Raw genomic sequence first — 115,343 nt, forward strand, 5'->3', positions numbered from 1 at the left:
AAATCAGCGACACCAGATATACCCAGCCTGCGCTCTTTGTGATCTGTTATGCTCTTGCCAGATTATGGATGAGCTGGGGCATACAGCCCTCCATACTCTGCGGACACAGTATTGGTGAATACGTGGCAGCACATCTGGCGGGTGTATTTTCACTGGAAGATGGCCTGAAACTGATCGCGGCACGCGGAGAGCTGGTGAGCAGGCTTCCCGGAGGAAGTATGCTGAGTGTACGTGCCCCTTATGAGGCCATAGAAAAAACCCTGCCTTCAACACTTTCTCTAGCGGCGGTAAACAGTCCCACAATATGCGTAATTGCAGGCAAAGATGAAGATGTTGCAGCTTTTCAACAGGAACTCGACCGAAAAGAAATCCTTAATAAAAAACTGCTGACCAGTCATGCCTTTCATTCATCAATGATGGATCCCGTACTTGATGCATTTGCAGAGGTGGTCGGACAAGTTACATTGAACAGGCCTCAAAAACCTATTGTATCCACAGTAACGGGAAAATTTCTAACCGATGCCGAGGCACAGGACCCTGCCTACTGGACCAACCATCTCAGAAGAACTGTACTTTTTTCTCCGGCGATCGATACCATCCTGAAATTGGAAAACCCACTGCTTATTGAGTCGGGCCCGGGGAATACCTGTACAACCCTTGCCTGGCAGCATGGAACAAAAACTGCTTTTAATGCAGTTGCAAGTATGGATAAAAAGGAACTATCGGGAGCAGCGGATTCCATTTTACATGCACTGGGGAAAGTCTGGCAGCTGGGCTTAAATCCTAACTGGTATGCTTTTTATCAAAATCAGAAAAGAAAGTTAATCGAGCTGCCAACCTACAGTTATGATAAGAAAAGATTTTGGGCAGAACCGGAACAACAATCAAAAGCGATCAACCAACCCATAACAGAAGGAAAAACTGCCATGAGGAAAGACATATTGATAGAAAAAATAAAATACATCGTTGAAGAGGCTTCGGGAATTGAGATGGATGGTGTCACACCTGAAATGAGCTTCATCGAGATGGGTCTGGATTCACTTCTGCTGACACAGGTGGCCATTATTCTAAAAAAGGAATTTGGACTTCCTTTAACTTTCAGACAACTGAATGAAGAATACGCTACCCTGGATGCATTGGCGGCGTTTGTAGACCAAAGCCTTCCTCCGGAAAAGATAGCTGTGGAGTTATCTGTGCCGTTGCAAAATCCTATACCTCAGCCAGCGGGTAGTTTTATCCCATCAGACTCCGCACTGGGCTTGATTGCCCAACAGCTTCAATTGCTATCCAGACAGGTAGAATTGATGCAGGGCAGTGGACAGGTGGGTTCTGAGATCAGCAGTATCAATCATGTCGGGGCACCGGTAAAATCTTCCCCATCGTTTTTATCTGCTAATACCGCATCACAGGACCTGTCTTCATCAGGCCTTTCGGCTGAAGAGCTTGCAGAAATTAAAAAACCCTTTGGTGCTTTAGCGCGCATAGAAAAACAGGCAAGCACGCTGCCACCTGCCCAAAAGGATTTTCTTGACAGGTTAACAGCGCGTTACAACAAAAAAACATCAGGAAGTAAGGATTTCGCACAAAAAAACAGGGCACATATGGCCGATCCAAGAGTTGCTTCCGGATTTAACCCCAATACCAAAGAAACCGTTTATTCCATTGTGACCAATAGATCCCTTGGTAGCCATTTATGGGATATCGATGGCAATGAATATATTGATGCCCTGAACGGATTTGGCTCCAATTTACTGGGCTACCAGCATCCTGTGCTAAAAGCAGCTGTACTGGACCAGATTGAAAAGGGATATGAGATAGGCCCCCAGCATGAACTCGCCGGTGAAGTCGCTGCACTCATTTGTGAGTTTACAGGTTTTGACCGGGCAGCGCTATGTAATACAGGTTCAGAAGCTGTACTGGGTGCGATGAGAATAGCAAGAACAGTGACCGGACGCTCCTTGATCGTATCTTTTTCCGGTTCTTACCACGGGATCAACGATGAGGTCATTGTAAGAGGCACAAAAAAATTAAAAAGTTTCCCCGCTGCTCCGGGTATTATGCCGGAGGCGGTGCAAAATATGCTGGTGCTGGATTACGGAACAGATGAAAGTTTACAGATCATCAGAGAAAGGGCCAGTGAAATTGCTGCCGTCCTGGTAGAACCGGTACAGAGCAGAAGGCCCGAGTTTCAACCTGTGGAGTTCCTGAAAGAATTACGGGAGATCACCCTCCAATCGGCAACTGTACTGATATTCGACGAGGTGATTACCGGCTTCAGGGCACATCAGGGAGGTGCGCAGGCCATATTCGGCATCCAGGCTGATCTGGGTACCTATGGCAAAGTGATCGGTGGCGGAATGCCTGTTGGTGCCATTGCAGGTAAAAGGCAATTTATGGATGCACTGGATGGCGGTTTCTGGCAATATGGTGATGACTCCTTCCCTGAGATCGGCGTAACTTACTTTGCAGGCACATTTGTAAGACATCCCCTTGCCCTGGCCGCAGGCAAAGCTTCCCTCCTGTTTATGAAGGAAAAGGGAACAGCGTTGCAGAACAATTTAAACCGGAACACCAGTTATCTGGCAGGTTTATTGAACGCTACAGCAGAAGAATTCCGTCTTCCGGTTTATGTTGCTTATTTTGGTTCTCTGTGGAAAATCAAATTCAATGAAGAGTACCCTTATAGTGAGCTGTTATTTACGCTCATGCGTGATAAGGGCATCCACATCTGGAGTGGTTTTCCATGTTTCCTGACCGTGTCGCATACCATGGAGGAAATCGACATTATTGCAGCAAAATTCAGGGAGAGTATTGAAGAACTGATAAGCGTGGATTTAATTCCGCTAACTGAGGGTTCTCCGGTAAAATCAACTGCAACAATCCAGGCACCTGTGGTCGGCGCAAGGCTGGGCAGGGATCAGGCAGGTGACCCTGCCTGGTTTATCACGGATCCGGAAAATCCCGGTAAATACATCCAGGTGCAGGCCAAGATTTAACAAATGATAGAGAATAGAGATAATTTAATTTATACAAAAGTGGATTTTGATCCTTTTGCATCAGGAGAAGTGCTCAATATCGCTCCCGCTACTGAACCGCAAAAGGAGATCTGGACGTCCTGCATGCTCGGAGGAGAGGATGCCAGCAGAGGGTACAACGAATCTGTATCCCTGCGATTGAAGGGCAATGTCAATTTAGGCTTTCTCGAAAAAGCACTTGAACTTCTGATAGACAGACATGAAGCCCTGCGGTCTGCTTTCAGCCGGGATGGCTCTACCATCATTATCCTTGACCATGTCAGCAATTATTTCTCCTCTACTGATCTTTCTGCCCTCGCTGCGGACGAACAGGAGAAGAGTATAGAACATGACATCCTCGAAGATGCCCTGCATGTGTTTGACCTGCTCAACGGACCACTATTTAAAGCCGGCATTCACAAGCTTTCCGATCAGGATTATCACTTTACCTTCACAGGACACCATATCGTATGCGATGGCTGGTCGCTGGGCGTTATTTTACAGGACCTCAGCAAATTTTATTCAGTGCTGGCAGGACATTATCCGCCAGCCCTGCCAGAGGCCAAGCCCCTCACGGAATTTGCCAGGGAGCAGCTTGTTTTTGCGGACAGTAAAGAACGGCAAGCCATCGAACAGTACTGGTTAAAACAGTATGCCAAAGATCTCCCTGTGATGGATATGCCTACTGATCGTCCACGTCCCGCAGCGCGAACATTTAAAAGCAAAAGACTGGATTTTCACCTGGACACCGATCTGGTACAGGGATTAAAGGAAATAGGTAAAGCAGAAGGCTCAAGTCTTGTACTTTGTCTGTTATCGTCCTTTGAGATGTTTCTTCACCTGGTTACCGGACAAAAAGATATCGTGGTAGGTTTACCAGCCTCCGGCCAATCAATCACGGGCAACTATAACCTGGTGGGACATTGTGTCAACCTGCTTCCGCTGAGGAGCCGCCCCGGCAAAAACTGCAGTTTTAAAGAATACCTCAAGATCAGGAAGCCAGGGATATTGGACGCTTTTGACCATCAGCAGATCACCTGGGGAAGCCTGTTGCGCAAATTGATAGTTGCAAGAGACCCATCCCGGATACCGCTGGTACCTGTAGTGTTCAATGTGGATATGGGACTGGATGACGGGGTGTCGTTTGAGGGACTTGACTATGAGTTAATCAGCAATCCACGGGAATACGAAAGTTTTGAACTCTTTATCAATGCCAGCGGCTCAGAAAAGTCCCTTACGCTTGAATGGTCTTTCAATACACAGTTATTTGATGAAAGCACCATCCGTCAGATGAATGAAGGCTATGAGCAGATCCTCAAATTTATTGTTATGCATCCCTCGGATAAGATCAGCGATCTGCTTGTGCCCGGCACTGCAAATTATCTGGGGCAGGCTGTATTCAATAGGACTACCGCAGCCGACAGTAAAAAACATGTCAGCATCTCCGGGGAGAAGAAAGCGCTGAACACCCTCAGCATACAACAGCTGTTCAACAATGCTGCACAGCGCTATAAGGATAAACCAGCGATTAGTTTCAAAGATGAATCCATCAGTTACAGCAACCTTAATGTCAGGGCTGAAAACCTGAGCAGGGCCATTTTACATTTTGCCCCCAATGAAGATATTATCGGGGTCAGTACGACCAGGGATTTAAATATGGTTGTTGCGGTAATTGCGATCCTCAAAGCGGGAAAAGCCTATCTTCCATTGGATCCTACCTACCCCGAAGACAGGCTCATCCAGATCATAGAAGATTCCGGACTGAATTTTTGTGTGGCAAGCGCCATAGAGAATAAGTTTTTCAGTAAACTTGATCTTGAAACCATAGATTTCGACCGTACTTACAGCCTGCCCGTACAAACTCTGCCCTTTGAAAACCCCAATGTGTACGTACTTTATACCTCCGGCTCTACCGGGAAACCAAAAGGGGTATACCTCACACAGCTTGCGGTGGTCAACCTGATCCTCTGGCAGAATAACAGCTCGATCGCTAATGCAGACAGCAAAACGCTACAATTTGCCCCTCTTACATTTGATGTATCCTTTCAGGAGATCTTTGCCACCCTTACAACAGGAGGACAGCTGATCCTGATAGATGATGTGATGCGGCTGAATCCCGATAATCTGCTCGAAAAGATCGAACGGGATAAAATCAACAGGATATATCTGCCTTTCGTGGCACTTCAATTTCTTGCAGAAACAGCGGGAAGCATTGGAACATTCCCTTCTGCCCTGCAGGAGGTCATGACGGCAGGAGAGCAGTTGAAGATCACACCACAGGTTGAGAATTTCTTCAAAGCAATTCCCGGCTGCGTCCTCTATAACCAATATGGTCCTACGGAATGCCATGTGGTCACACAATTGAAACTCAGCGGAGATCCTGCCAAATGGCCGGGTCTGCCAAATATTGGTAAACCCATTGACAATACAGAAATCTATATTACCGGTGAAAATATGGAGATCCTCGATGAGGGAGAAACCGGGGAACTGTGCATTGCCGGAGCAAGCCTTGCTTCAGGATATTTGAATAAACCTGAGCTCACCGGTCAGAGATTTTTACCACTAAATCCTGGGGACAGCAGTCAGACCCTTGTATACCGTACAGGAGATCTGGCCAGGGTTTTAAGCGACGGCAACCTGGAATTTATCGGCCGTAATGATGACCAGGTGAAAATCCGGGGATACAGGGTTGAGGTCGGTGAGATCGAAGTGATGCTCAACCGTGTGCCGGGGATCGCGCAGGCCGTCATTTTAGCAAAAGAAGATCACAACGGCCAGAAAAGACTGGTGGCGTATATTTCATCTGCTAACGGGCAGGAAGATACCGCTTACGTAAGAGCGGAAATACAGCAGAAATTACCGGTATATATGATTCCTTCAGTATTTGTATGGATCAAGGAATTTCCACGGACAGGCAGCGGCAAAATTGACAGGCTGGCGCTCCCCGTGCCAGATCAGCTTCATTTTGCCAACCAGAGCACTTGTATTGCGCCGCAGACTGATACTGAAAAACAAATCGCAAAAATCTGGGAAGAACTGCTCCAGATTAAGGATATCGGAATAGATGATAACTTTTTTGAAATGGGGGGACACTCCCTGATCGCGGTACAGTTCATGATCCAGATTGAAAAGACCAATGGTCATGGCCTGCCCCTGGCTACCCTTTTTGAATATCCAACAATAAGAACTCTGGCCAGATTATTTGACGGACAGAACAGACCAACAGCCTATACCCCGCTGGTGCCGATCAAACCTTCCGGCTCAAAAACGCCTATCTATATCGTTCACGGTGGTGGATACAACGTGTTAAACTTCAGCGGCATCGGATTACACGTGGATACAGATCAGCCTGTATTTGGTATCCAGGCACAGGGGCTTGATGGTATCGGGGAGCCAATGGACAATATGGAAGATATAGCAAGGTACTATATCGAAAGTATCCTCGCGCAGAACCCCACAGGCCCATATGCACTGGCAGGATATTCGTTTGGCGGCTATGTGGTGATCGAAATGGCGAGGCAGCTGCGGCTGATGGGACATGACATCAAACTACTGGCTATTTTTGATACCAATGCGAAAAATCTCGATTTCCATGGAAATGGGATGGGCGTGTATGTAGAGAAAATAAAAAAACAACTGCCAAAATTCTGGTGGATAGTGAAATCATTTTTCCGTAACCCCAAAAAGACCCTTACATACCAGGGCTACTGGCTTTCTAAAAAAATAAACTTTATACCGGGAATGGACACTGCTGCGGAACACCCTGACGGTGCAATTTATGAGATCATGCGCAGGATTGATGAGAAATACGAGATTGCTTACCAGGCCTATAAACTTACTCCTTTTGATGAAAAAATTCATCTGTTCAGGGCAACAGACAACATTTACTTTGTGGAAGACTATAAGTACCTGGGATGGAAAAAATACGCAAAAAAGGGAGTTGAAGTTTATGATGTTCCCGGAGATCACAAAACCATGCTCCTGGCCCCGAACGATAAATCCTTTGCCAGAAAACTGCAGGAAGTATTAGATAACGTTTCATAAGTAAAAGTATTGAAAAACTATTATCTATACTGCGGGGATATCAATCTCAAACCCTATAACCGGCCTCCCGACAGATCTGAAGGAATGATTAATATCTGGACAATAGATATCAATGCTCTGCTCCCTGGCCTGGCAGGGCTGAAGCAATTACTAAATCAAGAAGAAATAGTCCGTGCCGCACGTTTCAATCAGGAAAAAGATGCGCAGCAGTTTATCATTACCCGTGCTGTATTAAGGATACTGCTGGCAGATGCACTGGCTTTGGATCCAAAGGAAATTGATATTACTACCGCTCAAAATAAAAAACCATTCCTTGCCAGGTACAACGGAGTTCATTTTAATATATCTCACTCAGCTAACCGGGCTGTGATTGCCATTGCAAAACAGGCGGTAGGAATAGATGTGGAATTCCTGAAAACCGGTTTTGAATATCAGTCTATCGCAGAATATGCATTCTCGGAGACAGAATCGGTCCATCTACAGAAAAGTAATCATCCGCATTTGGAATTCTTTCGCCTGTGGACCAGGAAAGAAGCTTTTCTGAAAGGTCTGGGAACTGGCTTGATCGATGACCTTAAACTGATCAGCTGTATAGCGGCCAGCAATGAAATTCCAGCGGTGATTGGGACCGTAGCCTGCGACTGGGAAGTGAACACCTTGGTACTCGGGCCCGCTTATATCTTGAGCATAGCATTTGAGCGGGCTTTCTCCTTCCATCAAGTCAACCTGTTTGATTTTTCTTTTGATGCCTGAGGACAGCGGCAAACACGGAATGCATCAAGAAAATACCTTTGGAATGTGCTCATGAATATAAAAATGCCAGGATTAATCCCGGATTCCCCAAGACACCAATGCCCATTCAAAATGTTTAAAACGGCCTGTTCGATAATAGATAATATGTGATTTAAGCAACACCTTTTGTCTTGAAGAATCTATGAAAGCATATTGTTAAAGTATTGCTGTATTGGAACACCTCCATAATCTTTTAAAACCGGTATAAAAGCATCCCTATTGGCCGATTTATAAAAGCTGTTCGTCGAGAAATACACTGCGTTGGTATAAAGCGCGAAAAACCGCTGCAACGTTTTGCCCCTACCAGCGTCTCATTATCAAAACAACCACAAAAACATTTTTTAAAAATATAAATAACAGCATTATGAAAACTTCAATCACAACCCTAACAAAATCTTTATTGGCAGCTGTAGTATTAAGCGCTTCAATTTTTTCCGCTACTGTATCTGCAGAAGAAAAACAACCTGTTAAAATTTCTGCTCCAAAAAACTTCGACAAAGTTGTGGTCAGCGGAAACGTAGAAGTTACCCTGATCCAGAACGGCAGAGAGGGCGTTAGTTATAACGACGACAATACCGGTAAAGTAAAAGTGATCCAGGATGGATCGGCCCTAAAAATCACTTCAGCAGATAACAGCCCTGCAAAAATTACCGTTTATGTAAAAAACATTTACCGAGTACAGGCTTCGGATGATGCTGTTGTAAAAACCGATGGCAAACTGGATGTAAAATATCTTCAGGTATTTTTAAAAGGAAATGCCCTTGCGCAGATCAACGCTAAAACAGAAAGTTTATATACCGTAATGGAAGAAAGCGCAGATCTAAAATTAAGCGGTTCTACTCAAACCCACAGTTTGGTAATGGGAAGTACACCAAAATTAAACCTGGATAAATTTGCTGCCTTAAAAACAGAAATCAACTCACCGGCAACCAGCACAACACAAACTGCTTCATTATCAAAATAATCAGCCAAAATATAATGCTAAAGAGCGATGGAAATAATCCATCGCTCTTTTTTTGTTCATCCAGTGCCTGTTAATAAATCGTTTTACTTATTTTTACCTCATATAAAAAAATCTACATCACGAATAATACATTCAAAGTGGATGGATAGCCAGATATCTTTCCAAAAAATGTTATTTTGCCGCGTCCCATGGAAATTTTAAAGATGAAAAAATATACCTACGCATTACTCAGCACCATCTGTCTGCTTGGCATCTGCATCAATCCTGCAAATGCTCAAACACAAAAACAACCTGTGGACTATGTCAATCCATATATCGGCAACATCAGTCACTTGCTGGTACCCACCTACCCTACGGTGCATTTACCCAACAGTTTATTGCGGGTTTATCCGGAACGTGATAATTTCACCAGCAATACCGTTGATGGCCTTCCTGTTGTTGTAACGAGTCACAGGGGAAGCTCGGCTTTCAACCTGAGTCCTTTTCAGGGCGATTTAAAAAATGCCGGCAGCGTTATCCCTTATGGCTACGACAATGAGGTGATTAAACCTTATTATTATCAGGTCGATCTGGACGACTACGGCATCAACGTACAGTTCGCCCCTTCACACCAATCGGGGATTTATGCCCTCCACTTTTCGCAGGTAAACCTTCCCGCCTATCTGGTTTTGAATACCAGAAACGGAGAGCTGAAGGTTGACCGTAATGTAGTGAGCGGTTTTCAGAAACTGGGCAATAACACCAAAGTTTACCTTTATTTAGAAACCGATTTAGCACCGGTTGAATCAGGAACCCACAAAGGTGAAACCATTGATTCAAAGGAACAGTCTACTTCCGGACGCGATGCTTATCTTATTTTAAAATATTCTGCTAACAGTAAACAGATCAAAGCCCGTTATGGCATCTCCTTTATCAGCGTAGAACAGGCGAAAAACAATCTCCGTCGCGAAATCAAGGATTATAACCTGGATCAGGTGGCACAGACCGGAAAAAATATCTGGAATGCAACGCTAGGAAAAATTATGGTAACCGGAACTGACGAAACAGCCAAAACCATCTTTTATACTTCTCTTTACCGCACTTATGAACGCATGATCAGTTTATCAGAAGACGGGAAATATTTCAGTGCATTCGACGGGAAAGTGCACAGCGACAATGGTGTTCCTTTTTTCACTGACGACTGGATTTGGGATACCTATCGGGCAACACATCCGCTCCGCGTGATTATCGAGCCTAAAATGGAAGGCAATATGATTAATTCTTATCTGCGCATGGCCCAACAGATGAAAGACCATTGGATGCCTACCTTTCCCGAGGTAACTGGCGATAGCCGCAGAATGAACAGCAATCATGGCGTGGCCACCATCATTGATGCCTACAATAAAGGTTTGAGAAGTTTTAATCTTGAAGAAGCCTACCAATATTGTAAAGCTGGCATTACCGAAAAAACTTTGGCACCTTGGTCATCGAAAAAAGCAGGTGTTTTAGATCAGTTTTTTAAAGATAAAGGATATTTCCCCGCTTTACCTGCCGGCGAAAAAGAAACTGCTCCAGAAGTTCATGACTTCGAAAAACGTCAACCTATAGCGGTAACCCTGGGTACGGTTTACGATGAATGGTGCCTTGGCAATATTGCCCAACAATTGGGCAAAAGCGATGAGGCAAAATACTTTTTAGATAAAAGTTCAAGCTATCATACCGTATTTAATACGGATACCAGATTTTTCCACCCAAAAGATGCGGATGGCAAATTTATTAAACCGCTGGATTACCGGTTCTCCGGCGGACTGGGTGCAAGGGAGACTTACGACGAAAATAACGGCTGGTTGTACAGATGGGATGTACTGCACAATCTGGGCGATCTGGTAAACATGATCGGTGGCAAACAGGCCTTTGTTGATGAACTGGAAAAAATGTACAATACCCCGCTTGGAAAAAGCAGATACGATTTTTATTCGCAGCTGCCCGATCATACCGGCAATGTAGGGCAGTTTTCTATGGGGAATGAACCTGCTATGCATATTCCTTATCTGTACAATTACGCCGGACAGCCTTGGCGTACGCAGAAAAGGGTCCGCAGTTTACTTACCCAATGGTTCCGTAACGATTTAATGGGTATCCCAGGTGATGAAGACGGCGGCGGCCTGACCTCTTTTGTTGTATTCTCAGAAATGGGCTTTTATCCCATCACCCCTGGATTACCGATGTATGTGATCGGTAGCCCAACATTTGCCAACGTAAAACTGGATTTGGGTAACGGCAAAAAATTTGAGCTGAACTGTATCAATTATGCCCCTGAAAATAAATATATCCAATCGGCAAAACTGAACGGACAGGTTTGGAACAGATCATGGTTTTCCCACGAAGATTTAATGAAAGGCGGAAAATTGGAACTGGTAATGGGCAAACGTCCGAACAAACTTTGGGCTTCTGACGACAGCTCTCTTCCACCGTCATTTAAAATGCCTGGGAAATAAATTAAAATCAGAATATCAATGCGGGAATAAGCCGGTAAATGGCGAAGGCCTTCGGAATATTTCCCGCTTTTTAAAGAAAACGCAGTACCAATTCCTCCCACTCCTCATCTAAAGAAACCTGGGGGCGTTTCTCTCCTGCTTTTGCATACCAGTAATCGGCATTCCAGATATCACCTTCTTTACGGTGCAGGTAAGCATGGATCCGGGCCGAGGCGCGGTCATTTAAATGATCCACCTGATTGTGGGCGGCATTCCAATCCCCTTTTGCATCATACCATAACGCCCGCAACTGGACAGATAGCCCACTATCGGGACTATCCTTTTCTAACGACAATTTAAATTCTGCTATGCTTTTCATGAATCAGTGATTTCTATTTAAGCGATTATACAAAATAATCATAGAATTTTTCTGCATCAAAACATTTCGCTGCTGATTTGTAAAAACAGGCTTAATGTTTAATTTTGCGACCGCAATTAAAATTAGGCCTTAAAACGGTTCTAACAGATCTTATACTTAAATAATATATCCACAAAATGGAAGAAAACGATTTTGTTTCCATCTGGCTTCAGGAAACCGGAAATCCGGCAATTGAGAAATTAACAGAGATGAACCAGGAGCTTGCTGCTAAAACTGGCAAAACGCTAACTGAAAAGGGTTTATCAGATCACGATCTTGCCAATGTACTGGATATTAATCCGGATGAAATCAAAAGATGGTTGATCGGTAAACATCCTTTTAGTGCCAAAGTTTTGAGAGAGATTGCTACAGCTTTAGATCATGTCTCAAAGCCGGAATTTTCGTAAACCGTATTGAAAACCGCATTGCAAATAGAACGTAAACCGCGTCAAAGGCATCTCATAAAAAATTATTTTCAGCGGATATCCTGTTCATCTGCCGGTAATGCAACCTGTTCACAAAGCACTATAAAACAACAATTTACAACAGCCATTACACTAAATTACCATCTTTTTTGCTTGTTCATATTTTTTAACTGCCTTATTTATTCAAAAACCATCTCTACCTAAACTTGTTGTAAAAGTGGACGCAATAGTAATGTCCCTTTAAAAAAACAAGTTATGGATTCAGGAACAATTGTATATAGTAATTTAGAGGAGCTCTCAAAAAGTATTTATCAATTAACCGACGGTGAAGCGGATATTAAAGGCTGGCCTGTTAGAAATGAGGCCGGAGATGCAGTAGGCAAAGTACGCGACCTGTTATTTGATCCCGAGCAAAATGCGGTAAGATATGTTATCGTAGAACTTGCAGATTTGGGAGAAGATTTAGAAGAAAAAGCCGTACTGATCCCCATCGGTCTTGCCGATCTAGGAGAAGACAAAAAAGAAGTTATCCTACCGGATATTCACCAGGACCAGTTCAGGGCAATGCCCCGGTACATTATAGGTGAGGTTACCCCTCAGATAGAGGACGAGATCCGTTCGGTGATCGGGAGCCCTGCAGCGTTGCGCATGGAAGATGAAATTGTAGAGATCGACCGTGCGAACTTTTACCGCCACCACCATTTTGACAAAAAGAATTTTCCAGAAGGAAATCCCCGCAATCAGGATTCCGGTACAGAAATTTAATAACACATAGTATAAAGTTGTAGCTGCACACGCATCATCAACTGTCGAATAATTTTAGGTTTAAACGGGAACTGTCCATCAGATGGTTCCCGTTTTCTTTAAAGCCACTTGCCTTGCAGATGCGAAGCCGGTAGACTTGATCATATAATGCCCTCCGCCGGATACCATGGAAAAGTAATAACTATTCAGATTGCTACCGTTACTTGTATTTTCAGAGACCAGATTCATTAGTGTATTGACATCTGATGGAGAAAATATACGTATAGCTGTACCATAGCGACAGTAACATCGCATGCTGGGTCCCCGTCCTGATAGTCGTTGGGGTGCGTATGGATATAACCTTTCGTGTTTGCCGTTGGCGCAGCACTAAGTGCATCGTTACCATCATTTGCTAGGGCACTGTAGATTCCATCCTTATTCCTCATAACCATTTTCTTTCTTTAAGCTCCTTTTCCCTTTAGCTCAGTTACTTTTTCCTTGTAAAGGGGATTGATCGCCTGTAGCACTACCCCGACGTAGTCAGGATTGGTGTTACCGCAATATTCTCCACCACCACCAAAAGTGCCGGAACCGCTAACCCGGACCACTACCGGAACCGGTGCCGCCGGCCGATGCAGACGGACAGGTACGGTATTCATAATAGTATTCAACCGCAGTATAACATCCGTCACTATCGTGATGCTCTGTGTAATGGAAATAAATGGTTGCTCCTGCACAGAAAGTTGCAGGAAAGCTATAAAACGTTTCGGCAACCGGACCACACGTCCCTTGAAAAGATCTATAAATGCTGTGCTAGAATTGGACCACTTTCCAATAAGCCTTTTTCGGCTGCAGTTCACGATCAAACAACAAGGGGTAATTTTTGCGGCCCTTTACAGGAAAGTTATCCAGCCAGCTATATCTGTCAGACAGGTTCCAGAATGTGACCCCATTAAGCTTACCCCTCTTGTTACGGAATATAGTGAAAAGTTTACCATACTGGTCGGCCTGGAGTTCCTGCAGCTCGCGGGTAAAACCGGGCTGGCCTGTTTTAGAAGAGTTCTTCCCTAAATCGCCATCAGGATAAACAGAAACATCAAGTTCGGTGACCTGTACTATGAGACCCAGGGATGCAAATCGATCTATTGAAGAAATCAACATTTCCTGTGATGGGTTTTTTATAGACCAGTGACCCTGTAACCCGACCCCATCCAGGGGCACCTTGGCATCTTTCAGCTTTTTAAGCAGCAGATAGACCCGCTCCCTTTTTTCAGGAGATTCAGTATTATAATCATTATAAAATAAAAGAGCCTTCGGATCGGCATCATGCGCAAACTCAAAAGCCTTAACAATGAAATCCTCACCACATATCTGATACCATAAAGAATTACGCAGAAACTCTTTTGGATTGTCGGAGATGGCTTCATTGACTACATCCCATGCATAGATTTTCCCTTTATAACGCCCGACTACCGCATAGATATGTTCTTTCAAACGTTCCAAAAGCATTTCTCTGGAGACGCGGCTGCCGTCCCTATTTTTAAACATCCAATCGGGCACCTGATTGTGCCAGCACAGGGTATGCCCCCGCACCCTTAGGTTGTTCTTCTGAGCAAAGGAAACGATAGCATCTGCCCCTGCCCAGTCGTAACGGTTTTCTTCAGGATGGACCGGCCCCATCTTCATCACATTTTCTGCTGTCAGGCTATTGAAATGTTTTAGGATTAGAGCACGTTGGGCAGGATCTTCAAGCTGGAAGGGTGTCACGGCCGCACCAACGGGAAAGAAACTTTTATAATAATCCTTTAGCCCTTTTTCCCTACCACCCTTCCCTTGTGCGAAAACACTGAACGTAACCAAGCTCAACAGGCAGAATGCGGTAAACCGGAGTTTGAAAAAATTTATTTTAAATGGATCCATTCTTTTTTAATTATGATTTAACCGAATCTATCCGCATCCCGGAAAAAACGGGGGCATCAACCTAGAGTAAATTTAAGTATTTTTCGATAAGATCACCTAAAAGAAGCACCGCCCAAAGTTTTTATACTTACAATCAGACTTTGGCGTGAAAACGTTGCTCAGAAAATTATGTAGATGAAATATAGATTGTCCCTATTGATCCTGATCTTTTCTGTTTCTTTGATCAGCTGCAAAAAGATTCAGAGAAGTGCCCCAACGATCGACGATCTAATGCAAAATGGTACAAAGTGTTTCTTGTGGTATGGGTACTGCTAGCAATTATCATTGGTGCTTTGAAGCCAAACAAAATTGAACAATATCAAATAAGTACTTCAATCTTTGCTAGCGTTGTTATACTTGGTTTGTTTGGCTTAATCAGGATTCTAGTTCGCTGGAATAAAAATAGAAATAAAGCACCAGATACTTTATCGATAAAATTTTCAATATGACCTTTCCAACAATCCCATGATGAGCGCATTCGAGAATTCAGATGTGAAATTCATATCCGATTATCTTCAATACTCTATGTTTAAAAATAATATAGATGAAATGACCGCAAAGGAGTGCGCAGACTTATTAGCGCAAGGTAAAGTTTTGTCAAATAAAATTGGGCCTAAACCAGGCTTCAATTTTAGACAAATGCTGAGGGATGGAAGGGATAGCAAAATAGATCTGGTATTAGGTGCACAACAGAATTGTCCAAGAGCTAAGTGGACAATAAAAAGAATTAAATCTTAATAAATGATAGATAGCATTTAACATAGGAAAGCCTGATCAGTATAATAAAAACTTTAACCTTGTTATATAGTCGAGATATTGATTGTGTGGGATTATCAATGAAAATAGTTTCCTTGTAAATACCAAGCATGCAGGTGTTTATCAAAGCGATATCCTGTCACATCCATTAGCCATGTCTGTGACAGCAAGCATTTTTGAACAATCAACGCCGCGGTATATCTGATTTTCAGAATGTGCTGACTTCAAAAATGAGCTCTGAGAAAAACGTTTACATTGAGGCTCTTGAAGACCGCTATATAGATACCCTCCAGAGGAATAGATCAAACTTTAATTGATCCCGGGTTGTTTAACTATCGTATTAAAAATAAATCTCATGTCTTACAACGAAAAAAACAATAAGCCACAAGGAGATCAATCCGCAGGCAGTATCAATAACGGTATAAATGGTGATAACACGATTAAAAATCCCGATGACTGGACTACCGGTGATGAACCGATGACAGGAGCACAGGGATCCTATTTAAAGACGCTTTCTGATGAAGCCGGCGAGGAGTTTGATGGCTCGCTAACGAAATCCGAAGCTTCAAAGCGTATAGATGAACTCCAGCATAAAACGGGCCGCGGTTTAGATACAGATCGATAGTTATATAAAACCGGAATAAATAAATTTGATTCGGTTTTAGTTTTTATACCTTAATTTTCGAGCTGCTTTTTCTAATGAAAAATGTGGTGCTATGCTTGCATATTGAAATTATATTAATAAACTTACTGAAAGGGTGTTAGAGTTAATAAAACCATCGAATACTCGGGATAGCTATAAGTTTCTCTATTCATCTGTTTTAAATCCTTAGTAATCTCAACGCTTGAAGGTTTGGCTTCTGGAATGCCTTTAAATCCAAGTGCACAATAGTTTGAAGCTGCTTGAGACCAGCTTTTACTGTGGCATACCTCTTATCATACCTTTAAAGGGCTAACTAAAGACTATAAATAAATCTTTTGTTCGCCCGATTTTAAAAGCTGTTCGTCGACAATATTACAGCGTTGGTATAATACCCCTGATACTGCTGAAACGTTTCTGCCTTACCGGAGTCTTATCATTAAAACAGAAACAAAATATTATAAAATATAAAACAACAGCATCATGAAAACCTCAATCAAAACCCTAGCAACATCTTTATTCGCAGCAATCGTTTTAACTTCATCGATCTTCGCTAACACAGTATCAGCAGATGAAAAACAACCTGCTAAAATCTATGCACCAAACAATTTCAACAAATTGATCGTAAGCGGAAACGTAGAAGTTACATTGATCCAAAACGGCAGAGAAGGCGTAAGCTATAATGACGACAATAGCGGAAGGGTAAAAGTAATCCAAGATGGATACGCACTTAAGATCAGCTCTGAAGATCAAAGCCCTGCTAAAATTACCGTTTATGTAAAAAATATTTACAGGGTACAGGCATCAGATGATGCTGTGGTAAAAACAGACGGTAAGCTGGATGTAGCTTATCTTCAGGTATTTTTAAAAGGAAACGCTGTTGCGCAAATCAAATCAAATTCTGAAAGTTTATATAGCGTAATTGAAGGCCACTCAGATTTAAAATTATCCGGCGCTACCAAAAACCATAGTTTGGTAATGGGCAACACCCAAAAGTTAAATTTAGATAAATTTACAGCATTAAAAACTGAAATGAACACACCAGAAGCCATGACACAAACTGCTTCATTGGCTAAATAATATCCTATATTTTATTGAAAACAGGCTGATCATTGATGAAATGACCAGCCTGTTTTTTACAGACTACTTTCTAATTCTTTTATTTATAGACATTTACACTTTATCCTTCAATTCTAATCTGAAATAAAGACTTTACAAACATCAGATTTTTGGCACGAATAACGCCATCAAATGTCGCGCCTGCACCCTAAATTTATGATGGGCAAGCTATAAATTTGAAAGAACAATTTCTAAAGTAAAACATCATACAATGAATTCAAAACAAAAAATATGGGCTAATTTTAGCGTAAAAGACGCAAAGCGCACCAATCAATTTTATGCACAACTGGGCTTTACTGCAAACGGACAATTTAAAGATCCTAAACTGGCCAGTTTTCTTTTTGGTGAGGACGGATTTGTTATTCATTTTTTTGAGCAGGGATCGCAGATAGATGAATTTTTGACGCCGGGGTCAAAAGAAAACAGTGAAATTATTTTTACAATTTCGGCAGAAACTGAACAGGAAGTCAATGAATTTGCAGATAAGGTTAAGAATGCCGGCGGCAATATTATTAAGGATGTAAAACGGGACGAAGCCAATTATTATGGTTTTGCTTTTACCGATCCTGACGGCCATAAGTTCAATGTACTGTTAATGGATAATATGTAATTAATTATGGTGCTTAAGTCTATCTGGTTGAAAATAAAAGATTCAGAAAGATGACAGTTGTAAGCACCTCACGGGACAGGTTTTTAAGATTCATCCCGGGATTTTTAATGGTGAAACCACCCCAAATATAACCCTTGAATAATTTAACAGGGTGTCTTCCAATCAGGTGACATCTTGTTATGATTATAAAATTTATAACTATTTTTGATATACATATGTAAAATAGGCTCACTATTCCTATATGAGTTTATTTTTTTTTGCATAAACACTAACCTCATATGTTTACGGAATTTCATTTTTTACCATTTGGTAAATGAAGCACTCCTGGTAAACACTATATTTCGCTTATGAAAGCGCTAATTGATCTCATTCTGCAGTTTGGGGACCTGAACAAACAGCAGATTGACCTTATTCTGAGCAAGGCCAAGACTCTTGAACTTAAAAAGGATGAATATTTTTCAGAAGCGGGCAAAGTGCCAAGGCATGTCGGGTTTGTATTGGAGGGTGTATTCCGCTTTTGTTATTACAACAATAAAAGTGAGGAGATCACCAATTATTTTATCGACGAGGGCAATTTTGTGGTGGATAACCAGAAATTCGAATTACAACTGGAAGCCTCCGAATATGTACAGGCGGTTACCGACTGTAAGGTACTTATTTTTACGAAAAAGGATTGGGATGATCTCTCCAATACCATCATTGGTTTTGAAATGATCAAAGCCAATGTGGTTAAGAAATGTCTGATGGTGGCGATGGAACGGAGAAGCCCGTTGGTTTCGGAAGATGCCACCAGTCGTTATTTATCTTTCATTGAAACCTTTCCGACACTTGTTAACCGCATTCCCCTTTCCTACGTGGCTTCCTATCTGGGCATCACCCAGCAATCGCTGAGCAGGATACGGAGAAATATCCGTTAAATTCACTTTTTACCAAATGGTAAATGTTTTTATCTTTCTGTTGCCAACATTTGCTTTATTCATTTAAACAAAAAGAAGATGAGCAAAAAAATCGTATTGATAACAGGAACAAACAGTGGTTTTGGCTGGCTTACGGCCCATAGCGTTGCCGCATTAGGACATCAGGTTTACGCGACCATGAGAGATACAAAAGGTAAGAACGCTGAAAAAGCAAAAGCGCTGTCGGCGGTGGAAAACGTGACGGTTTTAGATATTACCCTCACCGATGATGAAAGCGTTAAGCAAGCAGTTGACACAATAACCGCTAAAGAAGGAACTATTGATGTGCTGGTGAATAATGCCGGTTTTTCGATGAACGGTGTAGCGGAAAGTTTTACCACGGCTGATGTACAGGCCGTATTTGATGTGAACGTTTTCGCTCCCTGGAGATTGATTAAGCAGGTATTGCCGGCAATGCGAAAACAGGGAGAAGGGCTGATCATTAATGTGACCAGCGGATTTGGAAGGTTCTCTTTCCCATTCGCTTCGGTATACAGCGCTTCCAAATTCGGCCTGGAAGGATTGAGCGAGGGCCTTCATTACGAAGTCAGGCCTTTAGGGGTGGATGTAGCCATCGTTGAGCCAGGCGCCTTCCCTACTGAAATGTCGCAAAAAACAAATCCAGCTTCAGATGCATCGGTTTATGAGGGCTACAGTGCTATTGCTGATGTTCCTGGCAAAATGATGGCCGCCATCGGTGGGCTGATCCAAGCCCATAATCCCAACCCGCAGGATGTGGCAGACGCCATCGTTAAACTGATCGGTTTAGAAAAAGGCAAAAGACCGTTAAGAACGGTTGTAGATCCGATCACGGGGGAATTTATTGAAGCCACGAACCAGGCTATTGCAGTGCAATACGGTAAGGGTTTAACGCTATTTGGAATGGGAGAATTATTAACTTAAGGAGTAGGTACCTAACAGTTTTTTGAGGTGTCGCCTTTAAAGTTGGATAAAAACTTTAAGGCGACATTTCATTTTCTGGATACGTCCTCTTTTTATTTTAGCCTATTGGAAGCTAATTAAAGATCTGCCCTTCCTGGTAGTCATGGTCTATGCGTTCCAGTTTACCGGCATTAAAGTGCAATTTTACCGTTGAAGATCCGGTCACGCTTGCGCTCACAAAATCGGAAAATGCAAACTGCCAGTCATTGTAATTAACCAGGTCGGGATCAAAGGGCTTATTTAGAGGTTTATCCGATAGTACAAACCCGTAAGTGGCATAGGCTGGCAACTGATGGATCTTTGCCAACTTTGCGCCCAAGCCTGAAACAGGATCATCGGTTTTGATCGCAGTATCATCAGCGGCACTCTCGGGCCATTTGGTCACATTAACGGTAAGTCCGCCACCAGTTGCAATCTGCTGCACTTTATCTCCTGTAAAAAGCAGCACTACACGATCCAAGGTTCCGGTATCGTTGTAAACGGTAAGTGCGTAATAATATGGAAGAAGTTGCGCGAGACTTGCAGGAGAACTGTAAGGCTTGCGGCCGACTATGGCCACATTCTGAAAGTCAAGTGTCGGCCCGGCATTCTTAAGCTGGGCGAATACCTCGGCATGGGAACTTCCGATTTTAATTCCCCATTTTTCTCCTGTGGTAATGGTCTCTGAATAATCGCCCTGTTTATCTTTTTTACAGCTGCTGATGAAGAACAAGAGTAGTACTATTGGCAGTAATTTTTTCATTAGTGGTTTAGGTGTTAAATTTATAGGTAAACGCAGCCCCCCTCCCTGCCGCTACACCTTTGGTAAAAATAAAAATTTCAGTTCTGATTTTCCAATCTTATTATCCTGCAAATTATGGCACAATAATAGCTTCGCTAACAGATATGAAAAATACCTACTTTATTTTTGTTATATCAATCATTCTTCTTACCAGTTCATGTTATACTTCCAGGACTGCCGGAAACAGTGGGAAAGTCCCTCCCGGACAAGCAAAAAAAGGCACCCCCTCTAAATCCGCCAAACCCTTTGCTCCCGGTCAAAGAAAGAAGTATTAAACCGGGAAAATAACATTTACTGATCTCAAGAGCTTGAGCATTAAATTAAACAAGGGATCATGTCCCTGGCGGCCTTTCATATTGATGCAGAAATTGCCAGCTTAATGAATGATGGGCTAAACCGGCCGGAATTGCCTATATTACAGCAACGGAATAACTTCTTATGCCACCCTTGAGCTTATTAAATTTAATATTTGGCAACAAAAAAAAACTATAATTGTTATTCAGAAGAACTATGAGCAAAGTATTTACAATTACAGAAGGGCTGGAGAATTTAGGAGCGCTGCGAACGGGTGGACAGGGATCGGTATATAAGGGAAAGCGGATAGGAGCAATCTATTCCGCAGTTAAACTAATCCCTACTCCGATCCATACAGAGGACCGGGACGACAGGAATTACCGCAACTTTGAAAGTGAGGTATCCAAGCTGCTAAAGGTAAATGAGGATCCCAGTCCGAACGTTGTAAAAATGCTCAGCTTCGGCATAACAGAAAGCGGCTCCTTTCCATTTATAGAAATGGAATATATAGAAGGTCCTGATCTCTGTGAGCTGCTTCAGCCCCCGCACCAAAAGATATTCGCGTTAAACGAGGTCATAAAAGTTGCACAGCACCTCGCATCTGCCCTTGAACATTGTCATAAACTTGGCGTAAAACATGGTGATGTTAAAAGCAATAATGTTAAATACAATGTGCATACTTCAAACTATGTGCTGCTCGATTTTGGATTGGCCATTATGAGCGAAGAGCAGCGGAGAACAAGCATCCGGCACGCAGGTGCTGTGGAGTTTATGGCCCCCGAACAGAATGAAGGCAAAATGCTCCTGCAGACCGATGTTTACAGTTATGGCATAATCTTATACGAACTGTTAGCAGGTCAAGTCCCCTTTCCCCTGTCAGGAAATAGCGATACCGGACGCAATTCGGTAATGATCAGTCACATGGAAGATGAAGTTCCTGATGTAGTTGAGCTGCGCAAAGCTAACTTACCGGCAAGCTGGACAGGGGAACAGAAAGCCCGGGAAATGCAGGTTCCCGGTTGGCTCTTAGAGCTAATTGAAAAATGTCTGCAGAAAGACCCTATGCTCAGATACAGTGACGGAACGGAGCTGCATGAGGCGCTGGTGATAGGGAGCTTATCAGGCACGGAAAAACCGGTCGACAACGCGGATGTCGTCCTGCTCGAAAATGAAAACCGGGCATTGCGTCAACAGGTAGCAGACTTAAAGAATGTACCACAGGGTCCAGAAAGAAAAGGCATACTGGTGCCTTATTTTGCTTTTGCCCTGATGGTAATATCAATTATAGGATTGATTGCTTTTCTGGGATATTCCCGGTTGGACAGCAAGCCACAAGCTCAACAGGTTGTCCTTCCCACTGATTCCCTCCCCCCTGCTGTTGACAGTTCAGCGATCGACAGAAAGAGATTGGCGAATAAGCGCAGGGCGGCCGAAGCGGCAGCTACAAAGCGTATGGTCGATAGCGCAATAAACGCGGAGATCGAAAGAGCAAGAGCGAAAGCTGCGGATAGTACCGAAGACCTTAAGCCTGATACTTCGGATAAACCTGTACAATTTTAATTTTTCTAAAAATTACCATTAACCCGCCGCACAGGCATTGTAACTTATGGACACAAAATCAAATTTCTGGCAGCGTATCGGTATTCAGGACTGGTTTCTAACTGATGAGAACAAGAGCAGTAACCGGAAAGCACCGCAACTTACCCCGGAAATGATCTATAGCTTTATCGTGGATAAATTTAAGGAGTCCATCAAAGCTTTATCATTTGCCGACCGGGTGGTTTTTTATCATGAATTCATCATCACCTTCAACGCGGAAGATTACCGGGAGTTCATCAATAATAAGCAGGGGATTTTTGGATTGATCGTACAGGAAACCGTGAAAAAATTCTACGCGATCTTAAGAGAATACCGGCAGGCAGGCAAAACAGTAGAGCCATCAGGTTCAAAATGGGTGTTCCGGCTGGTATCGCACCCGGATTACGCAAGGGGCGACAAGGGTTTTATCGGAAAACTGTTACCCGACAATAATCAAAAGTCAGAAAACCTGCGTGTAACATTTATTCCCCGCCAAACCGGTATCGCGCAGACTTTCGATATCAACAACGATATTTTAAAGGGTTTCACCTATTACAGTGAAGGTTATATGGAAATCCCCTACCAGGATCAATTGGAATACCTCGATGGTGATGCTGCCGCGCCTGTGGACCGGGCCGTGATAGGCAGGCTTGAAGCGGTTGTTCCTGACAGGCAGTTTTCGGGCAAAAAAATCGAGTTCCTCATTAAAACAGAAGACACGATAGTATCAGGAAATGATGATGTGCGCGAAGACGCCAATATTTTCAGGATCGCCTCGGAATGGACCAATTCCCCGCATCTGCACATCCGTTACAACAAATCGGACGGTAACTTTTATTTAGCTTCTTTTGGCGAAATTACCACCTTGAACGAGGAATTGGTACAACGGAGTGAAATCAATTCCCCGCACTGGGTTCCCTTGCCGCTCAATTCAAGGATGCTGCTCAACGGGATAATCGGCATTAACCTGTTTAAATCATAAGCACATGTCGCAACTCCTATCCGTTCTGCTTTTATCACTGGTCGTTGCGCTGATGATAGTTCATTTTAAAGACATTAAAAATTCCCGGAATAAAAATGGATAAACACTTTTTTGGCCTCACAGATACCGGCAGATCCAGAGACAACAATGAGGACACCTTCATTGCAAGGTCCATAACCGACGATCAGTTGATCTTAGCTGCGGTGATAGACGGCGTCGGCGGCTATCATGGTGGCGAAGTTGCCGCTGATATCGTAAAGGAACAGATCTCGGCACAATTCTCAGATCGTCCCAACGACCCGGTTTCACAAATGATCAAGGCCTTCAAAACCGCGAATGAAGTGATCGTTGCCAAAAAGCAAACAGAAAAGGACCTCTCGGAAATGGCCTGCGTAGCGACAACAGTGATTGCGGATATTGAGAACAATCAATTTTATTTTGCTCATGTCGGCGACACCAGATTATACCTGTTGCGGGATGGATCATTGATTAAAATCTCAAAAGACCATTCATTCGTAGGTTTTCTGGAAGATTCGGGAAGGCTGGATGAGGCTGCCGCCATGCAACATCCAAAACGCAATGAAATCAATAAGGCTATCGGTTTTAGCGATCAGATCGCCAGTGATGACAGCTATATTGAAACCGGTCAGTCTCCTTTCCTGCCGGGCGACCTGTTACTGTTATGCAGTGATGGGCTGACTGATATGGTAAACATCCAGGATATCACCACTTTGCTCCTCCAGGGAGATACACTTTCCAGCAAAGCGGGCAATCTGGTCGCCCTTGCCAATGAAAACGGCGGCCGTGACAATATCACTGTTGTACTGCTGCAGAACAACAAAAAGCCTCAACAGGTAAATCCCACCAGACCGGTTCTGACCCAGCAGGCCCAGGTACCGCCGGCAGCAGAAAAAAATATGGCCATACCGCCAGCTGAAAGCCCAAAACCGGCAACCACTACACCGCGCAGAACAACCTACCGGTTTACCGCGCTGGTTATTTTATGCCTTATCCTTCTTGGCGCGGTCATATTCATGTACATTGAAAACCAGCACCTGAAAGCCCCTGGTCCACCGATGGTTTCATCACAAAAAAAAGCAGCTAGAAATAGCCAGGAGCAGTTATTGCAGGATGCCTTTGATCATACCACAGGTGACACCCTGATCCTGTCCGACTCGATTTTTAAAAGTCCGGTCTTGATCAGCGATACACTGCGACTGCGGAAAGATACCCTGTATGTTTTTGCGAACGGCATTGTACTGCAAGCCGACAGCGGATACAAGGGTGCTGCCATAAGCATGCTGGTCCAATCCAAACTTTTAAAGATGGACAGCATACAGTTTAAAGGCTTCGGCACCGCTATAGCCCTTTCAGACCAATCACTGTTGCTCAAAAACGTCACTTTCACCAACTGTATACTTCCTATCAGCAACAGCATCACTTTCCCGGATCAAGGGCCGGTAAATGCCGAACTGAAGAAACTTGGTCCATTTAAAAACACCACCCTTAAAACTACAGATCTAAAAAATGGAACAAAATAAAGGGGCTGTCAAAATAAGCCGGACGCGGGAACGGATCTTCATATTAGCTATAGGAACCGTCCTTGCGTTATTCTTCTACCAATTATATGCTGTCATTCAGCCCAGGTTCGCCGAAGTCGCGCCACGCCTGAAAGCGGGCACTATGGTAAACCTGAATGATGGAAAACCAGCTGAAAATATCCGGAACCTGCTTAAAAAGGGTTATTATTTTGAAGACCAGCGGGACATTGATCTTATCGAAAAAACTGTCGCGGACGCGGCCGCAAATACCCAGCGGCTCGACAATATCGGCGAGGTGAACAAGCGAATGTACTTTTTACTTGCGGACGAAGCCTTTGTAAAAGGGGGCAGCTCATTTAAAGCCAGGGTATTGGCTTCCCGGGCATTGCTCGGTTATACCGGTGATGATTCGCTCAGATTTGCACAGGAAAGGAAAAATCCCAGGCCATATCCGGCCTTAGCGGACATCGGCCTGGGTGGGCATGATATCAGTGGAAAGATTATAGAAGATGAAAAACCGGTTGCAGGTGTACTGGTCCGTCTGGAAATGATTTTGCCGCAGGACAGTATCTACAATGACGAGCAAACAGAAGAGACCAAAAATATCACTGAAAAAGCAGACGGCATTACAAAGGTTTTCACTTTGGACCCGGCCGGTAAACGGAAATTGCAGCAGCTCACCGCCTATGCCCGCTCTGATGGATCCGGGGTATTCACTTTTGCAAAGTTGCCCGACAACCAGGCGTTTAAAATATTGCCCTTAAAGCCCGGTTTTCAGTTTGGCGCTTCCAAGGGGTTACAAAGCCTAAATGATAACGCCTTTTTCTCTTTTGAGCAACGTCCGCACACCCTAAAGCTTTTTTCAACCAGGGATTTCAATATCCTCAAAAAGGAAAAATCACTGATCATCAGGACACCCGAAGAATTCAACAGATGGTTTATCATCATCTGCACAAGCCTTATCGGCGGGTTTTTACTCATACACCTTGTTCTTTCATGGAAATTCAGCACTACCGATCAGATCATACTGCCGGTAGTGATGCTGCTTACCGGCATTTCTTTCCTGACCCTGCTGAGTTTGCAGGATCCCCTGCGCGACCGTTTTCTAGCCAAAGATTCACTCGTTTACCTGCTCATGGGTTTTGGGGGCATCCTGTTGATGCTGTGCATCAAACTGCGGGGTTTCAATCCCGACACCCGGATTTATCGTCTGTTGATATTTAAGAATATCCGATCGGCGGCAAACGGATGGCCATGGGCCTTAGCTTCCATTGGATTGCTATCTCTCACGATCTTGTTCGGAACCGGGCCCGAGGGAAGCGGTGTCAAGGTAAATCTGTTCGGCTTCCAGCCTAGTGAGGTGGTGAAGTACCTGACCCTTTTTTTTCTAGCGGGATTTTTTGCCATAAACGAGAAACTGATCAGTGAATACACCAGCTGGAAGAAAAGATGGTCTTTTTTCTCATTCGCCTTATTGGCCATATTGTTGACGCTCATGCTCTTTCTTATATTGGGAGATCTTGGCCCGGCGATGGTTGTATGCTTCACATTTATTGTTCTGTTTTCTTTTTCCAGGGGCGATTTCATGTTTATGGCAGGAGCAATCGTATTGTACGTGGTGGTGTCATGGATTTTTCACAACATTTGGATATCAACGGGGATAACGTTGTTTTTAGTGGGCGCGCTGATGTTTTACCAGCGCAGGCAGCTCAGCGAATCCGCTGTCATGGTGCTGGTGATCATGTCCGCGTTTTTAACGATCGACCAGATCCCCTACCTGGACCGGGCCTTTCCTGGACCGGTGCAACGTCTGGGCGACCGGAAAGCAATCTGGCAGGATGCCTGGAACAATGAAGTTTACGGCGGCGACCAGGTCGCCAATGGTCTGTGGGCAATGTCCACAGGTGGCGCTACGGGCCAGGGCATGGGTGAGGGTTTTGCCAAAACCATACCAGAGGCACACACCGATATGATCTTACCCTCGATCGGGGAAGAATTCGGATTAACGGGAATGTTATGTATCTTCCTGCTCTTCCTGTTGTACCTGCACCGCTCAATTGTTATCGGCAGGCGGTCCGGATCACCTTTTCTTTTTTATTTAAGTGCGGGAATCGGCGTATCCACCTTTGTCCAGTTTGTGCTCATTGCGGGCGGATCTACCGGAGCATTACCGCTATCGGGGGTATCGCTTCCCTTTCAAAGCTATGGGGGATCATCACTTGTACTGAATTTCTTAGCAGGGGGTTTTTTAATGTCGGTATCAGCGGTGAGGGGTACCGAAGTACAGATGCGGTACATCGCCAGAGCACAGGACAAAAACCTCGTGCCCGCTTTGCTGGCGGCCTCCCTGGGCATCGTATTGCTGGGGGTTAACGTGGCCGGCTATGTGCTCAACAACCGGAAATGGGTTGTACAGCCGGCGCTGGTAGCCGACCGTAGCGGAGCAAGGATGTTCAGTTACAATCCCCGCATCGCGATATTGATGAGCAGGCTGAAAGCTGGCACCATACATGACCGCAGGGGGATCCTGATGGCAACGAGTAATATTGACAGCGTGAAGGCGCAGCATTATAAGCTCATCGGTGCAGGGATCCCAGATTACAATCTCGATTCTGCCGTACACAAGCGCTTAGACCGGTATTATCCTTTCGAAGAGCAACTGTTTTTTTGGACAGGGGATGCGAATTCAGGCATATTCAACGGGAGTGTGAACGGCTATTTCGCAGACTACGAACACGCAGCGGAACTCCGTGGTTTCGAACTGCCTGTAAAGAGCTTCACAGTGCTTGCAAACCGGTATAGCGAAAACCGTTTCCTAACAAGGGGCGTCAGGGAAATGACGGTGGTCAAAAAAGATTACGCCGCACTTTCTCCATTACTCTTGGCGGGTATCAGCAGCAAAGAGGTGGAAGATTTTAAAAACAGGAACCGCGACGTACAGTTGACAATGGATGCCGGCCTGCAGACCAAGATACAAAAATCGATCGCCAGGGACACCTCGCTGTTGGATAACCGCGTTTCTGTTGTTATTATGGAAGCAGGCACGGGCGATGTACTCACCTCAGCTGTATATCCCCTACCGCCTATCCATGATTGGGAACGGTTGACCATGACCAATACCGAGCAGAACCAGCTTTCCGGCTGGATCACCACTGCCGACCTTGGCTTTACCAATTTTACCCAGCCGGGCTCAACCGCCAAGCTGATCACCGCTATGGCATCCTTCAATAAACTGGGCATGTCCGCTGCCGATAAGAAATTTCAGGTGGCCTCGTGGGAGCGCATCCGTACCAAGGGCCTCGAACCTGATGAGACCGGATCGATTGATCTGCAACGTGCGGTGGTAAAATCCAATAACGTCTATTTCATCAAACTCGCAAACCAGGAGCAGCTGCAGGAAAACATGGGCGAGCTGTACCTGAAAACAGGCATGTTCCTGCACGGGGCGGGCGGGTATTATTACAATAAGCCCAGCGAAAACAGTGCCCAGGAAGAAAAGTGGAAACAGCTATGGCGCAGGACCGAATTCAATACCAGACCAAAATATGATCCTGCCAACATCCGCAGGACCCGGGCAAAGGGAATTTCAGGCATGTCCTGGGGCCAGGGAGCGCTCATTGCAAGCCCTGCTGCTGTGGCAAGGATGGCTGCCGGAATTGCCAATGACGGAAATATGGTTGCCAACAGGTTTGTACTCAAGGTAAGTGACCAGGTGCAACCGGTAAAAACTGGTACGAAATTGGTGAGCAATCCAGCATACGCCAGGCTGATGCGGGAATATATGATCAAACAGAGCGCACCAAAAGCGGCAACGCTTGGACTGGAGGTTGCGGGCAAAACAGGCACGCCGGAGCGGATCTGGAAGAAAAAGCAGATCAATGATGGCTGGTACGTATTTTTTGCGCCGGCTGCGACCGGAAGTGGCCACATCGTTGTCTGTGTGCGAATCGAGGCAACCAAAGGCTCTTCAGATGCGGTGAGGTTGGCCGGTAGGCACGTAATCCCGTTCTTGAAAGAAGCCGGTTATATAAAAAGCATTGTTTCATCTGTGGAGACTGACAATAAACAGCCACTTAAGGTTCCTTGATTGATCAAATGATATATTTTAATTTACTTATCACACAGCCGAAACCACAAAGTTGAGCTTCACCATAACCGGGAAAAGACCGGAATGGCGGGTGAGGCAATCCAGGTAATATATTAGCAAAGCATAACCATATACAGATGAAAATATTCGACTTATTCAAAAGCGGAAGTGGGGAACATCCTGATGATGTGAAGGGGATCAGGCACGCATTACTGCAATTTATCAAACAGGAGTTACAAAAAGCAGAGGGCGGTGAAGGAGCAAATATCAAAGGTTTGGACATTTATATCAACTGCACCTCTGCAGAGCGCCATGTGTATGAGGCTGCCGTATTCACCGAGGATGCCGATCAGCTAAAAAATGAGATCCAGCGCATCAGCGATGACTATGCCCTTGATCTGCCCTTTAACTGGGTACTCACACTTTCTTTCGATGACGCTTTTCCACAGGAGGCTGTAAAAATGCAGCACCTGCCCGTTGCACTTTTTGTCAAAACCAGAACCCATTTCGTAAAGCAGCAGGCTAAAGCTTATCTGAAACCGCTAAGCGGCAAAACGCTGAAACCTGACTACGAAATAAGTTCCGAGGGTGGTAAATACAATATCGGCAGAGACGAAAAGGCGCAGTCTGATGAAGGTTATTTCCGCACCAACCATATCGCTTTTCCCTCAGAAAGTGAGGATGAGCGCAACAGGTACATCAGCAGGCAGCACGCCCATATCGAATGGGACAAAAACCTGGCTAAATTCGTAATCTTCGCGGATGAAGGCGGCATCCCCCCCCGCAACAAGGTCAAGCTCAAAAGCGCGGCAACCGAGAAGATAATAAAGCTCCATACAACCCAGATCGGCCAGGAACTTGAAGAAGGCGATCAGATAATCCTGGGGGAATCGGTTGTACTGGAATTTAGTTTTAACCCGCAGGTCCATGAGTAAGATTTTTACCATAACCGAAGGGCTCCAAAATCTTGGCGCTTTAAAAACCGGCGGACAGGGATCTGTTTACAAGGGGATGCGCATGGGCCCGGTTTATTCTGCCATCAAGCTTATTCCCACGCCCATTTACCTGGAAGATGAGAGCGATAAAAACTACAAGAACTTTCTGAATGAAGTCAATAAACTGCAGCAGGTAAATATCCATCCAAGTCCGAATGTGGTCAAGATCTTGAGCTCGGGCATTACCGACAGCGGATCGTTTCCGTATATTGAAATGGAGTATATTGAAGGCCCCGAACTTGGCGAACTGCTTCTGCCACCCCATCAAAAAGTTTTCACTGTTAAGGAGCTATTGAAAGTTGCGGAACAGCTGGCCGCAGCGCTTGCCCACTGCCACCGGGTTGAGGTCAAGCACGGCGATATTAAAAGCAATAACGTGAAGTACAACGAACAGACGGGAAACTATGTGCTACTGGATTTCGGTCTCGCCATTATGAGCGAAGAGCAGCGCAGAACAAGTATCCGCCATGCCGGTGCGATCGAATTTATGGCGCCCGAACAGCATGAGGGAAAAATGCTCTTACAGACAGACATCTACAGTTATGGTATCATCCTTTATGAACTGCTGGCCGGACAGGTCCCTTTTCCACTAGATGGACGTGGGGATACCGCACGCAATATTGTAATGGCCGCGCACCTTGAACAGGATATTCCGGATGCCATGATGCTCCGTAAAAGCAATCTGGCGAACGCAGTCCAGAATGATGTTCTGGAGAAGGAAATGAATGTACCGGGTTGGTTGTTAAATATAATAGCACGCTGTCTGAAAAAAAATCCGGCTGACCGGTTCGCCTGCGGGATGGAGCTGTATAACAGCGTTACGGCCGGAATGGTATCTAATACACCACAAGAGTTAAGGAATGTGGAAAATACCCTGCCCAACGGAACCCTACACCATGCCGCCCTTTACAAAGAGACAAAAGAAGAGAACCAAAGGCTTGAAAAAGAACTGGCGAGCTTGAAACCACTTGCCTTAAAGGCCGGAATAAAATACAATACAGCGACCCGTAGGTATTACCAGGAGAATTACCTGCATGTATCAAAAAAAGTCATTTCGGGCTTGGCCGCCGCATGCATACTGCTTTTCTCTATTTTAGCCTATACGCTGGCAACGACCGGCGCGAACGTTACGGCGATACCATCACCGGCTTATAAATCCCCGTTTGAAATCGCCAATGCACAATATCGCCAAAGGCTACAGGCAGCCAGGGAAGATAGTATCCGGACAGCAAAAACGAAATCGGCAGAACAGGCAAAAGCTGCCCAAAAAGCAAATAAACGCAGCGGTAAGAAAAAGAAGAGATTCCTGGGGATATTTTAAGATCAAGGCATCATCACCCGGGTAGAAACCTCATACCTTGTTAGCACTGTTTAAGAATACTTACAACTTATATGTGTTCATCCGATTAACAAACAACCGGTAGTAACAGGTTAATAAAGCGCTATTTACCGCTCAAGATCCTTTCAGACAAGCACATTTGTCCGGATTGCAGACAGCAAATATGCCGTTCGCACAAATTTTCAGAAGAGTACACTCCGTACTTTTTATCCCAATTTATATATCTTTGGGTTATCGATGAATTCCGAAGAAACACCGAACGACAATAGTTTCAGCGAGAAACTGATCTTCCAGGCGCTCCAATCCTCCCCAGAGCCTACCGCCATTTATAGCGGGGAAGATATGGTCATCCGTTTTGCGAACGACGGAATGCTGTCCGTGTGGGGGAAGGATAATTCAGTGATCGGAAAGCCGTTGATAGAGGCGATACCCGAACTTGAGGGCCAGCCCTTCATTCCCATCCTTCAACAGGTCTGGCGCACAGGTATCAGCTACTCGGTGAGCGATGCCCCGGCCCGGCTGAATAAGAACGGTACATTGACCACAGATTACTTTGATTACGAATATAAAGCATTAATGGACGCTACGGGGAAAGCGTGGTGCATCTTAAATACCGCCAAGGAAGTTACTGCTAGAAGAGCATACCTGGAGCGGATACAGCAAAAAGAAGAAAAAGAACAGGCGCTTGTAGAAGAAATGGCTACAACAATGGAAGAGCTTACCTCTACCAATGAAGAACTTCAAAATTCCCTGAAACTACTGGAAGAAAGCCGGGAACATGTCAAAACTATTATCGAACAGGCACCCGTTGGTATTGCTGTGCTTCAGGGGCCTGCACATATCATTGAAACTGCCAATCCGGCTATCCTTAAAATCTGGGGACGGGAGGGAATCGAAGTAATAGGCCAGCCACATGAGACCGCCAGACCGGAACTCAAGGGCCAACCGGTCAACAGGTGGCTGGAGAATGTGTATTCAACCGGGCAGCCCAAGATCAATAAAGAGTTTCTGGTAAAGCTCCGTCACCAGGATGGCCTGAGGGAGGCCATCGTAAACTCCATCTATCAGCCCATAATTTCCATGGGAGAAATAACCGGTGTCCTGGTCATCCTCGAAGAGATTACCCAACAGGTGCTGGACCGCCGCAGAAATGAAAAAGATCAGCTGATGCTCGCCATGGCCACCGATGCGGGAGATCTGGCAACATTTTATTATGAGCCGGCAACCAACCTCTTTTCAGGGAACACATTACTCAAATCATGGTTCGGCCTTAAGGCAGATGAACACATGGATCTTTCATTGGCTCTCGCCTCCATCGATGATGAAGACAGGGAGCGTGTTGTAGCCGCCATCAGCGGCTCACTCCGGGAAGGGTCAGACGGCCAGTATTTTACCGAATACCGCATAAAAAAACCCGGGGAGCAAACAGTGAGATTGGTGCAGGCGAGGGGCCGGGTATTCTTTGATGCAGACGGCAGGGCGGCCAGCCTGAACGGCACCTTAAGGGACATCACCGAGCAGAAAAAGGACGAACAGCGCAAAGATGATTTCATGGGCATGGTAAGCCATGAACTTAAAACGCCCCTGACTTCCTTACATGCCTATCTACAGGTGCTCCAGCGCCAGGCATCTCTTGCGGAAAATACCGCCCAGCAGAGCATTCTTGCCAAGTCGGTCAAACAGGTACGCAACATGAATTCCATGATCAACAGTTTTCTGAATATTTCGCGGCTGGACTCCGGAAGAATGCTGATCGAAAAATCAGAATTCGACCTCAGGAAACTCTTCAATGAGCTGGAGGAAGAAATGCTTTCCACAATCCATACGCATATCATATTGTTTGAACCTACTGAGCAGCTAACGCTGTTTGCGGACCGTGAAAAAATTGCTCAGGTCATCCAGAACCTGGTGGGAAACGCCGTTAAATACTCAGCGATGGGAACCAGGATCACTGTAGCTTATCAGCAGATGGAAGATAACAAAGTACAGGTTCTGGTCAGCGATGAAGGCATCGAGATCTCAAGCGAAGATCAGGAGAAGATTTTTGAACGCTATCACAGGGTCCAAAACCCTAAGATCGGATCAATTGCAGGCTTTGGGATCGGTCTTTACCTCTGCCGCGAGATCATCGAACTGCACCAGGGACTGATCAGCGTACAGAGCGGAAAAGGCAAGGGAACAACCTTCATAGTTGAACTGCCACTGGGAAGTTAGAGAGAAGAGTTGCTTACCGGAGTTAAATTTCCCATTAAAAAATAAGCCTTTGTCCAACCCCGTATGCAGTTTATTGACCATGCACCATTTATAACCGTGGTAGAAAAGTTTTGCACGCCGGGAGAAAGACAGGATGAATTGTAAATTTGATCATCGGTGTCCAGAGGATTACCGTTCAACATAAAACCGAAAACAATGAGGATATTGCCAAAAACACGGCTCTGAACCTGCCAGATGAGACCTTTTCGCCCGAGCGCTTGGAAACCGCAAAAGAAGTTATGCTGGACGAATCAACAGCTCTAAAGGCCGATGGGCCGTCAGAAAGTATGCCTGTAGATGATACCAACGGCAGTGGCCGTAAGGGTGGCTGATCTTGATATCGTGAAACCCTACGCTTCTGCTGAGAATATAAAATTCTTTAGCGACAATTTTTTCTTCGATAACTATCCTACCTCCCTTTTTCTGGCCTGAAGGAATCCGACTCATCTACTTTTTTAAGTATGCCATCACGCATCTCATCCAGAAACCTGGTCTTGCTCATCCCTTTGCGCTGTTTGATCTCGACAAAGCGTCTGTGATACCTATTTAAATTGACCTGAAAAACATGCTGGAAAGCCTCCGCAATTTCTAAGAGTCCGGTTTTCCCGTTATTGATCTGCCCCGTGCTATAAAGGCCGTAAAGGACTTCAATCAGATTGAGACTATCTCCCGTCCATCTCAGCCTGCTATTATCCATATTTCGGTGTTTGTCTGCAGTACCGGTGTATTGCTCCTTGACAATGAGTTCAGTCAAATGTTTCTGAAGCATTTCGCAAGCTTTGAACCTGGAAAAAAGATATTCATGCCCTGTCCCGAACGAGGGATCTACCTTGGGTATTGAGCTAAGGCGGATATCCTTGGAGCAGCCTCCACGAAGGAAAAACAAATGGTCGAGTTCATCAGTACCTAATTTGTAATACTGGTACTGAAATTCATGGGATCTGAAAAAACGGTTGATGTAGCGTATCTGTTCACGGTAATGATCCTTTATTTTTCTTTCCCTTGCTATGGGTTTTGTGCTTTCGATGTTGAGCAGTTCGGAATAAAAGATGAGCCAGCGGCAGAACCTGGGTTTTTCAGACTTGAAGAACCATATCTCTTCATCTTCATTGGCGAAGGAATAACGGTCAACCAGTACCTTTAATTCATCAAGAAAATGTTGAACAGTTAATATCGACCTTTTTAATCTCTCTGCTTTTGTTTGCTCTTCATCATCAAGCTTTGTCAGGGCAACCTTCATTTTCTGATAAATATTTTCACTTTGTTTCTTCAGCATATTAAAATAGGTTAAAATGATCCTACTGGACAATAGACCAAGCAGGGTAAAAGAAAATCCTTAAGCAAAAGACCCTTTTCAATGGATGGCACTGGACAGCGCGGAGTTTCAACTGCATCATAAACAGACACCTTGATCTTTGCTTTACAATTTTAGTATTTATCCCATCAGATTGTTTTGATCTGGGACACAAAATGTCGTTTAAAAATTAAATTCTTATTCATTCCGATCAATGAGTTCAAAAACGGCATCAAACATTAATTTTAACGACAAAGTTTCCTCCAGACTGAAGGAATATCCGATTAGCCATTTACATGTGGAGATGTAAAGTCCAGCCCTCATGTGATTTCAGTCACAATCTGAGCGCAAGAAAGTAAACAAAATTCCTGTAAAAATTTCATGTTTTGTTTTCTTTTTTAAAAATTTTAAGCCCCTTTTTATCCGTCTCAATACATTACAATCACGGTCGTAGCGTGCTAATAATTTGATTTTTAGTTGCACTAGCGAGCGTGATAGAAGAAAGCAATTTGTAACCTGCAACAAAGTGAAAAAAGACCCGCTATAATTGGAGTAACCTTCCGACGGTACAAAATCATTTAAGAGTAAAGCGTCGATTTGTGACACAATCAATCCACCCACGAAAAACCTCTGCATTCAAGAAGCCGATCTGCTGTAAACGCGGGGCTTAATTGTAACCCTTTCCGACGATCCTTAATGTCGCCAGTGCTTTCTGAACAAGGGATAAGCCACTCTTTAATTGCTCCCGGCAATTCATAGCAAAGCCTCCTCTATCTGGAGTGAAACTGGTGCATACAGTTTTTGTAATAGTTTCTCCAGGTTCATACGTTTTAGGGTAACGATATGAGGAGCAGCCAGGAGACACCGGAAAGGAAAAATCAAAAAAGCCCCGTATAACAAAAGCGGGAAATTTCCGTTTAAAGAATATATCCTTCCGACAGGACAATATTAGCCAGGTAAATGCACTGAAACGTTGATTTGTGACACAATCGACAGCGCATGCAAAAAAATGCTATTAAGGAAGCCGATCTATTAGAGACTTTGAGCTTCATTTTACCGCTGCCCGCCCCATTTCAAGTCAGGGTAAATGAGGAGGTCATCACCGAGAACTTTAGCCGTAAGCATCTTTTGCTCCGGCCAGGCGAAATCTCCAGAAAACTGTACTTTATCCGCAGTGGATTCCTGCGTGCTTTTTTCCTTGACGAAAATGGTAAAGAGTGTACCACCTGGTTTATGGGAAAAGGGGACCTGATGATCTCCGTTTACAGCTTCTTCACCCAAAAACCCGCATACGAATATATTGAGGTACTTCAGGACTGCAAACTTCAGTCTATCAGCTGGCAACAGTTAAACGCATATTATGCGGATTTTCCAGTAGGTAATTTATTGGGCAGGATTGTGATACAGAAGTACTATATGATGAGCGAAGAAAGGGCCATCTTCCTTCGTACACAAACCCCGAACCTTAGGTATGAAAAACTGCTGGAGCTTCACCCGGATATCGAGCAACAGACCAGCCAGAACAACATTGCCTCATACCTTGGAATAAGCAGGGAAACTTTGAGCAGGATCAGGAGAAAAAAACGCGAAATGTGCCACCAGACACAAACCGGCCGAAATCCAGCATCTGTTTTTCACTAAAAAATCAATGTTATGAACACAAAGCTTAAAATCATCACGCTTTTTATACTCCTGATATCCGCCTGCCAGAAAGACCAACTAGAACCTGGCAATCAACAGGCAGAGGAACCGCAGACTTTAGTTCTGACAAAAAAGGAGGCGATGAATTTTGTAGCCAACTTAGGTCTGGACAGCAATAAAATATTATCAAAGATTAAGGTAAACTGGGACCTCGCAAAAAGCGAAGCGACAAAAGAGGGAAATAAATGGACGGTGACTTTAGATGGTCAGCCCACCTATCAAAATTACAAACAGGGTTACCGGCAACTCGTCGTCTTAAAAGATAAAAAAAGCCACAAAATCGGCGCAAAAATCCTGGAGATTATTCCCGATGCGGTCTATCTGCAAAAAAATAGGATCTCCAAAGCCTCAGATTTCACAGGAAGGGTATTTGAATATGATCTCAACTACCAATTAAGGGGAGGCCGGCTCTATCGCGACGGCAAACCCATTGGAAGAATCAGGCAATCTACAAAAGAAGAACAGATTGTTCATGCGAACAAAATGCTGAAAGAAGTCAATCCATTTTATGGCGCTCAAGGAAAGCTCATGAAGATGATGGCCATCGAAACCTGCATTTGGGTGCAGGACAGTTATGTCGATGCATGGGGAGACCTTACTATCCATTCCACAGAAATATGCTCAACAACTTATGTAGATGACGGAGGAGGTGGTGGATATTATGAAGGCGTCGGTGGCGGTGATTCATCTGGATCAACATCAGGCGGTGGAGGTGGTGGAAGCACCGGACCGCCCCCTCCTCCTGCCCCATCCAATCTACCCGGAGAAAGTAACAATGTGGTCAACCCAAAAGAAATGATGGAATGTTTTTCCAAAATCACCAGTGCCAATGCAGCGTTTATCGTCAGGGTTTATGTAGTCGAACCACAGCCCGGAACCGCATTCAATGTTGGTGCAAACAGTTTTGGCCATGTAGCCATATCCTTAAGCAAAACCAGCGGAAGCACAACCATCACACAAACAGTAGGCTTTTATCCTACAGGCACAGGACTGGATAAATTATCCTCAAAATCGCAGATACTGGATAATGGATTTGTTCCTTACAATATATCCTCAACCTATTATGTATCGGGAGAAAGTTTCCAAAAAATAATAGACTATGTAGCCAACCCGCCAGCAAATTATCATTTTACCGACTTCAACTGTTCAGCCTTTGTATATGGAGCTGGGCAGGCAGGCGGTATTCCCATCCCAGACCCAACGGCGGTGATCGGGTTGGGCTTCGGCAAAACGCCTGCCGGAATGGCAAGCGCTTTGCGGGAACAAAAAGCGAAAAACCCTAACTTAGACATCAATGAAGCTGGGGGCACAATGCCTGCCAGTAAAGGACCGTGTAAATAATTAAGCTATGAAAAAAAGAACTAAAATAATTGTTGCATCAATCCTGGGAATATTGATTATAAGCAATCTCCCTCCTGTTCAATACTTTATTCAAGAAAACTATCATTACACCAATAAGGATGGAAGCTTTGAGTTTACAGAGCTAGACGGTAACAGAAACTTTGATGTCGCAAAAAAACAGTTCGATAATTTCAAGAAACAACATCCAGAAAATCCAAACAGAACCTTATATCGAACATTTACTCTAAAACCGTGGAAATTTTGGGAATGGTGGCAAATGATTGCTCATTCCGAAAGATTTAGATTACCATTTCTTCCACGACGATAAATTGGGAAAAAAATTAAAATAAAAGTTCTCGATAAAACGACAAGTAAATTCACGACGGTACAATTCTTAGAAATCGAACAGAAATTTACTTCTTTTAACAAAGACAAACTCTCTGGTATCAAACTTTGATATTTGATCACCAGCTAACTTATCGGTAAAATCAGTTAAGTTGGGGGAAGTGGCTAAGCATTATTGAGCAATTCGGATGACTGCGTTACAGAATGGATAATAGGAATCTAAACGAATAGGATCAGCAAGGTAAATGCCTTTTTTATTGCTGTTGCACATTTCAACTATGTATTATTATTTTGCGGATTGATCAAATCCGTCGCTAAAGAACTCAGCAAGGGTGATGTCCAATGCTGAAAGCACTTTGATCAAAGATGAGAAATACAAATCCTCACCATTTTCATAGCGCCAGAGCTGCGTACGATTAAGGTCATGTTTAAAAGCAAATTTTTCATAGTTCCGCTCCCCTTTAGCTTCCCTGAGGAAACGAATCCGTTCTCCAACCAATTTCAAAACTTGCTTTGCTTTTTCGCTATCCTCATCGTTTTTGGCTCTACTCATAACGTAAAGTAAACCAAAATGATGCGCCAAAGGTACTTCTAATGAGAAACATCATAAAAGATACATCTAAAAAGAAACATTTTTTATATCTTTATTTTATTTCAGATATAATCAAAAAATGAAAACGGAGGACATACTTCAAACCCCTTTCGAAAAACTTGGATTTAGTGCCAATTTTTGCAAACATTGCGAAATAATGCATTTTAGCACACTGAATGATGTCACAACCATTCAGCCTGAACAATTGATAAACAAGAAAGGATTTAGCTATAGCTGGCTGGGGGAACTCAGCGCATACTTAGACAAGATAGGGCTATTGCATTTATTGCAACGACCATAGGAAAAAAATTACGGTTGATCCGCTGTACCATACGCTGTAGCAGATCCCGCACACGGGCGGCAGTATGCTGGTCAATACTGTAAAATTCTTTACTTAGGCTTCCTGGCGAAATCACAGCCTGTCTTTTGCTTTGAAAATAGCCCGCGAAACCTTTAAAAATGAACTGCAGGTTCTGCGTGGCGAAAACACTTTCTTCATAAAGTAGCCGAATCAGGCAAGAAAGGTGAGCTACGGACATTTCGAGTGGTATTTTTGGGACAACGACTTCCCCTGTTTGGCACAAAAACTTTTCTGTCAATGAAATTTCTTCCGCTAACCAATCTCCAATCATTGTTTTTATCGAAGGCCAAGAGGCGTTGTAAGCTATGTCTTTCACTTCAGGAATAGCTAATAAATCTGCCTTCTGTCTATAGAGAAAATCGAACCTCTCTTCTTGAGTGTGAATTTTTTTTAATGCATGGCGGATGGTATCCTGTCGAACCACAAAAAAAGAAAGAGAATTGTAATTCAATCGTGTGAGAAGGGAAACAAGTAAATTTTCAGGGTCGTCGAAACGATAATCAAGCAAACATATATGGTTAATGATATTTTCGAAATAAGAAAGTGATCGAAAGGTATATTTTATTTGCCCAGGACATCCGGCAACATCAGTAAACCATTTTTGCAAACAATCCTTCAAGGCGGGATTTAGGCTAAGATCGTTCACATGATCAATCACCATGCGGATAGTTCCTGAATGGCGACTTATCCATCGCTGGTGATAAGACACTGGCGCAGCGGCATTCTCATTGAAATATGCTAAATAATATTTTTGTAGATGGTCAATGAGCGCCAAAAGATCAATCTGTTTGTCAATAAATTGTTGAGAATTTGGCAACGCATCTAAGGTATTAGATGCATTTATGATCTGCTCAAGGTGATAATGAAAATAACGCACCAAGCTATTTTCGCTCGAATTGGAAAATATTGCCCCCTCCCAAGCTTTATGAACTCGGTCCTTATAATGATCGAATTTGATTGAATTGTATATATTGCTGTCGGAAAGACTTCGGTCAATTAATAGTTCTTCAATATCTTTCAATTCGTTTCTAAGCATACCTAGTATGTTCTCCTGGTGCGTTCTTCAGCAGCCTCTATTTTTTAAAGATATGTGTGCTGGTTATTGTACTAGTTACTGAGGTGGTATCCGTTTCTGAATTGTTGCTATTAGGTTGGAACCTGTCGTAGCGATTGTAAACTTGTGTTTTTTGTTGCGGAAGTTTTCTTGATTTTGTCATGATTTTTATTTTTTTATGTTAAATTAATACGAATTTGGTATGAAAACATCTTTATTACAGATTTGCAGTGTCTTAGGGTAAAAACAACTGATATGGCTATTAATTCATTTAAGTTTCCGTTTCAGCGTTTCTCCTACAACATATTGATAAGTCATCTGATTTGCTGGTCAGCATTTATAACCTACGAGCTTTTGATGGTTTATTTCGCTTTGGGAGAAATTGAACGACCGTATGTTTATCTCATCTACTATCCGATCAATATCGGTTTTTTTTACCTATATGTGAGTTTGTTGAATCATACAATCATTGGTTGGAAGGTTAATTTTTTCGCCTTGATAATCGGCTATTTTACATTGTGCATCCTTTATCTTCTTCTTAAATATGCAGCAGATTATTTATTAGCAGACCAGCCAAAATATGATGGAAAATCTTTTTTACACATCGAAACATTCTCTACCCGAAATATAGCCCGGTGCCTGAATTTTACCATAATCGCAACTTTTTATTGGTCAGCAAGCCACATTTCTTATTTCCGAAAAAAATTCCAACAAGCAGAAAATCAAAAATTAGCAATAGAAAAATCAAATGCTGAATTGGAGACGCAGTTAACAAAATCACATAATGCATATTTGCAACAGCAGATTAACCCCCACATGCTCTTTAACGCGCTTAACTTCGTCTATAACAGCGCACAAAAATATTCGGACGATGCCGCCCAATGTATCTGGCTACTGTCCGAAATCATGCGTTTTAGCCTCGAGGAAGCCGATTCAGATGGAAAGATTAGACTGGATAGAGAAGTCGAGCAAATTGAAAATCTCATCGCAATTAACCGCTACCGGTTTGCAGCACCTTTACAGCTGAAGACATATCTGCAGGGTGATTTCAATAGATATAAAATAATACCTCTTATCCTGCTTACCCTAACTGAAAATATATTTAAACATGGGAACCTGGCCGAAGTTGATTCTCCGGCCATATTGAAACTGACCACCGATGAGAACGGACACCTAGCTTTCTATAGTCGTAATTTAAAGAAATCAAAGAACGGACATGTCCGTCAAAGAAAAGCAGTGGGTCTTGAGAACATCCGTCTGCGCATGGATTCATTTTACAAAGACAACTACAAGCTGGAAGTCAATGAGCTCGGAGACTTTTACGAACTCACTTTAACCCTTAAATTATGAACTTAACATGTTATATCATAGATGATGAATACCACTCGGTTGAAGTCCTCGAAAAGTACGTCAATCAGACACCAGGTCTCGAACTTATTGGCAGCTCGACCAATCCGCTTATCGCGCTTGAAGAACTTTGCAAAATAAGCACACCGGATATTGTCCTTTTGGATGTTGATATGCCACAGCTTAATGGCCTTGATGTAGCCGATCTTATCGGTTCTGCATGCAACATTATTTTCACCACCTCTTACCGCGAATACGCGCCCGAAGCGTTTGAAAAAGATGCGGTAGATTACCTTCTAAAACCCATCAATTACACCAGATTTTTAAAAGCAGTGACCAAAGTGCGCTCAAATGTCACTCATCAGACACCTCCACCAACTACTAACCCTTTCTTTTTTGTCAAAAGCAATATCAAAGGAAAATTTAACCGGATCACTATCTCAGAGATCCTTTATATTGAAAACATCGGCAACTATATCATTATCCATATGAATGATGAAAAAGTTACCACTTATCTCACCTTACTGGAAGTACTTTCCAAGCTGCCTGCTGAGGGTTTTTCAAGGATCCATCAGTCTTATGTTATTAACCATGCAGTTATTCAATCACTGGAATATGCACAGGTCAGACTAACTGGCGAGGTAAGTATCCCGATCGGTGGCACTTACCGTACCGCTTTCCGGGAAAAAATTCAACCCGCTCTGCTCATCAGTAAACGGGATAAAAATGATCACTAGCCTAAAGATTTTTCGCGGGCTAAAAGTGAAGTGTGATACTTCCCGAGGCAATAGTAAACCATCAGTTCCTGCTGCCTTTGGTTGACTGAAAAAGTCCGGTTGAGTTGCATATGAACCAGGTCAGCCAAAAGCTCCATTTTTTTATCCTTTGAATAGCTTCCTGTAAGCCCATTTAAAACTGACATCTGCTTTAATATCGGCAAAGTGTGCTTTGATAAAGTGCTACTTTCAACCAATTCCGCAATAAGGAATTTCTTCTCCCGAAACTTATCATCCAATGCAAGCCTTAAAGGTTTATCGGCGCGGAACTCAGTCATAAACCGGTCCGTTACTTTTGAAACATATTCCTTCGCGATTGCTGGGGTGGAAAAAAAAAAGCTGATCATTCGATAAGCCGTGAGAATGGCCAGATCAAATTCACTTAGTCCAATAGAACTTTTCCCTTTTAAACTCAGCGCAAGCGCTACAAGGTTACTACCTGCGCAAAAAAGTTCCTCAACCTCCGCTATCAGGCTGGCGCCGTATCTTTCAATTTCCCTGCGGTAGGTATCTCCCTGGAAATCCCGGATAAGTTTGTTAAGTCCCGAGGATTCAATTTTTTTACGCAAGGCCACCAGTATTGCTCCCAGATCGCTTTCTTCAGCCTCTATGCGCAGGCGAAGGTGATATCCATTTTCATGATAACGGATGAAAAACCACTTTCTGATCCGCTTTTTCTGAGCTTTGATGAAAGGAAAAATCACCTTGGCAAGAATTTCATCCGAGGCCCGGGGAATGCAGAAAAGTTTAAGGTAAAGCCAGTTACTGCCCATTAAAAAGTCCCGCTGCTTTTGAACGCCAGCATTGATGTGGTCATTTTTTGAAGCCTTATAAATATTACGGCTGTGGGCCAAAAAAATAATCATCTGTCCTGCAAGCGGTTTTTTACCAGACAGGATCGAACGGTCAGGCAATAAATATTCCTGAACAGAAATACGTTTTAAACCATGGGTGCACTGCAGGAAAAACCTTGCCTGGGCAGGATCGGCCAGGTCAAAAACCAGCTGCTGGTCTGTTGCCCCTAAGGTGATATGCCGGGTAAGGTGGTGCTTTTTACGAAAGCCGTCCAGTGCTTTAACGGGATCAGCATGATTCCCGTCAGATAAAGCTACAAAATCCGCTTCCCTAAAATTCCATTTCGCAAGGCTAAGCACTACCTTTCCATAACTCACCCGCGGATAAAAAGGAAGATCCGGAAAAAAGTTTTCAAGGTTGAATGAAAGCCCCGCCTGTATCCCCTGAAACTGCAGATCACACAACAGGCGGAAAACCGGAGAATGATTATTGCGAAAGTTATAAGCAGTTGCCAGACGGGGAATGATTCTTTTGTTCAATTTGGAAGACTCCAATATCAGCTCATCACCATTAAGGGAAAGCATAAGTTCGCCTGGTAGTATCAGGTTTTCATCCGGCTGAGATGGATATACGTTTAGCGGTATTTCGCGGGAATAAATGGGTCTGCGCCGATTGATATTATCCACATGGGTATCAGACTGCTGAGCAATATCGGCAAAAATAACTTCCGGATTAGCCTCCTGTTCCACTTCCGCAAGCCCGCGGCAAAGCCCGTAAACCTCGTCACTAAAGCTGGAGAACCTCCCGATCAGCGAAGCGCCGGTCACCCCGCCGGAACTTTCAAGTACCAGGTACTCCCCCGCCGGGCGGTACATAAGCGCCTGCGTCTGTGGCAAAGGCACCTCTGGCCTTTTCTGGTTTTGTAAATTTAGCAGATCTTCCTCGCTGATCTCCAGGGGTGCCCAGGGATCTCGAAGGATATCCCCTACCCATAGTTTAAAAATAAACTGCTGGGCGGCATGCCAGCCAAATGTCCTTTTTTCATCCTTGGTTTGAGGGAAAGGGATGTTTTCCAGCATATCCTGATCAGGCATAGCAGGTTCCAGCTCACCATAATGTAGCCCAGCGTCGGGATCCAGTGCCAGCAGTAAGGGAACCTTTTCCTGATCAAAACGGGAACGGAAATCACGGATAAAACGCGATAAGTCTGCAGGCTGTTCGGCAGCTGATAATAACTGGATCAAATGAACCGCTTTAGAAAGTTCATCCTGTCCAGCACCATCCGGTCCCCCACCTACATGCTGCCTTTCCAGGGCCGCATAAAAGGGCTGTACACCAGGCGCTTTTTCATCTGCAACTTTCTCGATTTCGATGGCCAAATCAGCCAAAGCTATTTCACCAGATAGCGCCATGCGATTACAATTCTGCCAGAAGCTGTCCCAGCCGGGAAAATTCGGCAAACATTCAATAAGCTCATTACTGATCACCGTTCCCTGGGAAGCATCGAAAACTGCACCGGCATCAACAAGAAAGCTGATATAGTCTTCAGCTTCTGCCATTGTAGAATCACTGTGCTTTATAATCCAGTCCAAAGCCTTAATTCTTGAAACCTTTTTTGAAGATAAAAATGAAAACAGCTGCAGGTTAAATTTTTCTGCTGCTATCCCCTGCAAGGAAAAACTAAAGCGCCCCTTATTATCCAGCCAAGATTTGGTATAACGCAAAACCTCATTAAACCGGTAAAGCGTTGGGTTGGCCATTAATTCTTCCGGCAAATAAGCCCCCACCCCATTTTTCACTTTCCTTAAAAACTCATGGTCCGGCAAAAGGTGAAGGAGAGCGCCATCACTTCCGGCAAGCCTAACCTGATCACCCGTTCCCCAGCGCAGTAAAGTAAAGGATGAAAAGCTCCCAAAAGGCGTAGGCCTGAAGCACATCCGGTTATAATATTTATAAAGGGTATGCTTTTGCTTATCAGTTAACCTATCGAAATCAAATTCTTTTTTTTCAAGTAAGGCGTAAAACCCCGGACTCGCCAAAAAAACCGCATTGCGAAAAGCCTGCTCCTGTAACACTTCCGGCAACCGCGAGAGATCATAACCGGCAAAGCTATAATAAGGTGCCCGCAGGAACAACTTTGGTAAAAACCGGTAGATTATTGCATTGCTTTCTTTCATTTCTTTTTCGCTTAAAAGGGTATTATACCCATCTCATACTGTTTCGGCTTTCCTGCTTGCCGTTAATTTGTTCTATAAATCTTTTACCATGAAGGCAATTTTCAAATCAATCGTCCCACCATTGCTTGTACTGCTATTTACTTATGCTGCATTCAGTAAACTCTTTACTTTTCCAGCTTTTGACCAGCAGCTCCACAACCAGTCTTTTCCCGGCTGGCTGGCAGACTTCCTCTTGTATTTTTTAATCCCAGCGGAAATTATTACTGCACTGCTGCTGTGTTTTAAAAAGACCCTGACAGTTGGCTTGCTGTTTTCAACTGTACTCATGCTCGTCTTCACCGGCTACATCTCCTTGGTTTTGGCAGATTATTTCAGCAAGGCACCTTGTAGCTGCGGTGGGGTATTAAAATCGCTCGGATGGAAATCGCACTTCATTTTTAACCTCGTATTCACCACACTTGCGATAACTAGCTTAACTATTCACCTAAAGCGGGAGGTCCGTGACAACGATTAAGCAGCACAAACGGATACCGGTCCTATCCAATACGTAAAAATCAACCGATCGAAAGACCACCGAACCAGATCGACTTCATTATCCTTCCGCAAGGAAGATCATTTAAAACTAAATACCATGTTAAAAAAATTAAATCTTGGCCTTGTAGCCCTCGTATTGGGGTTCGGCCTTACCATCACTACAAGTGCATTTAAATCAGCCAAAGCAGATATCCAATGGAATTTTGTCGGCGATCAGCTTTCTGATGCGACAAACGGCCACGAATATTCTACAACCATGAGCCCGCCTACCAGCTGTAACTCTGGCACCGCGGCACCCTGTTTCCTGATCACACCAGAAACAGTTGATACGCAGGACAAATTGACTGAATACATCCTGGATACTTACGGCAGCAACGCTGCCGATGTTAGGGATGCGGCTCCAGCCCAACGCGCATTGTAAGTGGACAAGGGCCTGGTTAAATTAACCGGGCCTTTTGTTTTACCGCTCATTCTGGGGCATACCCGTCAGGTTTATAATATCTTCAGGAATCGGTAGCGCATAGCGTTTATCATTTGGCATTAAGCTATAATCAGTTCCGCCTGTTAGGCGCCTGGGTACAATTTCCCCACCCTCCGCATTCAATCGTTTGATATCCATCCACCTCATCCCCCTCATGACCAGCTCTTTTCTTCTTTCGATAAGCACCGTGTTCAGCGCGGTCATTTTATCAACTACTACCAATGGTACAAATGTTCCGGTCTTAAACCTGGCCACTAAAAGCTTGTTCAGCGTCTGTAAGCCAAGGTCTGTTTTTCCGTTTCTTATCTGGCACTCGGCAAGGGTAAGGTACATCTCATCGGTAGCCAGGCCGAAAAAGAGTGCAGGCTGGAAATACGTGCCTTTGAAATAATAAGCGCCGCCGCTCTGCAGATAAAATACCTGCTTCCTTAAATCATCTGCCTGGTAGCTTTGCAAAAGCTCAGGAACAATCTTCGCCCTGGTATTGGTTACAATTGTTGACGGCGGAGAAAATGTGTTAAATACCACTTCTGGATTAAAAAGCGCTATAGGATAAGAGGCCGCAGCATTGAGTTTATTATAATCCAAAAGCGCAGCATTGATCTGCAGGCAGGAATCCGCATAACTTTCAGCTGCCTGGTAATCGCCCATGTACAAATAAGCACGCGCCAAAAGTCCATAAGCACCCGCTTTTGATGGCCTGGTTGCACTCAATGCCTTTTCCGGCAAGAGCGGTACCGCTGCTTTAAGATCGGTAAGTACCTTTTGGTATCCTTCATGTACGGTAGCCCGGGTAGAAGGAGTATTAAAATCAGCATTGGGGCGCAGCGGAATACCAAGATCTGCTGCTGACGATACCCGGTAAGCCTTTGCCCAAAGTCCCAGCCCCTGCAAAAAGCATTTGGCGCGGTATACCAGTGCCTGTCCTTTCACATTGTTAAAGGCGGCGTCTCTGGCGATGGCAGATGCTTCCATCCCCTCCAAAACCGCATTACAGGAATAAACCGCTTTGTACAGATATGCCCAGTCATTGCTTCCGGGTTCAAAAAGATTATCTTTCTGCCAGCTGTACATCCGGCGCTCATATTCACTGGGCAAGGCCGCAAGGTCGGCATCGGTAAGGTAATAATCATCAGCCGAGATTTCGGCCGAAATCAGGTCTTTAGCAGTCAGCACCCCGTAATTATCCATCAGCGCCTGGAAATCACCCAGCGTGGAAGGGATCACCAGCCGCTGATCGGGTTTTTCATCCAAAAGCCGTTCGCAACCGGAAATTACAATAGATAAAACAGCCAGCACCAGCCAACATGCAAAATAGTTTCTCTTTTTCATCATCATCAATTTTAAAGGCCCGCCCGTAAACCGAAAGCGATGGTTTGCCCCGGAGGTAAGTTAAAGCCACTGGTTACATATTCAGGGTCGAGGTGATGTTTGTTCGCCCTGTAAATTATCCCTACGTTAGCCAGGTTGGTAAATACGTTTAATGTTTTTAAGCCAACCTTTTTTGCCAGGGACTTTTCGACCGCATAATCAAGGTTGATATACTGTATTCGGATATGGTCGCCCTTATCAATCAGCGTTTCAGCAAAGCGGTAGAAAGTCTCCCTGCTGCTTGAAACCGGATAGGGCATTGAAGGCACCTGGGTAAATGCCTCATCACCTGGATTTTTCCAGCGGTCAGTATAATCCGCATGTCCCCTGCCACTGGCAAAAAGGCTGCTGTAATCAATTCCCTTACGCCTGAAATAATAATCGAACTTAAAGCTGAGCGCAACTGAAAGGGTAAAACCCTTAATGCCAAAATCGTTTACTATATTGCCGAAATAACGAGGCAGCGCAGAACCGTGAAAAACCAGGTCAGCGAGTTTGGTATTGCTGATAATGCTGCTGTATACCTTACTGGGCTGGCCGTTCACAAAGCCCATGGGTTCGCCCGTTGCCGGATCAAGGCCTGCCCAGCGATAAGAAAAAACCGAGTATACCGGCAATCCCTCTACGCCCGAAACCACTGCATCAGACTGCAAAAAGTTACTCCCCTGGACCGATGGCAGGTAATATTTTATAACCTTATCTTTATACACTGAAAGGTTAAGCGCGGTGCCCCAGCTAAAGCTGCCCTGCAGGTTCCTTGAGTTCAACTGCACATCAAACCCGTTCCCTTTAATTTCAGCCACGTTGCGTAAGACTGTGATTCCTACCCCTGTGGTATAATCGATCGGGTATACGCCGAACAGATCGGAAGCATGTTTTTGGTAATATTCCACGCTGCCTGAAAGCCTTCTTTCAAGCAAACTGAAATCCAGGCCGATATTGAGCATCCTTACCGATTCCCAACGCAGCTCGGGGTTGGCATACTTATCAAAAATGGCATATGGCGATTGCGTATAAGGTGAATTAACCTGGTAACGTATGGTATTTACCCCGCTCATGGATGGATCAGCATTACCGCTGAAACCCAGGGTAGACCTTACTTTCAGCTGATCTACAAATCCCACTTTAAAAAAAGGCATTTTGGAAATATCCCAGGCCAACCCCACCGACCATAAAGGTTTCCATTTATCATTGGTGGCAACCCCAAAGAGATTAGAGGCATCAGCCCTTGCACTCGCCGATAGGGTATAAGTATCTTTAAAGGTATAAGCCAGGTTTACAAACTGCGAAAAATAATTGTTCACCGATTGGCTCAAACCATTCCCATCAGGAATATAGGCTGCACTTCCGGTGACTGAGTTCGGGAAAGTACGGGTATAATCCACCTGCCCGGTGGTAAGCTTATCGGTATCCAAACCATACATCCTGCCCGATACACCTGTTGATTGCGCTCTCCTCCACTCTACCCCGATCAAACCATCCAAACGGTGTGAGGCCCATGCCCGGTTAAAATCAAGCTGCCCCCTGTACTGCTCCGATCGCAAGCGCCCCTCGTTCCTATCCAGAATGGCACCTAACGGCACAGGATAGCTCACCACCCCGCCAGTGCCTACCTGGGCAAAACTGTTAATCAGGTTGCGGGTATAATAACTTTCCAGCTGCTGTAAAATCTCTCTATCAGTCCGCTGCTCCTCGATATTATATTTAAGTGATGCTTTAAAACCCAGCGGCAGTTTATAACCCAGATCGAAACTGGCCACCAGGTCGGTTAGCCTGGTTACATTTTCGGTATACTGATTATCCAAAAGCGGGTAATATGACCAGTCTAACAATTGTGCTACCGCTGGTGAGGAAAGATAGGTAGCCCGGTAATTCTTGGTAATGGGCAAAGGATTTCCGTTAGCATCGGCAAAGGCTGCATAAGGATAAAGTGAAGATGTACTCAATATCCCTCCAATGCCCGGCCGGCCACTGGTAACTTTACCACCTGTATAGCTGAATACTGTATTCAGGTTCAGGTTGCGAAGCAGCGTAAAACCATTACTAACCCTCAGGTTTTGCCGCTCATTCACCCCATCCAGGTTATCGACGTTTTTGTTGTAGCCCGAAGAAACCAGCCAGGAATGCTTTTCACTTCCGCCCGATAGCGAAAGCGCATATTGCTCGTTTACCCCGGTTTTGTACACATACCGGTCAAAATCGTCATAAACATCATGCGCGGCAAAACCTGACTTGGATGTTGCCAGCTCTGCATCAGAGAGCTTGCCCGCAGCATTCAAAACCAACAGCTCCACAAATGGGGTTAAGGCCGGTTTCTGCGAAGAGTTGATCAGGCTGGTATAATAACCCTTGCCGAATAAAAACTGCTCCACATCAAGAGCATCAGCAGAGGATATACGCTGCTCGTAACGCAGATCCGGCTTTTGCACAAAAGCCAAACTGGCTGAAAAGCTGACCGACAACGGCATATTTTTTTTGCCTTTTTTGGTGGTAATCACAATCACCCCGTTTCCGGCGCGGGTACCCCAGATGGAGGCGGCCGCGGCATCCTTTAAAACTGTTATACTCTCTACGTCTTCAGGACTGATATTGGTTAAATCACCTGAATAGGGAAAATCATCCACCACAATCAGCGGATCCCTTGGCCCGCGGATCGTGCTGATTCCACGTACAGAGAACTTTCCTGTTGCCGAGGTACTCCGGTCAAAGGTAAGCCCGTTGCCGATGGCCTCTAAGCGATCGAGGATGTTCTTTCCCACCTGCTGATCCAGCCTCGCCTTATCCAGTTTGTCAAACGATCCCGTCGCCCGTGTTTTGTCCAATACCTGGTACCCCGTGCTCACCGTTACATCGCTCAGCTGGTTATCGGCCGGCAGCAGCCGAACCATAAATGCCTTTGTTAAAGGCAAAATGACCGAAACAGAAAAGGTTTTAAACCCAACTGCAGTGGCTACAAAACGGTAGGTACCACCAGGCAGGCTCGCTGAAAACATTCCGTACCGATCGGCCATTAATTTACGGACCACCCCATCAGCCCCTGTCAGCTCGATATTTGCCGCAACGGCAGTGCTATCGGCGGCACTAAAAACTTTACCGCCAAAGGTTTCCTGGCTAAAGGTTATTACCGGACAAAAGCCGATCAATACAATCAGTATATATATATTTCTCATTTCAATTGCTTAATTTGTTCATTCATCCGGTCACGGATCACCAGTACCTCCATTTTTTCCTCCGCCGGCCGCAAACGAAGCCCATAAGGGCGAAGCCCGGCATTTACCTTCTCCAGGTTGTCTGTCTCATCTACCCTGATTGATATTCTGCCACTGATCCCGGTTTTGTTGATCACCGGTACCCTGTTCCAGCTCAGGTTTTCAAGATGATCAGCGAGCGCTTCAAGGGGAACATTTTTCAAGTTTAAGCCGGCCTTCCTAACCTTGCCAGTATCCGACCTCGCCAAACTCTCCCCATCACCACGAACATGAGCATTGCCAAAACGCTCGAGAATTAGGCATTCGGTTTCTTCAGCTTCGATCGCAGCCACATAAGGCGAATAGGTATTTAAATCATCCAGCATCATGGGATATAATTTGCCCGAAAACCGTTCGGGTACCACAAACTCATAATTGTAGCTATCACGAAGAAAACCCGAAGAATCCGCCCCTATATACCTGATCTGTTTATCCGAAAAGCGCTGGCCCATTGCTCGTTGCAACACCCTGCCTACGGTACCATAAAGGTGAAAAAAATCGGTATTGGTAAAAGCGCGCCCTATCAGTACACCTGATAATTTCGCTTTCCGGAACTGTGTACCGCTGGCCAGGCCAGATACCCGCCCTTTAGTTAACAGGCTATAGCGAACCAGGCCATCAGCAGGAAAATCTGCCGAACTAAATAAAGGCAGCGCCGGATCAATGTTTTTTTTATTAACGAAAGCACCACTCTCCCCCGACATAGCCTGCAACAATTTCGCCTCCTCCAGCTCTTCCTCACCCGTGATGGCCAGCACCTTCCCATCCCTGCCAATCCATACATAATGGGGCACAGTACGATGCGGAAAAATTTTATTCAGCAGCGTATCGGCCAAAACAGCGGCTAACGCTTCGCCATGTTCCTTTGTCCTTTTTTCCAAAAACCCGGCTGCCCTTACTTCGGATTCATTATTCACCAGGATCACCTGCAGATCATTCCGATATTTCTCTTGCAGCATTGTCATTTTCGGAAAACTGGCAATACACGGCGCGCACCAGGTCGCCCAAAAATCCAGTATCAGCAACTTCCCCTTAAATGCCGAAAGCGGCACCGCCATAAACTTGCGACCGGCCACATCCAGGCCTGAAACATTCCTTATCACTATATCCGGCACCGGCTGCCCGATCGCTATCCCTGACTCAGCAGTAACAGGCCTAGCCGATAGTATTTTCTCCTGAGCATAGACCCCAAAAAAAGGGCATAGCAATAGCAGGAAGCATAATTTTAGCTTCATTCTAACCGATTTCAAACGTAAAAAATTTAAAAATTAAATCTTTAGACCCCCACCTAAACCTTTCTCCCAATCCCCTCAATCACACCTTCTTCCATTAACGCCCGTACTGACCCTACCAGCCCGATCAGCCCATCAAACACCTCACCTACCTCTTCTTTACTGATGCCAAGCTCAAGAAAACCTTTCTTATCATTTAATACATAACCCTGAAACACCTCCAGCAGCACCAGCCTTATTTTATCAACCCCATAATGATTATAAAATAATTCTAGCACCTGCCGGGCAGAAAGATTCTCATAAGAATACTTTGGTAAAGTCATAGGTCTAGTTTAAGTTGATTGATAAATGGCAATAGTCACCCGGAAAAATGCAAGTCAAAAAGCTATTCATCACTGTACCCCTGACAGCATCCCCGGCCAAAAAATTAGGCATAACCTTCCCCAAACGGCAAAGCCATTTATTATTTAATTGAAAATCAGCAAAAAGTAATCGCCAGGAGCAAAAGCCTAAAAGCAAAAACAAGGCAGGCTGCATTATTAAAGAACCCGTAAAAATCATTAACCATTTAGGTTCCGCCTGCCCTGCCACCCCTCAAACGGGATTCTTTGGCTTCACAGCATAAAGCCTGTCAAAACGATACTTTTCATTTGCGCCCATACGCTCCGGTTTATATTTATGTTAGAAAAAAAACAGGTAAAAACCAGCCCCCTCCACATAAAAATATGCGGATACAGTAAACCGTATTGCGTAATAGGAAAAAGATACCTACCTTGGGTATGCGAATAACCATAGTAATGCGGCCTTGCCTAAACAGCAATAAAGGGCTGGTACCAAGCTAAATTAACCCATCAGGAATCAGTGCGCTCTCTCACACCAACCCTGTTTCCTTTGGGCTATTTTATACTCGGTAAAATCCAGCGCGCATTACGACGGAGAACAGATAACGTTCTTTAAAAAGAGTTTAAGGGAAAACCGAACTACCCCTTCACGGAAGTGGTATGAATTGATGGCGTTTAATTTTTTCGTTTTCATAAACGGTTAATTTTTATGTAAAACGATGGACCCACGAAGCGAGAAAGGAAGCCAGACTGGTAAAAACCAATAGGGCGAACTTCAATGCTTTTGCCAGTGGCACCGTCAAGAACCGCTTAAGCCGAAGGCTTAAGTTCCACAAAAGACTAACATGAAGTCCGCCCTATTGAATATAAGATATCACGAAGATAGCAAAACTCAATAGATACGGCGAACTCACGATCATCTCATGTGGAAAGTTTGACGGTTTTCTAGCATGAGTGACATCGTTAAAGCAAGGCTAAGCCCAACTCTATTTGTCGCTATAAATAACTGATAACAAATATAGTAAAACAAATTATACGCTCCAAATAATCGGAGCAATATTATGAAATATTTTTCAACTATAATATCGCAATTAGATTATGAAATCATTCTCAAGGTGAAGGCTTTAAGGGAGAAAAGAGGTCTCTCTCAAAGAGATTTAAGTGAGGAAATGAAATTGAGCAAGAGTTTTGTAGGAAAAGTTGAAGCGTTAGGCCAACCGGATAAATATAGTATTCGTCATTTAAACCTAATTGCCAAAGCTCTAAAAGTAAAGTCCGTTGCCGAGTTAGTGCCAATTGGTATTCAAGAACACGATATGATAAAAATAATTTATGAAAAAGTTTCCAAGCTGAATAAAGATGGTAGTGAGAGTAAGCAATTTGTTGAGAAGATAATTGAGATTAGAGAGATATAAAAGCAAATTGAATCTAAGATCAATCAAAATGAAAAAGCAATAGTGAGTTTTTCAAATTAGTTGGAAGCCTGTAAAGAAAAGTCAAGCTCATCTCTATTGTTCATCAATCGTAGAAATATGTTGCAACGAGGCTACAATTCGCTATCAGCGAAAATCTACTTTTGTATAGAACAAAAATAACTCCCTAGTTGGGCATTTCGGCAAAAATGGCCGCCTGTTTTGCATTTAAGCTGTCACCCCATTTCGCTTTAAAGTTCACCGGAATACACAACGTACCTTTCAGCGAAATTTATATAAATTTTAGCCCTATAATTTTCCCTATATAGGGCTTGGATATTATGGTGATATTGACCCCAGTAATGCATGATACTGACCCCCCTGGGGGATTTGGCCTGTCATAGCTGACGGCATGACAATTTTACCTTTTTTTTCTAAGACTTTCTCCTTTTAATTCAATTCTATAAGATGTGTGCACCATGCGGTCCAGAAATGCATCTGCAAGGGTCGAATCTCCAAAGATGTCCCACCATTTTTCCACTGGTAGCTGGCTGGCAATTATGGTTGCTTTTTTTGCATGCCGATCCTCAATTATCTCCAGCATATCCATTCGCTGTTGCTGTTCAAAATGAGTTAGTCCAAAATCATCCAGAATAAGGAGATCTGCTTTTGATATCCTTTCAAATAACTTATGCACACTTCCATCAATCCGGCTCATCTTTGTTTTCATCAGTAACTTCTGTACATTAAAGTAAGCGACTCTGTACCCTTGAGCACATGCCTGGTGCCCCAATGCGGAAACCAGGAACGATTTTCCGGTTCCTGTGGAACCGCAGACCAATATTGCCTCTCCTTTGGGGATATAATCGCCTGTGGCAAGGATTCCCACAGTAGCCTTGTCGAGTCCTCGCTTGGAATCCATGTTCAGTTCCTCGATTGATGCCCTGTAACGGAAGTTTGCATTTAACTGAAGACGTTCAAACCGCTTTCCATCTCGGTCATCGGTCTCTGCCTGAAGCAATATTTCCATCCCCTCACTCAAGGTTAGTTCATGTAGTTTTCTTGTTTCATTGAGGGCTGACCAACTACGGGTCATACCATGCAGACGTAGATGCCTGAGTTGTGTTTCGATATTCATTTTTTAGAATTTAATTGTTGTTTGTGAATAGTATTCCATACCACGGATATTGTTATGATCTGGGAGTGGCTGTTCCTGTTTCGGTTCATCCTGATTACCAACCATATTATTCTTTAGTATGCGTTCAACAAAGCGATATGAAAGATTGCGGACATTCATTGCAAGCTCACAGGCTGCCCCAAATTTGTCGGAATCCACACCTTTCTGCAGCCTGAGAAGCCCGTCACATGTACGGTAAAGTTGTTCCGGATGTGTGTTCTGCTCGAATATCATCTGGAAGAGAAGATGCAGTTCCGCAGATTTCTCCTTTGCCCTGGCGATATAATATTTAGGACTCCTCTCCAAATAATGCTGGTGATGTGAGCTCAGATGGTCTTTTTGCGTGGAGTAACCAGCTGGATTCAGATTCCGTACATGAACTGCAATCTGTTTGTTCCTGGCGTATATCTTCACCATGCTCCTGGTATATATTACCTGAACTTTTTGTCCTACATAGGCAAATGGGACGCTGTAATAGTGTTTATCCTTGCCCAGGTAGATGTGATTGTTATGCGCCACTTTGGGTTCTGAATAATACTTTACCTCAAAGCTTTCGACCGGAAGTGGATGGAGCAGGTGTTTTTCAGCTGCAAGAAAACGCTCTTCCCTGCAGTAGGGCTTTTGCTGCATCCTGGTCTGGTTATGTGCCTTTACCTTTTCTCGAATAGCTTGGTTGAGCGATTCGATATCAAAGAACTGACGGTTCCTAAGTCTGGCATAAACACGGTTGTATACCAGCTTGACCTGATTCTCCACCAATGCTTTATCTTTTGGTTTTTTCGATCTTGTAGGGATCACCGTAATCCCATAATGATTGGCAAAATCATCCAGTGCACGGTTGATCTCCGGCTCAAACCTGTCGGCTTTTATAACTGCAGACTTCAGGTTATCCGGTACCAATACCGCAGGCGCACCGCCAAGTTCCCTAAGGCAACATTCGAGCGCATGGAGAAAATCATCTACTCTCTGGCTCCTGACGGCCATTACAAAGCAGTAATCAGAGAATGGAAGCGATGCCACAAATATCTGGCAGGCAATAACCTCACCGGTCTCTCTATCAATATAATGCATCTGCTTACCGGCAAAGTCAACGAACAGCTTATCTGCGGCAAGATGCTCAAGCCGCATTCCGGGACGTCTGGCTATGAGTTGCTGACGAAGATGGAAACAGAACTGCGGATAGCTGTATGCAGGCCTGCAACCAGCCTCATATTCTTCATAGAGAAGTAGACGGGTCATCCCAACTGATTCAAGCTCCTTGGCATAATAGGTCAGGTTCGCCCGAAGATATTCAAACCTGGGATCTTTATAGGCTGGACTTCCTATGTGGAATTTGCCCTTTAGTAATGGGTCTTCCATCTCCAGAAGTTCCGAAATTGGAATCTCACCCGCGTCCAGCTTGGATATATATACCTTAACAGTATTCTTGCTGATGCCTAGGTTGCGTGCGATGCTTTTGATGGAATCGCCCTGTTTGTGAAGGCGTAATAATTGTTTGATCTGACTCATTGCTTTCGATTTTCCGGCAATCTTACGCTACTTTAGGTAAAAGATTATTTACCTAAGTAAGCCAAATCAAATTAAAGAGGGGGTCAACATGCTCCATTAGAAACTGAATTAATGCAGATCAAGAGGGGGTCAATATGCTCCATTACAAAATCTTTAATACCCAAGGGTGGGGTCAGCATCCGCCGGAATGTCAGTAAAAGCTTTAAATGGTTTTACCGTAAACCGATATTGGAAAACATAATTGGGGGGTCAATATGATCCAGAATATCCAGGGCTTTTCTATGCCTGAGTAAACTTTCTTCGAACATTTCTATAGCCCTAAGAGGAATATCTAATGAAAAAATTGCCTATCTTGTTTGTTAATAAAAAAATCATGCGCAACATCACGCTTCAAGAAAGGAGTATCATAATAGATGCCGCCTCAAAAAAAATAGGTTTCGATCTCACTAAATTCGACAAAAACGTAGTCAATATAATAGTACCTATTTTCATAAAAAATCTTGGGAATTTTGATGTTGAATTCCGAAAAGAAATTTTTGAAGGCAAACACATTTGGATACCTGTACAAATATTTGATCGTAATGAGGGATAGATTTACACTGACTAGTCTTATATCTCTTCTTCATCAAGAAGCAGCTCCAATTCTCCTTTAAATTTTCCCTCCACCAGAATGCCGTCTCGAAGATATTTAAAGAAGACGTCATAACTGTTAGGACTAAGTATATGAAATATGTAATGCTGATTTATGTTCTTTTTTAGTAATTCTTGATTCAAATCGGAAAAATGTTGTTTTGCATAACGATACTTTGCTTTATTCTCCTCACTATTATCTCCGTCCGCCTTTGTTTCGATTACCACAATATATGCAATTTGATTACGAACTATTTTGAGAAAAAAATCGGGATTAAATTTCTGAGTTTTCGAATGTTTCCCAGCAATACTAGTAATACTATACTCAATACCGTAAAAACCTTGATCTCTTGATTTAAACCAAGATTCGATATTTTGAGCATTATCCTTTTTTATTAGCCTATTAATAAACTTTAGCTCGGGCTCATATGATACAAAAATCAGATCAAAAGGCGTGCGGAATAAAAACGGATTTACTGAAGTAACATTATATTTAGATTCCAAACTATCTTCATTTGACGATAATAAATCTTCTAACATTTTAAGATTCTCATTAGAAAGCTCAGTTTCAAAATCCTCAGAATAAAATGCCGCTGTTCTATTTTTCAAACTTCCAACGCCTATGCTTTCCCGTTCAGACTGGGAAGTCGATATTTTAACTGGCTCTTTTACCACTCTCACGTTTTGAACAGTTTTACCTCGTTTTCTTAAGAGCGTACTAAAAGAGCTTAAAATTTTTTGCCTATTGTTCTCATCTATCCTATCACCTTTTATACCTACATTCTGCATAGATTGAGTAATCAGCTTAGAAATTTCCGCTTTTGGTGGGAGTTCATTCTTGGTATATTGTCCTTCTGGAAGCTGTAATATCTTACCTTCCCATTCTCGGGCATTCAAATCATCATAAATTTTATTTACGACTTCATTGACCGAATAAGAATTATATGTTATTAATGTATTCTTTGACTTAACAATTCCAGCTAGATCGGTGTATTCTGTATCTTTTTCAAGCTCAAGAGACTGCGCTGCTAGACTTATATAGCCTTTTGTATAATCAAAAATAGTATGCTCTTTGGTGCTTTCTTTTTCCGTAGCAATGCGATCATAATCAATATTATAAACATCGAAATGAAATTTTGATCTATCGGTTTCTGACAATGGGTTACTGTAAAGTCTTAACTCTTGTTCTAGAAGCTCGTCCACCAAGCCACGTATATTTTTGCTCCAAGCATCATGGTTAAAAACTCTAACTTTCGGCTGTGCAGATCGGTATTCTTCTGGTATACGCAATCCTCTACCTAGAACTTGAGCTATTAATAATTTAGAGTTGAAAGCACGATCTTCCCAAGGCACGATTTGGAAAACATTCTTAACGTCCCATCCTTCGGTAAGCATCGAAACAGAAATAATAAATTGCGTTGTATCTTCTTTATTATCTACGTTTCCCAATCTAGCTACATTATGCCTATGTTCAGTTGCAGATGAAACTACCATGATCATGCTCTTAGCTGAATCCTCATCCATTCCTTTACTCTCAATAAGGAATGATGTGAACTCTGTACTTAGCTGTTTCGCATTACGAATGTCTTTCGTTACTAGAATAGTTAAGGGTTTTACTTTTCTATAAACATTTACATTAGCTTCATGATTATCAAATATCTCTTGAAATTTCACACTATTTGGGGCTTCATCATTTCTTGAAACATAGTCAACCATTTTGACCATTCTATCATCGACAGCCTGTCTAAGTGAATAGCGATAAATCACATCATTGAAATATTCATTTTCTTTATAAGCTGTACCCGTGAACCCTAAAATATAATTGAAATTAAATTCCGTGCTAAGTAAAAACTCTTTCCATTTTCTTATATCCTTGCTTTCAGATGTATTACCTTCTGATTTGTTATACACGTGGTGACTTTCGTCATTTAAGACTAACACCCTTTGTCCTCGCATTAATAAACTGTCTCTAACCGACGATCCAGTTTTATCATATATAGCATGAATATTCTCAATGCATATGTCTCCGTCCTTAATTGTGATATTAGCATCAATAATCCTTGGGTTAGCATATTTTGCTGTTGATGGTAAAGCGTATTTTAACGTACTATCTCCACTTAGAGATAAAAACTTAGACTTTAACTCTTTTTCTATAGTTAAACTCGGACATAATAAAAGAACTTTATCTACAAGGCCAATTCCTAATGCTATTTGAGAAACTCCATACATAATGTAGCTTTTTCCTGCACCGGTCGCTATATCAAGATTAGCGCTCAATCTTGATGGTAGCTGAATTGCAGAAATATAGTCATCTAAATCTCTATATCTGTTATGTAATTCTGCATTTTTGCTATCATTCCAGTTTTCTTTAACAAGGTTTTCAACAGAGCTATATCTACCTCCTGCGATATACCTAATAGCTGTTTTTATCGCCTCAACTTGATAGCTTCTGCCAACGGTTAGAATATCCAAAAAATCGTCCCAAGAGGTCAAGTCCAGCTTAACTGGATCATAAGTTTTTGAAACATTTAAAACAAGGTCTTTGGTTTTGTAGGTCTTTATTTCCTGCATTTCTAATGTTTTTCTAGCTGGAAAACTTCTTTGAATTCATTGCCATAAATATCTACATAAATTGCCATAACTGCATCACCGCTTGAAGAATATTCGTCGACCAGAATAGTTAATTCTGTTTGATGAAGTAAATTATCAGCAATATCGTCTATATCAACATCCTCCTCTTTTTTTGACTTACTTTGTTTTTTTTCATTCGGAATTAAGTCTTCAGCAAAATAATAAGACTTCATATTGAACGACTTACCATCATATGTACTATCGATAAGAACCATCGATAAACTTTCAAAATTTGACATATCCCTTCCCGTCACATCTTCGGTTACGTGGCTTCTAAACTCTTTTAGCTTTATTTGAACAAGATTTTTAGTAATTAGAAGTCGACTTGTAACAGATGGTTGACGCATAAAGTGAAAGCCAATAGCATCTTCGAGGTCATTTACATTTTTCTTACTCTGCGGCTGTCTAAACTTCTTAAATTGCGTTTTATGCAATTCTTTTATGATATGATAAGGTACTTTCAGAAAATAATATCTGACCTGACCGATTTGGTGATAATCTGAAATGAAATCAACGAAGTTTACTGGTGCAATAATATAAAATCTTGTTCCAACCTTTTTCCCAAGGCTTTCATGTAAATTTTCGAGGTATTCCTCATCAACCATTGCATCCTTAAATTGCCAGTAAGGAAAGACATGACAAAGAAACCCATCATTTCGCTCCCCATCTATTGAAATACCACTAACTTTTTTTCCAGCGGTAGGGTTAATTTCAAATAAGTCCATTACGAATTGGCAATATTTTTCCTTCTCCAGGTTAAAAACTTTTTCAAGATCGTAATGTCCAGTATTGATTGTTACGAAGCTTTTAGCAATTTTACCGTATTGCTTTTTAGGGTCGTGTAGGTCTTTACCAACTTCAATGTTTAATAACCGCTTTTGTACTGTGTAAAAAGATAATTTACCAATATCACATGTAATCCATTTACGTTCAAGTTTTTCAGCGGTTGTCGCAACAGTACCACTTCCCGCAAAAAAATCCATCACTAAGTCTCCTTTATTTGTTGAAACTTCTATTATGCGTTGAATTAATTTTTCTGGCTTTTGAGTAGGGTATCCTATCCTTTCAGGAGATTGCGAGTTTATAGGATCGATATCTGTCCATAAAGCCTGAAGCGGCATGCCGTCAAGTTGATCAAGAAATTTTTTAATACGAATACCGCCCTTGCTTGTAAAATATAAGAGACCCTCTGCATCATACCTTGCCATAGTTTCTGGAGGACACCTCCAAAGCCCTTCAATACCTTTGTAAGTGTAAGAATAGCCGCCTCCTGAAAGACCTTTTGCTGTCAAAGGACTATCCGTCCATGGCCTCCCTTCTTCCTCTCTTTTAAATCTCTTAAGATGTTTTTCACTGTATTCAGTGAATTGAGGATTCCAAATAAAACGATCGGTCTTTGTGTAATAAAGAATATATTCTGTATTGACCCCATATTTACCAGAATCACTATGAGCACCTGTTCTTTTCCAAACGATTTCATTTCTGAAATTATTTTCTCCAAATATTTCGTCCAAGAGGATTTTTGCATAATGAATCTTCCGATGATCTAGATGTACATAAATACTACCATCTTCAGCTAATAATTCCCTTGCAACTATCAACCTTCGTCTCAAGAATTCTACAAAGTCCGCACCTTTAGCTCTGTCCCTGTAAGCAGTTTGACCAGCACCCGTTTTAAAATCGCTTTCGGTTGCAAATGGCGGATCTATATAGATTAACTTAATCTTTCCCTTAACACTATTTTTAATTTGCTCATCTCTATTTTCAAAACAAGTTTTTAAAAATTGTAAATTATCACCGAAAACAATCATATTACGCCAGCCATCGTCCCATGCTCGCCTTTCATCATTATAGATTTTTTCGACCTGTAGCGGAGCCGGACAAACTCCATCTTCATTAGCGAGTAAATCTTCTTTACGCATTTTACCACCGTAAATCAGTTCATATTCTTTTTGCTTTGTTGGAAACAATTTATATCTCAAATCATCAGGTAATGATTCTCCAGATTTTAATCTTTCAACTATAAAGTCAACTTCTTGGGCGGTGATTTTTATACTCATCAATTAAGATATTTTTTTTGTGTGGCGACGTTTTCTGGATTATCTAGCATCACTTGTATTAGACAAGTAAAACTGATAAACTAGATATTGAATTTGCTCTGAAAGCAGTCTACAAAACTATCATAAATACTTAAATTCTAACTCGTATATTTTTAATAATTCCTTTTTGTAGAAAAACAGCAACAAAAGTATTGTCCATACATTATCAAGTGCCTGCATCGTAATAATAAGCTCTATTTATTCGCTATATTTTTAGCACCAAGTATAAAAAAAGCGATCAATCGCACTAGACTGATGAGCTTTTTGCAGCCGGAGCAGTACTGAACCAATTTACAAACCAAATAACATCCTACAATCAAATTTTCATCCAAAGTGCGTGAGCGGTTGCAGCGGCATCCTCACGCAGGGAGATACAGCGGAAGACGCAACCCTTCAGGGGCACGCCAAGAGAAAAAACGTTAAGCGATAATCCAAGAAAACTAAAAAACAACATTACCCGCAAAAACCAAATTGTACCATACGCACAATTTATCCTTTACCTTTAATGCTTCAAGCCTAATTTATAAACAAAATACGCAACCATTAACCCAAACACCAACAGCACATTACACCAAGTTGCAAGCAATCTCTCCACATCACTTGCCTTTACTTATATGTTTAGTGATGTTGATCTCTAAAGCAACAGGGTTATGATTAGAGAACTAGAGATACCAAAGAAAAATATGCTGGCAACACTGGACAACCCAAGCCGTGTTTCAAGTTTTATATTCCCTGCAGAAGATTACAAGCAACTAAGATTATATATTGCCAAAGGATTGTCAACGATCCGACCAACACATATTACTTCGAAGTTGATTGAATTTCCTCTATTTTAAATGGTCTAACTTTGGGGAAGCTTACACATGTTTAAAATCCGGTTTACACCACCGCAGAAATACTTAAAACAATTAGGGGAGTTTTTTTCTGTTCTAGTCCTAATTATCCAAGATTTTAAAGATAAAGGATTTATAGAATAGCTTAACAAATTACCTCATTAATACCTCCGCAAGCGAATAAAAAAAGAACTAAAACTTTGGTTTGTATTTATATCCTTAGTATGACTGGCAATTATCCCATGAGTGACCACTAGTTTCTATATGAATTGTCCATTTCGGATATAGAAATTTCTAAAGCCCAATTCTTTACATCTGTTGACATTTTGCTTCAGCTAATCTATGTCGGTAACAAGATCATACCTGATGTAAAACTCTTTACTTTTATTGTTCTCCCCGATGTAAAACGAATCGTGAAGAATATCTGGAATAGGTATATATATTTTATCTTTTGTTACAATTGTTGTTGTAGGGAACTGGCTACCCCCGATAAGATTTTCCCCAATCTTTTTTTTAAGTTCTATGTCGTAATACAGTGAAATTTTATTAGATATATGGCCGAAAATATAAACTATTTTGTGATTTCCCCATATAATCTTGGTTGTATGCGGTTCAAAAAAAAAGTCTTTATCTCGGCCATAAAGTCTGTCTGAAATTGCTATGAACAATTTAAAGCTATTTAATTGGCCCCCAACAGCGTTTGTCTTGAGAAGCTTTATGCTCTTAGTTTCATGTTCCACACGCATTATCGGAGGCATCGCATCAAAACTTTCAATATTGGGTTTGTAATCCTCGATTTTATGAGCCAGATCGAACGTCAGCAGATCTGGAATTGCCTGTTCAATAGTACCTACTTGGTTCTTGTTTAAGGTCTGGGTATGACTCCTTGATATATTTGTTGTGAACTTCAACACTTCGGCAAGTGTTGCCTTATCGTTTATGTAATCATTCACCATTAGATCTATCTCCCCTTGCTCATCACTCTCTATTTTGAAAAGTTCCCTATTCTTCAATAAAATTTTATGAAGCGCATCTGCACCGCTCTTAGTTGAAGATGGAACATAAGGACTAAACTTTTGATATAGCTCAGCTCGAACATAATCCTTAACAAAAGGACCTAGGACTGAATAATCTACATCATAATAGTGTTTCAATTGCAATATCGATGGAGATTTTAAATCAATGAGAATTTTCACAACATCATTTTCCAAATTTACTTTACTAGTTACTCCGTGAGATATATTTGCAAAACGGATAGAAACATCTTTGATTAGGTAATCATCGTTGACCACACTATATATTTTAAACAAAATTGTTCCCTCGGCAATATCCAGTTCTGACTTGTCGTAGATTTTCTTTACTATAATCTCATCTGTTTGCTGCTTAACCCCAAACTTGTTTAAAAAGAATAGTTGAATTTGGCGCCTTGGGTTTGTTGGGCTCGGCAAAAACAAGTCATTATTTTCATTTGCAAACATGCCTAATGACTCTTGATTGCTTCCTATGTAATAGCTCTTGGATTTATGGGGGTTATAAGCATCTACATCCCTTAACCTTAACTCACGATTCTCAGGACTAACGCGGATAGTCAGGTTTTTTCCTAATGCGAGTAAACCTTTTGAGGTAATGTAGCGCTGAAATGAAGTATTTAAATTTGCTATATCAAGATCCGCCATAAGGATTGTAACTTGGTGCTCAACCGAAGAAAATAAAACATTTAAAACGGCGATACTATCTCTACTGAGGGCCTCTCTACCCGCTGTCGGGGTTAAAAATGAAAGATTTGCGAAACCGCCGAAGTTATATCCTGGAGTTACCGAGATTGGTGAGAGACCAAAGAAATTTCGGTAACACATGATGCTGGTCAGACCTTGCAATAAGGTAATGTTTCCTTTTTCAACTTTATTTTGAAAAGAGATATTCGTAATCCGGACATTTACGAAAGAATTGGCTAGCACGTAGCCTTCAAGATCGTATTTGAAACCACCTGCCAAGATATTTTTTTGTGATAGCGTCTGCTGAGCTAGCTTTTCGCCTTCTTCATAACTTTTATCGAACTGATTCTGGGAATATTTTAGTCCATTAATAAAAATTGGAATCGGCAAGTATTCAATATATGGTTTAAGGTAATCGGTACACTGCTGAGTATCTATATTGACTTCTGGACTCAAAGTAGCAATTACCTCAGTTCCAACAAGCCCATCGAATGGCAGTTGATAATTATCAATGCATTCTTCTCCAATTTTAAGATTTTCTTTAACAGCAATACTTCTGTAGGTAAAATCCCGATTTGTGGAGGAGGTTTTGACTTCTAGAATATCGCAAACGCCAAAGTTAGCCATTGCACCAATACCAAAAGTACCAATAACACCGGCCTGCTGCGCAATTTCGTTATCACGTTTTCCGCTTGAACCAGTTTTCCAAAAATTATTACTTAATGTCTCTAAGTTCATGCCAATTCCGTTATCAAGAATTTGCACCTTCCTTCCTTCCAGTTTTAGACGAATTTCCGGTGAATAAGAGGGATCCTTTTCCAACTGAATTCGCATGAGTACTGCATCATAGGCATTTTGAAGATTTTCTCGTAAAAGAGCCAAAGGAGAGTCATATATTTCAGAAGAAAGAATTTGAATAATTCTTGTTGTTTCTACCTGAAAGGTCAGTTTATTGTTTTTGGCCGTATCCATTGATTCTGATTTTATATTTTTTTAACTCATTTTGTAACTGCACATCATCGAAGGCCGCAATTGCATTCTCAAGGATAGTTGCCGCCTGTTTTTTGTCTCCTTCTGAAAGCAGGCTATCCATAAAAAAGACATATTCCTGAAAGGCTTCGGGTGAACTAAGCAGATCTCTAACTTTATTTGCATACTGACCAGCTGATTTTTCATTCATTTTCAGCAATAGCGATCTAATTATAGGGCTTTGAGTTGAAGTCGTGGCCACAATGGTTAAAAACTGCTGATAATTATTTTGAGCAAGTAACAAATGGAGCTCATCTAATTCCGACTCGGTTACTTCCTGAGCAATCTCTAAATCCGGGAATTCTATTTTAAGGTTCATTTTGCTATCAAGCGACTCATTTATTCTACCCTTTTCCCATATCGGAATATCATCCATATTTCCTGTGGATTCCCTTGAATAAAGTGTGCAAATTTTATTTTTAAAATCAAGCTTTAACAGGTTATATTGTCTTTTAAAACCAGTGGGAAGATGAGAGCGAGCGGAACAAAGTGTACCTGCGCTAACTACAAAAAGCCTTTTTGACTCCTCAAATTCACTATAGTTGGATACTAAATCCGAGTGATGCTGATGTCCATGCAATCCGATGCAATGATTATATTTATTGAGTAATTTTAACTGACGTGGATCCATATAGGTGTTATCATTCGGTATTCCTGAAACATTATGGTGCCAAGTCGCTAAGAGTAATCTTCCCTTTTTTTGAAGATCACGCAGTTTAGGATAGGAATCTGATAGGCAAACTGTGTTTATAAGGCCTGATCGATTTAGATGATCATTCCTAAAGCAACTGTTATAGCCTGCTATTGCTAGATTGAATACGGGGATATCAAAAATCTCAAACTGCTCTTCTGGCTTTAGTGAATAGGGTCTTCCGTAAAATCTTTCATAGAAATCGGCAAATGCACCTAGCCTGGAATTATATAGGTCTTCGTCAGCAATTTCATAAAAACTGTAATCAATCCAAGACCACCGGGTTGCTCGCTTCGGATTTTCCGCATCCTTTAACTTTGTTTTGTGTTCTTGGGGTGTCAGGCTAGCCATGTCAGTTTTGACCATACTCGACTTCGAAATACCCCATTGGATGTCGTGGTTTCCTGGTATTATTATAATCCTGGATTTATCTCCGTCCAAAAAATTCTTGACAAGACCATTAAGGAGTTCTGCAGCCTCCTGATATTGTTTAGTCACTTCCACTAATGCCAGTTCCGAATTTTCGTCATTAGAACCATAGATAATGTCGCCACTAACAATAACAATAGATGGTTTCGGAATATTCTCGTTTAAGCTACTGCTATAGCTATCAGCATCAACATCTAGAGAAGAAAGTAATTCTTTGTTTTTGATTATTCCATCTTCGTTTCTGTGCAAGTCCGATATGTGCAGAATTGTCACAATTTGATTTTGAGTAGTCACTGAGTGAGTTGAGTACGTGTTATTTTGATGATTAATGATAGGCAATTTGTCTGGGATTTACAACTAATGTATAGGAAAACAAATACACTTCATTTTTTTGGTCTTTAAAAGTTAGCTTCTACCAAGATAAATTCAGAGCAGAAACTCACTTATGTAGCTCCTAGGCAATTTACGAAAAATTAATTTGTTTTATCGTATCATCCTTGGAACATATACGTTCGTTTTTAATTTTTTCAAAAAGAATGACGTTCACTTTAGGCTGCTCCATATCGTCTAAGAATTCCAAAAGCAAATTTGCTTAGTGACATTTTTATAGATGCGGGTATTGAGAAGAAAAGTTTAATGGTGACTTTTACGGCCCAAGCAGATTATCCCACCAAAGCTATTAAATTTATAAACTCTTACGCATCGGGGCCCGGCTGAAGAAGGTATAAACCATTTTCTCATGGTTTCACTCTCAAGATTAAAAAGGATATTCTATCTGAATTGCTGCAAAAGAGCAGCTTAGAGTTGTCCTACAAAATTATATTGAGGAGGTCTGTAGATACTGATAGAACGGAAGATATAACGAGATGGCGTGAGTTAGATAAAAATTTTATAGTAAATTTTTAAGTTAAATTTTCATTCACATTAAACATTTTTAATATTGCATTATCACCCCGCCAAATTTATATCGGAGTATAATTTTGTTCAGAGCAACAAATACGATATATGAATTCTACAAAACTATAATAGTAGCTCAATTGTCTGAAAATACAGCTCATTTTGCAAAAAAAAGAATTCGAAGCTAAGCTTTTAGTCGACTTTCTAAATTGAAAATAACTTTTTAGATCATAATTTTAATAATGCCTACATTAGCAATAACAGAACCAACGATGATTTAATAAACCATATAATCAAACCTTAATCCAAAGCGCGTGAGCGGTTGCAGTGGCATCATCCCGCAGGGAGATATAGCGAAAGACGCGACCCTTCAGGGGCACACTAAAATGAAAATAAAAAACAAATAATGTTGCAGAAGCGGGCCTAATTAAACAAATCAAAACCGTACTTAAACACCAAACAAAAGCCAAACCCGATATGGAATCCCCCACCATTCCGCATCCTATACTAAACCACAGCACATGAAAAACCTGCAATTGATCCTGCCTAACCCCTGCTTACAACAATGGAGAGACATTGAGCAGCCAGACGGCAAACATCATTGTAGCAAATGCAAAAAACATCGTAGACCTCACTCCCTGTCAGCGACAGCAGCAACATCCATTCCACAACAAAAGTTAAGAAGTATGGTCTCGTCCTTTCGCGGACAGCCAGAAAAAAATACAAAAGACTAACACCTAATATCGCACCTACTACTCCAGTGTAACAATAAGGGAATATCAGCGCTATCCAATCAATCAATCGCGTAGCAAAAGTATATAAGTTGGAGGTAATTAAATTCATTTAATCTTTGATTGATCGAAAAACAAATTGGTTTTCAAAAAAAACATTAGGCGATCTTTATATTTGGCGCCCAATGGCACTTTTATGTCGCGGTGCATAAGCAGAGTATTTCCATTGACTTCTCTTATATATGTTGCCGAAACTAAAAAAGATCTATGAACCCGAAAAACCGAAGTTACTTTAGAAAGTAATTCGCAGATATTTGTGATCGTCAGGTGTGTTTGTATGGTGACTGCGGGCGTACTAATTGCAATATAGTTTTTAAGGGCTTCTATTGCGACAATATCACAAATCGGGATTCTCATCCATCGTTGTTTATCACCTTTTACTTTAATAAATATAGAATCGATTCCCGAATCAGAAATGTTTGGATGATTTGCAGTTGATGCGGTTATACTTTTGATTACTTTCTCAAACTTCGAAAAGCTGTAAGGCTTCAACAAAAACCCTGCAACATCATTATGATAAGAATCAATTATATATTTCAAATGTGCAGTTACAAAAATGACATTTTTGACCATTTGCTTAATCTCCGCAAAAAGCTCCAATGCCGAAATTTTGTGCAACTCGATATCTAAAAATAAAATATCGGAAATCGGATTGGAGCGTAAAAACGTCAAAGCTTCTTCCAGATCTGTGAACTTCTTGAGTAACTGCAGTTCAGGTATATTCGAAATATAGTCCTGAATCATTTCTAATCCGCTGTCATCGTCGTCGATAGCGATACAATTTAATTTCATGATTGAGAGGTTTTTAGAATTTGAAATATAATAAGAAAAAATTTTAATCGCAATTTTCCAAAATACCATAATAGAAATTTTGTTGAGCAACATATCTCAAGATGGCAGGGTATAACCATTATGTCCCCAAAAAAGAATATTCTGTCCCAACTACTCAGGTTCAAAGCACTGATATCAATAGTTTTTTTTTTGCAATTATTTTATCGGATATCAAACGGATACTTCAGTTGAAATTTATTATTACAAATTGAAAATGAGCGCTTTATAAAAAAATTTCTACAACAAGATGATCTTAAACACTTAGTTATCCATACGCAAAAGGAAAGCTAATGTAAATTATCCATACGATGTGCTGTGTTATTAATCTTGCGTATTTGTATATATATTCGTTTAGAAATCTAACTGAACCTCTCATGAACCGCTTTTGTCCAACATCGTCGTATCAGCCCCTGGTCTGCCGCATTTGTCAGCGTCACTTTTTGTTCTCCTTTGGCTCAGGTGAGCCTTCCCATTATATTGGGTTCATTTTTCCAAACCCACTCCGTATGAGATCGATAACCCTGTAATCTTCATTTGGCTCAGCCCAAAAGAAATTTGCGGGTACTTCTAATAATTAACCATTCTTAACCCTAAATGTGATGCTTATGCATGAAATGAAAAAAAAGTAATTCAAAAAAATATAACTATAGAAAACAGTCAAAACTTAAATTATGAAATCAAAATTAAAACCCTATTTATTTTCTCTCCTGACAGCTTTCCTGGTGTTTAGTGGTAGCAGCACCTACAGTTGGGACAAAAAGGATGAGATGGCCTTCAAAAATTACACTTTTGGTGCAGATGAAACCTGTGAGGATGACTGCTCGTATTTCGCACAGAACGACTTTGATAACAACATGGACGATTATGAGGTTGACCTGGCGGGGTGTCTCGACGGGGTAACTGATGAGATTATCACTGACTGGGCAAGTTCACTTGCACCTGGCATACCGGAATGGACAAACTTTCAAACGGTCTACGATATTTTCGTAAATACATATCCGGATGCCATGAACTGCCTTTCACAAGCAGAATCTAACTATAATGATTCTATGGATAATTCAGCAGATAACTGGGAAGACTGCTCTAACGGATGTCAAGGTTTTTAATACTCGGAAAAATGAAGAAAACAGTAAAAATTGTAATGTCAATGATCCTATTGGGTTCATTGTTCGCCTGTAAAAAAAACGGCCCGTCAAAAGAGTACGAGACTTTGAAAACGAAACCATTTGTTTCCATGATGGCCTCTGAAAAAGTTGCTTTCAAGACAGAATTGATAAAAATACTAAGAGCAGACTCAAATTATGTAAAGTTCGATAGAGCAGTCAGACGGATGTCCGCCGAACAGATTAAAGCGCATAGGCATAAAAATGGCATGGGAAAGGCGCCGGCATTCAAAACAGATCTTGTAAGTTTTTATAAGGAAAAAAATATTGCCAATCCTCAGGAATACATTAAAAACAAAGTTCTCGCTATCAGGTATCTGGTCCTGCTTAGAAAAGAATATCCAGAGCTCTTTCATCTGGACAGGGCCACCAGGAAATCTGTCTTATCGAGGGCTTCGCCGCAATTTAAAATAGTAAGTATACTTAAAGAGAAGCACGCTAAACAGTTGACTGCTGCCAAGAATTAATTTTAAAGGGACGTTGGAGAAATGTCCCTTTTCATGTATATTAAAAGAAAAAACAATACTATGAAAAATAAAATTCTTTTCTTATCTGTTTTCTGTCTGCTGTTCTGTTATAAAAGTATGGTCAAGGCCCAGGAACCGTCAAAATTGACGATTGGGGAATTTAACCAGCTTGACAGTACCGGCCGGAGCAAATTTCTGGAAGTATTCGCGAAAAAGTTGAGCACCGATACCATTTTTATCAAAATGCAACAGGAGTCGAGGAATATGCAGAACCTTATGATGCAGCAACGGAAAGGGAAAGTGGATACTGTCGCCCAGCATGATGGTTCCATCGGGAAATCCAAAGATAAACAAACACTGGCTCAGGATAATTTAATTAAATCGCGGAAAATGATGGTTATTTATACCAGTGAACTGGTTTCAAATTATCCAAGCTATGGAAAAATGGACAGAGAGTCTATGCGCACATTGCTGCGTACTGCCAGATTGTTAATGAAAAAGAAATATTAATAAACGGGCACTTATGGAAGACCAAACTGCCAAGGTCGGTAAAACGGAAATTAAGCTATTATGGAATCTTTGTGCAGACCGTAATAAGATAAAGAAAATCCGACAACTTTTATCTGAAGAGAACTTATACAGCGAGAGTGGAACCGAAGCTATCAACGGTCTCTTAAAATCCGGTATCATTACATTTGCCGATGAGCAACCGGAGTTTGAGGAAAGATCTGTCCGGGTTACGGAGTTAGGTTATGAAATATTTCGACAGTCAAAAACTACTGCAGGAAAAAAGAGCACGGCAGATTTTGAGATTCAGGAGATCTTTCAAGCAATTTATCCAGGTGATAGAGGAATGAATCCTGGAAGACATCATAATGAGGCAACAATAAGACGTAATAAACGAAGAATCTTAATGATTGTTATCACAATATTATTGATACTGATCCTGCCGATAATCTTCCATCTGATTAAATCCTAAGGGGATATGATGTTTCGAAATCTCGTCAAAAAAAATATAACTTTAGGGCCCGTTTCTGTATTTGTTGACCGATTTATCGACATTGTATTTTCCATTATCATTATATTGGTTCCTTTGATCCAGGATATAATCAACCCTGAGATAAGGCCGAGGGATATCAATAATAATATCGCTTTAGTTCTATTTATTAATTGTGTGACCGCCCTCGCAGCGCTATCTGTCACAAAAATTGTTTTTAAAAAAACACCATTAGTATTAAAGATTAAAATAATAGACATTATTGTCATTGCGGGCCTGGTTTTTATTGTTGCAAACAGATGGAGAATATCGAACACTATGTTCTCATCCTTTAATTTCTTATTGATTCCATACTTTGCTGTTCTTTATTTTTTCTGCAGACTGCGCAATAGTCCCTTACTGATATTGAAGAGCATTGTACTTTCAGGGGCTGTCCAAGCCACATATGCATGGCTACAGTTTTTTGATGTTACTCAGAGCCATCATGTCCTGTTTAAAATGACCGGGGCTTTTGCAAATCCAGGAATTTTAGGTCAATATCTCGCCATCTCCGTGGTAGTAATTGTCGCTTTATTCTCGATTTATTATGACCGGATTGCACAATTCTTTTCTGGAAGCAGTCAGGCGCAGAAGATGAATAATCTCAAGTCATTGTTAACCTACTTAGTAACCGGATTTATTCTAATTGCTTTTTTGCTTACCCAGTCAAGAGGGGCTTATTTAGGAGCGGTACTAACCTTAGTAATTTTTTCTTATCCTAACCTGAAAAATATTTTTTGGAATCACAGACCTGAATATTTTAAAATACTAATGGCAGCGGTTATCTCAATAGTAATTGTTTCGGCAATCGGCGGGCTATATTATTTCAAAAAGGATTCCGCAGATGGACGGTTACTAATCTGGAAAGTATCAGGCAAAATGATTGCAGAAAAACCAATTTTAGGATTAGGCTTCGACAATATACAATCTGGAATTATGGATCAGCAGGCCAAGTATTTTATTGAAAAAAGGCCAGAAGGGGAAGTTAGGATTGCAGGCCAGATTGCCGGTTGCTTTAATGAATTTATACAATTAACGGTTGAAAATGGAGTAGTCGGTTTGGTTCTTGCATTAATGATGCTTGCAAAATTATTTGGAGTTAAAGGTAGCGATGAAAATAAAATTACCTTGCAACTTTTTAAGATGATTCTGGTATGCTTCCTTATAGGAGCTTTTTTTTCCTATCCCGGTCAGATACTAGCTCTAAAAATAATTTTTGTAATTGCATCTGGGGCAATCGTAAACCTGGATCGGAATTATATATATGAAATCAATATTGGTAGCGGCTATGATAATTTGAAAAAGGCCTTTATAAGCTCAGCTGGTATTTTTCTTATAATATTTTCTTTGGGTATCGGCATGAAGCTTTCACGGTGTCTTTCCTCCTGGGACAGTGCCTATCTGGCATTTCGACTGGGTGATTACGAACAGGCGTTGGATGGATATAATTTAGTATATAAAGATTTGTGTCAAAATGGCCTCTTTTTATCGGACTATGGGACTGCCTTATTGCTCGCGGAGGAATATACGCATGCAGCAAAAATATTAGAGGCCTCTGTTCCATTTTGTAATAATGCCAATACCCAAATGAATTTGGGCGTAGTAAATTATTATTTAGAAAAATTTGCATACTCAGAAAGCTCCTTTGCGAAGGCTTCTAAAATGCTTCCAAACAGGTTGCTGCCCAAATATCGGCTTGCAATTCTTTATATCAAGACTAATCAGTTAGCCAAAGCACAAAAAACAGCAATCTCTATTTTAAAACAGCCGGTAAAAGTACAATCCAAAATCACCGATTCTATTAGAAAGTCTATGCGGATCTTCTTGGATTTACACAAATAATGGTTGAGTGAACATCCAGAAGAAAATGATTCCTCCTTTTAGGCGTAAACTATTTTGGCAATAAATCACTTGCATACTTCACGAAAACTGTACCGTCTGTTTTAGACCAAACCATACGCGAATTTGGCCACGGGATCGGCGAGATATTGCAACTGAACAAAAATTTATTTGGAATTGCAGCCTGAAGAAAATTTGACCTAAAAATCAGCTCCTGTAGCTTGTGCTGATATTCTGATTCTCTCCAAAAACCGGCCTATCTCCGTTAAACTCAGATAAACCAGCTTTATCTGCTGTTTTTCGTAATTGTTCGTATCTCAAATTAGGAGGATTTTTGATCCTCCTTATTTATCACCATAGGCTTCCGACAGCGTGGTAAAACTAAAAAGTTGAAATGACAGGTTAATAATCAAACTGTTATTCCACTGACAAATTCTTAAATTATTGCTATTCATCAAATATTTTTATATGAATGACCATTTTTTTATGCGAACGGCCTATACCGCTAAGCGAAAGACATCAAAAAAAGCCATCAATTGCTAATTAACTATACAAATAGTATATTAGCAATATACAATGCCGAAACTATCACGATATGGAAATGAAAAGTATAGTCATCGATGATGAGGATTACTCACAAAACCAAATAGAAGAACTTATAGCGATAACACCAGGTGTAGTCCACGAAAAGAGTTTTAACAATGCGTATGAAGCTTTAATCTATTTACACGATCAAAACCATATTGACATTGTGTTTTTAGATATCGAGATGCCGCAAATCAGTGGCATTGAAGCCGCAAAACTGCTCAGGCCATACTGTGATTTTTTAGTATTCGTTACCGGCCATGCGGAATACGGGGCGGAAAGTTTTGATATCGGTATAGATGGTTATTTACTTAAACCGGTAAGCGAAGTTAAATTTATTCAGCAAATTCAGCGGCTCCTGGAAAGAAAGTCAAATGAACCATCCACTAAAAGTCCAGACAATTTCTTATTGGTGAAGGGAGGAGCAAAGCATAAATATGTAAGCATACAGCTCGACAAGGTTCTTTACATCAAATCGATGTCGAACTATGTACGTTTTTTTTCAACTGATGAGGAACACATCACCTATCATACGCTGAAGCATATAGAAGAGGCTATTCAAGAGCGGACTGAATTTTTGAGAATCAACAGGTCGGAAATAGTATCCTTTAATCACGTCAAGCAGGTTGATGGATACCAAATCCTGCTCAATAACGGAGATAAATTTATGGTGAGCAGAAGTTATAAAAATAAATTTGACGAATTTTTGCGCAACCGGTTACCGGGTCCAGGGGTTAGATGATCTATAAACAATATATTCGTTCGAGATTTATCTAAACTACCGGACTCTATTGTTTATCCGGGTTAATAGACGCCAACAAAAGTATTATGAAAATCAGAATAGTTACAATAACATTTATTACATTTTTCCTTGTAGGCTTTCTTTTTCAAACGAAAGCACAAAATATAACAAAAACTAGCAATTTAAAGGTTTTAAAAAAAAACATAGACTCTATTTTTGTTAAAACCTTTAGTTATAGTACACTAAAGGACAGCGTTGCCGTTTACGCGATCAACTTTAAGTTAGAAATTATTAAAAATAATAAAGGTAAAGGCGTTTTGAATAAAATTATAGCTACCGATAGTTTAGGTTTCAAACTTTTCCCTGCTTATAAAAAACTTTATAGCTTAAATTATAGTAATTGGCTAAATGGTAAACAAAAAATTTACGTGATAATACCAGTTTTAATCTATAATATTTCAGCTAAAGCTACAAGTAAATATACCAGACAAGATGGTACGCCATTAATTGATATTGAAACGGTCTCTAATGCGTATTCTAATTCCATATCATCTATGATTCCAAAAAATAATGGATGGCTGAATAATGTTGTTTTACTGGAGCCGTATATAGTTAGAATATTAAATATTGAATAATTTTGGCTAAATCGGTTTTATTATAGACGTCTTTTTGGGTTAACTTCAATTGTTATATGTGTGTATGAAAAACACACTTTATAACAATTGTGTAAGAGCTAAACCTAAAAGCGAAATTATTTTAGATGAGGATTTAACCACTTCAAATTTAGTAGAAAGTTCAACAAAAAACTTAGGAGTGACTTCTTTTGCGATTGATGATATAAGGGAAGCCATGACCCTTCATTAATATGAATGCCGGGTTGCCTTTCAGAAGTATTTTGAAGGATATTAACATTACAATAGCAATAAGGACGCCTACACATTGAACTAGCAAACACTAGCCACCCAATCTTGTGCACAGGAAAAAGCGTTGCTTAGTCTTTTGGAAAATGCAATTAACTATTATAAGGTGCCTAAAGGCAATAGTACTGCGGTGCCACAAATAATTGGAGCGGATGGGACGGTTATTCCGCTTACCTGGGCAGGACAAATTCAGTCGAATAATAAAAACGAATTAAAAAAAGAGAACCATGAAAATAATCATTTTTGCAATAGTGATCAATTGCCTCACCATATTCCAACAAGAAGAGCCGCTAAGCAAGGTCGCAAATATAGACCTTCCGCAGAAGTCAGCCCGCTTATCAAAAAATGAATTATCAGCAATTACCAAACATAAATTCAGGGCATCTCTGGCTATGTCTCAATATGGCAGGGCCTACGATGTCGGCGGCGTACTCCTGGGCTTTGAAGATTATACGACTGATCTAAAGGACTTTCAGGGGCTTGAGGATAGGAAGGAAGAGTGGTTAAACATGATGAAGGGTACTGGTGGCGCAGCAAATGTGAACCGTGCAGAAATCATTAAAGTTAATAGTACCAGATTCTTAATCCAGAGCATAAAAAGTGGGGACGAATATTTTACGTCTTTCATTTCCGATAAAAAAGGGCGAAGGGGTATTTCGGGTAGCCTTCAATATAAACTTGCGGATAAGGAAAAGGCAGATAAGATCTTAAATGGATTCTTGAAGCGCATTAGCTTCAAAGCACCATCTGTTTCAGGTGATAATTAGCTAGTACTACTTTTATACGCTGCAAAAAAGGCGACAAATGGTCCGGTGAGAAATTCATCGGTCTTTTTAAATTAGCCAATTTCAAAACTTGGAATAACTTTGACGATAAACATTGATGCAAATATAAAGAGTAATTGTTCATCAAGGATATTTCTAGGATCTTCTTTGAAGATTGGCTTTCCCAATAGTTTCCGAATAACGGTGGGATTGTGAGATTCTTAAATCTGTTTTGGATTGAGCTATATCTTACATACTCTGATTTCCAAAAACCTGTATCACAAAACAAAGTCTATTAAAGTTACCAAGAAAGGTTTTAGTGATACATAGAGAAGATCGGATATGCAAGAGTTTCCAACAAAGGGCAAATTTTCAATCTGCAAATTGAAGCACTCGAAAAAGTGCGATGTCAAATTTTAAGGAAACAACTCCGGAGCATAACAATCAGAGAAGAACCTAAAATCCGATGATTTTAAATGTGGTATTATTCTTTTTATAACCTATGATCAACAGTGTCGAGAAAGCAAAGAACAAGGATTCTGAATATGGCACAGCCATAAACATAAGAGAGGGTATTGCTAAGATAAAAAGCGAAAAGATGGTTGAAATTTTGTATTCTTTAAGGAGAAAATATACCGCCAACAGAAATATCGACAGATTCATGATGCTTATCCCCACTGCAGATAAATCTATCCATCTCCAAAAGTATGGAAAGAATGGAAAAAAAGCCATATTGCAGGGTTCGTAAGCTTTGAAAACATATCCATTCTCCTTGATCAGGTTATACCATTTGGTATCCCAATTTAAAAGATTGATGTTATCTGGCACCGTTAACATGACTTTCGCATCCAGTAGTAAAAAATAGAATGCCAAGACAAGAAATAGATGGATCGCTATCGCGCTTATAATTTTAAACATAGAATAATTTAAAAAGCAAATTTCCTGGGGAAATAGGACAATGTGATCATGAAATATTGCTGGAGAACGTTTACCTCGCCCCGGGTAATTCCGTTGAGAGAAGAATAATTTATAACGCCCTTGTTTTGTCTTAACAGGTCTAATGCCGTAAACATCACTTCAGCATCCTTTTTCTTCAAAAAGCGGTAATTAATCCCTGCATTCCAGATCGCAAAATTAATATTGTCAGAACCAGTTGATTTATTGCTTTTATAATCAACATTACTACTCAGAATAAAATTTTTAGGCCAACGGACCATTGCAGAAAGTCCCGTTACCAATGTACTACCTTCAAATACAACTCTTGATGTTCCCTTTTGAACGGTCTTAAATGTTTGAAAACCACCCAACATTCCCAGTTCCAAACCGCGAAACCCGTAATTAAGAGTAAGGGAATTATATGTTGAAGTGTTGTCCGAAATTATTCCGACAGCATTGATGAAGCTGGGATTGGTGGAGAATTTCACCGAAGCTGAGTAATTGATCTGTACCTGTTGTTCATTAATTTTCAATGCCTTATAAATCCCGGCTGACATGGTTAGATATTTCCGGTATGGCACATTTACAGTATAATGGATATTTCTTCCTATCGCATCATAAATACTACTATCAGCCATATATGAATTTATTAAACCCGATTTTACATCGATGTTATAAAACAGGTTTTTATCTGATAAATTAGTGTGTTTAAAACTGAAACTTAAACTGTGTTCATAGGACCGTCTGAGATTGGGATTGCCAAAATTCTGATAATAGATATTTGTATTATCAATTAAGGGTGCGAGCTGATAGATCCCCGGATATTGAATACTTGTATTATATGTTAGCGCGTAATTTCTTTCGAACCGTCCATACCGCTCATCCTTGTAAGAGACTTTGGCCATTGGTGTGAAATTTATATACCCTTTATCGAAATTCTGGTAATTTTTCTCAGAGGCATTGTTCTGTGAATAAAAGCTAAATTGCGGATAGATATTAATATTCAAGTTCCTTGCATATCTTCCTGACATATTTTTTATAAAGTTTTTGCTTAAATCCAGTCCCAAGCGCTCATCAACAGTATTGTACCTGGAACTATTGGTCAGCGCTTCATTTACAAAACCCGAACCTCCCGCAACATTGTCATCCAGAACAAGTGATTTCTCCCTGATGGTATAATGATTGATAAAATTCTTAAAATCAATTGAAAAAAACGGGAGAAATTCACACCCAGCAACTCACGTTTTACAAAACTTAGCTCATTGTAAAAACTTTCATCCCTATCGTCATAGTTTCTGTCAAAGATCCTGTTCTGCGCGGTATCCGTTGTAGTAAATACCGAATAGTTGTTTCTGTCATTATTTCTTTTTTTGTAAGCAAACGCGTAATCTACGCTGTACAACCTGAACCCTTCTTTTTCGCCAGGCCTGCCCCTATCTATATAACCCGCCCTCAGGCCCAGATTTTGTTGATATAAATTATTTGACTCATTTACTCTGTAATTACTGACAATATTCATGTCTTTACCTAGGGACTGATCCAGCATACTGTTGGAGCCGGAACTTTTGGAATCGTTAAAGCTCAGATCAATATAGCCCCTGGACTTCTCATTTTCATCATTATACCCGACTTTGAAATTCTGGTTTCTCACAAAATTATCAGCATCTAACACATGCTCCTTTTTAAGATCGTTATTTAATTCCGCAGCAAAAATAGTCGTGCTTTCTTCCAGATTCCGGGAATTGGTATTTGTGAGGTAATATTCCGACTTAAGGACTTTTGTTTTGGAAATGTTGTGTTCCAATGAATAACCTGTAGATGAAAATTTATTAAGACCTGTCTTAGAGAAATCAGATGTATATGAACTTGATGTTAACCCGCTCTTATAGGCGCTATAATTTAACAATTCATAAACACTATTTGCTCTCTTGTTTACATTGTTCAGGGTCCCAACTAAAGTCAACTGCGTTTTCGGATTATAAAAACTCAACATTCCATTGATATCAAATTGTTTTTTATTGCTGTATCCTGCGCCAGTTTTACCGAAGAGACCATTCTTGGCACCCTTTTTCAGTACAACATTCATTTCAGTAGCATGATGCAGTGCATCACCTTTCTTATCCTCATACACCTGTACCTTCTCCACAACACCGGTCGGTAGGTTTTTGGTTATGACTTCGGTGCTGCCCCCAAAGAACTGCTTTCCATCAACAAGCACCTTACTGATTTTTTTTCCATTGACCGTAATTAAACCGTCACTCCAGATGATTACCCCAGGCAGCGCCTTGAGCAGGTCATCAACTACGGCGTCCGGCTGCATTTTGAAGGCATCAGCATTAAACTCTAGGGTATCGCCCTTCATGGAAACGGGGGGCGGTGTGCCCCTGATAGTGACTTCTTCCAGTTCATTTTCCGTCTTGACCATGATCACTTGCTTTAAGTCCACTTTTTTTTCCGATTCTGGAATAGAAAAACTTACAGATGATCTTTTATACCCGATATAGGATACTTTTAGCACCAGGGGGATCTGAAGTGGAAGCCTGTCCAATTTGAAGCTGCCCTGATCATTTGTCAATAAATACCTGATCAGGCTATCCTTGGTATTGTATACTGATACAGTCGCGAATTCCAGTGTGTAATTATTTGACTTATCAAACACCACCCCTGATACGCTACCTGTGGGCTCAACAACCTTTCCCTGTCCTACTACACGGGGTATACAAATCGCATGACATATAACAACCGCAAATAACCACAATAGCTTATGTTTGTACATAACAGTTAAAAATTGTCATTTGTATCCATTATTCTTATAATAGGATTCTGTTGGCCGTTAATATTTTTGAACATCTTTTTCATTGAATCAGCCAACACAGGATTATCCTGACTGTTTTTCTTAATGTAATCTAAAAGATTCACGGAAGATATCGTGGAATATACGGATGAACCGTCGCATGCCATAAAACCATATTGACTGAAACTATCTCCATTAACAAGGGGTATGAATGAAGCCAGTTGATCTGTACGCACCCGGTCTAGGCATATCAGCTTACCCGAATTCAGATTTAAGAGATAGTTTTTTTTAAGGCCGCTACCAGTACTGTTGGCTTTAAAAAAAAGACTATTTCTGATATAGAAACAATTGCTCAATAAATAAATCATTTGGCCATTGTCCTGGAAATATTTAATTTTTTTTCCCTTGTACAATTCGTTAGAAAAAAAATCTGGTGGTATTGCATGTGAAGCAGGAAATATAAATTTACACCATGGTGCAACCGATGAATCGGCTATCTTATAAATGGTGTAATCATAACTCTTGGTATACAATAACGGACCTTTCCCACCCGAATAATAGAAAGGGCCACCATCAACCCCGAAGACATCACCGCCCAGGTAATCTACTTTGGACCGGGGTAAAAAATTCAGATAAGGTTGGTTCAGCTCTTTTACAAACGTGATGAAATTGGTTTTCTTCCCAGCATCCCTTTTACCATAGCCGTTGTCGGCAACGAAATTTTCAGAACCGATGTACTGTATAGAATTCCAATATCCAAACTTCTGAAAATCTACATCGGATAGTTTCTTGCCATCAAAATCATACGAATGATAAACGTCCTGTTCTGAATTCTTAAAAACAATACATTTTTTGAACCGGTTGACCGTAAAACTAACGATCATCTTTCTAGGGTCCCTGTACCCGCCCCCACCTTTAATTTTACAATGAAACTTGCCATCCCTATTAAAGAGAAGAATGCAATTGGTATCATCATCCAGAATAATAAAGTAGTCGTCCGTGATCTCCATTTGCGTAACCCTTCCAAATATTGATTTTTTTGTGCTTTCTAAAGGGATATACCTAACTTGACTAAAAAAATCACTCATAACACCGCCCTTGGCATTATCCAGATCCAACCGAATCTCTTTGACAGGATCACTTTCCCTGCCCTGAGATTGAGCGAGGGAGCACATCATGCCCGGGCAGATAAAAAAACTGAAGCAGGTAAATCGGCGAAAAAAAATCATTAACTGTTTATTCATCATATGATATTTAATTATTTTACAGGTTCAGCTCCTTCAATGTTTCGAAATTCAACGAAATAGGATAGTCAAAAAAATTTCTGAGATAAAAAATACGTGATAATCGATTACGGATCAACATAACCTTTTCACTATCAAAATCTTGTTTTGGATTATCAGTATCACTATCCGGAATCTCCAAAGGCAAAAACATTTCCCACCATTCCATAACTCTTTTTGACTTGGAGAAAAAACCATGTCTACCGATATCGATTCGATTTACCTTGAAATTAACTGTTTTTGAAATCCCCCCGATTTCGTTGGTCTTTTCAAATATTATCGGTCTAATTTTGGTTCTTGATAACATTTCAAATGCAGCGGTAAGTCCGCCGGGCCCAGCGCCAACAATTAGCGCCGTTTTTACTTCTTTTTTCATGGTTTTAGATTGAGATTAATTTTAGAACTATTTTTTATGTAAATCAGATAAAACGATTTACTATCCATTGGGAATTAACTTGTTTAATAAAAATTTGGTTAAGAATTTAAAATGAGATTTACTGACGGTGATGCGGCGCCATCGATAAAAAAGAAACCTGAGAATTACGGATTACAGAAATAAAATATTTCGTTTGAAATGAGAGAGAGCGTTTATACATTTGGTTAATTTTTGTTGAATGTAAGTCTTTATTTACTTAAAGCAAAATTTCCAACTACATTTTTGTACGAATTAAAGAAAAAAATGATCTAACGCCTTAATGCGGAATTGGAGCCTATTCTTATCAAATCTCTATTCATACGGTACTGTTATCGGAAAAGTCGTAAAATATATAAGTTGATATAAATAAAAGAATGAATTTTGAAATCGATACACTGGCAAAAATATGGCCTAATTTATCAAGTATAGATGCTACTTGATACAGTTTTGATAGAATGGAAGGGATTGCAAAGGAACTCGGTGCAGAGGTATACAATGAATCACCCGGGTTCGTTTGCATCCTTCCTGACGATGCGCGCGGCAGCGTGACCGGACGGGGTGCATCCGTTGCAGATGCCGTTACCAACTGGGATTCCAAACTTCAGGCCCATTTGCGGAACGCTTCTCATGAGGATCCGCTTGTTTTGTTTGTTAAGGCCCATCTGGCCAGATCAGCATATGAAGCATCCAACAGGAAGGTAAAAAAAACAGCATTGGACGAAAAACCCCAACATGTTATGGATTTTGAAAACCAGGTTTTTTCGGGAAAGAAGCCGGAGGCGATGAAAGAATTCGTTATAAGGCTCAGGATTTTTGCGGCCAGGAGGTTAAACGCGCCCGAAACTTTAAACCTTTGCGATCGTGTATACGCTTTGATAAATTCGTCGGCTACCTGGTCAGCCGTCTGTGTAGGTGCGCTCATGATAAGTGCGTTGCCCGTTTGATTATTGAGATCAGCAGCATGCATAAAATTAGTAGTGTCAGCCCCGGTGCAAAGAACATAACCTTGACCGCATACGGCTTGCATTCTTCGTAGAGTGCCTCACTAAAGCTATAGGGTCTTTTTTATTCTCAGAAATATTTATTACGCAGGATAAAGCTACTTACTCTACCCTAAAATCAAAGTTCTGCAGGCGTTTTTCCGACCACTCGCTGGCATACCAGTTTAGGGTAACTTTCTTCACATTAGGCACAAGATAAATTCCCCTTCCATAGACCCTGGAATAAGGATTATCTATAGATGCAAACTTTGTATAGCATTGAGAAGGCATTACCGGGATAGCTTCTGAAGAGAAGAAAATGAGGTCCTTCGCTATAATTTTTTCAGGTGCCCACATGGCAAAACTGCTGCTTAGCGATACCACCTTTGGTAGGGATATTTGCGGGCATAGTAAGTAAATGCGGCAGCGGCACCGCACCCTCATCATGATGATCCTGTACCCCACCTTGCTAAACAGCAAAATAAAAGGAAGATCGATAAATATGGCACCATGCTGTTAGCCAGAGAAGCGCACCGCATCCGTACCCTTACCTCGTTAACGCCCGCCGTGCCATAGCATAGTTAATGTTCCATTCGTTGATCTAAGGGTATTGCCATAATTGATCACGCTACAAGGTTTTTAGTTGGCCCTAACCATCAGATGCTGGCACCTGCACAGAACAATTAAAGCCTGGCATCAGACTAAAATTAAGAATGATGTTGACGCTTGCATAATAAACCATATACATTGGAGCAATGGTCCAGTCGAAGGCAATGTTAATAAACTGAAGACTATTAAAGGTCAGATGTATGGAAGGGCAAGCTTCGATTCACTCAGAAAAAGACTGGTATTAGCGCCGGATTGACCACCAAAATTTGGGGAAGAACCACTTTTAGCGGAATCCCCAGTAGGGTATGGAATCCTTCACCAAAAGTGATGATGAATCACTTTTGGTGAAATATACAGATATGTACCTCGTGCGGTAATTATGGCAATTTGACTTTAGTGAAAGTTGGTAGAGACCGTTCCGATCCCGCGCCAATTTCACCGTAAGTATTACTGCCAGTAGCCCACATAGTCCTGTCATTTTTGATCATTAACGAATGGTATTCCGATGCTGCAATCGCCGTAACATTGTCTGCCACTTTGATGAATTTGTTTTGATCCGGGCCGGTAATACCAAAAGTTTGATTGTTATATCCCGAAGCCCATAGGGTTCCATCCATTTTGATAGACAGGGAAAAAAAACGGCCGCCTGCCAGTGCTGTTACACCTTCCGCCACTTTTACGAAACGGTTTTGATTGATAGTATTACCAATGCCCAGCTCACCGTACTCGTTATGACCGGCCGCCCAAAGGCTGTTATCTGTTTTTATTATCAGAGAATGATAAGAACATGCCTTGATGGTCTTTACACCATCCATTACCTTTACGAACCCTCTTTGCTCAGCATTAGTACCTGCGCCGAGCTGTCCGTCTACATTCTGACCGCACACCCATAAACTACCATCTGTTTTTAGCATCAGCAGATGCGCTTGACCGGCAGATATAGCCTGTACGTTCTCTGCGATCTTTTGATACCTATCGCTGACATCAGCCGTAGAAAGGGTACTGAAGATTTGATAATGATTGAAACCACTGGCCCATAAAGTGTGGTCTGATTTAATCAAAAAGCCATTTTCCGGGCCAGCTTCGATTTGCTCGGCAGCGTCAGCAATCTTTACAAAATTGCCGTTTGACGTTGAATTGCCGATCCCCAGTTCTCCAAATGAATTACTGCCAGAAGTCCATACGGAATTATCGCTCTTGATAATCATGGAACGTGAATCAGAAACGGACACAGATTTTACCTGATCGAGCACCCGGGCGAAGGCAGTATACTTGTTCTTGTTACCTAAACCTAACACGGCGCCTCTATTATCGCCCGTGCTCCATAGTATATTTTTACTATCTATTGCCATGGTGTTGAGTTCTGAGGTAGCAACCTGCAGAAAAGCATCTAAAGTTGGCTGTGGTTCGGTCATGGGGCCATCGCTATCGCCTGGAGACCCTTTTTTGCAAGAAGATAAAATCAAAAGCAGAGAAACAGTTGTCATCTGGAAGAAATTCCAGATCATCTTTGGACGCCTGGCGACCGAAAGATATTTACCATACAGCGTGAACATTGATACTGTTAACCTTTTCCATGGCAATTTGTTTGGTGGGTAACATATTCTTATTATGCACCACAATTATAAGCTGTAAATTGTTACCATGCGCTCACGCAAAGCGTTCGTATATTTAATAAAACAGTTCGCATCCTCCAATACATTTGATTCTATCGCCCGTTGCAACTGCCGGATGTTTCCTGGCCAATCCACGTTAGTTATACTTATATTTTTAAAATAATTTAAAGTATTTTACGGTCTGGTCCGTTTTGACTATTATGATATTCTCCATAAGAGAATATGTGATAAAAGAGAGACCCTCACATACCAATACTGAGGGTTTCTGAGAACTTTATTTTAACAAAAAACATGGCAAGGAAACATTTAAACAGCGGTAATCCACAGGGCATTGAATTGCCAAAGGCAAAGATCAACAGGCAATCCTTAAGCCAGGTGACACGTTTGCTTACCTACCTAAAACCATACCGGCCTCAGTTCATAGCCGCACTGTGCTTTCTGTTTCTTTCAAGCCTTGTGGGCCTTGCATTTCCTACATTCATCGGTGCGTTGATTGATACTGCCCAGGGAAAAAAGACCAGCAGTTATCTGCCCGGAACGATATACGGTATCTTGCTATTGGCTTTTATTGTGTTGGCCCTACAGGCAGTGGTGTCGTACTTCCGTATACTCTGGTTTGTCAATGTAGCTGAACGCTCGTTGGCAGACATCAGACGCGACACCTACTTTAAGTTAATCACGCTACCTATGAGCTTTTTTTCAGGCCGAAGGGTGGGCGAGCTCAACAGCAGGATATCCGCAGATCTATCACAGGTACAGGATACGCTGACCACCACTATCGCCGAAATGTTGAGGCAGGCGATCCTGCTGGCGGGCGGCATTGTATTTATGGCCATCATTTCTAAAAAACTCGTACTTGCCCTTCTGCTGGTCCTGCCGCTGATGGTCGTCTTTGCCGTTTTATTCGGCAGGTTCATCAAAAAAATCTCACGGCAGGCCCAGGATAAAATGGCAGAATCCAATACGATAGTAGAAGAAACCCTATTGGGCATTTCCAATGTCAAGGCCTTTGTAAATGAATCTTACGAGGCCACGCGTTACCGCAATACCATTGCTGAGGTGGCCACCATCGCAATCAAAGGAGCCAAATTCAGGGGAATGTTTGTCTCATTTATAGTATTATGTGTTTTTGGCGGTATTCTCGCAGTGGTTGGCTACGGTTGCGTCCTAGTCAGCCGGCAGGAAATCACCCTTGGTGAACTGTTGAAATTTTCGCTTTACGCGATGTTCCTGGGAAGTTCTCTCGGTAGTTTCCCCGAACTGTTTGCGAACCTCCAAAAGGCTTTAGGGGCCAGCGAACGTGTACTGGAAATTTTGGCGGAAAAGGGCGAAGAGGTATCCATAAATGAAAAAGATTCCTTAGTGGTCCAGAAAATTGAAGGCAATCTTTCCTTTGACAATGTGAGCTTTGCCTACCCTTCCCGACCGGAAATAGAAGTATTGAACAAGGTATCCTTTGAGGCCAGTGCCGGTCAGAGGATAGCGATCGTGGGTCCGAGCGGCTCTGGAAAATCCACCACCGCAGGACTGATCTTACAGTTTTATCATCCCCAGAGCGGCAATATATTGTTCGATGGCAGGCCAGCAAAAGAATATTCACTCACTGACATCAGGAACCAGGTGGCGATCGTTCCGCAGGATGTGATGCTGTTTGGAGGAACTGTATTGGAAAACATAGCATACGGAAAATTATCTGCTACCAGAGAAGAAATTCTCCAATCGGCAAAACAGGCAAATGCACATGATTTTATCTGCTCATTTCCTGACGGCTATGAGACGGTGGTCGGTGAACGGGGAGTAAAGCTATCGGGCGGACAGCGGCAACGCATCGCAATTGCCAGGGCACTGTTAAAAAACCCGGCAATTTTGATCCTTGACGAGGCTACCTCATCGCTGGACTCGGAATCCGAACGTCTGGTGCAAGAGGCGCTCGAGGGACTGATGAAGGGCCGTACATCCATAATCATAGCACACCGGTTATCCACTATCCGTGAAGCCGACAAAATTATCGTACTGGAAGGTGGACAGGTTATTGAATCCGGCACGCATAAGGAACTGATAAGAACTGATCAGGGGCTTTACAGATACCTGAGCGGTCTGCAGTTCGATATGGGCGCCTGATAGTCCAAAATTTATCCGGCAAAAATCATAAACCTGTAAAGGCAGATCGGCACTCCCGAAAATTATCAGGCAGCATTCTCATCAAATTAAAATTCTTCTGCATAAATAATATAATAACGGGAATTCAAGGAACGATGAGTAAACAACAGAATTTTGTTTTATTAAACTAGTTATATTTTTACCGGGGGCAGCCGGGCTACTTTTGTATAAATAAAAACACAGTTATTATGAATACATCAGTTGAAAAAATGATCGGTCAGTACGTTTCAGCCTGGAACGAAAACAGTTTGGAAAAGTACAGGGAGGAATTTAAGAAGTGCTGGACTTTAGATGCCGTTTATACCGATCCGTATGGTGAATACAATGGACTGGAAGCCCTATCTGTTTTCGCCCACAAATCACTTGGCATTATGCCAGAGAGGAAGTTCAGCATCTTGGAAGAGCCCGAGTACCATCATCAAAGTGGAAGATACGCCTGGAGTGTAGAAATTTCTGGCAGGACGAATGTAGGATATGATTACTTTGAATTTAATGGTAATTTTGAAATCACACGTCTGGTAAGCTTTTTTAAGCTACCCGATGATTATCCCGTAGAAAAACTTGGTTAAACGCTGGGCAATGCGCTGATTCTTTAATTTATCAAAAAGGGTTCGTGCCTTGCTAATAAAAAAAAACAATGTACGAACTCTTTTTTCAGAACCTGGCCAGGCATATCCATTTGGAGCCCTTTGAAAAGCATCTGATTGAAAACAGACTGCAAACAAAAACAATCAGCAAAAATGATGTGCTTTTGCAGGCCGGGGCTTACTGCAGAAATATTTATTTTGTAACCAAAGGCTGTTTACGTATTTTTCAAAACCATCCTGACGGAAGCGAAACCAGCGTCCTATTCTGTCCCAGAGACTGGTGGGCATGCGACATCATCAGCTTTTCGCAAGGCCTACCCTCAGTTTATTCCATCGAAGCACTTGAAGATACTGAAATAAACTTTATCAGTTCTACTCATCTGGAAGAACTCTACAACGAGTTGCCCAAACTCGAACGGTTCTTCAGAATTCTGTTCCAGAATGGGTTTGCCCTCTACCAGGCGCGGCTTACCCTGGCCCTTTCCAGTTCGGCCGAAGTACGTTATGCACTGTTCAGAAAACAATATCCCACGCTGATGAACAGGATTGCTCAAAAACATATCGCCAGCTATTTGGGCATCACCCCTGTTTTCTTAAGCATCATCAGGAAAAGGTGAAGATCCCCTTGGAAAAGATACAAATATTAGGGTAACAACCTTTGGAGGGTCCACCATATGCAATACTTTCGTAACATTGTTATTGAAATGAAATTAATACCTTGTATAACATAATCAACGATAATGCGCAATCTAAAAAGATCCGAAATGTACACATAAAAAGAGATAAGGAACATGATCAGCCCCGGGCAGCACCTCCGTTTCCACAAAAACTTAAATCAAAAACTCCTTTTATAAAAACAGCCGATTATTATAAAAATGATTACCCATCCCCTTGATTCAGCGCCATCTATATTGGACAATGATTTTTACAAGTTCACCATGCAACAGGCTGTGGTACGCCTTTTCCCATCGGCAATGGCCCGCTACAGTTTTATCAACCGCGGAAAACACCGCTTTCCTTTAGGTTTTGGGCATGTTTTGAAGGAAAGGATAAATGAAATGTCTAAACTGCAACTCACAAATGAAGAAAAGAACTTTCTCAGTGTTAACTGCCCCTATCTTGATCCGCTTTATCTGGATTTTTTGGCTGGTTACCGTTACGACCCAAATGAGGTGAGCATTATACAGAAAGGGGAAGATATCGACATCCGCATTGAAGGACATTGGTACCGGAGCATCCTTTGGGAAGTACCGGTGATGTCGCTGATCTGCGAACTGTACTACCAAATGACTGATGGCAAAAGGATACCGGATGAAGCGCTCATTAAAGGTACTGCTACAAAGGCAAAACAGTTCCGCGCACTTGGGGTAAATATTGCCGAATTCGGCACCCGCCGCCGCCACAGCTACCATGTACAGAAACTTGTGATCGATACCTTTAACCGCGAGGGAGGAAAAACATTTGTGGGCACAAGTAACGTTCATTTTGCCATGCTCCATCAAACCAGGCCTATAGGTACCCATGCCCACGAATGGTTTATGTACCATGCAGCAGTGTATGGTTTCCCTCAGGCCAATGCCGCTTCCCTACAACACTGGGTGGATGTTTTTCGTGGCGATCTGGGCATAGCGCTTTCCGACACCTACACAACAGATGTATTTCTCACACAATTCGATAAAATGTTCTCCAAACTTTTCGATGGTGTACGCCAGGACAGCGGCAACCCAATTGAATTTGCAGACAAGCTCATCTCGCACTACAGCAGGCTCGGCATAGACCCATTGACCAAAACCATCATCTTTTCCGACGGACTTGATTACGAAAAGGTTGCCAGAATTACAGATCACTGCAGGGATAAGATCGGGTTTTCATTTGGCATTGGCACAAACCTCAGTAACGATGTAGGTTTAGAAGCGATGAACATCGTGATCAAAATGACGGAAACCAGACAGGCGAATGGTAAATGGACGCCTGTAGTAAAGTTATCAGATAGCCCGGATAAACATACCGGGAATGAGGCCATGATTACCGCAGCAGAGGTAATACTAAATATTGGTCATTTCAAGCGTTTGTAAAAATTATCTGCGGGGATATAGTCTGAGGGTTGAAAGCTTATGAAAAGCTTTTCCTGATAATTCTTCTTGCCTTTCATGATATAAAAACAATAATTATATCATTGATTATCAAATATTTGAATAAATCAATCGTAAAACAACGATTAATTATTTGGATAAGATTATTCACAATCGTAATATTGCGATATAAAATTATGGGACTTACAAAAACAGAGATATTCACCACCGAGCAGAACCAGCTTTCAACACTTTTGAAAGCCATTGCCCATCCCGCAAGGATTGCAATCCTACAACAGATCATATCGGCGAATGCCTGCATCTGTGGTGATCTTGTGGAAGAGCTCGGACTTGCCCAGGCCACAATTTCACAGCATCTAAAAGAATTGAAAAACGCAGGTATCATTCAGGGAACGATAGATGGCGTTAAAGTCTGTTACTGTATAGAACCAAGGGTCTGGGCGCTACTGGCAAAGCTATTCGGAGATTTTATGGGTTCCTATGTTGATCCCAAGGGCTGTTGCTAGCCCTTTTTTTAAACAAATCTATCGCAAAATTACGATGCATAAGTAGAAAAAATATGAAACTATCAGAAATCAAAACCATCTTGGCAACAGCTGAAGCAGTTAGTTTCCAAGTAGAAAACGGTGAGACCGTTCCAGAGCACTTCCATGTGACCGAGGTGGGAATCATTACCAAGGACTTTATCGACTGTGGTGGCAAGGTTCGCCATGAAAAGGTAGCCAACTTCCAGTTATGGGACGCAGATGACTACGAGCATCGCCTAAAAGCAGGCAAACTGCTAAACATCATTTCGCTTTCCGAAAAGGTGCTGGGAATGGAAGACCTCGAAATCGAAGTAGAATACCAATCTGGAACCATTGGCAAATATGACCTTGGCTTTGACGGAACGAATTTCCTTTTGCTAGCCAAACAGACCGCTTGTCTTGCTAGGGAAGCCTGTGGAGTCGAAGATGCGCCAAAAAATGGAATAATTAATCTGGCAGGTGCGTCGAACAATTGTATACCTGGTGGCGGTTGCTGTTAAACCATTTGTCATGCAAATCAGGGAACTATTGGCCTCAGATTGGGAGGATGTAAAATTGATTTACGAAAAAGGTATAAGCACGGGCAACGCCACTTTTCAGACCAGTGCGCCCCCTTGGGAAGAATGGGACAGCTCCCATCTTGGAACATGCAGGATTGTTGCCGAAGAAAACGGAAAACTAGTCGGATGGGCAGCATTGACACCTGTTTCTTCGCGTTGCGTTTATGCAGGGGTAGCTGAAGTTAGCGTATATGTTAACCCCGAGCAATCGGGCAACGGAATCGGGCTTGCACTCTTGGAAGAACTCGTCGGCTTGAGTGAAGCAGAAGGAATATGGACATTACAGGCTGGTATATTTCCTGAAAATATCGGAAGCCTTCGCATCCATGAAAAGGCGGGCTTTAGGACACTTGGGACTAGAGAAAAAATTGGAAAACAGAACGGGGTTTGGAGGGACACTGTACTAATGGAAAGAAGGAGCAGTACAGTCATTTAACGATAAAAATTTATGAAGAAAATATTAGTGCTATGCACTGGGAACAGTTGCAGGAGCCAGATCGCAGAAGGCTATTTAAGGCATTTTTCTGGAGATAAAGCAGAAGTATATAGTGCGGGCATCGAAACACATGGCGTAAATCCAAAAGCCATTGAGATCATGAAAAGGGATGGCATAGACATTTCCGGGCATACCTCTGACAATATTGATGAATACACGGGAATCGATTTCGATTACGTGATCACCGTTTGCGACAACGCGAAAGAGAGCTGCCCTTATTTCCCGACCAATGCGGTAAAGTTCCATTATAACTTTCCGGATCCAGGCAAAGCTATCGGTACCGAAGAAGAAGTGATGGAGCAGTTCCGTGAGGTAAGGGAAATGATAAGAAAGTACGCACAGAACTTTGTCAACGAGAACTTAAAGCGTTAAGATGCCGGTAGCTAATTGTGCGCCCGTAGCCGAGCGGAAAAAACTTGGTTTCCTTGACCGTTATCTTACCCTCTGGATATTTTTGGCGATGGGAATCGGGGTAAGTGTTGGCTATTTAATACCATCATCATCAGACTTGATCAATTCATTCTCCACCGGAACGACCAATATACCGCTGGCCATCGGACTCATACTGATGATGTACCCGCCACTGGCAAAAGTGAGATATGAAAAGATGGGCGAAGTATTCAAGGACACAAAGGTGCTAACCGTTTCACTGGTACTGAACTGGGTCATCGGACCACTATTGATGTTCTTTTTAGCGATAACTTTTTTAAGGGATTATCCTGAATATATGGTTGGCCTAATCTTAATTGGACTTGCCCGTTGTATCGCAATGGTCGTGGTGTGGAATGAACTGGCAGAAGGAAACCGCGAATATGCAGCTGGCCTTATAGCGCTGAACAGTATCTTTCAGGTATTGTTGTACAGTGTTTTTGCCTATGTTTTCATTACCATATTGCCTCCCTACTTTGGATTAAAAGGCCTGGAAGTGAATATTACAATTGGTGAAATTGCTAAAAGTGCCGGCATATACCTAGGCCTGCCTTTTGCAATGGGCATTATCTCAAGGTTCGTTTTGATCAAACTTAAGGGAGGAGAATGGTTCCAGGAAAAGTTTGTACCGGTGATATCCCCGATTACCTTGATTGCACTGCTTTTCACCATAGTAATCATGTTCAGCCTTAAGGGTAACCTGATCGTTCAGATTCCGATGGATGTGATTCGCATTGCCATACCGTTAGTGATCTACTTCTCGATTATGTTCGTGGTAAGCTTTTTTGCAGGCAAATACTTCGGTGCAGATTATTCACGCAGCACATCAATTGCTTTCACAGCTACGGGAAACAACTTCGAACTGGCCATTGCAGTTGCCATAGGCGTATTCGGGATCAACTCGGGTCAGGCATTTGCAGGAGTGATCGGTCCACTCGTAGAAGTTCCAGCGCTGATTGCGCTGGTCAACCTCGCATTCTGGTTTCGCAGGAAATATTACAGATAACAAATGCGGCAAATGTTAAGTTGCCGCATTCTAATCCATCTTTTATGGTTATTTCCGAGTTGTGCAACAGCCACGTACGCAAGGCCATGCAGGACCTAAAAGTTTTAGCTCAGGAAATCAGAGCTGAAGTAACAGAAAAGAAAAATAGCGCAAAATAACGTTTATTGCGTTTTGGGGAAATTAGAAAATTTCCGGCGATTGTCCGGAAATTTTCCTTTTATAGCTCTGCCCTTCACCGCCATAATACTTGGTGGAAACAAAATCAAGATCGAACGTGCCGTTTAAATGTTCATAAAAATTATCTGCGGGAATATAGTCCGAGAGAAGACAGCTGATGAAAGCTTTGCCTGATAGTGCCTTTATAATATAAAAATTAATTTAGTGTATTAATTGTAAAATAACGATAGTTTTCGCTAGATCAGCTTGCCTCAACTGCATCGGCCATCATACAACCTTGATCGTGGTATTTGCCAAAAAAGCAGGAGATAGCCTATTTTCCACAAATGCATCAATGAAGAAAAAGAACTTTGGAAAAACCCCATTAAATACAAGGACATCCAACCAGGGCATGACCAGAAGATAGATTTTACAAACGGATCTATACAGTTACTACATCTATAGCCCTTAGGCCCTCAGTTGTCAGAACAATGTTAAAGGTGACCTCGCTATCGACTTCCGGATCATCAAAAATACTTTCGGAGGAGAACCTGATCTCCTGATGGTTTTCATCCATGATAATCCCCATTCCATTCTTATCCACATCTTTAACCTTACCTCTTCTTATCATAATACCTTAAAATGGAACAACCCCATAAATTCAATATAGTTTTAAATTTAACATAAGTTAACCCCCTGAAAAAACCTCCAGAGTATCCATCCAATTGAAATAACCCTTCGACCGGAAAGAATTACCTCCATCAATCTAAAACAAACCGCATGGAATAAACAACTTATGGGACTATTGTATTTCCGGGCACGCAATTTGCCTGTACTCGCCAATGAAGATGATGACAGCAATTGATAGTTTTGCCCAGGTAAAAAAACATTTATTGAAACAGTTTAAAACATTCTTGGCCACCCTGGATGTGGAAAGTGATTTCATTGAAATCTCTGTACAGCATGAAGGCGCAAATTTTCAGTTCCGTCTTTGTGGAACGATCGGTCCCTCAGGCTCACCTGCATGGGATGTAGTCCGGGTTGTTAACCAGAGTATTATACCGCTTTCAAACTCAAGAAGGCTTGTGAGCTTGTGAGGAAAAAAATCAATTCGATGACTTTAGTGAAAGGAAACTTAAAAGCTTTCAGGGTCAGTATAATTAATGTCAACTTCCGTTTTTAGCGCCTAACCAGGAATTCGGCCCGGCTGCATTCTTAGAGCAAGCTGTTGTCTATGAACGGCCAATGCGATTACGTGCAATATTCGCGGCTCATCCCATATTTTCCAAGGTTTTTCTGTACTGTCCCCTTTCCTAAATGGCCATGCTAAATTAATTGCATCCCGGTGCGTTCGTTTACTCTTAATTAAAGCTTGTATTTTTTGGCAGTTTACGCCGGAGTTGTTGCTACTGAAATTCTGATAAGAACTTAATCTCCCAAAAACCCAAACGGAGCGCAAAATCGTGAAGGGATCAACCTATCCTCCTGATAGGAATGTGCCACATATCTGGGTGCTGAACAGGGAAGCAATACCATTGATCACATTTCGTTTTATAAAATCAGAAATAAAATATAAATAACATTAATGATTTATCTCTTCAAAAGAGATGCGATGCCTAGTTGGTAATATATTTGGATGAAATAAGCAAGAGTAAGGTCCGGTCTGCTTTGGCCTCATCATAGTTTTCCTTTAGCAACTGGTTGATATGTTTGTTCTTAAGCTTAACCGCTGCCATCTGTAAAACCTGGAAAGAGGCCATTTCGACACTCTCAATGTTCTGCAAATAGAAAATGATCGAAAGATCACGAAGTTCGGGCTCACCCGCCTGTTCATCAATCGCTTCGAAAGCGTCCTGAATAAGACCTGTTAGTCCGTGGATACTACCTCTTGAGACCTCAGCGTCCAGCAGGGAATATATAACTTCCATTCTTGCGATCTGTTTTTCCACATCAGCAACAGTCTCGATAATAGCGTTCTTAAGATCGGCAAACTCCACTTCGTCTGCGAAAATAGGCAGTTTGGAAACCAAGTGCAGCTTCGCGCCATAAATACGGTCGAGATGCTTTATAAAAAAAACTTTTAGTCTATCGGACCCAAGATTTATCTTTTTCCAGGAACGGGATTTTTCAGGTTTTTCGGACATCGTAGCGCATTATCGCACTAAGTTATAAATTCTTTAACTTTTTCGAGCAATCTGTAGATATCAAATGGTTTGTTAAGGTAACCGTTTGCCCCGCATGAACGGGCCCGCTGACGCACATCAGGCTCGGCGGAAAACAACAGTACCGGAATTGCTGTAAGTTCCAGCTCCTGTTTGATCTCTGAACAGATTTCATCCCCGGTCTTCGAAAATCCTGTTATCCTGACATCCAGCAGGATCAGGTCCGGCCCGATCAGCCTGACCTGATCAGCAGTAGTGCCTGTGTTCTTGACAATAACATCATACCCCTCTTCTGCAAAGACGATATCCAAAATATTAAGAATGTCCTCATCATCATCGATCACCAATATACGCTTAGCCATTTATCCTGTTTATAATATTGTGAAAATGCCATTAAATTTTGAAGAGCGTTACCTACCGCTACAACAGCTCCGCAACGTGTATTCCGTACACCTCATAAAATAGCCGGTTAAAATGTCCCCTGGAATTATAGCCCGCTATGCTTGAAATTTCCTTTACAGTACGGTACCTGCCCGACCCGATCGCTTCCCAGGCCAGCTGAAGGCGGATCACCCTAACAAGCTTGTTGGGGGTAATGCCCAGTATGCCGTGCACCCTGCGGAATAACTGCCGCTGGCTAAGTGCAAGTCCATCGCTGATCAGGTCCAGATTGAGATCTGCTTTACCAGCATGCTCTCGCACGATCTTTTCAAAACTGTTGAGCCAGAGCTGGTCCGATTGGGAAGGCTCATCAACTTTTTTTTGATCGTCTTCGGCCTTAAAGGCAACAAAAGTCCTGTCCACGCTTGATCTCGGCTGTCTAAACCTCGACTGATGGTCATCATTGATCATCCCAAGGATTGAAGATATCCGCTCATACTCTTCCAGCTGCCTCCGAAAAGTAATGTCCTTTGCAATGGCAAAGACCAGACTGTCCTTTTGTATCGGCACCGATGTCCAGCTCAGCCAAACAACTGCACCATCCTTGGGTGATGTACCTGTTCTCAAAATTCAGTAATGAGCGGCCCTGCAAAAGTGCTGTCCGTTTTTCAGCTGTCCTCTCCTTATCATCGGGATGGATAAAATCACTGATCGGGGATGCAAACAGTTCCCCTTCAGAATAGCCAAGTACCTTGCAAACCGCCGGGTTGATCTTCTTGAAATATCCATCAAATCCAGCAATGCACAATAAGTCTGGCACAACCTCAAAAAAATACTCCAGGTCAAAAACCTTCTGAGATTTTAACTTGACCATTCCATTTCCTGATTCATATCACTACATGTTAACTGATTGTTGCCTGCTGACACCATTGAAATGCAAATCTTGCCCAAATTGTTTTGAATTCCGCACTAACGTATTGATTATGTCAATTTTGGGAACACATTCGGCAGTTCTGTGACTGAATTCACTTATTTTTTTTCAGTTATAATACCAGAATCAGTTGACCTATCTCGGGCGCAGCACTTTCCTGGGTTGATGGACAGCACCTGAACTGTTCTACATGAGCTAACCAGTTGGAAAAGGCATGATAAATGCCCTAAAATGTGTATCCTTGCACTACAAACAAAGTTAAGTAGAAATTATCCTTGAGAGATGGAATTGACTAAGCAGCAGAAAGATATTATAAACTCTGAGGGTAATATAAAAATAAACGCTGTAGCAGGTTCAGGAAAAACAACCACCATCATTGAATATGCAGCAACCAGACCATCGGGCAGCGGGATTCTGTACCTGGCTTTTAACAAAGCCGTAAAAACTGAAGCAGCAAATAAATTCAGGGACAAGGGATTACAGAACGTAACTGTAGAAACGGCCCATTCCCTCGCCTTTCGCCAGGTGGTATGGAGAAGCAGATACCAGGTAAAAAACAGGGATTATACTACAGATGAAATCATCAGTATTCTCAAATTACAGGGTACAGGTGAAAAGCATAGCCAACTTCTCATTGCCAACCACATCCTTAAACTCAGCTCGTATTTCTGTAACAGTGATCTATGGAAGGTTCAAAATTTAGATTATATAAATCTCTTAGAGGATGATGAGGCTAAAACTTTCGTTAGTAACGCTTATGATTACATCATCAACCAGACCAGGGTCTTCCTTGGAAAAATGGATAAAGGAGAAATCGAAATCACACATGATTTTTATTTAAAAAAATTCCAGCTCCAACAGCCACAGCTGGGCTTTGATTACATCCTTTTTGATGAAGCTCAGGATGCCTCCCCCGCAATGCTCGATATCTTTTTAAAACAGAAGGCAACCAAAGTCATTGTGGGAGACACCCATCAACAGATTTATGGCTGGCGTTACGCCGTAAACTCCCTGGAAAAAGCAAACTTCAAAACTTAGCACCTTTCGGTCAGTTTCCGCTTTGGACAGGACATCGCAAACCTTGCCATGGAAACCCTCAGACTGAAAAACCTGTTGGAGCCCCAACGCCCCATGACTATACTGGGCAAAGGCAGGGAAACAAAGATCAAAACCAACGCGGTGATCGCACGGACAAACCTTGGCCTGCTGGTTAAAGCCATTGAATATGTGACCGAGCGAAAAAACATCAAACATATCTATTTCGAGGGGAACATAAACTCCTACACCTATGCCGATGATGGCGCTTCACTATATGATATTTTGAGCTTATATAACGCAAACCATGAGCAGATCAGGGATCCTGTCATCAGATCAATGCGTGATATGGAGGATCTGGAAGCATATATTGAGCAGACCGCGGACGCAGGGTTATCGATGATGATAGAACTGGTGCGCCTGTACGGCAACAGCATTCCCGGCATGATCAAAGCCATCAAAGAAAAACATGTGCACCAGGATGAAAAAGCAAAGGCTGAAATTGTTTTTTCCACCGTTCACCGCTGCAAGGGAATGGAATATGACGCGGTGCTTTTAGCAGATGATTTCGTAACAGAGGAAAAAATCAGAAGGCTAAGGGACGACAGAAACGCTCAGGCCGGGCAATTTAACAGGATGAACGAAGAAATCAACCTACTGTACGTCGCCATTACAAGGGCCAAAAACGGTCTGTATATACCCGAGACACTGGTCCCAAAACACTTCCCGGTCTCTCCTAAGATATACCTTATAGCGGCACCTAAGCAGCCGCCCAACCTACCCACGGGTCATCAGAAAAAGCATACTGAAACAAAATCAAACAGCCGTGAGAGAAACACGCCAGCAGCAAATCAATCCTGGACAGTGGAGCTGGACAATGAGCTCACCATCATGTATGCTGACGGTTACGGCCCCAGTGACCTCTCCCTGCATTTTGGCCGCTCGAGAACAGCAATCAGTATGAGAATCAAAAAATTAGGACTCGAAGATCTATATTTTTGATTATAAGTTATCGCGGCATTCTTAAGTGACGTTAACATAGCTTAAAATACGCGGTCCAACAACATCAATAAAGCGGTCACTTCCTATACCTTTTGAATTTGCCCATGACTGTTTTTAAAAAGAGCATGTTATTCAGATTCACCTGCCAGTTTCATTTTTGAACCCAATACAAACAGATAAAAGGAAGTGCTGCAGGGCTAATTAAAATTACCGAATCCCAGAAGTTGTGTAGCGTAAGATCATTATAATCCTCAATTGGTTTATTTAAAATTCCTACCGCCATAAAATGCCTTCTTCGGCGCTTCTTCGCGCACCTGAGCTCGTTTATTTTGAGAAGGATAAGGAGCCGTTTTCTCATCCCCACGGGCCAAGGTCAATATCGGCAGCTCATCAACCTCACGCTGAACTAGCTTGCCCAGCATCTTTGTAAAATCAAAACACTTGCTCACGATCACATGTACCACCTGACCCTCGCGCTGCAAACGGCCTTCCACCATAAGCAGCCTAGCGTGCAATATTTCTTTGCGATAGGTTTCAAACAGCTTTTCAAATACCACCAGATTAGAATACCCGCTTTCATCTTCAATGGTTATAAAACAAACACCGCCAGCAGTTCCGGGGCGTTGTCTAACCAGCACCAGCCCGGCAATTTTCACCAATTGCCCATCAGTGGAATCATTGTTGATATGATAGCAACTGCGGATATTGAGCATATCCAGTTGCGGCCTCAAGAAACTCACCGGATGTGCCTTCAGCGAAAGTCCGACCGTTGCATAATCCTGGACCACATGCTCTCCCCTTCCCATAAGTGGCAGCTCGACCTGTGTTTCAAGCACGCTCTCAGATGCCTGTCCCTTGAATAGTTCAACCGGTATATCCTGCAAGGCCGAAACTTCCCATAATGCCTTGCGCCGATCCAATCCCATAGAACGAAAAGCATCTGCATCGGCCAATCTTTCCAGTGTGGCTATAGATACTCCCACATCACGAAGAGCAGTTATGCTTATATATCCCTCGGCACGTCCATTTACCAAAATTTCGATTTCATCTGCCCGAATGCCGCTGATCTGCCGAAATCCCAAACGCAGCGCAAAATATTTGCCCGATTTTTCTTCGAGTTTATTATCCCACAGCGAATGATTGACATCGACCTCACGCACCTCAACGGTATGTTTCTGTGCGTCAATAACGATTTGTGCCGGCTGGTAAAATCCCATTGGCATACTGTTAAGCAATGCCGCAGCGAAAGCATCCGGATAATAATGCTTTAGCCAACAGGAAACATATACCAACAGCGCAAAGCTTGCCGCATGGGATTCAGGAAATCCATAGCTTCCGAAACCCTCCAATTGTTTAAATATACGTTTTGCGAACTCAAGCGTATAGCCTTTTGCCAGCATTCCGTCAATTAGCTTCTGCTCATACTGATTGACCAATCCCTTGAACTTAAAAGTTGCCATGCTACGGCGCAATCCATCAGCCTCGGCTGGCGTGAACCCTGCCGCAACGATTGCGATCTTCATCGCTTGTTCCTGGAACAGCGGTACGCCCAAGGTTCTTCCCAAAATCTCCTCCAGTTCCGGAGAAGGATAGACCACAGGTTCTTCCCCATTTCGCCTGCGCAAATAGGGATGCACCATATCTCCCTGGATAGGTCCGGGCCGAACGATTGCAACCTCGATTACCAGGTCGTAAAATTCCCTTGGCTTCAGTCTTGGCAACATCGACATCTGAGCACGGCTCTCGATCTGGAATACGCCTAGCGTATCAGCCAAGCAGATCATATCATACACATCGGGATCATCCTGGGGGATGTTTGCCAAGGTAAACTGTTTGCCGTAATGATTTCTGCACAGATCAAAAGCTTTCCGTATGCAGGTAAGCATGCCCAATGCCAGCACATCTACCTTTAAAAATCCAAGCGCATCGATATCATCTTTGTTCCACTCGATATTCGTGCGGTTCTCCATCCGGGCATTTAAAATTGGGCACAGGTCTGTAAGCTTGCCTTGCGTCACTACAAATCCCCCCGTATGCTGGCCAAGCTGGCGGGGAAAGCCCATCATCTGTGAGGTAAGCTCGAGTGTCTTTCTAAGATGCGGGTCGTTTGGGTTTAAGCCCTGTTCGGTCACCCTTTTGCTCTCGAACCACTCATCGGTGAACTCCCAAATGGAATTTGACAACCGGTTGATCGTATCCACTGAAAGTCCCATTGCTTTACCCACATCACGGATAGCGCCTTTCTGGTGCTGCTGGGTAACAGTAGCCACGATTGCCGCCCGGTCACGGCCGTATTTATTATAGATATACTGGATGATTTCCTCTCTCCGTTCATGCTCAAAATCCACATCGATATCCGGCGGCTCGTTTCTGGCCGGAGAAATAAAGCGTTCAAACAGCAGGTCAAATTTCATCGGATTAACGGAGGTAATTCCCAGCACAAAGCAGATGGCAGAATTCGCCGCAGAACCGCGCCCCTGACAAAGGATCCCCCTTGACCTTCCCTCCCGCACGATATCCTCTACAAAAAGAAAATAATTCGCATAGTCCATCTGTTTAACAAAGGCCATCTCATGGTGGATCATCCTGATCACTTTTTCAGGGATCACTTCCCCATAAAATTCATGCGCCCCTTTCCAGGTTAGGAATTCCAGTTCTTCCATTGGACTGCGTCCGCTTTGATTGATCTCCTGTGGATAAACATACTTTAATTCATCAAGCGAAAAATTACATGCCTCGGCAATCACCATTGTATTTTTGATTGCATCGGGATATTTTCTAAACAACCTGTCCATCTCGGCAACCTCTTTCATATATCGTTCCGCATTTTGGTGCAACCGAAAACCTGCCTCCTGAATTGTGCATTTTTCTCTGACACATGTAAGCACATCCTGTAACTCCCTGCGGGATGTATCATGGTAATGTACATCGCCAGTAGCCACTACAGGTATTCCGTAAAACTCGGCAAGCTGGGAAGTACGGAAAATAAGCTTATCATCATTTCCCATATAGGACCTCGTTGCCGCCAGATACAATTGACCTCTTAATGCCTGTTGGTACTGGGCAACCGCATTGATAAAACTGGGTTCGTATTCGAACCTGCGGTTCAGTTCTCCAGGCATCACTACTGTAAAGATTATTCCCTTGCTGTACTCATAAACATCGGTCCGTGAAATATGGCAGGAACCTTTTTCCGCTCGCATATTGCCCAGTGTAAGCAGTGCAGACAGCCTGCCATACGCCTCCCGGTCTGTCGGATAGGCAAGCAGACTAGGTCCGTCCAGTAGATCCAGCCTACAGGCTGGGATCAGTTTGACGTTTTTTTCTCTGCATGCCGCATGCGCACGCACAATGCCGGCAAGGGTATTCCTATCTGTAATCGCAATTTTTTTATACCCAAAGGTTTCTGCCTGGTCTACCAGCTCATGGGCATGGGAAGCGCCCCGCAGGAAGCTAAAATTCGAAGTTACCTGTAATTCGCTGTAAGCCATAATTTGCCCCTTTTATGGAAAAAATCCATGAATAAACCACTTGTACTTTTGTTCTCCATCGTAATGTCCTGAACGAAAAAGCCAATAACGGCCTCCCTGTTCATCCTCCACCTGGTAATAATCCCTGTGCTCTCCCTGATCGAGCCACCACTCGCGCTCGATGCGCTCCGGGCCATCTGCTTTGGCCACCAGATGCCGGACTCCCCTGTAGATGAAAAACTTAGGCGGGTGATCCGGAATAATAGCCATCACCTCTATAGGCGCAGGGATGTTGAGTAGCTCTGTTGGCCGTGGTTTATCTATGCGCCAAGCGGATAAAGGTTTTTCTGTTACCGAGCTAGCATTCAGAACCGTACGTTCAGGCCAGTACCTCGCCACAGGCAGGTAACGGTGGATGACCTGCTGGCCAACCTTTCCAGCTACCCGGTCCAGTAGCCGTATTACGCTCTGGTCATTAAGACCCGGGCGAGATGACCACATTTCTTCCTGTGGCATTTCTACATCATCCACCTTTGGGGCATCGAGGACAAAAAGTTCGATGCCAAGCGCTGGGCGGATCTGATCTACTTTAAGCTGAAAAAGCTTGAATAGATGGCTGGCGCAATGCGTAGCCCCACTGGTTCCGATTACTACCTGTACCACTTTTCCATCGATGCGGTAGCCCGTTAGCACTCCCGTTCGCAGTCCTTTTCCCTCGGCCTGCATCCGCTTACATAAACTTTCGAGCATTTTATTGATGGCGATTTCAATTCCGACCTTGGTTTTTATGGGTTCCAGGCAGGCTAGCCTTTCGCTAAATAAAACGGCCACCTGCAAAGGCACAAGCACCTCGTTCTCTGTTCCGATGGCCTGCGCCAACCTCAATAAAAAACCCTCACCAAAGCGGCGCCGCAAAACCGACCGCGGCATTCCAATAAAACTCTTGATCTGGGAAAAACCCAGTTTTTTAAGCTTTGCAAGTGTCGGCTCTTCCAGTCTAAGCGCCTCTGGGGAAAGATTTAGCAGTGCATCCACCTGTCCGCCCGCACGGATCAATGGCGTAATTTTTCCGTAATGTGAAACCGCCCAGGCAGCGCCCGGCGTATCGGCAATCGCCAATCTCACGGTATATCCCTTGCTTTTTAGCCTAGAAACTATTTCTTTTAGATATCCCCGCTCTCCGCCCCAAAGGTGAGTGCAACCAGAAACATCGAGCAGCAGCCCATCCATTCCGAACTCATCGATGGCAACTATGGGGGAATAGCGCACGCACCATTCGCCTAGGCCTCGCAACAGCTTTCGTGGACGATCTGCCTTATCATCAAGCACCTCAAGCCCAGGGCATATCGCCTTTGCATCGGCAGCGCGCATTCCGACCTCAACACCGAAACTAAATGCTAAAGAACTAACCCCAGTGATCATCATTCGACCATGATCGGGCGCAGCAAAAACAAAGGGCACGCCAGAAAGCTCAGGCCTGCGGATTATCTGCCAGTCAGCCAGTAGCTGGCGGAACCATATGGAAACAAAACGCCTTTGCATGATATCTATACAATTTGCCTGGCCCCCAGATCAGGCCAAACCGTTTGCTTTTCAGCTTTCTTGATTTCTTTAAATTTTTCGCCTGCCCATTCCAGTACAAAACTTCCAGGATTTCCATTGCGCACCTTCAGCAGCTCAACCTGCCAGCGGGGGAAACCCAGTCCGGGCATGCCGTCTTCATTTTCGCTTGGCAACGGGCTGATCTTCCATCTCGCGGTAGCTACCGTACTAGCGGTTTTATTTCCATCCTTTCGAAGGATGAATCCCGTAACTCCACTGGATTCCACGGCAAGTTGCAACCTGCGCGATTCGATGAGACTAACAGTATTTAACTCCGCTACCACCGCAGCGAGCCCTTCGCACTTAAGTGCTTCTTCAGTAATCCAGAGCACATCCTTTTCACTCTGCACATCCATAAATATGATGCGCTCGGGCTCCACGTTGAAAAGGCTAAGCGACGCTGGGAACAATCTGCGGGAGGTACTTACCCAAACGCATGCCGCACCATTTTTCATCAGCACCGCAACAAGGCCAGCGATAAAACCGTCACTTGCCGCAGCATGCTCTGGAAGTATAGTAATAAATTCATGGATGGCTTTCTTGGGGAACACACCGCCAGGAAAAGAATTTTCGATTTCGCCAAGACCTATGCTTTCGGCCTTTACTGAGGACACAGGCTTAAATCCCTGCATCAACAGGATATCCTGTTGCAATTTTTGAAACAACTCCCTTTTACCATCCATAATTAAAATAATTCTAATGCTATTAATTTTAGTATTACGAAAATACACAACAAACATAAAGCTAAAATTGTTAGCAAAAAATGAAATGTGGAAAAGATTGTGTTTTTGGTGGATAAGTTGATCCGCGGGGTTAGTGAAGAAAGGTCAGGCAATCTGGCCCTGGCAGGTTGTCCCTTTAAAGAAGCCCTGCAAGATCTATTTACTAAGGCATTTTGATCTGAAAACATTCTTTCCATAAGCCATTTCTGCATCCCCTAAATCAATATTTTTAGGTTATAGATCAGAAATAAAGCTTCCATGATAGGGCAACGGTTATTTACATATAATGCATATTTAGTCTAATGAGATGTAAACTTATTCCAGTATTACCACCTGGAAAATGTAAACGTATTCTAGTATTATAATTCAAAAACGACAAGTAAATTCAGGACGGTACTTAGCAAAAAATCCGGCAGCCAAATTCGCGTACAGCCTGGAGCGAAACGGACTGTACAGATTTAGTGAAATACGCATTTATACTTCATAAAAAGTCAAATGAAACTGAAATAACGAATACTTGGCTGGCATCTGAAAAAATAATGATAGAAACACTATTTTCCAGGTCAGAACATAATATTTTGGATAAATAGTTATCAAAGGAAATTCGACAGGTAATAATTGCAGAGTATAGGCTGAGTAACCAATACGCCAATTAAACATATACCATCATGCGAAATAATATCACAATAATCGGATTATTTCCGATTATCAATTCACACAGAGACATAAAATTATGTTAAAAAATTTGCTTTAAATCGGAAATAATCCGATTTTAGCAGAATAATTTGACAACATGGACTTTAAATATTTAGTCAGACAGTACAATGATGCCCCTCTCACCAGACAGGTCATTCTGGATATGCTCAAAGATTATAAAAGGCCGAATGACAAGATCAGTGAGCTGATAAAGAGCGGTGAGCTGATCCCATTAAAGAAAGGGCTTTATATTCCTGGCTTAAAAACAGATTTGACCGGTCCCGAAACTTTCCTGATCGCAAATCATTTATGGGGGCCGAGTTATGTATCGCTTGAATCAGCAATGTCGTACTGGGGCTTAATTCCTGAGCGGGTCTATGAAATTAAGTCGATTACAATGAAACTCTCCAAAAAATTCAAAACTCCAAAAGGCAGGTTTAGCTACCGGTTTATGCCATCACCATATTACAGCTTTGGGATCAGAAGTATAGAATTGTCTCCAGGACAGGTTGCCCTTGTAGCACTACCTGAAAAAGCACTATGCGATAAAATAATTGCCACCACTGGACTTGTCTTAAGAAGTCCAGTTCAAACACGTAGTTTTTTAATGGACGATCTGCGGATAGATCCAGAATGGCTTCGCAAGCTCAATCTTAGGGAGCTGCGCTCCTGGATTGAGGATGCACCAAAAAAGGAGAGTTTAAAAATGCTCGTTAAAACACTTGAGAAATTATGATTAAAGAATGGATTGGGGAATATGCCCCTAAAAACACAGAAGATATACTCTCAGCTTTAAGAGAAATTATGCAGGAAGTTGCATTGGCAGGCCTTTCAAGAACCAATTTCTTTGAAAAAGCAGCCTTTTATGGTGGAACAGCATTGCGTATATTTTATGGACTGGATCGATTTTCTGAAGACCTGGATTTTTCGCTACTGGAAGCAGATCCTGATTTTTCTCTTGAACCTTACTTCGATGCTATTGTGGCAGAATTTGAATCCATAGGTATGAAAGTAAGCATCCGGGAAAAGGAGAAAAAAGAAAAAACAAATATTGATTCAGCTTTCCTTAAATCTGAAACCGAATGGAAAGAATTGATACTGGAGGATATTGTAAAGCAGGCCGGCATAAAATCTACAAACAGGTCCATGAAAATTAAGATAGAAGTGGACCGCCAGCCACCACAGGGATTTACAACAGAAATGAAACTGCTCACACGTCCTTTTTCCTTTTATGTAAAATGTTTTGACAAGCCCAGTCTTTTTGCTGGAAAAATGCATGCCCTGCTATTCCGCAAGTGGAAAAACCGGGTCAAGGGAAGGGATTGGTATGACCTGGAATGGTACATAAAAAAAGGGATACCACTTGACTTAAAGCATTTTAAGTTAAGAGTAAAAGATACCGGTGACTGGAGTAAAGGAGAACTAAGCTTGGATGATGTCATAGGCTTACTCCGCGGAAAAATTAAGGCTGTTTCATTTGACAATATAAAGGAAGATGTTATACCATTCATAAAAGATGATGCCGTGCTTGAAATTTGGGGAGAACAGTACTTTAATGATCTGGTGGATAAATTAAAATTTCAATAGATAAGGAAGACCCTTCCGATCATCATCACCCCATTGTCAAGCAGTTGATCAATCAATGCTCCCCCAAAGATTGGCCAGAGCCGAATTGCTGAACAGGCTTTGTTTATCCTCATAAAGCTCATGAGCCGGAAGCCGGAAAAAAATACACGTTTCTTATAACTCGAGCGGTATGAGCGGGATAAAAAGCACCAACACGGTTACCTTTAGGTACACCAACTAACCTTATATCCTGTCATTCCAGGGGTTTCAAGTTTTAAGCAATCGTCAACTTTTCAGATAGTTCAAATACCTATTATTCCGCAACAGGGACAGTAGTGGATACCGGCCCGCGCGGGGCAGATGGGTTAATTATAGCCTCCAGAATCAAATGCAATCTATTAAAGATAAAGGGGAACAATCCAACTGGTTGTCCCCTTTATTGATCAAGACCTAATTAGTCTTATGATTTCAGGCTATCAAAGATGCCAGAAAGGCTGCCACCAATATTGTTACCTATTGAGAACGAGGTACTGCTGGATTCATCTCCGTCTTGTGATGAACTGGAGAATGATAACAGATTGCCAATATTAAGCGCACCGCCCAAACCACCAGAATTTGCGGAATCATTGTTACCAAAAATTCCACCACCGTTAATTTCTTTCATTTCGTTTAAATTCAATTCTTGCATTTTCATAAGCTCAAGTTTTAAATGTTGCCTACTCTGTTATAGATTTTCAGCTTCTTCTGTTCCGGTTTTAACCGTCGTTTGATTTATAAACGCAAAGTTTCGGCCATTGGATGTCCATAAATACGATAATCTAAGTAGTTATTTGAATAAGTTAAAGCAGGAGGTTGTGGCTAATTATAAACTTTACTGCTCAAATGGATGTTAAAAGATTGCTTTGGGAAACAGCAAAGGCAAATTAAAAAGTATTAGAAGTCTTCAGAGATATCTTATTATGCCATCGATGACTCATTCATCATATAATTCATTACAACTAAATAAGCTAAACTATTCCTACCTATCCATGGTTCTATCGCTAGATTTTACATTACACAACAAAACTTGATGGAAAACTTTACGATGCTGCAATATTTTCAATGGTACTACCCAGCTGACGGGAGCCTATGGAAAAAAATAATCAACGAAGCGGGCGAGTTGAAAACCTTTGGTATTGATACACTCTGGCTTCCACCGGCACATAAGGGCATGGAAGGAAAATCTTCCGCCGGTTACGATATATATGATCATTACGATCTGGGTGAGTTTGACCAAAAAGGAAGTGTAGCCACCAAATATGGAACAAAACAAGAATTGCTCCAGGCAATAAAAAGTGCCCAGGAAGCAGGGCTTCATGTCTATATGGACATCGTGCTGAACCACCTGGGCGGAGGAGATGAAACTGAAAAGATTCCCGCCAGAAAGGTTAACCCTGAAAACCGCAACGAGTTCATCTCTGACACCATTGAAATTGAAGCTTACACGAAATTTACTTTTCCGGGCAGGGCAGGGAAATATTCCGGCTTCCAGTGGGATTTCCAGTGTTTCACTGGAGTAGACTACGATGAGTGCTCAAAGGAATCTGCTATATTTAGTATCCAGAACCAATACGGAGAAGGTTGGCAGGATGTCCTGGAGACCGAAAACGGCAATTATGATTACCTCATGCTTTGCGATATCGACTTTAGAAACCCAAGCGTGGTAGAGGAAATAAAGCGCTGGGGAGAATGGTTACATGAAACGGTCGGCTTTGATGGATTTAGGCTTGATGCGATTAAACATATGCCGGCTGGCTTTTTCAATGAATGGTTGGATCATATGCGGGGGGTAACAGATAAGGAACTCTTCACCGTCGGTGAGTATTGGTCGCCCGGGAAACTCGATGATATGTTAAAATATATTGAAGTTACGGAAGGAAGAATGTCCCTTTTTGATGCCTGCCTTCAGGGCAATTTCTCTAATGCTTCCAAACAGGGCTCTGATTTCGATATGGCAAAAATCTTTGATGGAACACTGGTAGGCGCCCGGCCCGAACTGGCGGTAACATTGGTAGAAAACCATGATACCCAGCCTTTGCAATCCCTCGAACAAACCGTTGATCACTGGTTCCGTCCCTTAGCCTATGCGATGATATTGCTCCGGGCAACGGGATATCCCTGTATTTTTTACCCGGACTTATATGGTGCCAGCTATTGCGATGAAGGTGGAGATGGTGAAAAGCATGAGGTTACGCTGGAACCTGTTCCGGAAATCCAGACGATGCTGGGACTGAGAAAAAACAATCTTTATGGGCACCAGAGGGATTACCTTGATCACGCAAATTGCATCGGATGGACTGTTGACGGGGATGCCGACCGCCCCGGTTCAGGAATCGCTGTGCTGTTGTCCAATGGAGAGGCCGGATTTAAGGATATGGAGATGGGGAAAAATTTTGCCGGAAAAGTCTTCCGCGACAGGTTGGGCGGTATCAGCCGGGAAGTGATCATCAATGAAGATGGTTGGGGAACCTTCCATTGCGGGGGAGGCAAGGTATCCGCTTATACAGCTGATTAAATATTGAGGGGAAAGTGCAGGAAACGTTAAAATATGCCACAAAATAATTTCCACGCTAATACTCTGTTCCAGCCCAATCAAAAAATATAAAATCCACAACCTAAAAAGGATACCTGAACGTCTCAGCTCAAATATGAAACGATGAAGAGAATGCTCTCAGATTTTACCGGGACAGTACCACAATAAGAAACCTCCTTTTTTGGATGGATCTATGGTGACCTGCGACTGGAAAACCTGAGGGGCTAACGGGGCAACAAGAGACCGGTCTGTATTGCCCTGAACGATTTTGACTATAAAAAAACTTCTTCAGACAGAAGAAGCTTTAATAAGAATTCAATTCTAAATGATTAGGGGTGGCCACTACCACCTGCCGAACCATAAATCTGTCCGGTTGCGTAACTCGCATTATTATCCGCGAGCTGAACATAAATGGATGCAAGTTCTGCGGGCTGGCCGGGACGGCCCAAAGGTGTCACTTCTCCAAACTTTACAATAGCCTCCTGAGGTTGCCCGCCGCTGGTCTGTAAGGGTGTCCATATCGGACCCGGTGCTACCCCGTTTACCCTGATCCCTTTGGGCCCAAGTTGTTTGGCCAATGATTTTACAAAAGCAACATTTGCAGCTTTTGTTTGTGAATAATCAAACAGGTTTTCAGATGGGTCGTAAGCCTGGACGGAGCTGGTTGAGATAATCACAGCCCCTTCAGGCAATATAGGTAAAGCTGCTTTGGTGATCCAGAACGGCGCATATACATTGGTTTTCATCGTGGTATCAAAATCCGTGGTACTGATATCCAAAAGCGAATCTACCGCTTGCTGGTGACCGGCATTGTTAACCAGAATATCAATCCCGCCCAGTTTTTCCTCCGCCTGTTTCACAAGCGATTCGCAAAATGATTCGATGGTAATATCGCCAGGGATACCGAATCCTTTTCTTCCTGCCGCAGTGATTAATGCAAGCACCTCATCAGCATCGGACTGTTCCTGTGGAAGGTAATTGATCACCACATCGGCGCCTTCCCTTGCATAAGCAATTGCGGCCGCGCGTCCGATACCGGAATCACCACCGGTAATCAATGCTTTACGCCCCAACAACCTCCCACTCCCTTTGTAGCTTTCTTCGCCATGATCGGGAATCGGATTCATTTTTGAGGCCAGTCCGGGTACTTCCTGCGGCTGTTTTGCGAATGGTGGTCTCGGATATTTCTTAGTTGGACTTTCTAAAGGTTTTTGATTTTGTTCAAGCATATGTTTTTCATTTTTAGGCCGGTTTAATCCAGACCATATCCAGCCCATGATATTGATCTGCCGGACAAGAACTACCCCTGTCCCGTTATTTGAACATTGAGGACAGGGTATTTGTTCAGTAAAATTGATAAACGAGATCTTTTATCAGCCGTCAGGAAAGGCCGCAGGAGCCTTCTGCAAGAAAAGAATGGCGCAAAGTTAACCTGGAGGCGGGAGATATCGGAAAATCTATTTAAGGTGACCAAAGCTTGGAATTTACGATAGACGGAATACTTTATAAACCGTTCTATCAAACTTATGGAAAACACTCTGTCCACCTGGACGTTACCCTGAAATAAAAGAAAAACAGCGCAACCCATTAATTATAAGACTGATGAGTTTTTTCGGATAAAATAAGGGACGCATTTTATATTAAAAAGAATAAAGGTAACTGAGATCATGTATAGCATTTTTCAGTACTGAATTAGTAGTGCCAAAAGAAGATCAAAAAATTTTAATTTAAGAGCAAAACTAATTATCCCTATTTTTCGTTTATGGCATTATATGAGCACATACACTATTCAAGAGCAGTTTAATCAATACCTAGATCTGCTTAATAAAATCCATAACCTTGGCCATGATATCGACGCGTCGATCAATGAAGTTGAAATAAAAGACATCGAGGCTAAAAGGGCCACTTTGAAACAACGCTTACAGATGGTTACCAAAAGCCTGGTGCTATCTCTCAAAGATATGAACAGTAAGTACCCGATCCATAATTACCTCGGAAACCAGACCACTTACCTTTTTGTCGAAAATAATAAGCTCGTGTTTGAATATCATTAAAATAAAAACCTTCTCTCATGCTTCTTTTCTAGTTGAAAATGCCACCGTTAATATAAAATGTCAACGTCACTGGTACCTAAAAAACATTATTACATAGCCGTAACAATTGATTTGATATTTGCAGTTAATTTCAAATGTTAAACAATATCAGATTATGGAAACCATATTGGCCGCAACCGATTACTCCAAGCTAGCAGAAAACGCAGTCCATTATGCTGCAGGGGCAGCCCGCATGAGCGGGTACCGCTTAATCCTGTTAAACGACTTTTCTGTTTCCTTGCATGCGGGGAATACCCGTCTCTCGGCTGAAACGTTCGAAGAGCTCATCGACGAAAACAGGCTACTGCTGGAATCAAAAGCATTATTACTTTCTGATCAATATGGGATCGAAGTAATAGCGGAGGCCACGTTTTCCTTTATTGACCATGCCATAAGGGAAGTGGTAGAAAGGTATCAGCCCAAAGCGATCGTGATGGGAATGGAAGAAAAATCTCTTGAACAGGAACTTTTAGGAAACACAACCACATTCATCATCAAAAAAATACAAACTCCCGTGCTGGCTGTCCCTGCCTGCGCGCGCTTTAATGTGCCGAAAAAAGTCATTTTTGCATGCGATGTCCTTAACGGCGTTTCTGAACAGGTACTGGCCCAGATTAAAAATATAGCTGTGATTACCAAGGCTGAAATAGAAGTTTTGATCATCAACGAGACAGTGCAGGAACTGAAAGATTTAGGTGCAGGTACAAATGCATTAAACCGTATCGACGAGGGCCTGGAAGGTATCGATTATTATTACAAAAATGTGAGATCAGATTCCATTATAAAAGGGATTGCCAGCGAGGTAAAGATCTCAGGTGCCGACCTGCTGATCATGGTGCCGGAAAAACATGGGTTCTGGGGCTCAGTGGTACACCGCAGCAAAACACGCATTATGGCATCAGGCCTTCACATCCCCTTGCTTTCCATACCTATTTAATTTGTATCCGAACCATGGAGATGAATATCCCCGCTATTATAAAGCACTTTTATACTCACCCAGATACCTTAACCCGTTATATTCTTCTTTATTTGGTTTAGCTATAGCAATAGTGGAATCTGTGAGATAAAATGCAGCATTAATTGAGTGTATCCCCATTGTTTCACAAACCGCCAATACCTCAGCAATACTATCCTTATCTATCGGTATTTCCTTTTCAAGAAGCTCCTTAATGGGTGGCGGATTTTTAAATATGGGTAATATCCCAATAAAATCTTCATCATATTCTTCAGCAAGCCCTATATCTTTTGAGAACTGGCTGAGCTCATCTTCCTGATCAAAATACAGGTTATAAACCGCTTCATCTACAGCGGTTGTTCCTATCCATAAGTGGATTTTCTTCATTCTTTCAACTGGACTGATATACATCATTGTTTATTTATAGAGTGTATTTTTTATTTCGCCGGACGCAACCCATTTTTTCTTTAGTGATTAGGTATGTACCCGGTTTGCGGATTGAGTTGATTAAACTGCTTTTACCAACATCATGATCTTATCGAACTCCTCCGCCGGAACCAGTGCCTTGGCCTTTATGCGCATTTTGTATACATATATCGTGTTGACAGAATATTCTAAAATGGTTGCAATTGCTTCGTTATCATTTATTCCTAGTCTGATCAGTGCAAATATCCGCAGGTCTGTATTTAACAGCTCTGGCGCTTTGGGCCATATCTGGTCTTCCTCCTTTAACAGGGAGTTGAAGACCGTTATAAAATTAGGGAAGATGCTCATGAATACCCTATCGAAAGTATTGAAAAGGATTTCACGCTCTCTTTTGATATCAATATCATTTAAGCCGGGAAGGATTTCTCCAAAACGTTTCGCAAGGATCTTGCGTTCCACATTTTTTTTCAACCGGTCCAATTTCAATATGTAACCTGAAATCACATCAAAAAAGTAGCCGATGTATTTTTCGTTCACGGTAGCAAATTCCCTCAGTTTATCATTGATATCCAAAAGCTGATCATTGATCTGATTCAACTCTTTGTTTTTCTCCTTGATCACCTGGTCCTGGATCTTAAGTTTCCGGAGCTGGATAAAAATCATAAATAACACCAGTGCGATCACAACACTAACCAACGAAATAGAAATAAAATAGGTCAGAAATTTATTCTTCTCGCGTTGAGTAGCCATATTTACCTTTGCGGCGATATCAGGCAAAAGAGATTCAATTTTAAGCTTCCGCAAGCGGTTACCATAAAAACCGGCATCATCTCTGGACTGCTGGATAAAATGATAAGCATTATCCACGTCTCCATGCTTAAAAAGATCTTCGGCCAAAAGCAATGTGGCCAGTGTTTCTTTTGTGGACGACCGGATATCACTGATCGCTGATTCGGCAAGTAACCAGATTCTTTGCTCATTTTGATCATCACTTTGGTAAAAAGCCGCTAGACCTGTTAATAACCTTGCACGATTATGCTCCGAGAGCTTATGATTTTTTAAAAGTTCCAGAAAATATTTTGGCGGTTTGTCTGTTTCGCCAGCCACCACCTGCCGGTTGCCCATTGCAAAAAGCATATCGACAGAATTGGGCGCACAAAAGGCAATGGCAGAATCTATGTAGCTTATTGCCCGTTCATTATATGATTTGGTAAAGTTATCATCGCTGTTGTATATAGCAAGATTGGAGTAAGCACCAGACTTCAGCGCATAATATGCGTATTGAAATCCCCTATCAAGCAGCGTCGCATCTATTTCCCCGAGGTAATCAAAAGTTTCCTTAAACATACCTGCATGCAACAACAGGGAGGCGAGTTTAACCTTGCTTTCATTTTGCTTCACCCGGTTGCGGAGTTTAAGACTGAGATCGAGCATTTTCTTGCCGTAGAAATAGGCAGAATCGAATTTATAGTACTCATATTCATCAAACAGTTCCAGATAGGTATCGAACAACTCATTAGGTTTACGCGTTATATCTGCTCTAAGTTTCTGGATCCTTAAAAGTTTTCGTTCATCATATTCCTTCTTTTTCGATATTTCCGTTTTTAGCTTAGCCAGCACACTATCTTTCTTTGCCGAAGAATAGGTGTTAAGACTGAAAGTCAACAGGAATATGTTAAGTATAAAAAATTTCATTTTAGGGGAATAGCTTTTATTCAAAATTATAACAATTTATAATCCGAGAATCAAAAAATCGAATTATCCGTTCATCCGCTGAGCTTATAGTGCGCCTAAACATTGTGGAGACAAACCTAAAATAGCTGGCACAACGACTGTTTGGGTTCGTGATATCCCTTAAAAAAAAACTGTTTAACCAGGATACTGAGCTAAAGTAAGTAAGATTGGAAGTAGGATGCTTAAAAACAAGGCAAATCTGGATCTCATCATATTTACGCTGAGGTCGATTACGGTATAAAAAGGCCGATTCGGTTTATATTTTCGCTACGCACACATATTGAAAGGTATTTAATATCAAGCAATTACAAATAAAAAAAAGCTTTTTTTCTTATACATTTTACCGTATCCCCCTTCAGGCTATACACCCATGCAAGGCAATTGATAATTTAGTTCTTTCTATCTGGACCGGATAATCCGGTCCTGATCAGAACTATCATTTAACCAAATTAAATTCATTTCCTCCGGCCAGAGTGTATT

Annotated in this window: 93 protein-coding genes and 2 pseudogenes (1 of these 95 cut by a window edge); 58 read left to right on the top strand and 37 right to left on the bottom strand. The window is 42.1% G+C overall.

Annotated elements, in window-relative coordinates; translation table 11 throughout:
• From AC04Q1_RS04360 to AC04Q1_RS04380, 5 genes are all read left to right on the top strand, one after another.
• Positions 1-2,996, top strand: partial view of an amino acid adenylation domain-containing protein gene (locus tag AC04Q1_RS04360; protein WP_478362168.1) — the end only. Its footprint begins 3,571 nt before the window's first position; only the last 2,996 of its 6,567 coding nucleotides appear in the window; its start codon lies off the left edge, out of view; the stop codon is at positions 2,994-2,996.
• A 3-nt stretch (positions 2,997-2,999) separates the two neighbouring features.
• The gene (locus tag AC04Q1_RS04365) at positions 3,000-7,058 is read left to right on the top strand and encodes a non-ribosomal peptide synthetase (RefSeq protein WP_478362170.1); all 4,059 of its coding nucleotides are present in this window, start codon (positions 3,000-3,002) and stop codon (positions 7,056-7,058) included.
• A gap of 9 nt (positions 7,059-7,067) precedes the next feature.
• Positions 7,068-7,811, top strand: coding sequence for a 4'-phosphopantetheinyl transferase family protein (locus AC04Q1_RS04370; protein ID WP_478362172.1), 744 nt, complete (start codon positions 7,068-7,070; stop codon positions 7,809-7,811).
• Between the two features lie 403 nt (positions 7,812-8,214).
• Positions 8,215-8,814: a GIN domain-containing protein gene (locus AC04Q1_RS04375; RefSeq protein ID WP_478362174.1), complete on the top strand. Its 600-nt coding sequence runs from the start codon at positions 8,215-8,217 to the stop codon at positions 8,812-8,814.
• Between the two features lie 203 nt (positions 8,815-9,017).
• Positions 9,018-11,291, top strand: a complete 2,274-nt coding sequence (locus tag AC04Q1_RS04380; RefSeq protein WP_478362176.1) for a GH92 family glycosyl hydrolase — start codon at positions 9,018-9,020, stop codon at positions 11,289-11,291.
• A 70-nt stretch (positions 11,292-11,361) separates the two neighbouring features.
• Here AC04Q1_RS04380 and AC04Q1_RS04385 read toward each other — a convergent pair whose 3' ends face one another.
• Positions 11,362-11,649, bottom strand: coding sequence for a hypothetical protein (locus tag AC04Q1_RS04385; RefSeq protein WP_478362178.1), 288 nt, complete (start codon positions 11,647-11,649; stop codon positions 11,362-11,364).
• A 176-nt stretch (positions 11,650-11,825) separates the two neighbouring features.
• On the opposite strand from AC04Q1_RS04385, the gene AC04Q1_RS04390 reads away from it, so the two are divergent.
• Together AC04Q1_RS04390 and AC04Q1_RS04395 are read left to right on the top strand one after the other, a co-directional pair.
• Positions 11,826-12,095: a helix-turn-helix domain-containing protein gene (locus tag AC04Q1_RS04390; protein WP_478362180.1), complete on the top strand. Its 270-nt coding sequence runs from the start codon at positions 11,826-11,828 to the stop codon at positions 12,093-12,095.
• Between the two features lie 273 nt (positions 12,096-12,368).
• Entirely contained in the window at positions 12,369-12,878 is a 510-nt protein-coding gene (locus AC04Q1_RS04395; RefSeq protein ID WP_478362182.1) for a PRC-barrel domain-containing protein, read from the top strand.
• Between the two features lie 440 nt (positions 12,879-13,318).
• Here the strand turns inward: AC04Q1_RS04395 and AC04Q1_RS04400 are convergent, their stop codons facing one another.
• Both AC04Q1_RS04400 and AC04Q1_RS04405 read right to left on the bottom strand, forming a co-directional pair.
• Positions 13,319-13,528, bottom strand: coding sequence for a hypothetical protein (locus AC04Q1_RS04400; RefSeq protein ID WP_478362184.1), 210 nt, complete (start codon positions 13,526-13,528; stop codon positions 13,319-13,321).
• Positions 13,529-13,670: 142 nt separating this feature from the next.
• Positions 13,671-14,777, bottom strand: coding sequence for an endo-1,4-beta-xylanase (locus AC04Q1_RS04405; protein WP_478362186.1), 1,107 nt, complete (start codon positions 14,775-14,777; stop codon positions 13,671-13,673).
• Between the two features lie 1,150 nt (positions 14,778-15,927).
• On the opposite strand from AC04Q1_RS04405, the gene AC04Q1_RS04410 reads away from it, so the two are divergent.
• The 5 genes from AC04Q1_RS04410 to AC04Q1_RS04430 all read left to right on the top strand — a co-directional run bounded on the left by AC04Q1_RS04410 (position 15,928) and on the right by AC04Q1_RS04430 (position 19,800).
• Positions 15,928-16,197 carry a DUF3072 domain-containing protein gene (locus AC04Q1_RS04410; RefSeq protein ID WP_478362188.1) on the top strand — a complete coding sequence of 90 codons (270 nt, stop codon included), beginning with the start codon at positions 15,928-15,930 and terminating at the stop codon, positions 16,195-16,197.
• A 498-nt stretch (positions 16,198-16,695) separates the two neighbouring features.
• Positions 16,696-17,292 carry a GIN domain-containing protein gene (locus AC04Q1_RS04415; protein ID WP_478362190.1) on the top strand — a complete coding sequence of 199 codons (597 nt, stop codon included), beginning with the start codon at positions 16,696-16,698 and terminating at the stop codon, positions 17,290-17,292.
• Positions 17,293-17,542: 250 nt separating this feature from the next.
• Complete coding sequence (locus AC04Q1_RS04420; protein ID WP_478362192.1) at positions 17,543-17,941, top strand: VOC family protein; 399 nt, start codon at positions 17,543-17,545, stop codon at positions 17,939-17,941.
• A 347-nt stretch (positions 17,942-18,288) separates the two neighbouring features.
• A complete protein-coding gene (locus tag AC04Q1_RS04425) occupies positions 18,289-18,858 on the top strand; it encodes a Crp/Fnr family transcriptional regulator (protein WP_478362194.1) in 570 nt (189 codons plus the stop codon).
• Between the two features lie 78 nt (positions 18,859-18,936).
• The gene (locus AC04Q1_RS04430) at positions 18,937-19,800 is read left to right on the top strand and encodes an SDR family oxidoreductase (protein WP_478362196.1); all 864 of its coding nucleotides are present in this window, start codon (positions 18,937-18,939) and stop codon (positions 19,798-19,800) included.
• A gap of 112 nt (positions 19,801-19,912) precedes the next feature.
• On the opposite strand, the gene AC04Q1_RS04435 is transcribed toward AC04Q1_RS04430, so the two are convergent.
• A complete protein-coding gene (locus tag AC04Q1_RS04435) occupies positions 19,913-20,581 on the bottom strand; it encodes a hypothetical protein (protein WP_478362198.1) in 669 nt (222 codons plus the stop codon).
• A 549-nt stretch (positions 20,582-21,130) separates the two neighbouring features.
• Between AC04Q1_RS04435 and AC04Q1_RS04440 the strand changes: the two genes are divergently transcribed.
• The 8 genes from AC04Q1_RS04440 (at position 21,131) to AC04Q1_RS04475 (ending at position 34,021) form a co-directional block, all read left to right on the top strand.
• On the top strand, positions 21,131-22,474 hold the full coding sequence (locus AC04Q1_RS04440; protein ID WP_478362199.1) for a serine/threonine protein kinase: 1,344 nt from the start codon (positions 21,131-21,133) through the stop codon (positions 22,472-22,474).
• Between the two features lie 46 nt (positions 22,475-22,520).
• Positions 22,521-23,474 carry a hypothetical protein gene (locus AC04Q1_RS04445; protein WP_478362201.1) on the top strand — a complete coding sequence of 318 codons (954 nt, stop codon included), beginning with the start codon at positions 22,521-22,523 and terminating at the stop codon, positions 23,472-23,474.
• Between the two features lie 95 nt (positions 23,475-23,569).
• A complete protein-coding gene (locus AC04Q1_RS04450; protein WP_478362203.1) occupies positions 23,570-25,015 on the top strand; it encodes a PP2C family protein-serine/threonine phosphatase in 1,446 nt (481 codons plus the stop codon).
• Positions 25,002-29,102: an FtsW/RodA/SpoVE family cell cycle protein gene (locus AC04Q1_RS04455; protein WP_478362205.1), complete on the top strand. Its 4,101-nt coding sequence runs from the start codon at positions 25,002-25,004 to the stop codon at positions 29,100-29,102. Before AC04Q1_RS04450 ends, AC04Q1_RS04455 begins: the two co-directional genes overlap by 14 nt.
• Before the next feature lie 137 nt (positions 29,103-29,239).
• Positions 29,240-30,037 carry an FHA domain-containing protein gene (locus AC04Q1_RS04460; RefSeq protein ID WP_478362207.1) on the top strand — a complete coding sequence of 266 codons (798 nt, stop codon included), beginning with the start codon at positions 29,240-29,242 and terminating at the stop codon, positions 30,035-30,037.
• Entirely contained in the window at positions 30,030-31,418 is a 1,389-nt protein-coding gene (locus AC04Q1_RS04465; RefSeq protein ID WP_478362209.1) for a serine/threonine protein kinase, read from the top strand. Before AC04Q1_RS04460 ends, AC04Q1_RS04465 begins: the two co-directional genes overlap by 8 nt.
• Before the next feature lie 255 nt (positions 31,419-31,673).
• On the top strand, positions 31,674-33,650 hold the full coding sequence (locus tag AC04Q1_RS04470) for a PAS domain-containing sensor histidine kinase (protein WP_478362210.1): 1,977 nt from the start codon (positions 31,674-31,676) through the stop codon (positions 33,648-33,650).
• 146 nt (positions 33,651-33,796) lie between these two features.
• Positions 33,797-34,021, top strand: coding sequence for a hypothetical protein (locus tag AC04Q1_RS04475; protein WP_478362212.1), 225 nt, complete (start codon positions 33,797-33,799; stop codon positions 34,019-34,021).
• A 77-nt stretch (positions 34,022-34,098) separates the two neighbouring features.
• Here AC04Q1_RS04475 and AC04Q1_RS04480 read toward each other — a convergent pair whose 3' ends face one another.
• Entirely contained in the window at positions 34,099-34,965 is an 867-nt protein-coding gene (locus AC04Q1_RS04480) for an RteC domain-containing protein (protein WP_478362214.1), read from the bottom strand.
• Between the two features lie 1,017 nt (positions 34,966-35,982).
• Between AC04Q1_RS04480 and AC04Q1_RS04485 the strand changes: the two genes are divergently transcribed.
• The 3 genes from AC04Q1_RS04485 to AC04Q1_RS04495 are packed head-to-tail and all read left to right on the top strand — an operon-like array spanning position 35,983 to position 38,353.
• Positions 35,983-36,624, top strand: a complete 642-nt coding sequence (locus tag AC04Q1_RS04485) for a Crp/Fnr family transcriptional regulator (protein WP_478362215.1) — start codon at positions 35,983-35,985, stop codon at positions 36,622-36,624.
• Between the two features lie 12 nt (positions 36,625-36,636).
• Entirely contained in the window at positions 36,637-38,025 is a 1,389-nt protein-coding gene (locus AC04Q1_RS04490) for a hypothetical protein (protein ID WP_478362217.1), read from the top strand.
• A 7-nt stretch (positions 38,026-38,032) separates the two neighbouring features.
• Positions 38,033-38,353: a hypothetical protein gene (locus AC04Q1_RS04495; protein WP_478362219.1), complete on the top strand. Its 321-nt coding sequence runs from the start codon at positions 38,033-38,035 to the stop codon at positions 38,351-38,353.
• A gap of 303 nt (positions 38,354-38,656) precedes the next feature.
• On the opposite strand, the gene AC04Q1_RS04500 is transcribed toward AC04Q1_RS04495, so the two are convergent.
• Entirely contained in the window at positions 38,657-38,923 is a 267-nt protein-coding gene (locus AC04Q1_RS04500) for a helix-turn-helix domain-containing protein (protein WP_478362221.1), read from the bottom strand.
• A gap of 287 nt (positions 38,924-39,210) precedes the next feature.
• Positions 39,211-40,359: a hypothetical protein gene (locus AC04Q1_RS04505; RefSeq protein WP_478362223.1), complete on the bottom strand. Its 1,149-nt coding sequence runs from the start codon at positions 40,357-40,359 to the stop codon at positions 39,211-39,213.
• Between the two features lie 273 nt (positions 40,360-40,632).
• On the opposite strand from AC04Q1_RS04505, the gene AC04Q1_RS04510 reads away from it, so the two are divergent.
• Positions 40,633-41,727, top strand: a complete 1,095-nt coding sequence (locus AC04Q1_RS04510) for a sensor histidine kinase (RefSeq protein WP_478362224.1) — start codon at positions 40,633-40,635, stop codon at positions 41,725-41,727.
• Complete coding sequence (locus AC04Q1_RS04515) at positions 41,724-42,461, top strand: LytR/AlgR family response regulator transcription factor (RefSeq protein ID WP_478362226.1); 738 nt, start codon at positions 41,724-41,726, stop codon at positions 42,459-42,461. The genes AC04Q1_RS04510 and AC04Q1_RS04515 overlap by 4 nt, the downstream gene beginning before the upstream one ends.
• Here AC04Q1_RS04515 and AC04Q1_RS04520 read toward each other — a convergent pair.
• Complete coding sequence (locus tag AC04Q1_RS04520; protein ID WP_478362228.1) at positions 42,458-45,472, bottom strand: lantibiotic dehydratase; 3,015 nt, start codon at positions 45,470-45,472, stop codon at positions 42,458-42,460. The two genes, AC04Q1_RS04515 and AC04Q1_RS04520, sit on opposite strands and share 4 nt — an antisense overlap.
• 88 nt (positions 45,473-45,560) lie before the next feature.
• Between AC04Q1_RS04520 and AC04Q1_RS04525 the strand changes: the two genes are divergently transcribed.
• Together AC04Q1_RS04525 and AC04Q1_RS04530 are read left to right on the top strand one after the other, a co-directional pair.
• Positions 45,561-45,986, top strand: a complete 426-nt coding sequence (locus AC04Q1_RS04525) for a MauE/DoxX family redox-associated membrane protein (protein WP_478362230.1) — start codon at positions 45,561-45,563, stop codon at positions 45,984-45,986.
• 117 nt (positions 45,987-46,103) lie between these two features.
• Entirely contained in the window at positions 46,104-46,427 is a 324-nt protein-coding gene (locus AC04Q1_RS04530) for a hypothetical protein (RefSeq protein ID WP_478362232.1), read from the top strand.
• Between the two features lie 39 nt (positions 46,428-46,466).
• Here the strand turns inward: AC04Q1_RS04530 and AC04Q1_RS04535 are convergent, their stop codons facing one another.
• From AC04Q1_RS04535 to AC04Q1_RS04550, 4 genes are read right to left on the bottom strand one after another with little or no spacing between them, the layout of a single operon-like run.
• Positions 46,467-47,819: a RagB/SusD family nutrient uptake outer membrane protein gene (locus AC04Q1_RS04535; RefSeq protein WP_478362234.1), complete on the bottom strand. Its 1,353-nt coding sequence runs from the start codon at positions 47,817-47,819 to the stop codon at positions 46,467-46,469.
• 11 nt (positions 47,820-47,830) lie between these two features.
• Complete coding sequence (locus AC04Q1_RS04540; protein ID WP_478362235.1) at positions 47,831-51,028, bottom strand: SusC/RagA family TonB-linked outer membrane protein; 3,198 nt, start codon at positions 51,026-51,028, stop codon at positions 47,831-47,833.
• Positions 51,025-52,341, bottom strand: coding sequence for a TlpA family protein disulfide reductase (locus tag AC04Q1_RS04545; protein ID WP_478362237.1), 1,317 nt, complete (start codon positions 52,339-52,341; stop codon positions 51,025-51,027). Before AC04Q1_RS04545 ends, AC04Q1_RS04540 begins: the two co-directional genes overlap by 4 nt.
• Positions 52,342-52,394: 53 nt before the next feature.
• Positions 52,395-52,661, bottom strand: coding sequence for a hypothetical protein (locus tag AC04Q1_RS04550; RefSeq protein ID WP_478362238.1), 267 nt, complete (start codon positions 52,659-52,661; stop codon positions 52,395-52,397).
• A gap of 1,079 nt (positions 52,662-53,740) precedes the next feature.
• On the opposite strand from AC04Q1_RS04550, the gene AC04Q1_RS04555 reads away from it, so the two are divergent.
• Complete coding sequence (locus tag AC04Q1_RS04555) at positions 53,741-54,094, top strand: helix-turn-helix domain-containing protein (protein ID WP_478362239.1); 354 nt, start codon at positions 53,741-53,743, stop codon at positions 54,092-54,094.
• Between the two features lie 418 nt (positions 54,095-54,512).
• Here AC04Q1_RS04555 and istB read toward each other — a convergent pair whose 3' ends face one another.
• The 7 genes from istB to AC04Q1_RS04590 all read right to left on the bottom strand — a co-directional run bounded on the left by istB (position 54,513) and on the right by AC04Q1_RS04590 (position 69,314).
• On the bottom strand, positions 54,513-55,229 hold the full coding sequence (gene istB / locus AC04Q1_RS04560) for an IS21-like element helper ATPase IstB (RefSeq protein ID WP_478362241.1): 717 nt from the start codon (positions 55,227-55,229) through the stop codon (positions 54,513-54,515).
• A 3-nt stretch (positions 55,230-55,232) separates the two neighbouring features.
• Entirely contained in the window at positions 55,233-56,777 is a 1,545-nt protein-coding gene (gene istA / locus AC04Q1_RS04565; RefSeq protein ID WP_478362243.1) for an IS21 family transposase, read from the bottom strand.
• A gap of 609 nt (positions 56,778-57,386) precedes the next feature.
• A complete protein-coding gene (locus AC04Q1_RS04570; protein WP_478362244.1) occupies positions 57,387-59,978 on the bottom strand; it encodes a DEAD/DEAH box helicase in 2,592 nt (863 codons plus the stop codon).
• A gap of 2 nt (positions 59,979-59,980) precedes the next feature.
• Positions 59,981-62,098 (bottom strand): site-specific DNA-methyltransferase, encoded by a 2,118-nt coding sequence (locus AC04Q1_RS04575; protein WP_478362246.1) that lies wholly within the window; start codon positions 62,096-62,098, stop codon positions 59,981-59,983.
• Positions 62,099-63,305: 1,207 nt separating this feature from the next.
• Complete coding sequence (locus AC04Q1_RS04580; RefSeq protein ID WP_478362248.1) at positions 63,306-65,657, bottom strand: ATP-binding protein; 2,352 nt, start codon at positions 65,655-65,657, stop codon at positions 63,306-63,308.
• Positions 65,635-67,128 (bottom strand): metallophosphoesterase family protein, encoded by a 1,494-nt coding sequence (locus AC04Q1_RS04585; RefSeq protein ID WP_478362250.1) that lies wholly within the window; start codon positions 67,126-67,128, stop codon positions 65,635-65,637. Before AC04Q1_RS04585 ends, AC04Q1_RS04580 begins: the two co-directional genes overlap by 23 nt.
• 1,442 nt (positions 67,129-68,570) lie before the next feature.
• Entirely contained in the window at positions 68,571-69,314 is a 744-nt protein-coding gene (locus AC04Q1_RS04590; protein ID WP_478362252.1) for a LytR/AlgR family response regulator transcription factor, read from the bottom strand.
• 710 nt (positions 69,315-70,024) lie between these two features.
• Between AC04Q1_RS04590 and AC04Q1_RS04595 the strand changes: the two genes are divergently transcribed.
• From AC04Q1_RS04595 to AC04Q1_RS04640, 10 genes are all read left to right on the top strand, one after another.
• Positions 70,025-70,459, top strand: a complete 435-nt coding sequence (locus AC04Q1_RS04595; protein WP_478362253.1) for a hypothetical protein — start codon at positions 70,025-70,027, stop codon at positions 70,457-70,459.
• An 11-nt stretch (positions 70,460-70,470) separates the two neighbouring features.
• Entirely contained in the window at positions 70,471-70,983 is a 513-nt protein-coding gene (locus AC04Q1_RS04600) for a hypothetical protein (protein ID WP_478362254.1), read from the top strand.
• A 60-nt stretch (positions 70,984-71,043) separates the two neighbouring features.
• Positions 71,044-71,493: a hypothetical protein gene (locus AC04Q1_RS04605; RefSeq protein WP_478362256.1), complete on the top strand. Its 450-nt coding sequence runs from the start codon at positions 71,044-71,046 to the stop codon at positions 71,491-71,493.
• Positions 71,494-71,506: 13 nt separating this feature from the next.
• Positions 71,507-71,962: a hypothetical protein gene (locus AC04Q1_RS04610; protein ID WP_478362257.1), complete on the top strand. Its 456-nt coding sequence runs from the start codon at positions 71,507-71,509 to the stop codon at positions 71,960-71,962.
• 6 nt (positions 71,963-71,968) lie between these two features.
• Entirely contained in the window at positions 71,969-73,861 is a 1,893-nt protein-coding gene (locus tag AC04Q1_RS04615) for an O-antigen ligase family protein (protein ID WP_478362259.1), read from the top strand.
• A gap of 598 nt (positions 73,862-74,459) precedes the next feature.
• Positions 74,460-75,185 (top strand): LytR/AlgR family response regulator transcription factor, encoded by a 726-nt coding sequence (locus AC04Q1_RS04620; protein WP_478362261.1) that lies wholly within the window; start codon positions 74,460-74,462, stop codon positions 75,183-75,185.
• Positions 75,186-75,271: 86 nt separating this feature from the next.
• Positions 75,272-75,820: a hypothetical protein gene (locus AC04Q1_RS04625; protein ID WP_478362263.1), complete on the top strand. Its 549-nt coding sequence runs from the start codon at positions 75,272-75,274 to the stop codon at positions 75,818-75,820.
• A 64-nt stretch (positions 75,821-75,884) separates the two neighbouring features.
• On the top strand, positions 75,885-76,049 hold the full coding sequence (locus AC04Q1_RS04630) for a hypothetical protein (RefSeq protein ID WP_478362265.1): 165 nt from the start codon (positions 75,885-75,887) through the stop codon (positions 76,047-76,049).
• Between the two features lie 283 nt (positions 76,050-76,332).
• Positions 76,333-76,872 carry a hypothetical protein gene (locus AC04Q1_RS04635; protein ID WP_478362267.1) on the top strand — a complete coding sequence of 180 codons (540 nt, stop codon included), beginning with the start codon at positions 76,333-76,335 and terminating at the stop codon, positions 76,870-76,872.
• A 499-nt stretch (positions 76,873-77,371) separates the two neighbouring features.
• A complete protein-coding gene (locus AC04Q1_RS04640) occupies positions 77,372-77,617 on the top strand; it encodes a hypothetical protein (RefSeq protein ID WP_478362269.1) in 246 nt (81 codons plus the stop codon).
• 178 nt (positions 77,618-77,795) lie between these two features.
• On the opposite strand, the gene AC04Q1_RS04645 is transcribed toward AC04Q1_RS04640, so the two are convergent.
• The 4 genes from AC04Q1_RS04645 to AC04Q1_RS04660 form a co-directional block, all read right to left on the bottom strand.
• Complete coding sequence (locus AC04Q1_RS04645; protein WP_478362271.1) at positions 77,796-78,836, bottom strand: outer membrane beta-barrel protein; 1,041 nt, start codon at positions 78,834-78,836, stop codon at positions 77,796-77,798.
• A gap of 83 nt (positions 78,837-78,919) precedes the next feature.
• Positions 78,920-80,581, bottom strand: coding sequence for a carboxypeptidase-like regulatory domain-containing protein (locus tag AC04Q1_RS04650; protein WP_478362273.1), 1,662 nt, complete (start codon positions 80,579-80,581; stop codon positions 78,920-78,922).
• Between the two features lie 5 nt (positions 80,582-80,586).
• Complete coding sequence (locus AC04Q1_RS04655; RefSeq protein ID WP_478362275.1) at positions 80,587-81,777, bottom strand: 6-bladed beta-propeller; 1,191 nt, start codon at positions 81,775-81,777, stop codon at positions 80,587-80,589.
• Between the two features lie 85 nt (positions 81,778-81,862).
• Positions 81,863-82,258, bottom strand: a complete 396-nt coding sequence (locus AC04Q1_RS04660) for an NAD(P)-binding protein (RefSeq protein WP_478362277.1) — start codon at positions 82,256-82,258, stop codon at positions 81,863-81,865.
• A gap of 494 nt (positions 82,259-82,752) precedes the next feature.
• On the opposite strand from AC04Q1_RS04660, the gene AC04Q1_RS04665 reads away from it, so the two are divergent.
• Positions 82,753-83,241: a hypothetical protein gene (locus AC04Q1_RS04665; protein WP_478362279.1), complete on the top strand. Its 489-nt coding sequence runs from the start codon at positions 82,753-82,755 to the stop codon at positions 83,239-83,241.
• 159 nt (positions 83,242-83,400) lie between these two features.
• On the opposite strand, the gene AC04Q1_RS04670 is transcribed toward AC04Q1_RS04665, so the two are convergent.
• A complete protein-coding gene (locus AC04Q1_RS04670; RefSeq protein WP_478362281.1) occupies positions 83,401-83,634 on the bottom strand; it encodes a hypothetical protein in 234 nt (77 codons plus the stop codon).
• 286 nt (positions 83,635-83,920) lie between these two features.
• Here AC04Q1_RS04670 and AC04Q1_RS04675 point away from each other — a divergent pair, with 286 nt between their 5' ends.
• On the top strand, positions 83,921-84,142 hold the full coding sequence (locus AC04Q1_RS04675; protein WP_478362283.1) for a transposase: 222 nt from the start codon (positions 83,921-83,923) through the stop codon (positions 84,140-84,142).
• Positions 84,143-84,263: 121 nt separating this feature from the next.
• On the opposite strand, the gene AC04Q1_RS04680 is transcribed toward AC04Q1_RS04675, so the two are convergent.
• Positions 84,264-85,442, bottom strand: coding sequence for an RCC1 domain-containing protein (locus AC04Q1_RS04680; RefSeq protein WP_478362285.1), 1,179 nt, complete (start codon positions 85,440-85,442; stop codon positions 84,264-84,266).
• A 351-nt stretch (positions 85,443-85,793) separates the two neighbouring features.
• Here AC04Q1_RS04680 and AC04Q1_RS04685 point away from each other — a divergent pair, with 351 nt between their 5' ends.
• From AC04Q1_RS04685 to AC04Q1_RS04730, 10 genes and pseudogenes are all read left to right on the top strand, one after another.
• Positions 85,794-87,623 carry an ABC transporter ATP-binding protein gene (locus AC04Q1_RS04685; RefSeq protein WP_478362287.1) on the top strand — a complete coding sequence of 610 codons (1,830 nt, stop codon included), beginning with the start codon at positions 85,794-85,796 and terminating at the stop codon, positions 87,621-87,623.
• A 227-nt stretch (positions 87,624-87,850) separates the two neighbouring features.
• Positions 87,851-88,231 carry a nuclear transport factor 2 family protein gene (locus tag AC04Q1_RS04690; protein WP_478362289.1) on the top strand — a complete coding sequence of 127 codons (381 nt, stop codon included), beginning with the start codon at positions 87,851-87,853 and terminating at the stop codon, positions 88,229-88,231.
• Between the two features lie 68 nt (positions 88,232-88,299).
• Positions 88,300-88,866, top strand: coding sequence for a Crp/Fnr family transcriptional regulator (locus AC04Q1_RS04695; RefSeq protein ID WP_478362291.1), 567 nt, complete (start codon positions 88,300-88,302; stop codon positions 88,864-88,866).
• Between the two features lie 258 nt (positions 88,867-89,124).
• The gene (pncB, locus tag AC04Q1_RS04700) at positions 89,125-90,324 is read left to right on the top strand and encodes a nicotinate phosphoribosyltransferase (protein WP_478362294.1); all 1,200 of its coding nucleotides are present in this window, start codon (positions 89,125-89,127) and stop codon (positions 90,322-90,324) included.
• Positions 90,325-90,518: 194 nt separating this feature from the next.
• Positions 90,519-90,848, top strand: coding sequence for an ArsR/SmtB family transcription factor (locus AC04Q1_RS04705; protein WP_478362296.1), 330 nt, complete (start codon positions 90,519-90,521; stop codon positions 90,846-90,848).
• Between the two features lie 53 nt (positions 90,849-90,901).
• Positions 90,902-91,369, top strand: coding sequence for a DUF6428 family protein (locus AC04Q1_RS04710; RefSeq protein WP_478362298.1), 468 nt, complete (start codon positions 90,902-90,904; stop codon positions 91,367-91,369).
• Positions 91,329-91,865, top strand: a complete 537-nt coding sequence (locus AC04Q1_RS04715; RefSeq protein WP_478362300.1) for an N-acetyltransferase family protein — start codon at positions 91,329-91,331, stop codon at positions 91,863-91,865. Before AC04Q1_RS04710 ends, AC04Q1_RS04715 begins: the two co-directional genes overlap by 41 nt.
• A 12-nt stretch (positions 91,866-91,877) precedes the next feature.
• Positions 91,878-92,297: an arsenate reductase ArsC gene (locus AC04Q1_RS04720; RefSeq protein ID WP_478362303.1), complete on the top strand. Its 420-nt coding sequence runs from the start codon at positions 91,878-91,880 to the stop codon at positions 92,295-92,297.
• A 1-nt stretch (position 92,298) separates the two neighbouring features.
• Positions 92,299-93,360 (top strand): ACR3 family arsenite efflux transporter, encoded by a 1,062-nt coding sequence (gene arsB / locus AC04Q1_RS04725; protein WP_478362305.1) that lies wholly within the window; start codon positions 92,299-92,301, stop codon positions 93,358-93,360.
• Between the two features lie 68 nt (positions 93,361-93,428).
• Positions 93,429-93,518 (top strand): annotated as a pseudogene (locus AC04Q1_RS04730) (histone H1); the annotation flags it as partial.
• A gap of 440 nt (positions 93,519-93,958) precedes the next feature.
• On the opposite strand, the gene AC04Q1_RS04735 reads toward AC04Q1_RS04730, so the two are convergent.
• Positions 93,959-94,147, bottom strand: a complete 189-nt coding sequence (locus AC04Q1_RS04735; RefSeq protein WP_478362307.1) for a hypothetical protein — start codon at positions 94,145-94,147, stop codon at positions 93,959-93,961.
• A gap of 217 nt (positions 94,148-94,364) precedes the next feature.
• On the opposite strand from AC04Q1_RS04735, the gene AC04Q1_RS04740 reads away from it, so the two are divergent.
• The gene (locus tag AC04Q1_RS04740) at positions 94,365-94,613 is read left to right on the top strand and encodes a hypothetical protein (RefSeq protein ID WP_478362309.1); all 249 of its coding nucleotides are present in this window, start codon (positions 94,365-94,367) and stop codon (positions 94,611-94,613) included.
• Positions 94,614-95,132: 519 nt separating this feature from the next.
• Here the strand turns inward: AC04Q1_RS04740 and AC04Q1_RS04745 are convergent.
• The 4 genes and pseudogenes from AC04Q1_RS04745 to AC04Q1_RS04760 all read right to left on the bottom strand — a co-directional run.
• Positions 95,133-95,660 carry a DUF892 family protein gene (locus AC04Q1_RS04745; RefSeq protein WP_478362311.1) on the bottom strand — a complete coding sequence of 176 codons (528 nt, stop codon included), beginning with the start codon at positions 95,658-95,660 and terminating at the stop codon, positions 95,133-95,135.
• Positions 95,661-95,677: 17 nt separating this feature from the next.
• The gene (locus AC04Q1_RS04750; protein ID WP_478362313.1) at positions 95,678-96,040 is read right to left on the bottom strand and encodes a response regulator; all 363 of its coding nucleotides are present in this window, start codon (positions 96,038-96,040) and stop codon (positions 95,678-95,680) included.
• A gap of 58 nt (positions 96,041-96,098) precedes the next feature.
• Complete coding sequence (locus AC04Q1_RS04755; protein ID WP_478362315.1) at positions 96,099-96,686, bottom strand: helix-turn-helix domain-containing protein; 588 nt, start codon at positions 96,684-96,686, stop codon at positions 96,099-96,101.
• Between the two features lie 28 nt (positions 96,687-96,714).
• Positions 96,715-96,933, bottom strand: a pseudogene (locus tag AC04Q1_RS04760) (PAS domain S-box protein); the annotation flags it as partial.
• Positions 96,934-97,272: 339 nt separating this feature from the next.
• Between AC04Q1_RS04760 and AC04Q1_RS04765 the strand changes: the two are divergent.
• Entirely contained in the window at positions 97,273-98,028 is a 756-nt protein-coding gene (locus AC04Q1_RS04765; protein ID WP_478362317.1) for a UvrD-helicase domain-containing protein, read from the top strand.
• Positions 98,029-98,076: 48 nt separating this feature from the next.
• Positions 98,077-99,027 carry a 3'-5' exonuclease gene (locus AC04Q1_RS04770; protein ID WP_478362319.1) on the top strand — a complete coding sequence of 317 codons (951 nt, stop codon included), beginning with the start codon at positions 98,077-98,079 and terminating at the stop codon, positions 99,025-99,027.
• A gap of 260 nt (positions 99,028-99,287) precedes the next feature.
• On the opposite strand, the gene AC04Q1_RS04775 is transcribed toward AC04Q1_RS04770, so the two are convergent.
• Genes AC04Q1_RS04775 through AC04Q1_RS04785 form a run of 3 tightly spaced genes read right to left on the bottom strand, consistent with a single transcriptional unit; the run spans position 99,288 to position 104,782 of the window.
• A complete protein-coding gene (locus tag AC04Q1_RS04775; protein WP_478362321.1) occupies positions 99,288-102,518 on the bottom strand; it encodes an error-prone DNA polymerase in 3,231 nt (1,076 codons plus the stop codon).
• 12 nt (positions 102,519-102,530) lie between these two features.
• Positions 102,531-104,039, bottom strand: a complete 1,509-nt coding sequence (locus AC04Q1_RS04780) for a Y-family DNA polymerase (protein ID WP_478362323.1) — start codon at positions 104,037-104,039, stop codon at positions 102,531-102,533.
• A 5-nt stretch (positions 104,040-104,044) separates the two neighbouring features.
• Positions 104,045-104,782 carry an ImuA family protein gene (locus tag AC04Q1_RS04785; protein ID WP_478362325.1) on the bottom strand — a complete coding sequence of 246 codons (738 nt, stop codon included), beginning with the start codon at positions 104,780-104,782 and terminating at the stop codon, positions 104,045-104,047.
• A gap of 832 nt (positions 104,783-105,614) precedes the next feature.
• On the opposite strand from AC04Q1_RS04785, the gene AC04Q1_RS04790 reads away from it, so the two are divergent.
• Positions 105,615-106,253, top strand: a complete 639-nt coding sequence (locus AC04Q1_RS04790) for a type IV toxin-antitoxin system AbiEi family antitoxin domain-containing protein (RefSeq protein WP_478362327.1) — start codon at positions 105,615-105,617, stop codon at positions 106,251-106,253.
• On the top strand, positions 106,250-107,104 hold the full coding sequence (locus tag AC04Q1_RS04795) for a nucleotidyl transferase AbiEii/AbiGii toxin family protein (RefSeq protein WP_478362329.1): 855 nt from the start codon (positions 106,250-106,252) through the stop codon (positions 107,102-107,104). The genes AC04Q1_RS04790 and AC04Q1_RS04795 overlap by 4 nt, the downstream gene beginning before the upstream one ends.
• Positions 107,105-107,543: 439 nt before the next feature.
• On the opposite strand, the gene AC04Q1_RS04800 is transcribed toward AC04Q1_RS04795, so the two are convergent.
• On the bottom strand, positions 107,544-107,777 hold the full coding sequence (locus AC04Q1_RS04800; protein WP_478362331.1) for a hypothetical protein: 234 nt from the start codon (positions 107,775-107,777) through the stop codon (positions 107,544-107,546).
• A 375-nt stretch (positions 107,778-108,152) separates the two neighbouring features.
• On the opposite strand from AC04Q1_RS04800, the gene AC04Q1_RS04805 reads away from it, so the two are divergent.
• Positions 108,153-109,637 (top strand): alpha-amylase, encoded by a 1,485-nt coding sequence (locus AC04Q1_RS04805; protein WP_478362333.1) that lies wholly within the window; start codon positions 108,153-108,155, stop codon positions 109,635-109,637.
• Positions 109,638-109,984: 347 nt separating this feature from the next.
• Here the strand turns inward: AC04Q1_RS04805 and AC04Q1_RS04810 are convergent, their stop codons facing one another.
• Entirely contained in the window at positions 109,985-110,884 is a 900-nt protein-coding gene (locus tag AC04Q1_RS04810) for an SDR family oxidoreductase (RefSeq protein WP_478362335.1), read from the bottom strand.
• Between the two features lie 543 nt (positions 110,885-111,427).
• Between AC04Q1_RS04810 and AC04Q1_RS04815 the strand changes: the two genes are divergently transcribed.
• Both AC04Q1_RS04815 and AC04Q1_RS04820 read left to right on the top strand, forming a co-directional pair.
• Positions 111,428-111,709 carry a hypothetical protein gene (locus tag AC04Q1_RS04815; protein ID WP_478362337.1) on the top strand — a complete coding sequence of 94 codons (282 nt, stop codon included), beginning with the start codon at positions 111,428-111,430 and terminating at the stop codon, positions 111,707-111,709.
• Positions 111,710-111,863: 154 nt separating this feature from the next.
• On the top strand, positions 111,864-112,685 hold the full coding sequence (locus AC04Q1_RS04820; protein WP_478362339.1) for a universal stress protein: 822 nt from the start codon (positions 111,864-111,866) through the stop codon (positions 112,683-112,685).
• 36 nt (positions 112,686-112,721) lie between these two features.
• Here AC04Q1_RS04820 and AC04Q1_RS04825 read toward each other — a convergent pair whose 3' ends face one another.
• Both AC04Q1_RS04825 and AC04Q1_RS04830 read right to left on the bottom strand, forming a co-directional pair.
• A complete protein-coding gene (locus AC04Q1_RS04825) occupies positions 112,722-113,117 on the bottom strand; it encodes an immunity 22 family protein (RefSeq protein ID WP_478362341.1) in 396 nt (131 codons plus the stop codon).
• 93 nt (positions 113,118-113,210) lie between these two features.
• A complete protein-coding gene (locus AC04Q1_RS04830; RefSeq protein WP_478362343.1) occupies positions 113,211-114,824 on the bottom strand; it encodes a DUF6377 domain-containing protein in 1,614 nt (537 codons plus the stop codon).
• Between the last annotated feature and the right edge of the window lie 519 nt (positions 114,825-115,343).

Source organism: Pedobacter humicola (genome assembly GCF_056490705.1).

Excerpts from the sequence above, each read along its gene's own strand:
- AC04Q1_RS04665 (WP_478362279.1), top strand. The coding sequence starts at position 82,753 with ATGGAAGGGATTGCAAAGGAACTCGGTGCAGAGGTATACAATGAATCA.
- AC04Q1_RS04520 (WP_478362228.1), bottom strand. The coding sequence starts at position 45,472 with ATGAAAGAAAGCAATGCAATAATCTACCGGTTTTTACCAAAGTTGTTC.
- AC04Q1_RS04660 (WP_478362277.1), bottom strand. The coding sequence starts at position 82,258 with ATGAAAAAAGAAGTAAAAACGGCGCTAATTGTTGGCGCTGGGCCCGGC.
- AC04Q1_RS04815 (WP_478362337.1), top strand. The coding sequence starts at position 111,428 with ATGAGCACATACACTATTCAAGAGCAGTTTAATCAATACCTAGATCTG.
- AC04Q1_RS04605 (WP_478362256.1), top strand. The coding sequence starts at position 71,044 with ATGAAAAATAAAATTCTTTTCTTATCTGTTTTCTGTCTGCTGTTCTGT.
- AC04Q1_RS04480 (WP_478362214.1), bottom strand. The coding sequence starts at position 34,965 with ATGCTGAAGAAACAAAGTGAAAATATTTATCAGAAAATGAAGGTTGCC.
- istA (WP_478362243.1), bottom strand. The coding sequence starts at position 56,777 with ATGAGTCAGATCAAACAATTATTACGCCTTCACAAACAGGGCGATTCC.
- AC04Q1_RS04790 (WP_478362327.1), top strand. The coding sequence starts at position 105,615 with ATGGACTTTAAATATTTAGTCAGACAGTACAATGATGCCCCTCTCACC.
- AC04Q1_RS04635 (WP_478362267.1), top strand. The coding sequence starts at position 76,333 with ATGAAAATAATCATTTTTGCAATAGTGATCAATTGCCTCACCATATTC.
- AC04Q1_RS04570 (WP_478362244.1), bottom strand. The coding sequence starts at position 59,978 with ATGCAGGAAATAAAGACCTACAAAACCAAAGACCTTGTTTTAAATGTT.
- AC04Q1_RS04405 (WP_478362186.1), bottom strand. The coding sequence starts at position 14,777 with ATGGATCCATTTAAAATAAATTTTTTCAAACTCCGGTTTACCGCATTC.
- AC04Q1_RS04795 (WP_478362329.1), top strand. The coding sequence starts at position 106,250 with ATGATTAAAGAATGGATTGGGGAATATGCCCCTAAAAACACAGAAGAT.
- AC04Q1_RS04525 (WP_478362230.1), top strand. The coding sequence starts at position 45,561 with ATGAAGGCAATTTTCAAATCAATCGTCCCACCATTGCTTGTACTGCTA.
- AC04Q1_RS04685 (WP_478362287.1), top strand. The coding sequence starts at position 85,794 with ATGGCAAGGAAACATTTAAACAGCGGTAATCCACAGGGCATTGAATTG.
- AC04Q1_RS04600 (WP_478362254.1), top strand. The coding sequence starts at position 70,471 with ATGAAGAAAACAGTAAAAATTGTAATGTCAATGATCCTATTGGGTTCA.
- AC04Q1_RS04800 (WP_478362331.1), bottom strand. The coding sequence starts at position 107,777 with ATGAAAATGCAAGAATTGAATTTAAACGAAATGAAAGAAATTAACGGT.
- AC04Q1_RS04410 (WP_478362188.1), top strand. The coding sequence starts at position 15,928 with ATGTCTTACAACGAAAAAAACAATAAGCCACAAGGAGATCAATCCGCA.
- AC04Q1_RS04650 (WP_478362273.1), bottom strand. The coding sequence starts at position 80,581 with ATGTACAAACATAAGCTATTGTGGTTATTTGCGGTTGTTATATGTCAT.
- AC04Q1_RS04555 (WP_478362239.1), top strand. The coding sequence starts at position 53,741 with ATGAAATATTTTTCAACTATAATATCGCAATTAGATTATGAAATCATT.
- AC04Q1_RS04710 (WP_478362298.1), top strand. The coding sequence starts at position 90,902 with ATGAAACTATCAGAAATCAAAACCATCTTGGCAACAGCTGAAGCAGTT.
- AC04Q1_RS04575 (WP_478362246.1), bottom strand. The coding sequence starts at position 62,098 with ATGAGTATAAAAATCACCGCCCAAGAAGTTGACTTTATAGTTGAAAGA.
- AC04Q1_RS04820 (WP_478362339.1), top strand. The coding sequence starts at position 111,864 with ATGGAAACCATATTGGCCGCAACCGATTACTCCAAGCTAGCAGAAAAC.
- AC04Q1_RS04625 (WP_478362263.1), top strand. The coding sequence starts at position 75,272 with ATGAAAATCAGAATAGTTACAATAACATTTATTACATTTTTCCTTGTA.
- arsB (WP_478362305.1), top strand. The coding sequence starts at position 92,299 with ATGCCGGTAGCTAATTGTGCGCCCGTAGCCGAGCGGAAAAAACTTGGT.
- AC04Q1_RS04620 (WP_478362261.1), top strand. The coding sequence starts at position 74,460 with ATGAAAAGTATAGTCATCGATGATGAGGATTACTCACAAAACCAAATA.
- AC04Q1_RS04470 (WP_478362210.1), top strand. The coding sequence starts at position 31,674 with ATGAATTCCGAAGAAACACCGAACGACAATAGTTTCAGCGAGAAACTG.
- AC04Q1_RS04540 (WP_478362235.1), bottom strand. The coding sequence starts at position 51,028 with ATGAGAAATATATATATACTGATTGTATTGATCGGCTTTTGTCCGGTA.
- AC04Q1_RS04415 (WP_478362190.1), top strand. The coding sequence starts at position 16,696 with ATGAAAACCTCAATCAAAACCCTAGCAACATCTTTATTCGCAGCAATC.
- AC04Q1_RS04655 (WP_478362275.1), bottom strand. The coding sequence starts at position 81,777 with ATGATGTGCTCCCTCGCTCAATCTCAGGGCAGGGAAAGTGATCCTGTC.
- AC04Q1_RS04580 (WP_478362248.1), bottom strand. The coding sequence starts at position 65,657 with ATGGATACGGCCAAAAACAATAAACTGACCTTTCAGGTAGAAACAACA.
- AC04Q1_RS04455 (WP_478362205.1), top strand. The coding sequence starts at position 25,002 with ATGGAACAAAATAAAGGGGCTGTCAAAATAAGCCGGACGCGGGAACGG.
- AC04Q1_RS04785 (WP_478362325.1), bottom strand. The coding sequence starts at position 104,782 with ATGGATGGTAAAAGGGAGTTGTTTCAAAAATTGCAACAGGATATCCTG.
- AC04Q1_RS04545 (WP_478362237.1), bottom strand. The coding sequence starts at position 52,341 with ATGAAGCTAAAATTATGCTTCCTGCTATTGCTATGCCCTTTTTTTGGG.
- AC04Q1_RS04460 (WP_478362207.1), top strand. The coding sequence starts at position 29,240 with ATGAAAATATTCGACTTATTCAAAAGCGGAAGTGGGGAACATCCTGAT.
- istB (WP_478362241.1), bottom strand. The coding sequence starts at position 55,229 with ATGAATATCGAAACACAACTCAGGCATCTACGTCTGCATGGTATGACC.
- AC04Q1_RS04750 (WP_478362313.1), bottom strand. The coding sequence starts at position 96,040 with ATGGCTAAGCGTATATTGGTGATCGATGATGATGAGGACATTCTTAAT.
- AC04Q1_RS04745 (WP_478362311.1), bottom strand. The coding sequence starts at position 95,660 with ATGTCCGAAAAACCTGAAAAATCCCGTTCCTGGAAAAAGATAAATCTT.
- AC04Q1_RS04510 (WP_478362224.1), top strand. The coding sequence starts at position 40,633 with ATGGCTATTAATTCATTTAAGTTTCCGTTTCAGCGTTTCTCCTACAAC.
- AC04Q1_RS04465 (WP_478362209.1), top strand. The coding sequence starts at position 30,030 with ATGAGTAAGATTTTTACCATAACCGAAGGGCTCCAAAATCTTGGCGCT.
- AC04Q1_RS04640 (WP_478362269.1), top strand. The coding sequence starts at position 77,372 with ATGATCAACAGTGTCGAGAAAGCAAAGAACAAGGATTCTGAATATGGC.
- AC04Q1_RS04825 (WP_478362341.1), bottom strand. The coding sequence starts at position 113,117 with ATGATGTATATCAGTCCAGTTGAAAGAATGAAGAAAATCCACTTATGG.
- AC04Q1_RS04690 (WP_478362289.1), top strand. The coding sequence starts at position 87,851 with ATGAATACATCAGTTGAAAAAATGATCGGTCAGTACGTTTCAGCCTGG.
- AC04Q1_RS04740 (WP_478362309.1), top strand. The coding sequence starts at position 94,365 with ATGATGACAGCAATTGATAGTTTTGCCCAGGTAAAAAAACATTTATTG.
- AC04Q1_RS04775 (WP_478362321.1), bottom strand. The coding sequence starts at position 102,518 with ATGGCTTACAGCGAATTACAGGTAACTTCGAATTTTAGCTTCCTGCGG.
- AC04Q1_RS04495 (WP_478362219.1), top strand. The coding sequence starts at position 38,033 with ATGAAAAAAAGAACTAAAATAATTGTTGCATCAATCCTGGGAATATTG.
- AC04Q1_RS04390 (WP_478362180.1), top strand. The coding sequence starts at position 11,826 with ATGGAAGAAAACGATTTTGTTTCCATCTGGCTTCAGGAAACCGGAAAT.
- AC04Q1_RS04670 (WP_478362281.1), bottom strand. The coding sequence starts at position 83,634 with ATGTGGGCACCTGAAAAAATTATAGCGAAGGACCTCATTTTCTTCTCT.
- AC04Q1_RS04430 (WP_478362196.1), top strand. The coding sequence starts at position 18,937 with ATGAGCAAAAAAATCGTATTGATAACAGGAACAAACAGTGGTTTTGGC.
- AC04Q1_RS04830 (WP_478362343.1), bottom strand. The coding sequence starts at position 114,824 with ATGAAATTTTTTATACTTAACATATTCCTGTTGACTTTCAGTCTTAAC.
- AC04Q1_RS04720 (WP_478362303.1), top strand. The coding sequence starts at position 91,878 with ATGAAGAAAATATTAGTGCTATGCACTGGGAACAGTTGCAGGAGCCAG.
- AC04Q1_RS04440 (WP_478362199.1), top strand. The coding sequence starts at position 21,131 with ATGAGCAAAGTATTTACAATTACAGAAGGGCTGGAGAATTTAGGAGCG.
- AC04Q1_RS04535 (WP_478362234.1), bottom strand. The coding sequence starts at position 47,819 with ATGAAAAAGAGAAACTATTTTGCATGTTGGCTGGTGCTGGCTGTTTTA.
- AC04Q1_RS04630 (WP_478362265.1), top strand. The coding sequence starts at position 75,885 with ATGAAAAACACACTTTATAACAATTGTGTAAGAGCTAAACCTAAAAGC.
- AC04Q1_RS04645 (WP_478362271.1), bottom strand. The coding sequence starts at position 78,836 with ATGTCAGGAAGATATGCAAGGAACTTGAATATTAATATCTATCCGCAA.
- AC04Q1_RS04590 (WP_478362252.1), bottom strand. The coding sequence starts at position 69,314 with ATGAAATTAAATTGTATCGCTATCGACGACGATGACAGCGGATTAGAA.
- AC04Q1_RS04420 (WP_478362192.1), top strand. The coding sequence starts at position 17,543 with ATGAATTCAAAACAAAAAATATGGGCTAATTTTAGCGTAAAAGACGCA.
- AC04Q1_RS04385 (WP_478362178.1), bottom strand. The coding sequence starts at position 11,649 with ATGAAAAGCATAGCAGAATTTAAATTGTCGTTAGAAAAGGATAGTCCC.
- AC04Q1_RS04735 (WP_478362307.1), bottom strand. The coding sequence starts at position 94,147 with ATGATAAGAAGAGGTAAGGTTAAAGATGTGGATAAGAATGGAATGGGG.
- AC04Q1_RS04530 (WP_478362232.1), top strand. The coding sequence starts at position 46,104 with ATGTTAAAAAAATTAAATCTTGGCCTTGTAGCCCTCGTATTGGGGTTC.
- AC04Q1_RS04450 (WP_478362203.1), top strand. The coding sequence starts at position 23,570 with ATGGATAAACACTTTTTTGGCCTCACAGATACCGGCAGATCCAGAGAC.
- AC04Q1_RS04680 (WP_478362285.1), bottom strand. The coding sequence starts at position 85,442 with ATGTTCACGCTGTATGGTAAATATCTTTCGGTCGCCAGGCGTCCAAAG.
- AC04Q1_RS04445 (WP_478362201.1), top strand. The coding sequence starts at position 22,521 with ATGGACACAAAATCAAATTTCTGGCAGCGTATCGGTATTCAGGACTGG.
- AC04Q1_RS04765 (WP_478362317.1), top strand. The coding sequence starts at position 97,273 with ATGGAATTGACTAAGCAGCAGAAAGATATTATAAACTCTGAGGGTAAT.
- AC04Q1_RS04490 (WP_478362217.1), top strand. The coding sequence starts at position 36,637 with ATGAACACAAAGCTTAAAATCATCACGCTTTTTATACTCCTGATATCC.
- AC04Q1_RS04780 (WP_478362323.1), bottom strand. The coding sequence starts at position 104,039 with ATGCAAAGGCGTTTTGTTTCCATATGGTTCCGCCAGCTACTGGCTGAC.
- AC04Q1_RS04770 (WP_478362319.1), top strand. The coding sequence starts at position 98,077 with ATGGAAACCCTCAGACTGAAAAACCTGTTGGAGCCCCAACGCCCCATG.
- AC04Q1_RS04380 (WP_478362176.1), top strand. The coding sequence starts at position 9,018 with ATGAAAAAATATACCTACGCATTACTCAGCACCATCTGTCTGCTTGGC.
- AC04Q1_RS04695 (WP_478362291.1), top strand. The coding sequence starts at position 88,300 with ATGTACGAACTCTTTTTTCAGAACCTGGCCAGGCATATCCATTTGGAG.
- AC04Q1_RS04425 (WP_478362194.1), top strand. The coding sequence starts at position 18,289 with ATGAAAGCGCTAATTGATCTCATTCTGCAGTTTGGGGACCTGAACAAA.
- AC04Q1_RS04805 (WP_478362333.1), top strand. The coding sequence starts at position 108,153 with ATGGAAAACTTTACGATGCTGCAATATTTTCAATGGTACTACCCAGCT.
- AC04Q1_RS04610 (WP_478362257.1), top strand. The coding sequence starts at position 71,507 with ATGGAAGACCAAACTGCCAAGGTCGGTAAAACGGAAATTAAGCTATTA.
- AC04Q1_RS04395 (WP_478362182.1), top strand. The coding sequence starts at position 12,369 with ATGGATTCAGGAACAATTGTATATAGTAATTTAGAGGAGCTCTCAAAA.
- pncB (WP_478362294.1), top strand. The coding sequence starts at position 89,125 with ATGATTACCCATCCCCTTGATTCAGCGCCATCTATATTGGACAATGAT.
- AC04Q1_RS04485 (WP_478362215.1), top strand. The coding sequence starts at position 35,983 with ATGCAAAAAAATGCTATTAAGGAAGCCGATCTATTAGAGACTTTGAGC.
- AC04Q1_RS04500 (WP_478362221.1), bottom strand. The coding sequence starts at position 38,923 with ATGAGTAGAGCCAAAAACGATGAGGATAGCGAAAAAGCAAAGCAAGTT.
- AC04Q1_RS04435 (WP_478362198.1), bottom strand. The coding sequence starts at position 20,581 with ATGAAAAAATTACTGCCAATAGTACTACTCTTGTTCTTCATCAGCAGC.
- AC04Q1_RS04365 (WP_478362170.1), top strand. The coding sequence starts at position 3,000 with ATGATAGAGAATAGAGATAATTTAATTTATACAAAAGTGGATTTTGAT.
- AC04Q1_RS04615 (WP_478362259.1), top strand. The coding sequence starts at position 71,969 with ATGATGTTTCGAAATCTCGTCAAAAAAAATATAACTTTAGGGCCCGTT.
- AC04Q1_RS04595 (WP_478362253.1), top strand. The coding sequence starts at position 70,025 with ATGAAATCAAAATTAAAACCCTATTTATTTTCTCTCCTGACAGCTTTC.
- AC04Q1_RS04505 (WP_478362223.1), bottom strand. The coding sequence starts at position 40,359 with ATGCTTAGAAACGAATTGAAAGATATTGAAGAACTATTAATTGACCGA.
- AC04Q1_RS04550 (WP_478362238.1), bottom strand. The coding sequence starts at position 52,661 with ATGACTTTACCAAAGTATTCTTATGAGAATCTTTCTGCCCGGCAGGTG.
- AC04Q1_RS04810 (WP_478362335.1), bottom strand. The coding sequence starts at position 110,884 with ATGCTTGAACAAAATCAAAAACCTTTAGAAAGTCCAACTAAGAAATAT.
- AC04Q1_RS04375 (WP_478362174.1), top strand. The coding sequence starts at position 8,215 with ATGAAAACTTCAATCACAACCCTAACAAAATCTTTATTGGCAGCTGTA.
- AC04Q1_RS04705 (WP_478362296.1), top strand. The coding sequence starts at position 90,519 with ATGGGACTTACAAAAACAGAGATATTCACCACCGAGCAGAACCAGCTT.
- AC04Q1_RS04515 (WP_478362226.1), top strand. The coding sequence starts at position 41,724 with ATGAACTTAACATGTTATATCATAGATGATGAATACCACTCGGTTGAA.